Origin of the sequence: Pseudoalteromonas sp. NZS11 (assembly GCF_015864765.1) — a bacterium.
Taxonomy (GTDB): domain Bacteria; phylum Pseudomonadota; class Gammaproteobacteria; order Enterobacterales; family Alteromonadaceae; genus Pseudoalteromonas; species Pseudoalteromonas arctica.
The window spans coordinates 1-115,343 of record NZ_JADYWP010000004.1; the positions used below are offsets into that span (position 1 = coordinate 1).

General features: G+C 39.1%; 100 protein-coding genes, 2 rRNA genes and 1 pseudogene (1 of these 103 running past the window's edge). 67 read left to right on the forward strand and 36 right to left on the reverse strand.

Going from position 1 to position 115,343, the window contains the following annotated elements; genetic code table 11:
- Positions 1-260: 260 nt before the first annotated feature.
- From rrf (I6E82_RS09620) to glsB, 3 genes are all read left to right on the forward strand, one after another.
- Positions 261-375 (forward strand): 5S ribosomal RNA (rrf, locus tag I6E82_RS09620).
- Between the two features lie 63 nt (positions 376-438).
- A 5S ribosomal RNA gene (gene rrf, locus I6E82_RS09625) occupies positions 439-553 on the forward strand.
- A gap of 535 nt (positions 554-1,088) precedes the next feature.
- Positions 1,089-2,012 (forward strand): glutaminase B, encoded by a 924-nt coding sequence (glsB, locus tag I6E82_RS09630; protein ID WP_010554382.1) that lies wholly within the window; start codon positions 1,089-1,091, stop codon positions 2,010-2,012.
- A gap of 37 nt (positions 2,013-2,049) precedes the next feature.
- Here the strand turns inward: glsB and I6E82_RS09635 are convergent, their stop codons facing one another.
- Positions 2,050-3,354, reverse strand: coding sequence for an inosine/guanosine kinase (locus I6E82_RS09635; protein ID WP_010554383.1), 1,305 nt, complete (start codon positions 3,352-3,354; stop codon positions 2,050-2,052).
- 178 nt (positions 3,355-3,532) lie between these two features.
- Here I6E82_RS09635 and tadA point away from each other — a divergent pair, with 178 nt between their 5' ends.
- Entirely contained in the window at positions 3,533-4,048 is a 516-nt protein-coding gene (tadA, locus tag I6E82_RS09640) for a tRNA adenosine(34) deaminase TadA (protein ID WP_010554384.1), read from the forward strand.
- Positions 4,049-4,050: 2 nt separating this feature from the next.
- Here tadA and I6E82_RS09645 read toward each other — a convergent pair whose 3' ends face one another.
- Positions 4,051-4,218, reverse strand: coding sequence for a hypothetical protein (locus I6E82_RS09645; protein ID WP_007584688.1), 168 nt, complete (start codon positions 4,216-4,218; stop codon positions 4,051-4,053).
- Between the two features lie 163 nt (positions 4,219-4,381).
- Positions 4,382-5,890 carry a membrane-bound lytic murein transglycosylase MltF gene (gene mltF / locus I6E82_RS09650; protein WP_197117740.1) on the reverse strand — a complete coding sequence of 503 codons (1,509 nt, stop codon included), beginning with the start codon at positions 5,888-5,890 and terminating at the stop codon, positions 4,382-4,384.
- A gap of 211 nt (positions 5,891-6,101) precedes the next feature.
- Here mltF and purL point away from each other — a divergent pair, with 211 nt between their 5' ends.
- The 4 genes from purL to I6E82_RS09670 all read left to right on the forward strand — a co-directional run bounded on the left by purL (position 6,102) and on the right by I6E82_RS09670 (position 13,123).
- The gene (gene purL, locus I6E82_RS09655) at positions 6,102-9,992 is read left to right on the forward strand and encodes a phosphoribosylformylglycinamidine synthase (RefSeq protein ID WP_197117741.1); all 3,891 of its coding nucleotides are present in this window, start codon (positions 6,102-6,104) and stop codon (positions 9,990-9,992) included.
- Between the two features lie 121 nt (positions 9,993-10,113).
- A complete protein-coding gene (locus I6E82_RS09660) occupies positions 10,114-12,582 on the forward strand; it encodes a YdbH domain-containing protein (protein ID WP_197117742.1) in 2,469 nt (822 codons plus the stop codon).
- 2 nt (positions 12,583-12,584) lie between these two features.
- A complete protein-coding gene (locus I6E82_RS09665) occupies positions 12,585-12,782 on the forward strand; it encodes a YnbE family lipoprotein (RefSeq protein WP_007584699.1) in 198 nt (65 codons plus the stop codon).
- 11 nt (positions 12,783-12,793) lie between these two features.
- Positions 12,794-13,123 (forward strand): YdbL family protein, encoded by a 330-nt coding sequence (locus tag I6E82_RS09670; protein ID WP_007584701.1) that lies wholly within the window; start codon positions 12,794-12,796, stop codon positions 13,121-13,123.
- A gap of 71 nt (positions 13,124-13,194) precedes the next feature.
- Here the strand turns inward: I6E82_RS09670 and I6E82_RS09675 are convergent, their stop codons facing one another.
- Both I6E82_RS09675 and waaA read right to left on the reverse strand, forming a co-directional pair.
- Positions 13,195-13,743 carry a DUF1415 domain-containing protein gene (locus I6E82_RS09675; protein WP_024591451.1) on the reverse strand — a complete coding sequence of 183 codons (549 nt, stop codon included), beginning with the start codon at positions 13,741-13,743 and terminating at the stop codon, positions 13,195-13,197.
- Positions 13,740-15,038 (reverse strand): lipid IV(A) 3-deoxy-D-manno-octulosonic acid transferase, encoded by a 1,299-nt coding sequence (gene waaA, locus I6E82_RS09680; RefSeq protein WP_197117743.1) that lies wholly within the window; start codon positions 15,036-15,038, stop codon positions 13,740-13,742. The genes I6E82_RS09675 and waaA overlap by 4 nt, the downstream gene beginning before the upstream one ends.
- A gap of 182 nt (positions 15,039-15,220) precedes the next feature.
- Between waaA and I6E82_RS09685 the strand changes: the two genes are divergently transcribed.
- Both I6E82_RS09685 and hldE read left to right on the forward strand, forming a co-directional pair.
- Positions 15,221-15,811 (forward strand): SIS domain-containing protein, encoded by a 591-nt coding sequence (locus I6E82_RS09685; RefSeq protein ID WP_002961065.1) that lies wholly within the window; start codon positions 15,221-15,223, stop codon positions 15,809-15,811.
- Positions 15,811-17,250: a bifunctional D-glycero-beta-D-manno-heptose-7-phosphate kinase/D-glycero-beta-D-manno-heptose 1-phosphate adenylyltransferase HldE gene (hldE, locus tag I6E82_RS09690; RefSeq protein ID WP_197111057.1), complete on the forward strand. Its 1,440-nt coding sequence runs from the start codon at positions 15,811-15,813 to the stop codon at positions 17,248-17,250. The genes I6E82_RS09685 and hldE overlap by 1 nt, the downstream gene beginning before the upstream one ends.
- 98 nt (positions 17,251-17,348) lie before the next feature.
- Here hldE and I6E82_RS09695 read toward each other — a convergent pair whose 3' ends face one another.
- Positions 17,349-18,854 carry a capsule assembly Wzi family protein gene (locus I6E82_RS09695; protein ID WP_197111241.1) on the reverse strand — a complete coding sequence of 502 codons (1,506 nt, stop codon included), beginning with the start codon at positions 18,852-18,854 and terminating at the stop codon, positions 17,349-17,351.
- 211 nt (positions 18,855-19,065) lie between these two features.
- Here I6E82_RS09695 and I6E82_RS09700 point away from each other — a divergent pair, with 211 nt between their 5' ends.
- A complete protein-coding gene (locus tag I6E82_RS09700) occupies positions 19,066-20,136 on the forward strand; it encodes a glycosyltransferase family 1 protein (RefSeq protein WP_165739968.1) in 1,071 nt (356 codons plus the stop codon).
- A complete protein-coding gene (locus I6E82_RS09705; RefSeq protein WP_197117744.1) occupies positions 20,136-21,221 on the forward strand; it encodes a glycosyltransferase in 1,086 nt (361 codons plus the stop codon). The genes I6E82_RS09700 and I6E82_RS09705 overlap by 1 nt, the downstream gene beginning before the upstream one ends.
- A 16-nt stretch (positions 21,222-21,237) precedes the next feature.
- Here the strand turns inward: I6E82_RS09705 and I6E82_RS09710 are convergent, their stop codons facing one another.
- On the reverse strand, positions 21,238-21,966 hold the full coding sequence (locus I6E82_RS09710; protein WP_007584712.1) for a 3-deoxy-D-manno-octulosonic acid kinase: 729 nt from the start codon (positions 21,964-21,966) through the stop codon (positions 21,238-21,240).
- 122 nt (positions 21,967-22,088) lie between these two features.
- Between I6E82_RS09710 and I6E82_RS09715 the strand changes: the two genes are divergently transcribed.
- The 6 genes from I6E82_RS09715 to glpG all read left to right on the forward strand — a co-directional run bounded on the left by I6E82_RS09715 (position 22,089) and on the right by glpG (position 27,350).
- Complete coding sequence (locus I6E82_RS09715) at positions 22,089-23,147, forward strand: glycosyltransferase family 9 protein (RefSeq protein ID WP_024591458.1); 1,059 nt, start codon at positions 22,089-22,091, stop codon at positions 23,145-23,147.
- The gene (gene gmhB, locus I6E82_RS09720; RefSeq protein WP_197117745.1) at positions 23,147-23,710 is read left to right on the forward strand and encodes a D-glycero-beta-D-manno-heptose 1,7-bisphosphate 7-phosphatase; all 564 of its coding nucleotides are present in this window, start codon (positions 23,147-23,149) and stop codon (positions 23,708-23,710) included. The genes I6E82_RS09715 and gmhB overlap by 1 nt, the downstream gene beginning before the upstream one ends.
- A 169-nt stretch (positions 23,711-23,879) precedes the next feature.
- Positions 23,880-25,073: a glycine C-acetyltransferase gene (locus I6E82_RS09725; protein ID WP_197117746.1), complete on the forward strand. Its 1,194-nt coding sequence runs from the start codon at positions 23,880-23,882 to the stop codon at positions 25,071-25,073.
- A gap of 50 nt (positions 25,074-25,123) precedes the next feature.
- Positions 25,124-26,149 carry an L-threonine 3-dehydrogenase gene (gene tdh, locus I6E82_RS09730; protein WP_197117747.1) on the forward strand — a complete coding sequence of 342 codons (1,026 nt, stop codon included), beginning with the start codon at positions 25,124-25,126 and terminating at the stop codon, positions 26,147-26,149.
- Between the two features lie 68 nt (positions 26,150-26,217).
- Positions 26,218-26,535, forward strand: coding sequence for a thiosulfate sulfurtransferase GlpE (gene glpE, locus I6E82_RS09735; RefSeq protein WP_007584717.1), 318 nt, complete (start codon positions 26,218-26,220; stop codon positions 26,533-26,535).
- A complete protein-coding gene (glpG, locus tag I6E82_RS09740; protein WP_024591461.1) occupies positions 26,532-27,350 on the forward strand; it encodes a rhomboid family intramembrane serine protease GlpG in 819 nt (272 codons plus the stop codon). The genes glpE and glpG overlap by 4 nt, the downstream gene beginning before the upstream one ends.
- Positions 27,351-27,353: 3 nt before the next feature.
- On the opposite strand, the gene I6E82_RS09745 is transcribed toward glpG, so the two are convergent.
- On the reverse strand, positions 27,354-27,752 hold the full coding sequence (locus I6E82_RS09745) for a flagellar basal body-associated protein FliL (RefSeq protein ID WP_007584719.1): 399 nt from the start codon (positions 27,750-27,752) through the stop codon (positions 27,354-27,356).
- Between the two features lie 154 nt (positions 27,753-27,906).
- Here I6E82_RS09745 and I6E82_RS09750 point away from each other — a divergent pair, with 154 nt between their 5' ends.
- Together I6E82_RS09750 and ubiA are read left to right on the forward strand one after the other, a co-directional pair.
- Entirely contained in the window at positions 27,907-28,446 is a 540-nt protein-coding gene (locus I6E82_RS09750) for a chorismate--pyruvate lyase family protein (RefSeq protein ID WP_197117749.1), read from the forward strand.
- Complete coding sequence (ubiA, locus tag I6E82_RS09755) at positions 28,443-29,321, forward strand: 4-hydroxybenzoate octaprenyltransferase (RefSeq protein ID WP_169043771.1); 879 nt, start codon at positions 28,443-28,445, stop codon at positions 29,319-29,321. Before I6E82_RS09750 ends, ubiA begins: the two co-directional genes overlap by 4 nt.
- A 37-nt stretch (positions 29,322-29,358) precedes the next feature.
- On the opposite strand, the gene I6E82_RS09760 is transcribed toward ubiA, so the two are convergent.
- From I6E82_RS09760 to I6E82_RS09770, 3 genes are all read right to left on the reverse strand, one after another.
- A complete protein-coding gene (locus I6E82_RS09760) occupies positions 29,359-29,979 on the reverse strand; it encodes a 2OG-Fe(II) oxygenase (protein WP_007584723.1) in 621 nt (206 codons plus the stop codon).
- Between the two features lie 92 nt (positions 29,980-30,071).
- Complete coding sequence (locus tag I6E82_RS09765) at positions 30,072-30,956, reverse strand: LysR family transcriptional regulator (RefSeq protein WP_007584725.1); 885 nt, start codon at positions 30,954-30,956, stop codon at positions 30,072-30,074.
- Positions 30,957-31,333: 377 nt separating this feature from the next.
- The gene (locus tag I6E82_RS09770; protein WP_007584730.1) at positions 31,334-31,756 is read right to left on the reverse strand and encodes a DUF2721 domain-containing protein; all 423 of its coding nucleotides are present in this window, start codon (positions 31,754-31,756) and stop codon (positions 31,334-31,336) included.
- A 75-nt stretch (positions 31,757-31,831) separates the two neighbouring features.
- Here I6E82_RS09770 and I6E82_RS09775 point away from each other — a divergent pair, with 75 nt between their 5' ends.
- From I6E82_RS09775 to tsaD, 3 genes are read left to right on the forward strand one after another with little or no spacing between them, the layout of a single operon-like run.
- The gene (locus I6E82_RS09775; protein WP_010554404.1) at positions 31,832-32,185 is read left to right on the forward strand and encodes a putative signal transducing protein; all 354 of its coding nucleotides are present in this window, start codon (positions 31,832-31,834) and stop codon (positions 32,183-32,185) included.
- On the forward strand, positions 32,178-32,768 hold the full coding sequence (locus tag I6E82_RS09780) for a YjaG family protein (RefSeq protein WP_007584732.1): 591 nt from the start codon (positions 32,178-32,180) through the stop codon (positions 32,766-32,768). The genes I6E82_RS09775 and I6E82_RS09780 overlap by 8 nt, the downstream gene beginning before the upstream one ends.
- Positions 32,769-32,806: 38 nt before the next feature.
- Positions 32,807-33,820, forward strand: a complete 1,014-nt coding sequence (gene tsaD, locus I6E82_RS09785; protein WP_007584734.1) for a tRNA (adenosine(37)-N6)-threonylcarbamoyltransferase complex transferase subunit TsaD — start codon at positions 32,807-32,809, stop codon at positions 33,818-33,820.
- An 11-nt stretch (positions 33,821-33,831) separates the two neighbouring features.
- On the opposite strand, the gene plsY is transcribed toward tsaD, so the two are convergent.
- On the reverse strand, positions 33,832-34,443 hold the full coding sequence (plsY, locus tag I6E82_RS09790; RefSeq protein WP_007584736.1) for a glycerol-3-phosphate 1-O-acyltransferase PlsY: 612 nt from the start codon (positions 34,441-34,443) through the stop codon (positions 33,832-33,834).
- 230 nt (positions 34,444-34,673) lie between these two features.
- Between plsY and folB the strand changes: the two genes are divergently transcribed.
- The 8 genes from folB (at position 34,674) to trmB (ending at position 40,841) form a co-directional block, all read left to right on the forward strand.
- Positions 34,674-35,033, forward strand: coding sequence for a dihydroneopterin aldolase (gene folB / locus I6E82_RS09795; RefSeq protein WP_007584738.1), 360 nt, complete (start codon positions 34,674-34,676; stop codon positions 35,031-35,033).
- Positions 35,034-35,522, forward strand: a complete 489-nt coding sequence (gene folK / locus I6E82_RS09800; protein ID WP_007584740.1) for a 2-amino-4-hydroxy-6-hydroxymethyldihydropteridine diphosphokinase — start codon at positions 35,034-35,036, stop codon at positions 35,520-35,522.
- Positions 35,519-36,319: an undecaprenyl-diphosphate phosphatase gene (locus tag I6E82_RS09805; RefSeq protein ID WP_197111069.1), complete on the forward strand. Its 801-nt coding sequence runs from the start codon at positions 35,519-35,521 to the stop codon at positions 36,317-36,319. Before folK ends, I6E82_RS09805 begins: the two co-directional genes overlap by 4 nt.
- A 176-nt stretch (positions 36,320-36,495) precedes the next feature.
- The gene (mpl, locus tag I6E82_RS09810; protein ID WP_197117751.1) at positions 36,496-37,851 is read left to right on the forward strand and encodes a UDP-N-acetylmuramate:L-alanyl-gamma-D-glutamyl-meso-diaminopimelate ligase; all 1,356 of its coding nucleotides are present in this window, start codon (positions 36,496-36,498) and stop codon (positions 37,849-37,851) included.
- Position 37,852: 1 nt separating this feature from the next.
- The gene (locus I6E82_RS09815; protein ID WP_007584746.1) at positions 37,853-38,473 is read left to right on the forward strand and encodes a flavin prenyltransferase UbiX; all 621 of its coding nucleotides are present in this window, start codon (positions 37,853-37,855) and stop codon (positions 38,471-38,473) included.
- Complete coding sequence (locus tag I6E82_RS09820) at positions 38,473-39,402, forward strand: ABC transporter ATP-binding protein (protein WP_197117753.1); 930 nt, start codon at positions 38,473-38,475, stop codon at positions 39,400-39,402. The genes I6E82_RS09815 and I6E82_RS09820 overlap by 1 nt, the downstream gene beginning before the upstream one ends.
- A complete protein-coding gene (locus tag I6E82_RS09825) occupies positions 39,403-40,170 on the forward strand; it encodes an ABC transporter permease (protein ID WP_007584748.1) in 768 nt (255 codons plus the stop codon).
- Complete coding sequence (gene trmB, locus I6E82_RS09830) at positions 40,170-40,841, forward strand: tRNA (guanine(46)-N(7))-methyltransferase TrmB (RefSeq protein WP_197117755.1); 672 nt, start codon at positions 40,170-40,172, stop codon at positions 40,839-40,841. The genes I6E82_RS09825 and trmB overlap by 1 nt, the downstream gene beginning before the upstream one ends.
- Positions 40,842-40,847: 6 nt before the next feature.
- On the opposite strand, the gene I6E82_RS09835 is transcribed toward trmB, so the two are convergent.
- Entirely contained in the window at positions 40,848-42,731 is a 1,884-nt protein-coding gene (locus I6E82_RS09835) for a bifunctional diguanylate cyclase/phosphodiesterase (RefSeq protein ID WP_010554415.1), read from the reverse strand.
- A gap of 530 nt (positions 42,732-43,261) precedes the next feature.
- On the opposite strand from I6E82_RS09835, the gene panP reads away from it, so the two are divergent.
- Positions 43,262-44,887 (forward strand): pyridoxal-dependent aspartate 1-decarboxylase PanP, encoded by a 1,626-nt coding sequence (panP, locus tag I6E82_RS09840; RefSeq protein WP_197117757.1) that lies wholly within the window; start codon positions 43,262-43,264, stop codon positions 44,885-44,887.
- A 53-nt stretch (positions 44,888-44,940) separates the two neighbouring features.
- Here panP and serA read toward each other — a convergent pair whose 3' ends face one another.
- The 5 genes from serA to metK form a co-directional block, all read right to left on the reverse strand.
- Complete coding sequence (serA, locus tag I6E82_RS09845; RefSeq protein ID WP_024594074.1) at positions 44,941-46,170, reverse strand: phosphoglycerate dehydrogenase; 1,230 nt, start codon at positions 46,168-46,170, stop codon at positions 44,941-44,943.
- Positions 46,171-46,179: 9 nt separating this feature from the next.
- Complete coding sequence (rpiA, locus tag I6E82_RS09850; protein WP_197117759.1) at positions 46,180-46,833, reverse strand: ribose-5-phosphate isomerase RpiA; 654 nt, start codon at positions 46,831-46,833, stop codon at positions 46,180-46,182.
- A gap of 53 nt (positions 46,834-46,886) precedes the next feature.
- The gene (locus I6E82_RS09855; protein ID WP_197117761.1) at positions 46,887-47,483 is read right to left on the reverse strand and encodes a 5-formyltetrahydrofolate cyclo-ligase; all 597 of its coding nucleotides are present in this window, start codon (positions 47,481-47,483) and stop codon (positions 46,887-46,889) included.
- A gap of 18 nt (positions 47,484-47,501) precedes the next feature.
- Complete coding sequence (locus I6E82_RS09860) at positions 47,502-48,050, reverse strand: hypothetical protein (RefSeq protein WP_101217711.1); 549 nt, start codon at positions 48,048-48,050, stop codon at positions 47,502-47,504.
- Between the two features lie 175 nt (positions 48,051-48,225).
- Complete coding sequence (metK, locus tag I6E82_RS09865) at positions 48,226-49,377, reverse strand: methionine adenosyltransferase (RefSeq protein WP_101164183.1); 1,152 nt, start codon at positions 49,375-49,377, stop codon at positions 48,226-48,228.
- A gap of 304 nt (positions 49,378-49,681) precedes the next feature.
- Between metK and tkt the strand changes: the two genes are divergently transcribed.
- The 6 genes and pseudogenes from tkt to I6E82_RS09895 all read left to right on the forward strand — a co-directional run bounded on the left by tkt (position 49,682) and on the right by I6E82_RS09895 (position 55,900).
- Entirely contained in the window at positions 49,682-51,673 is a 1,992-nt protein-coding gene (gene tkt, locus I6E82_RS09870; RefSeq protein ID WP_197117763.1) for a transketolase, read from the forward strand.
- Between the two features lie 184 nt (positions 51,674-51,857).
- On the forward strand, positions 51,858-52,172 hold the full coding sequence (gene ppnP, locus I6E82_RS09875; RefSeq protein WP_002958974.1) for a pyrimidine/purine nucleoside phosphorylase: 315 nt from the start codon (positions 51,858-51,860) through the stop codon (positions 52,170-52,172).
- A gap of 177 nt (positions 52,173-52,349) precedes the next feature.
- Positions 52,350-52,706, forward strand: coding sequence for a ribosome hibernation-promoting factor, HPF/YfiA family (hpf, locus tag I6E82_RS09880; protein ID WP_007376058.1), 357 nt, complete (start codon positions 52,350-52,352; stop codon positions 52,704-52,706).
- A gap of 202 nt (positions 52,707-52,908) precedes the next feature.
- Positions 52,909-54,084 carry an NRAMP family divalent metal transporter gene (locus I6E82_RS09885; RefSeq protein ID WP_197117999.1) on the forward strand — a complete coding sequence of 392 codons (1,176 nt, stop codon included), beginning with the start codon at positions 52,909-52,911 and terminating at the stop codon, positions 54,082-54,084.
- 64 nt (positions 54,085-54,148) lie between these two features.
- Positions 54,149-54,618: pseudogene (locus tag I6E82_RS09890) on the forward strand (GNAT family N-acetyltransferase).
- A gap of 358 nt (positions 54,619-54,976) precedes the next feature.
- Positions 54,977-55,900: a hypothetical protein gene (locus I6E82_RS09895; protein WP_182737853.1), complete on the forward strand. Its 924-nt coding sequence runs from the start codon at positions 54,977-54,979 to the stop codon at positions 55,898-55,900.
- A 220-nt stretch (positions 55,901-56,120) separates the two neighbouring features.
- Here I6E82_RS09895 and I6E82_RS09900 read toward each other — a convergent pair whose 3' ends face one another.
- From I6E82_RS09900 to I6E82_RS09910, 3 genes are read right to left on the reverse strand one after another with little or no spacing between them, the layout of a single operon-like run.
- On the reverse strand, positions 56,121-57,308 hold the full coding sequence (locus tag I6E82_RS09900; RefSeq protein ID WP_197117766.1) for a vWA domain-containing protein: 1,188 nt from the start codon (positions 57,306-57,308) through the stop codon (positions 56,121-56,123).
- Between the two features lies 1 nt (position 57,309).
- A complete protein-coding gene (locus I6E82_RS09905; RefSeq protein ID WP_010554437.1) occupies positions 57,310-58,158 on the reverse strand; it encodes an AAA family ATPase in 849 nt (282 codons plus the stop codon).
- Between the two features lie 52 nt (positions 58,159-58,210).
- Positions 58,211-58,450 carry a DUF1653 domain-containing protein gene (locus tag I6E82_RS09910; protein ID WP_010554438.1) on the reverse strand — a complete coding sequence of 80 codons (240 nt, stop codon included), beginning with the start codon at positions 58,448-58,450 and terminating at the stop codon, positions 58,211-58,213.
- A gap of 60 nt (positions 58,451-58,510) precedes the next feature.
- Between I6E82_RS09910 and I6E82_RS09915 the strand changes: the two genes are divergently transcribed.
- The 11 genes from I6E82_RS09915 to rpoS all read left to right on the forward strand — a co-directional run bounded on the left by I6E82_RS09915 (position 58,511) and on the right by rpoS (position 66,096).
- Positions 58,511-58,990, forward strand: a complete 480-nt coding sequence (locus I6E82_RS09915; protein ID WP_010554439.1) for a DUF2947 domain-containing protein — start codon at positions 58,511-58,513, stop codon at positions 58,988-58,990.
- Positions 58,991-59,064: 74 nt separating this feature from the next.
- A complete protein-coding gene (locus I6E82_RS09920; protein WP_197117768.1) occupies positions 59,065-59,700 on the forward strand; it encodes a hypothetical protein in 636 nt (211 codons plus the stop codon).
- A gap of 37 nt (positions 59,701-59,737) precedes the next feature.
- Positions 59,738-60,025 (forward strand): cell division protein FtsB, encoded by a 288-nt coding sequence (gene ftsB / locus I6E82_RS09925; RefSeq protein ID WP_024596337.1) that lies wholly within the window; start codon positions 59,738-59,740, stop codon positions 60,023-60,025.
- Positions 60,015-60,716: a 2-C-methyl-D-erythritol 4-phosphate cytidylyltransferase gene (gene ispD / locus I6E82_RS09930; protein WP_076925197.1), complete on the forward strand. Its 702-nt coding sequence runs from the start codon at positions 60,015-60,017 to the stop codon at positions 60,714-60,716. The genes ftsB and ispD overlap by 11 nt, the downstream gene beginning before the upstream one ends.
- Positions 60,713-61,210, forward strand: coding sequence for a 2-C-methyl-D-erythritol 2,4-cyclodiphosphate synthase (ispF, locus tag I6E82_RS09935; protein ID WP_197117770.1), 498 nt, complete (start codon positions 60,713-60,715; stop codon positions 61,208-61,210). The genes ispD and ispF overlap by 4 nt, the downstream gene beginning before the upstream one ends.
- Positions 61,207-62,259 (forward strand): tRNA pseudouridine(13) synthase TruD, encoded by a 1,053-nt coding sequence (truD, locus tag I6E82_RS09940; protein WP_197117772.1) that lies wholly within the window; start codon positions 61,207-61,209, stop codon positions 62,257-62,259. The genes ispF and truD overlap by 4 nt, the downstream gene beginning before the upstream one ends.
- Entirely contained in the window at positions 62,240-63,004 is a 765-nt protein-coding gene (surE, locus tag I6E82_RS09945) for a 5'/3'-nucleotidase SurE (protein ID WP_007584778.1), read from the forward strand. The genes truD and surE overlap by 20 nt, the downstream gene beginning before the upstream one ends.
- Positions 62,994-63,632, forward strand: coding sequence for a protein-L-isoaspartate(D-aspartate) O-methyltransferase (locus tag I6E82_RS09950; RefSeq protein WP_007584780.1), 639 nt, complete (start codon positions 62,994-62,996; stop codon positions 63,630-63,632). The genes surE and I6E82_RS09950 overlap by 11 nt, the downstream gene beginning before the upstream one ends.
- Before the next feature lie 9 nt (positions 63,633-63,641).
- Positions 63,642-64,220, forward strand: a complete 579-nt coding sequence (locus I6E82_RS09955; RefSeq protein ID WP_007584782.1) for a YqaA family protein — start codon at positions 63,642-63,644, stop codon at positions 64,218-64,220.
- Positions 64,221-64,261: 41 nt separating this feature from the next.
- On the forward strand, positions 64,262-65,086 hold the full coding sequence (locus tag I6E82_RS09960; protein WP_165736245.1) for a peptidoglycan DD-metalloendopeptidase family protein: 825 nt from the start codon (positions 64,262-64,264) through the stop codon (positions 65,084-65,086).
- A 35-nt stretch (positions 65,087-65,121) separates the two neighbouring features.
- The gene (gene rpoS / locus I6E82_RS09965; RefSeq protein WP_007584786.1) at positions 65,122-66,096 is read left to right on the forward strand and encodes an RNA polymerase sigma factor RpoS; all 975 of its coding nucleotides are present in this window, start codon (positions 65,122-65,124) and stop codon (positions 66,094-66,096) included.
- Positions 66,097-66,187: 91 nt separating this feature from the next.
- Here the strand turns inward: rpoS and mutS are convergent, their stop codons facing one another.
- Entirely contained in the window at positions 66,188-68,773 is a 2,586-nt protein-coding gene (gene mutS, locus I6E82_RS09970) for a DNA mismatch repair protein MutS (RefSeq protein WP_024593958.1), read from the reverse strand.
- Positions 68,774-68,794: 21 nt separating this feature from the next.
- Between mutS and I6E82_RS09975 the strand changes: the two genes are divergently transcribed.
- The gene (locus I6E82_RS09975) at positions 68,795-69,283 is read left to right on the forward strand and encodes a CinA family protein (RefSeq protein ID WP_024591485.1); all 489 of its coding nucleotides are present in this window, start codon (positions 68,795-68,797) and stop codon (positions 69,281-69,283) included.
- A 68-nt stretch (positions 69,284-69,351) separates the two neighbouring features.
- Positions 69,352-70,395 (forward strand): recombinase RecA, encoded by a 1,044-nt coding sequence (recA, locus tag I6E82_RS09980; protein ID WP_024591486.1) that lies wholly within the window; start codon positions 69,352-69,354, stop codon positions 70,393-70,395.
- A 182-nt stretch (positions 70,396-70,577) separates the two neighbouring features.
- Here recA and I6E82_RS09985 read toward each other — a convergent pair whose 3' ends face one another.
- Together I6E82_RS09985 and I6E82_RS09990 are read right to left on the reverse strand one after the other, a co-directional pair.
- Positions 70,578-72,701, reverse strand: coding sequence for a TonB-dependent siderophore receptor (locus tag I6E82_RS09985; RefSeq protein WP_165722863.1), 2,124 nt, complete (start codon positions 72,699-72,701; stop codon positions 70,578-70,580).
- A 221-nt stretch (positions 72,702-72,922) separates the two neighbouring features.
- A complete protein-coding gene (locus tag I6E82_RS09990) occupies positions 72,923-74,089 on the reverse strand; it encodes a DcaP family trimeric outer membrane transporter (RefSeq protein ID WP_010554447.1) in 1,167 nt (388 codons plus the stop codon).
- Positions 74,090-74,528: 439 nt separating this feature from the next.
- On the opposite strand from I6E82_RS09990, the gene acs reads away from it, so the two are divergent.
- Together acs and I6E82_RS10000 are read left to right on the forward strand one after the other, a co-directional pair.
- The gene (gene acs / locus I6E82_RS09995) at positions 74,529-76,469 is read left to right on the forward strand and encodes an acetate--CoA ligase (RefSeq protein ID WP_197117774.1); all 1,941 of its coding nucleotides are present in this window, start codon (positions 74,529-74,531) and stop codon (positions 76,467-76,469) included.
- A gap of 104 nt (positions 76,470-76,573) precedes the next feature.
- Positions 76,574-77,224, forward strand: coding sequence for a response regulator transcription factor (locus tag I6E82_RS10000; RefSeq protein ID WP_197117776.1), 651 nt, complete (start codon positions 76,574-76,576; stop codon positions 77,222-77,224).
- Between the two features lie 181 nt (positions 77,225-77,405).
- Here I6E82_RS10000 and purU read toward each other — a convergent pair whose 3' ends face one another.
- Together purU and I6E82_RS10010 are read right to left on the reverse strand one after the other, a co-directional pair.
- Positions 77,406-78,236, reverse strand: a complete 831-nt coding sequence (purU, locus tag I6E82_RS10005; RefSeq protein WP_007584800.1) for a formyltetrahydrofolate deformylase — start codon at positions 78,234-78,236, stop codon at positions 77,406-77,408.
- Between the two features lie 213 nt (positions 78,237-78,449).
- Positions 78,450-80,336: a hypothetical protein gene (locus I6E82_RS10010; protein ID WP_165726511.1), complete on the reverse strand. Its 1,887-nt coding sequence runs from the start codon at positions 80,334-80,336 to the stop codon at positions 78,450-78,452.
- Positions 80,337-80,553: 217 nt separating this feature from the next.
- On the opposite strand from I6E82_RS10010, the gene I6E82_RS10015 reads away from it, so the two are divergent.
- Complete coding sequence (locus I6E82_RS10015; RefSeq protein WP_197117778.1) at positions 80,554-81,528, forward strand: DNA topoisomerase IB; 975 nt, start codon at positions 80,554-80,556, stop codon at positions 81,526-81,528.
- A 48-nt stretch (positions 81,529-81,576) separates the two neighbouring features.
- On the opposite strand, the gene pelG is transcribed toward I6E82_RS10015, so the two are convergent.
- The 8 genes from pelG to I6E82_RS10055 form a co-directional block, all read right to left on the reverse strand.
- The gene (gene pelG, locus I6E82_RS10020) at positions 81,577-82,941 is read right to left on the reverse strand and encodes an exopolysaccharide Pel transporter PelG (protein WP_024591494.1); all 1,365 of its coding nucleotides are present in this window, start codon (positions 82,939-82,941) and stop codon (positions 81,577-81,579) included.
- The gene (pelF, locus tag I6E82_RS10025) at positions 82,929-84,446 is read right to left on the reverse strand and encodes a GT4 family glycosyltransferase PelF (protein ID WP_197117780.1); all 1,518 of its coding nucleotides are present in this window, start codon (positions 84,444-84,446) and stop codon (positions 82,929-82,931) included. The genes pelG and pelF overlap by 13 nt, the downstream gene beginning before the upstream one ends.
- Entirely contained in the window at positions 84,439-85,422 is a 984-nt protein-coding gene (locus I6E82_RS10030) for a HEAT repeat domain-containing protein (protein WP_197117782.1), read from the reverse strand. The genes pelF and I6E82_RS10030 overlap by 8 nt, the downstream gene beginning before the upstream one ends.
- Complete coding sequence (locus I6E82_RS19935) at positions 85,419-86,717, reverse strand: PelD GGDEF domain-containing protein (protein ID WP_007584806.1); 1,299 nt, start codon at positions 86,715-86,717, stop codon at positions 85,419-85,421. The genes I6E82_RS10030 and I6E82_RS19935 overlap by 4 nt, the downstream gene beginning before the upstream one ends.
- Positions 86,714-87,229: a protein PelC gene (locus tag I6E82_RS10040; RefSeq protein WP_197117784.1), complete on the reverse strand. Its 516-nt coding sequence runs from the start codon at positions 87,227-87,229 to the stop codon at positions 86,714-86,716. Before I6E82_RS10040 ends, I6E82_RS19935 begins: the two co-directional genes overlap by 4 nt.
- A gap of 14 nt (positions 87,230-87,243) precedes the next feature.
- Complete coding sequence (locus I6E82_RS10045; protein WP_197117786.1) at positions 87,244-90,525, reverse strand: tetratricopeptide repeat protein; 3,282 nt, start codon at positions 90,523-90,525, stop codon at positions 87,244-87,246.
- Entirely contained in the window at positions 90,525-93,233 is a 2,709-nt protein-coding gene (locus I6E82_RS10050) for an endo alpha-1,4 polygalactosaminidase (RefSeq protein WP_197117788.1), read from the reverse strand. The genes I6E82_RS10045 and I6E82_RS10050 overlap by 1 nt, the downstream gene beginning before the upstream one ends.
- A gap of 304 nt (positions 93,234-93,537) precedes the next feature.
- Positions 93,538-96,243 carry an endo alpha-1,4 polygalactosaminidase gene (locus I6E82_RS10055; RefSeq protein ID WP_197117790.1) on the reverse strand — a complete coding sequence of 902 codons (2,706 nt, stop codon included), beginning with the start codon at positions 96,241-96,243 and terminating at the stop codon, positions 93,538-93,540.
- Positions 96,244-96,768: 525 nt separating this feature from the next.
- Here I6E82_RS10055 and I6E82_RS10060 point away from each other — a divergent pair.
- From I6E82_RS10060 to I6E82_RS10080, 5 genes are all read left to right on the forward strand, one after another.
- Entirely contained in the window at positions 96,769-98,436 is a 1,668-nt protein-coding gene (locus I6E82_RS10060; RefSeq protein ID WP_024593969.1) for a methyl-accepting chemotaxis protein, read from the forward strand.
- Between the two features lie 120 nt (positions 98,437-98,556).
- A complete protein-coding gene (locus tag I6E82_RS10065; RefSeq protein ID WP_231616919.1) occupies positions 98,557-99,075 on the forward strand; it encodes a MarR family winged helix-turn-helix transcriptional regulator in 519 nt (172 codons plus the stop codon).
- 133 nt (positions 99,076-99,208) lie between these two features.
- Positions 99,209-99,958 carry a hypothetical protein gene (locus tag I6E82_RS10070; RefSeq protein ID WP_007584826.1) on the forward strand — a complete coding sequence of 250 codons (750 nt, stop codon included), beginning with the start codon at positions 99,209-99,211 and terminating at the stop codon, positions 99,956-99,958.
- Between the two features lie 314 nt (positions 99,959-100,272).
- A complete protein-coding gene (locus tag I6E82_RS10075) occupies positions 100,273-101,625 on the forward strand; it encodes a magnesium transporter (protein ID WP_007584828.1) in 1,353 nt (450 codons plus the stop codon).
- Positions 101,626-101,680: 55 nt separating this feature from the next.
- A complete protein-coding gene (locus I6E82_RS10080; protein ID WP_007584829.1) occupies positions 101,681-102,742 on the forward strand; it encodes a DUF21 domain-containing protein in 1,062 nt (353 codons plus the stop codon).
- Positions 102,743-102,774: 32 nt separating this feature from the next.
- Here I6E82_RS10080 and I6E82_RS10085 read toward each other — a convergent pair whose 3' ends face one another.
- Positions 102,775-103,380: a TIGR04211 family SH3 domain-containing protein gene (locus I6E82_RS10085; RefSeq protein ID WP_007584830.1), complete on the reverse strand. Its 606-nt coding sequence runs from the start codon at positions 103,378-103,380 to the stop codon at positions 102,775-102,777.
- Positions 103,381-103,674: 294 nt separating this feature from the next.
- On the opposite strand from I6E82_RS10085, the gene I6E82_RS10090 reads away from it, so the two are divergent.
- From I6E82_RS10090 to I6E82_RS10105, 4 genes are all read left to right on the forward strand, one after another.
- The gene (locus tag I6E82_RS10090) at positions 103,675-105,198 is read left to right on the forward strand and encodes a CYTH and CHAD domain-containing protein (protein WP_165726543.1); all 1,524 of its coding nucleotides are present in this window, start codon (positions 103,675-103,677) and stop codon (positions 105,196-105,198) included.
- On the forward strand, positions 105,199-105,465 hold the full coding sequence (locus I6E82_RS10095; RefSeq protein WP_231616920.1) for a hypothetical protein: 267 nt from the start codon (positions 105,199-105,201) through the stop codon (positions 105,463-105,465).
- A gap of 156 nt (positions 105,466-105,621) precedes the next feature.
- A complete protein-coding gene (locus I6E82_RS10100) occupies positions 105,622-106,431 on the forward strand; it encodes a phosphate/phosphite/phosphonate ABC transporter substrate-binding protein (protein ID WP_165721269.1) in 810 nt (269 codons plus the stop codon).
- On the forward strand, positions 106,418-108,649 hold the full coding sequence (locus I6E82_RS10105; RefSeq protein ID WP_197117792.1) for an ATP-binding protein: 2,232 nt from the start codon (positions 106,418-106,420) through the stop codon (positions 108,647-108,649). Before I6E82_RS10100 ends, I6E82_RS10105 begins: the two co-directional genes overlap by 14 nt.
- Before the next feature lie 39 nt (positions 108,650-108,688).
- Here the strand turns inward: I6E82_RS10105 and I6E82_RS10110 are convergent, their stop codons facing one another.
- Complete coding sequence (locus I6E82_RS10110; protein ID WP_165721271.1) at positions 108,689-110,206, reverse strand: S10 family peptidase; 1,518 nt, start codon at positions 110,204-110,206, stop codon at positions 108,689-108,691.
- 365 nt (positions 110,207-110,571) lie between these two features.
- Here I6E82_RS10110 and I6E82_RS10115 point away from each other — a divergent pair, with 365 nt between their 5' ends.
- From I6E82_RS10115 to mrcB, 4 genes are all read left to right on the forward strand, one after another.
- Entirely contained in the window at positions 110,572-111,795 is a 1,224-nt protein-coding gene (locus tag I6E82_RS10115; RefSeq protein WP_007584842.1) for a diguanylate cyclase domain-containing protein, read from the forward strand.
- 220 nt (positions 111,796-112,015) lie between these two features.
- Positions 112,016-112,354, forward strand: a complete 339-nt coding sequence (locus I6E82_RS10120; protein WP_004587162.1) for a P-II family nitrogen regulator — start codon at positions 112,016-112,018, stop codon at positions 112,352-112,354.
- A 9-nt stretch (positions 112,355-112,363) separates the two neighbouring features.
- On the forward strand, positions 112,364-113,593 hold the full coding sequence (locus tag I6E82_RS10125; protein WP_010555509.1) for an ammonium transporter: 1,230 nt from the start codon (positions 112,364-112,366) through the stop codon (positions 113,591-113,593).
- A gap of 150 nt (positions 113,594-113,743) precedes the next feature.
- Positions 113,744-115,343, forward strand: the 5' portion of a protein-coding gene (mrcB, locus tag I6E82_RS10130) for a penicillin-binding protein 1B (RefSeq protein ID WP_197117794.1). Its footprint extends 743 nt past the window's final position; the window shows 1,600 of its 2,343 coding nt (coding positions 1-1,600); the start codon lies at positions 113,744-113,746; its stop codon lies beyond the right edge, outside the window.

Below are 115,343 nucleotides of genomic sequence, written 5' to 3' on the forward strand. Positions count from 1 at the left end.
AAGTGGTGTGAGCCATTAAGCTAACTTGTACTAATTACCCGTGAGGCTTAACCATACAACGCCAAACGCGTTTTATGCGACAGTTTAGACAGAAGTTAATATGACTAAAGTAGATATTACTGAAAAGACTTAAAAAATATTATCAGATATTTTCCAAATTCAAGAGGTGACTCTTAGCGCGTAGCGTTAACATTGAGGCACCTTGCGCAAAGAAAATGGTAGCACTATGTGCTTGTCATTAATTCTTTGCACCATATTTGCTTGGTGACAATAGCGTTTTGGACCCACCTGACTCCATGCCGAACTCAGTAGTGAAACGAAACAGCGCCGATGATAGTGTAGCATTTGCTATGTGAAAGTAGGACATTACCAGGCTTCAAATTCAGTCGAAGGACTTTAATCTTAATAATTAAAAACAAGAAAATTGAAAAGAATTTTCTTGGTGACAATAGCGTTTTGGACCCACCTGATTCCATGCCGAACTCAGTAGTGAAACGAAACAGCGCCGATGATAGTGTAGCATTTGCTATGTGAAAGTAGGACATTACCAGGATTTAATTAAGAGAAACCCGTTACAGTAATGTAACGGGTTTTTTTCTTTTTGAAATTAGTAAAACTCTGCATACTAAGAGACGATACGATTAATAATAGTGTAGTATTTCACTGTGACTCTCTACCGCTGTGGGCACTACGACATCCTACTGCGTAGCGCACCGACTTCACATTGTAGAGCGCTCGAATTTAAGATTCGGGCTTTTTATGTCTGCAGAAAAGTGAAAAACACGCAATTAACACACTCACATCAACACCTATCACGTAGGTCGGGCGAGCGTAGCGACTCCCGACGCTAAAATCATAAAAATCTCCGCTCGACAATGAGTTCGTAGCATTTGCACTGTGACTCTCCACCGCAGTGGGCATCATGACATTACCAGGATTTAATTAAGAGAAACCAGATACAGTAATGTGACGTTTTTTTCTATTTAAATTTAGTAAAATCTCACCGTTAAATTCGACAACAAAACTAGGTGCACCTAATAGCGCGTGTTAAAATCCAATTCTTATGAATGACGATATAGAGGTCTAGATTGCCTACAGCTGATTACCAAAAGGTGCTTGATGAAATAGCACATGAAGTACGTCCTTTATTATCACAAGGGAAAGTAGCTGATTATATACCGGCGCTTGCCGAGGTTGATCCGGAACAATTTTCTATCGCTATTTATACAACTGATGGTGAAACTGTGTGCGCAGGGGATTGTTCTCAACGCTTCACTATTCAATCAGTTTCTAAAGTTATGACACTTACTATGGCACTACAGCGTTATGGTGATGAACTTTGGCATAGAGTCGGAAAGGAACCCTCAGGCACAGCCTTTAACTCGCTTACACAGCTTGAGTTTGAAAAGGGGATACCTCGTAACCCATTCATCAATGCAGGCGCAATTGTAACGTGTGATGCATTATACAGCCGCTTATCTGCGCCAATGCATTCTATGCTCGAAACCTTCAGGTTATTAGCTGGTAATAGAGGCGTAGTAATTGATAAAAAAGTCGCTAATTCAGAGTATGAGTTCAGGCACCGAAATGCTGCGATGGCGCATTTGATGAAATCGTTTGGTAATTTTGAAAACGAAGTAGATGATGTTTTGTGGGCTTACTTTAACTTTTGTTCTATTGAGCTCAACTGTATTGAATTAGCAAAAGCTTATAATTTTTTAGCTAATAAAGGTGTTGATTATAGCTCTGGTAAACGCGTTTTAAGTAGTCGTCAGAATAAACAGCTTAATTCGCTTTTATTCACGAGTGGTTTATATGATGCTGCGGGGGATTTTGGTTACAGAGTGGGTATGCCTGGTAAGTCGGGAGTATCAGGAACTATTTTAGCTGTACTACCAAATAAGTTTACAGTGGCTGTTTATTCACCGGGGCTTAATTCGTTTGGTAATTCGGTTGCAGGAATTGCAGCGCTCGAGCTGTTATCTAAAAAACTCGATATTTCTATTTTTTAGGTAAACAAAAGGGAGCAATAATTGCTCCCTTTGTAATTTATTGTTCCCAGTAAACCTGCTCTAAACAATCTTCACGTTCAGGTAAGCCACGAGATAAACGCGGAGAGTGTTGAACTAACACTTCATAACTCGCTCGGTTAGCATATTTACTAATTTGCGATAGTGACGAGTAAGTAATAGCTTGTTGCTGATGCTTAGCTGAGTTTGCCACATTAAGTTTATGATAAACATTCGCTGACAAATCATGTAGTACAGCCGCAAGTGCACAATCGCCTGCACCATTGGTGTTTTTGATTGAATCAGGCCCGCCCATAAATGGGGCAGTATGACTGTATGCCCTGATAGGCTCATCACATTCATCCTTACGCATAGCGCGTGAAAATTCGTAACGGTTAAAATCAGGTATGGCGCCCGGTAGTAACGGGTATTCAGTTTCACGTTTTAAACTTTCATCAACGTAGCCGGCCATAAATAAGCCTTTTTCGCCAGCGGTACAAATTACCAAATCTACCCAATCAAGTGCTTTATCAGCAGCTAAAAGGGGATCTTCAAAACCCGTAATAGCTAACCCTTCTTCTTCGTTCATAGCAAGAATATCAACATGCTTTTCGACAAAGTTTGCCCACCAAGTAGGGTCTTGTTCAATTAAGAACTTAGTACCGAGTGTAAGCACAACTGGCACACCTGCATCATTAGCGTATTTAACTGCTTGCATAGTGGCTTCAGTCATTGTTTCGCTACCTTGAGTACGCATAAGGTAGGCACTAATCACTAACGCTGATGAATTCTCAATAAGGTCTTTATCGATAGATTCAGGACGTAAGTGATTCATTAGACCTGCACTTATTGCAAAAGTACGCTCACCGGTTTCATCAATTAATGTAAAACAACGGCCTACAGGCCCATCAACTGGTTGAAGGTAGTTTAAGTCTACACGGCTTGAGGTATTACATAAAAAACGGTAAGCGTAGCTACCTATTTTTATATTTTCGCTCATTACGCCTAATAAAACTGAGCGATCATCTGCAAGTACAGAGTAGTTGTGCATAGTGTTACCAATGGTTCCACCGGCAAACTCAAAATCAACCATATTGTTTAATTTTAAACGATCGTATAAGGCGTTTGTTGTATCGCTATCAATAACTTGCGACATCCCTCTACGTAGTTGAAATTCGTCAAGGAAAGCTTGATCAACTTTTGCCTCTATATCAACAACGATCTGATCGATACCCGTAATATAACTACGTTGTAATCGCTCTGTTGCGTTAAGTTGATTGGTAAGTGGATCTTTGGCTTCCACTGGAAAATAATGTTTATGCCTGCGGCGTCCAGGAAATTTCATTTGCTACCCGTGTTGTGAGCTAAATAAAAAAAGCGTGAGATTATAGCGTAAATCAGCACGAGTGAGCCATTACAAACGGGTAAATATTGTTTTATTTTTGGAATAAAGTAATGAATGGCGCACTTTAGAGTGCTAACTAGGTATAATTACAGCATAAAAGGTTATTTAAGTAGAAATAATGAACGAACCATTTGATGATTCCTACTGGATGGAACAAGCGCTTTTGTATGCAAAGCAAGCAGAGCTGCTTGATGAAATTCCGGTTGGAGCAATTGTAGTCAAAGATAACCAGCTAGTTTCAGTTGGGTATAACCGCTCAATAACGGATAATGACCCATCTGCCCATGCCGAAATGATTGCAGTGCGAGAAGCTGGAAAAGTCCTTAACAATTACCGCTTAATTGATTGCACCCTATACGTAACGTTAGAGCCTTGTTCTATGTGTGCGGGATTGTTAGTGCATAGCAGAATAAAGCGTTTAGTATTTGGAGCAGTCGATGCTAAAACAGGGTCTGCGGGTTCAATTATGAATTTATTACAAGAGCCTAAGTTAAATCATCAAGTTGAGGTGTGCGGTGGTGTTTTGGCACAGCAGTGCGGGGATACTATTTCGAATTTTTTTAAACGTAGAAGAGCGCAAATTAAAGCAGCTAAGAAAGCTGCTCGTGATGATCAAATAAATAAGCCTAACTAAAGTTAACTAGCGATTGGCTCTATTTCTGATTCAGCCATTTGCTGCATAGCAAACATTCGGCGACGCCAGATGATTTTTTTGTGTAGTTTTCGCAACATAACACGACGACGTGTGGCCGTTGAATAAATGACATTGCGTTTTAATCTTTGTGTGCGTCTACGTTTTAGCATGTTTTCTCCTAATGCAAGAGTGAGAAAGGCACGGGTATATCTTATAAAATAATGATATACAATTAACACACATTAGTGATCATTTGGTGACAAGTAAACAGATATTTAATTTACTTAAATTTTGCTTACTGACATGCTCAATAAACGGGTACTTATATTAATCTTAGCCATTGTTTTCACTCGACTGTTCGGGTTCGATTGTAGGTTGTTGTTTTTCTGTTTGAGCTTCATCTGCCTTACTTTCTACTTCACTTTTTTCGTTTAGCTTTAGCTCAGTATCAGTGCTCAACTCTGTAATTGGTTCTGGCTCAGGCTCTGCAGCAATAGCATCATTTTCATCTAGCCAAACAAGTGCATCGTAATAGCGACGAATATTATCGACATATTTAACAGCTACATCGCCTCGGGCATAACCGTAGCGAGTTTTACGGTAATAGCGCTTTTTAATTAATAGCGGTAGGCGTTTCTTTACATCAGCCCATTTATCAGGGCTTGCGCCTTGCTGTTCGGTAATTATACGTGCGTCGTTAACGTGCCCCCAACCTACATTGTATCCGGCCAAAGCAAGCCATGTGCGGTCGGGTTGCGGGATACGGTCAGGAATACGTTTAATAAGCTTGCTTAAGTATTTAGCGCCACCACGAATGTTTTGCTCTGGTTCTAACCGGTTAGTAACACCTACTTGTTTGGCTGTACTGCGAGTTAGCATCATGATGCCGCGCACACCTGTTGGTGATTTAGCGCGAGGATTCCACATAGATTCTTGATAGCTTAGTGCCGCTAATAATCGCCAGTCAAGGCTACCTGCATATTGTTCAAACCATGGCTGGTATGTTGGTAAGGTTTCTTTAATTGCTTCTATATAGGCTAGGGTATTTACATAGTTAAATTGGCGCACGTGACCGAAGTATTTTTCTTCAAGTACATAGAGCTGGTTACTTTGCTTAACGTCACCAAAAAATGGCACCAACAACGCATATAAAGAGTCGTCTTTAGATTTATTAAGTATCCATGCAATCGGGTCGTTATGGCTAACTGAAAAACCAATGCTTAAATTTGGGTGATAACGGCGAAACAGCGATAGCGTATGCGTATCAGCGAGTGTGTAATCTATCTCGCCATCAATAACTGCTTGAAGTAGTTCTTCTTCATCAAACTCTTCGCTTTCTATCCAAGTTAGATCTGGATTGTTCTTCTTCATTTTTTGTAGAGTAAGCGAGTGGCTACTTTTAGCTATAACAGTAAAGTTGCCATCTAAATCGTCAAACTCTCGAGGGCGAACGCGCCCTTGTTTATAAACTAACTTTTGGCTGATTGTTCTGTAAGTTGGTCCGTAACGGTATTGCTCTGCACGGGTTTTATTATAGGTAAGTCCTGATGCTATCAAATCTAAATCACCGCTTTCAAGGCGTTCAAACATTTCAGATAAGTTAAAGAAAGGGACTATTTCAAGCTCTACACCTAAATATTCAGCGAAGGCCTGAGATAACTCATATTCAAAGCCTTGCTCACCTTGAACGGCTTGATAATAATTACTAGCACTGGCAAGGGTACCCACACGTATTTTATTGTGTTCTTTTATTTGGGCGAGTTGAGTTGGCTGCTCTTGCATATCGCATGCACATAACAGCATAACTAAAGTAATGATTATTATTAGTTTTTCTTTGAACATTGAGTGCCCCTTAAGCTCGCCAGTCACCGTTATAGCAAAACTAAGCCATCGCGTCACTTTACCTTTTATTTTATTAACCAAAAGAGGCTATAAATAAAGCTAAAAAGTTAATTTTATGAAAAGCGTAATTTTGAGTTAAATCTGAATGCTAATTGGACTATAATGCGTGCCTAAAATATCGTTCAATCCCTAACCCCGGATGAAATTACCTATGTTGATCCTTCGTGGTGCACCAGCACTGTCAGAGTTCAGAGTTAATAAAATTTTAGCGCGTTGCCAACAATCGCAACTTCCAGTCACTAACGTATACGCCGAGTATGCTCACTTTGCCGATTTAACATCGCCGTTGAGTAGCTCCGAGCAAACCAAGCTTGAAAAACTATTAACTTACGGTCCAACTATTGCTGAGCATACCCCAGCTGGCAAACTTGTACTTGTTACACCTCGCCCAGGTACCATTTCACCTTGGGCATCTAAAGCAACCGATATTGCCCATAACTGTGGTTTAAAACAGGTTCACCGTGTTGAACGCGGTATTGCTTATTATGTTGAAGGTGACTTAAACGCAGAACAACTTGCACAAGTAATTGCGTTATTGCACGACCGTATGACCGAAGCCACGCATAGTGAGCTTGAAGATGCTGCACAACTGTTTCGCAGTGATGCACCGCGCCAAATGTCGTCTGTTGATATTTTAGGTGGCGGACGCGAAGCATTAGCAATAGCCAATGTTGAGCAAGGTTTTGCCCTTGCTGATGACGAAATAGATTACTTGGTAGAAAACTTTATAAAGTTAGGACGTAACCCTAACGACATCGAATTGTTTATGTTTGCACAAGCAAACTCAGAGCATTGTCGCCATAAAATATTTAATGCTGACTGGACAATCGATGGAAAAGAGCAGCCAAAATCGCTATTTAAAATGATTAAAAATACCTTTGAGCTAAATCCTGAAAATGTATTGTCGGCGTATAAAGATAACGCGGCAGTAATGAAAGGCTCAAAAGCGGGTCGCTTCTTCCCAAATGCGCAAGGTGAATATGCGTATCATCAAGAAGACATTGAAATACTAATGAAAGTTGAAACGCATAACCACCCAACAGCTATTGCGCCATTCTCTGGTGCGGCTACAGGCTCTGGTGGTGAAATTCGCGATGAAGGCGCAACTGGTCGTGGCTCTAAGCCAAAAGCAGGTTTAGTTGGCTTTACTGTATCAAACTTACGTATTCCAGGTTACGAGCAACCATGGGAAAGCGATTTTGGTAAACCGGGTCGTATTGTTAACGCGCTTGATATAATGACAGAAGGTCCACTAGGTGGTGCTGCATTTAATAACGAGTTTGGTCGTCCTAACTTATTAGGCTACTTTCGTACTTACGAAGAAAAAGTAACAAGCCATAATGGCGAAGAAGTACGTGGTTACCATAAACCCATTATGCTTGCCGGTGGTTTAGGTAATATTCGCTCTGATCATGTTCAAAAAGGCGATATTCCTGTTGGCGCTAAATTAATTGCGCTAGGTGGACCTGCAATGAACATTGGTTTAGGCGGTGGTGCTGCATCAAGCATGGCCTCTGGTCAATCAAACGAAGATTTAGATTTTGCTTCAGTACAGCGCGAAAACCCAGAAATGGAACGTCGTTGCCAAGAAGTTATCGATAAATGTTGGCAGCTAGGTGACGAAAACCCAATTGCATTCATCCACGATGTAGGTGCTGGCGGTTTATCAAATGCGTTTCCTGAGCTTGTTAATGATGGCGGACGTGGTGGTAAGTTCCAATTACGTAGCATTCCTAACGATGAGCCAGGCATGGCACCACACGAAATTTGGTGTAATGAATCACAAGAACGCTATGTACTTGCTGTTGGCGTAGAGGATTTTGAACGCTTTGAAGCAATTTGTAAGCGTGAACGTGCCCAGTACGCTGTTATTGGTGAAGCAACAGCTGAACCTCACTTAACAGTGTCAGACAGTCATTTTGAAAATAACCCTGTTGATTTACCGCTGGACGTATTATTAGGTAAAGCACCTAAAATGCATCGCGATGTAACGTCAAAGCACGTTGTTGGTAAAGCGCTTGATACTACATTAATAAATGCAGCAGATGCAGCGCAGCGCTTAATGCGTTTACCAGCCATTGCAGAAAAAACATTCCTAATAACAATCGGCGATCGCTCAGTTACGGGTTTAGTAGCGCGCGATCAAATGGTCGGTCCTTGGCAAGTACCTGTTGCTAACTGTGCAGTAACTGCGGCAACGTATGATACTTACCACGGTGAAGCTATGTCACTTGGTGAGCGTACTCCTGCAGCATTACTTAATTACGGTGCATCTGCTCGTTTAGCTGTAGCTGAGTCGTTAACTAATATTGCCTGTGCAAACATCGGTAGCCTTGAAAACATTAAGTTATCGGCAAACTGGATGGCAGCAGCGGGTCACCCAGGTGAAGATGCTGGTTTATACGAAGCGGTTAAAGCCGTAGGCGAAGAGCTTTGTCCTGCGCTTGGTTTAACGATTCCAGTGGGTAAAGATTCTATGTCGATGAAAACGACATGGAAAGATGAAGGTGACTCACAAGAGAAGTCAGTAACATCGCCGCTTTCACTGGTTATAACTGCGTTTGGTCGTGTTGACGACGTACGTAAAACAGTCACTCCACAACTACGCACAGATAAAGGCGACACATCGCTTATATTAGTTGATTTAGGTGCGGGTAAAAACCGCATGGGCGCATCAAGCCTTGCACAAGTTTATAAGCAATTAGGTGATGTAACACCTGATGTTGATAGCCCTGAGTTATTAAAAGGCTTTTATAACGCAATGCAAGCACTTGTGGCTGATAGTAAGTTACTTGCTTATCATGACCGCTCAGACGGTGGTTTATTTACCACTGTTGCTGAAATGGCGTTTACGGGTCATACCGGTGTAACGGTTGATTTAGCTGACTTAACAGGTTCAGACATTGAAGCACTTTATAACGAAGAGCTAGGTGCCGTAATCCAAGTAGCAAATGCTGATTTAGATGCAGTAAATGCGGTGTTTGAACAACATGGTATAGCAGCAATTAGCCACAACATTGGCACGCTTAACAGTGACGATGCGATTATATTTAACCGTGGCGAAAATACGGTACTTAATCATACGCGTACTGAGCTTCGTACTATTTGGGCTGAAACAACGTATCAAATGCAAGCACGCCGTGATAACCCTGAATGTGCTAAGCAAGAGTTTGATGCTAAATTTGATGCAAAAGATCCAGGCTTAAACGTAAAACTTAACTTTGATTTAAACGAAGATATAGCGGCGCCATACATTGCAACCGGTGCTAAACCACAAATGGCTATTTTACGTGAGCAGGGTGTTAACTCTCATTTAGAAATGGCTGCAGCGTTTAATCGCGCAGGTTTTGCAGCCGTTGATGTACACATGAGCGACATTTTAGAAGGTCGTTTAACACTAGATCAATTTAAAGGTTTAGTGGCCTGTGGTGGTTTCTCATACGGTGACGTACTTGGTGCGGGTGAAGGTTGGGCTAAGTCTATTTTGTTTAACGACATGGCACGCGATCAGTTCCAAAACTTCTTCCACCGTCAAGATACCTTTAGCTTAGGTGTATGTAACGGTTGCCAAATGTTATCAACGTTAAAAGAGTTGATCCCTGGCACTGAACATTGGCCGCGCTTTGTAACTAATAAATCAGAGCGTTTTGAAGCACGCTTTAGTTTAGTAGAAATACAAGAAAACCCGTCTGTGTTCTTTAACGGAATGGCTGGCTCGCGAATGCCTATAGCGGTTTCTCATGGTGAAGGTCATGCTGAGTTTGCAAACGATGCAGCCACTAAAGCGGCGCTTAATAGCGGCACTGTAGCGGTTAAGTTTGTAGATAACTATGGTAACCCTACAACGCAGTACCCAGCTAACCCTAATGGATCTCCAGAAGGTATTACAGGTATTACGTCAACTGATGGTCGCGCCACTGTAATGATGCCGCATCCAGAACGTGTATTCAGAAGCGTTGCCAACTCTTGGCATCCTGATGAGTGGAACGAGGATAGCCCATGGATGCGCATGTTCCGTAATGCACGTAAAAACGTAGGTTAATTATAATTACGTTTATACAAGTTAGATTCATAATCTTACTGTAAAATAAAAAAGGCTGCATTGTGCAGCCTTTTTTGATTAGTATAGTTTTAGCTAAAAGCACAAAGCATTTAAGGATAGTATGTTTAAGCGAGTTGGTTTAATTGTTGGTGTTTTATTGCTAAGTACCTTGCTGCTTAGTTATGTGTTTCGCTTGCCGTTATTACAGTGGGCTATAGCGCCTGAGCTTAAAAAAGCAGGCATTACGTTAAGTTGTCTCGATTTTTTAATTACGTCTGAACTAAATATTCATGCTGATAAAGTGTGTGTAAATTATCAAAATCAACAATTACAACTTACTGGTATTACTGCAAATACAAAGCGTGTAGATATTGAAAATGCAGTGCTAACAGTTAATTCACTCCCTAAAAGTGATAATGCTAATCAACTTGCTAAAAATCTCGATTTAGCACTTCCCTTAAACCGCCCATTAATCAATATTAAACAGCTTGTAGTAAAAAGTGATGAGCTCAATAAGCCACTTAAAATAAGCATATTAGAACCAGAACTAAATAAATTTAATGTCTCGGGTGATATAAACGCAAGCGCAATTTTGACTGCTAATAAAGTAAGTGGTCAGTTTTTAATTAATGACACTCTTTTAAAGCACGTTATAAACACTAAAAATACATTAATAGCAGATTTTAACTTTAATACTCAGCAAGCATTTAGCTTTGACGGTATAAAGTTTGAGTTAAATGGCGATATTAGCTCCCAGTTTACTCACACGTATGAGTTTTCTCATACAAATCAGCAGTGCAAAGTTAACGTATTAACTACAGGTAAGTTGGCGACTCATTTTAATTTAAATAGCCAAGTGTTAATGTTTAATACCGATTTGCTTAATAACAAAATTAATCTAACACCAAGCTGTACTGAGTTAATTCCACCGAGTGAATATGCAGGCTTTTTTAGCAAACAAGTTCCTTTAAATTGGCAACTTAAACTCCCTCAATCAATTCGCTTAGAGGGTAGTGAGCTCAGTGTACCTGTAATTAATTTGATGAGTGAAGGCGATAAGCAATTTGATTTTTTAATAACAGATACAACACTAAATATTACATCTCCATTTGAGTACTTACAGACAAATTTATCAGCTCAAATAAATACACCCGATATAAATAATATTAGCGTTAATGCTCAGTTATCTGGCGCTGTTATTAAAGGCGATTACGCCATTATGCTTAAAAGTTTGCCTGAGTTTGCACCTGCAACAGCCAATGGGCTTAGCCTCAGTGGTCACTTTGATATAAGTGAGTTTATAGACTCAAAACCAGTTGGGCTTATAAATGCTAAATTAACGCTTAATAATGTAGATGCGTTTGATATAAGTGCAGTGCAATATCAAGGTGATTTAACTGCAAAAATGGATAAAAAGTTAAACGCAGAGGTAGCGTTAACGCAGCAATTAAAAAGCGCAGAATATAAAGAATTTAAAGTCACAGATATAAGTAACACATTAACAGCAAATGCTAATTTAGGCGTAGGTGAGTTATTTGCTGATCTAACAGCAAAAACGAATATAAAGGCTGTTAATAGCCCTGACATAAAACTTAATAATATAAAAGTAGAGTCTACAGGCTTGCAAAGTCGTGCACTAAAAGCCACGCATCACGCATTTATAAACGATGTTGAGTTAGTTGTAAATCATCATATGTCGTCGCAAGCTCATCCGTTTGAAGTCATTATTCCTGAACAAAGTACGCTGCTGTTAAATGCGCTTATTAGGCAATTTGAGCCACTTGCACAACTAACAGAGGGCGAATTTAATGGCTATATTAGTGGCGATATAAACTTACAAAATGCACTGTTCAATATGGGGATTAGTCATACAAGTGCACTGTATAACGATTACCTTGCGAGTGATTTAAACAGTGTATTTAGCGGGGAATATAATTCAGGTAAGCTTAATGTAAAACCAACTACCTTTAATTTAAATGAGTTTAGAGCGGGTGCCGTAGTTAAAGCGATTAAAGGGCAATGGCAAGTGAGTAGTAATACCGCGCTTATAAATGATGTAAAAGGAAGTGTGTTTGGTGGCGAATTTTCGTTAGATACCTACACAATAGGGAAGCCAAACCAAGTTGCCAATGTTAAGTTTGAAAATATTGATGCAAGTAAACTCGTTACACTCGACGATAAGTCGGGCATTGTATTAACGGGACGCTTGGCGGGGTCTTTACCTGTCCATTTTGATAGTGGAAAAATTGAAATAATTGACGGTAGTTTATTTAGCCAAGGAACAGGTAATTTAAAAATCACCAATAATGCCGCGTTTGATTCAGTAATGCAGCAACAGCAAGAGTTGCAACCTGTATTAGGGCTATTAACTAATTTAGATATTCAAAAACTTAATAGCAGTGTGGCATTAAAAAACGATGGCTGGTTAAAGCTTGGGGTTAATTTACAAGGCTATAATAAACAAGAGCAGCAGCAAGTTAACTTTAATTATAACCACGAAGAAAACGTATTTACACTTTTACGCGCACTGCGTTTAAGTGACGAAATTACACAAAAAGTTGAGCAACAATACTCACAAAAAGGAAACTAATAATGAGACAGTCGTTATTGATAAAAGTACTGCTCGCGCTAGGTGCTATTAGTGCACTAAGTGCCTGCACGCACCGAGTTGAGGTGTCTGCTAAAGAGCCCATTACTATTAATTTAAATGTGAAGGTCGATCACGAAATTCGCGTAAAAGTAGATAAAGAACTCGACAGTTTGTTTAGTGACGACAGTGAGTTATTTTAAGGAGCTAAAACATGAATACGAAGAAAAAATTAAATATTATTACGTTAGTTAGTGCAGTATGTATGTCGTTCTCTGCGTGGGCTATTAGCCTTGATGACGCTAAAAATCAAGGTTTTGTAGGTGAAGATAGCTCTGGTTATTTAGGGCTCGTTGTACAAAACGCAGAAGCAAAAGCAGTTGTTGATGACATAAATGCAAAGCGTAAAGCGCAGTACTTAAAGCTGGCTAAAAAGAATAACTTGTCACTTTCACAAGTAGAGGCACTTGCTGCCGCTAAAACAATTGAAAAAACCCAAAGTGGTCATTACGTTGAAGTAAATGGTAACTGGGTTAAAAAATAAGCGTTAGTTATTGCCTTGTTTTGTAAGAAGTTTTGCACAAAGTTTTTACAAACCAAAATAAAACCGAGCATTTAAGCGCTCGGTTTTTTACAGCCTTCGAGTAACTGCTGCCAAAAATCAATACCCTTACGCCTTGCTAGGTTTATATTATGCTCTGGAATAGATTCAGGCTCGTTATAACTATCAAGTGCTTCGCTCATACTTGCTTCGCGAATTAAATGCAAAGTAGGAAAGGGCGCTCTATTTGTGTAATTTGCGGCATCAGTTTCATCGCTGTCGGCAAATACGTAATCAGGATGAAAGTTAGCAATTTGATACTTCCCTTCAAACCCCTGCGCGACTAAAAGTGCATTAGCTAAATCGACCAAGTCTAAAAAGTCTTCAAAATCACTAAAGCCGTTGTCAAACATGATAAGGGTTGTTTCGCGCTCTGGTTCGCGGTCAAGCTCAACACATTGCTCAAGCATATCCATTACGGCATCATCCATAGTTGCTGCAGGGCTTACTATGTAATGAATACAGTTGTTTTCTACTTCTTTTCGAGCAAATGGGCAAAAGTTATATTTAACAATAACAGATGACACCCATTCACGGGTTTGGCTTATAGCTATGTTGGTCACGGTTTTGGCTCTAAATATTGATTAATAATGGTAAGTGTTTTTTGTATAGCACCTTGGTTTTTAGTTACGCATTGCGCAGCTTTAATACCTAAGGTTTGGCACGCTTTTGTGTTTTGGCTAAACGTTATGAGCTGCTTTGCTAGTGCGTCATAGCTATCAACCACTACAGTGCCTTTAAGTTTTATTAGCTCGGGATAAACATGATCAAAATTGTATGTGTGTGGACCTGTTATTAAACCTACCGAAAACGCAGCTGATTCCAGTGGGTTATGCCCACCTCTGCGTATTAAGCTGCCACCAATAAAGCTCACATTTGCAGAGCCATATAAACACTGTAATTCACCAAGCGTATCAGCAAGGAGTACTTGTTCATTGTTGTAGTTATTTTGGCTACGACGGCTAAAACTAAGTGGGCTTTGTGTTAAAAGCTCAGCTACTTTATCAAATTGCTCTGGATGGCGCGGGGCAATTATAAGTAATGCATTAGGTTGCTTTTTTAGTAACTGTTGGTGAGCCGCAAGTACCAACTCATGCTCAATAGGATGTGTTGAACCTGCTACCCATACAAAGCGTTCATCGTTATTGTCTTCATTACTGTTATAAAGCTGTTTAAGGTTGAGTACTTTGGCTAATTGCTCGTCACTTGGTGTTATATCAAATTTTATAGAGCCTGTTACATGGCTTTTTGAAGTTTCGAGACCAAGCTCTATAAAACGCTCTGCATCTGCCTTGTTATGACTCGCAAGTACTGTAATTGAGCGCATAATAATATGCGTTAATTTAGCGACCTTTTGATAACCCTGCTGCGACTTTTCAGAGAGTCTTGCATTGATAACAAGTACCGGTATATTTTTTTTGTGACTTATCGCCATTAAATTTGGCCATAGCTCTGTTTCTAAAATACATAATGCTTGTGGCTTTATACGCTTTAAAAATCGGGCTGTCGCAAACGGAAAATCGATTGGTAAGTAGCTACACGCCACAGTATTTTTAAACTGGCTAAGTATTTGCTCTCTGCCTGTTGGAGTATTACAGGTTATAAGTATATTTAAATTTGGATGCGCTTTTTGAAGAGCTTTAATAAGCGGCGTTGCGGCTAGTACCTCACCAACAGAAGCACAATGAAAAACTAAAGGTTTGGTTTTAGTCGTAAATAAAGACTTACTGACAAACCCAAAGCGCTCTTTAAAGTGTGCACGATAACCTTGGTTTTTTTTACCTCGTAAAATATAGAGATAAAATACAATCAGTGGGCTAATAAAAATTAATGCTAGAGAGTAAAAAATGCGTGCCATACTGATCTTTCTTAAAGGGAAGTGGCGTTAGTTTACCGTGAAATAGCCGTTTTCTAAACATACTCGCAATAAAATATGGTCTGGGTTCAGTTATAACCCGATAAAATGCACACAATTAAATAAAATTATGGAATAATGGATTTAATTTTTCCCTGCTATTTCAGTTCCTAGAGGAATTTTTCATGTCAATTATCGATTCAGTGGCAACTAGCTACGTTGAAACATTAAACCGTCATCAAGCATTATTTGAAACGATGGAAGCTTATCATCAAGAATCTATGCAACTGTTAGAAGCATGCCACAGTGCATTACAAGCTGGTGGCAAGATTGTTTGGTTTGGTAACGGCGGTAGTGCAGCCGATGCGCAGCATTTAGCAGCAGAATTTGTAGTGCGTTACAAATTAGAACGTGGTCCGCTTGCCTCTATGGCATTGACTACAGATACATCAATTTTAACAGCTCACAGCAACGACTATCACTTTGATACGGTGTTTGAACGCCAAGTTCAAGCGCTATGTAAACCAGAAGATTTAGTTATAGGTTTAACCACATCAGGTACTAGTAATAATATTAACTTAGCATTAGAAGCTGCAAATAAACTAGGCGCTTTTACAGTGGCATTAACTGGGCGTGATGGCGGTAAAGTAAAAGACATTGCTAAGTTACCTATCATTATAAAAAATGACGAAACAGCACGTATTCAAGAAGCTCATATGTTTATAGGTCACTGGTTATGTGAAGCCATGGATATGGTTGTTGCGGAGCAACAGTAATGGATTTATCGTTATTAAAAAACTTATCAGCGGCACGAATATTAGTTGTTGGCGACGTAATGCTAGACCGTTATTGGTATGGCGATACAGGTCGAATTTCGCCTGAAGCGCCAGTACCTGTTGTTAAAGTAAGTAAATTTGAAGACAAAGCGGGCGGCGCAGCTAACGTTGCAAAAAATATAGCGCGGTTAGATGCAAAAGTTGGCTTACTGGGTTTAATTGGTGAAGACGAAAGCGGGCAGATTTTAGAGACTATTCTAAAAGGTGAAAAAATAAGTTCACAATTAGTCAGTGTATGTGATTTACCGACTATTTCAAAAATGCGTGTTATTAGCCGCCACCAACAACTGGTTCGTCTTGATTTAGAAGAAACATTTACCGAGCAACACAGCCAACTTTTATTAAACCGTTTAGAGCTTGTACTTGATGAATACGATTTTATTGTGTTCTCTGATTACAGCAAAGGATCTTTAAGCTTAATTAAAGAAATGGTAAGCCTTGCTAAGGGCGCAGGGAAAACGGTTTTAATCGACCCTAAATCGCCAGACTTACACTTGTACGAAGGTGCTGATTACATTACGCCTAATTTACATGAGTTTAAGTTAGCGGGTGGTCAAACCGATTCAGAAGAAGCTTTAGCCGCAAGTGCGCGTGATTTAATTAGCAGAAATGGCATTAAAGCTATGTTGCTTACGCGTTCTGAGCAAGGTATGTCGCTTATTAGTGCAGATGAAAAATTTGATTTTGCAGCGCAAGAGCTTGAAGTAAGCGATGTAACCGGGGCCGGTGATACGGTTATAGCTACATTAGCTGTTATGCTTGGCGCGGGCATGGAACCTAAAGATGCTGTCGAAATTGCTAACTTAGCGGCAGGTATAGCGGTTAGTAAATTTGGTGCAGCTACAGTTTCGCCAGAAGAGTTAAGTCGTAAGCTTGGTCAGTATTTACATACTACTGGTGAGCATTACCAAACACCATTTGATGATGTCCTTCAACATATTGAGTTTGCAAAACAAAACGGCGAAACCATTGTATTTACTAATGGCTGCTTTGATATTTTACATGCTGGGCATGTGCGTTATTTAGCACAAGCTAAAGCACGAGGCGATAGACTCGTTGTTGGATTAAATAACGATGAATCTATTACGCGCTTGAAAGGGGCAGAACGTCCTATTAACCCACTAGATGAGCGTGCAATGGTACTTAGCGCACTTTCATCAGTTGATTGGGTTATTCCGTTTGGTAGCTTAGATGAAAACGATACTCCCGCTAAATTAATCGAGCAGATAAGCCCTGATATTTTAGTTAAGGGTGGCGACTACACCGTAGAGCAAATAGCGGGTGCTGAGCATGTACTTCGCCATGGCGGAAAAGTTGAAGTGCTTGAATTTTTAGATGGATGCTCAACATCAAAAGTAATTAGTAAAATTAAACAGTAATTACTGATTTAGTTTGCTAAAAAATACAAAAAAGGGATGAAAACACTGTTTTCATCCCTTTCTTACTTTTAATACGTTACTTTATTAAAAGTAACGTATTAAAAGTTATATTCGTACTTAGCAAACGCAGAAGTATCGTTTTCAGCACCGTCGTTGTTAGACGCAAAAGCACCTAAAGTGACGCGTCCTCCCATAGAAAGCATTCTGTAACGAAGTTCTAATTGCTTAGAGTTGTACGCTGTTTTAGTTATGCTGTTACCTAAATTTGGATTGCTAGGGTACCAATCGCTATTGTCACTATTGTAATCAACACTGCGTAATTTCAACTGCCAATCATCACCATTAGAAAGCTGACCAAGTAGTGTTAGGACAACTGATTGCGCATCATTATCATACGTCGAACCAATAGTGCGTCCATGGTAGCGATAGCCAGATTTGTAATCAGTATGTTCATAATAGCAATTTTCATCGACTAACCCTGTTGTGCATGAAACACCTGTATCGACATGCTCTAAATTTATTAATATGTTTTGGTCATAAATTCTTTGTGTAGTTTGTAAGCCAAATAAATATGCTCTACTTGATGGTTTAAATTTTGAACTAGCATCTTCGCCTATAGTACTGGCGTATATAGCGTATGGATGATTGAATAACGTATCTGACCACCGAATATCAATTCCTGCTAATTGGTTACCAATTTTAGATTCGAATTGATTATCGCAGTTTTCGCTACCATCAACACATGAAGCCTTCCCTGTAACTACATCAATAAAATCACCCGCAGAGCCCGGTTGTCCGTCACCTGCCCATTGTGCAGACCAGCTAAGTGCAATTTCTAACTGTTGAATAGGGCGAAAATTAACACGAGTACTCCACAGTAAAGCATCAGGTATAACACGCGTAGACTCAAGTTTAGCCATTTGTGCAGTAAAGCTCCATTGACCAATCCAGCTCAGCCATGGTGTATCGAAAGCAGTACTTTTTTCTCTGGTAACACTTAGTGCAGGTAAAGGTTTCGCATTACCTGACATAATTAAGCTGTTATCAACACCAGGTCCCCAAAATTGTTCAACAGCACCGGCTCTAAAAATCCAGTTACCTAAACGGTAAGCTAAGTAACTATTATCAAGTGAGGTATCGTTACAATCGGTTAAAGCTTGCTCGTTGGTAACTATATCGTCAGTCGTTTTTCCATCAACTAAACATTTTTTACCGTCTTTTCTATAATTTATAGCTACTTTAGCTGCAAAGTTATCGCCTAAATAAGCGTAAGCTGCAGAAAGCTCTGTTTCTTGAGTATTTGTTGCACCAAAGCTTGTTGCTATGATTGGATCTGTGGCTGCAAAAGCTGATAATTGAAGACTATGTGAGCTACTATTTTCCGATTTATATCGATGTTTAACGCGAAGTAAAGCATCTTGTAAGCTTGGAGATAATTGCTCCAGCGGCATGCTTTCCACATCGCTTATAAAACTTTTCCACATAAGCGGATAGGTAGTTACAGGAGCTAAAATAACACCGGCATCAGCTAATTGTTGAATATCAGCTCTTAGACCATAATCATCGGGTTTTACCCATGGCTCAGCATTAACTGATGCGCTCATAGCGCAAAAAAGAGTAGAAAGTAGAAAAATTCTGTTTCGCAAAGTTCAGATCCTTGTGATTAAGATTGCGGCTAAGTTTATCAATCTAAGTCTGCTATTGCAGTAAATAATCAAATTTATAGAGTTAATTTAATATATTAAAATGTAACCTGTCTATCGTAATAAGTATCTGATTGATATACTGGAGCTCAAATAGGACATTGAGAATGCAATGAGCAACAAACGACTTTTATTTATTCCAGTATCATCACCAGAAGGCATTGGTGAATATATGCGCTCGTTGTTGTTGGCTCAAAGTTTAAAGGCAGAACTTGCAGATTCTCTCGATATTCACTTTATATTAAATAAGCATACAAGCTACGCAAAAGATTGTCCTTTTGAAGCCACACTACTCGAACACTCAGCGACTAAAGAGCTTGATTTTGTTTGCGACTTTATAGAGCAATTTAAACCTGATGTCGTTGTTTTTGATTGTGCAGGACGTGCAGGGCATATGAAGGCGGCTAAAAAGGTAGGCGCTAAAGTTATATTCATTTCTCAGCATGCAAAAAAACGTGCTAAAGGCTTAAAACTTAACAGAATTAATTTAATTGATACACATTGGGTAGTTCAACCTGATTATTGTATTGAGCCACTTACATGGGCTGAAAGTACGAAGTTAGACATGTTTCCCTTGGCACATCCTCGAAATGTAGGTCCTTTTGTTACATTTGCCTCTTGCGCGCAAAAACGTGATGTTTTAAATCGCTATAACTTAGTATCGGAAGGCTATTTTATTGTAAATGCTGGCTCAGGCGGACATGTATTAAATAACCTTAATTGCGCTGATGTTTACTTTAAAGCCGCGCTTAAAATTACTAAGCACACTGGTTTAAAAGCAGTTGTTGTGTTTGGTCCCAATTATAAGAAAGCCATTCCTGAAAGTGATGAGGTTACTTGTTTAGCAAGTTTGCAAAGTACTGATTTTTTGGCATTAATGAGCCAAGCTAAAATCGCATTACTTAGCGGTGGAGATACTTTACTGCAAGCAATTGCAGTTCAAACCCCCGTTGTGGCATGTGCTATCTCAAAAGATCAAAATACACGTTTGGATCATTGTGTTAATGCAGGTGTTGTCATAAAAGCAAATCTTGATATTGATGAAATCACTACGAAAATAGCTCAGGTTATTAGCGAGCCTTTCTATAATGAATTCGTTGCTAAATATAGCCAACTTGATAATACACATAGCTTCGATGTGATCACTAATGGCATAAAAAATATGCTTATAGGGGATCGCTAATGAATATAGTGATTGTAATTGATTCCCTAGTGGGTGGTGGTGCTGAAAAAGTAATGCTTACCCTTGCTGAGGAAATGGCCAAGTTAAAGCACCGAATCACTATTTTGTCTCTTGCTAACTCTATAGAATATAATATCCCTGAAGTACTTAACGTGGAGAGTTTATTCGCACATAGGGCATCAAAAGTAGATCGATTTTGGCAGCGTAAAAATAGCATTTTAACACTACAAACTTGGTTTGAAAAAAAACAAAGCGAGCTGGGCAATATTGATTTAGTGCTTTCTAATCTTGATAAAAGTAATAACTTGCTCGCGCGTAGTAATATCAAAAATGTTCATTTTGTTATTCACAACTCAGTTAATGCAGAACTTGCACGTCAAAAAAAGTTAGGTCCATTTTCATACTTATATCTTAAAAAAAGTAAGCAAAATTTAAATGGTAAATCACTTATTTGCGTATCAAAGGGTGTTGAAAAAGAAATAATACAAGGGGATTTAATTAACCCAAGTGCAATTGCGACTATTTACAACCCGTTCGATTTTGAAAAAATAAGACAGCAAGCAAATGAGCAAAATAACAATATCCCAAATGAGCCCTACTTAATTCATGTAGGAAGACTCGCCAAACAAAAACGCCACGATATATTATTTGCAGCATTTGCAAAGCTTGATAAAAAATACAAGTTAGTACTTTTATGTAATAAACCGGCTAAAGCGCTAAAGCTTGCACAGGAATACGGCATAGAAAAACAGTTAGTAGTGCCAGGATTTCAACAAAACCCGTACAACTGGATTAAGCATGCCAAAGCTTTAGTGTTGAGTTCTGATTTTGAAGGACTTCCAACGGTATTAATTGAGGCTTTAGCGGTGGGTACTCCGGTAGTTAGTACTAATTGTACATTTGGACCAAGCGAGATATTAACAGGCGAGCTAAGTAAATATTTAGTACCCGTTCAGCAAAGTGAGGCATTAGCCAATGCCGTTAAGCAGGTGCTAGCAGATAAGCCAAATGTAGAAAACGCAGATATTCTAAAACAAGTACAGGCAGAGCAGGTTGCTCTGCAGTATTTAGCATTGGCTAACTAAGTTAACTTATATTAGGTTAACTTATATTAGCGAGTGCTTTGAGGTAGTTGCTATGCAGAGTTTGCCAGTCAGTCGCTTGCCAATTAAATGACTCGTTTCGACCTTGTTCTTTTAAAAATGAGCGCTCAAGTCGTTCCATATTACTTTGTTGCCACTGCACATTAGGCATTTTTATTTCACCTCTATCAAAGTCGATAATGTACACATCACCAGTATCATCAAACAAAATGTTATTAATGTTTAAATCGGCGTGATAAACACCTTTTGAATGAAATAGCGCGATTGTTTTAGCTATGCGCTCCAACTCATCTTCGGTCAATGGGCGTTCAATTAATACATCGAGTACACTTTTAGCGCCTTTAACAGCCTCGGTAATAATATCACCACGATAAATTAATCCGCTGCGGGTTACTTTAGCTGCAATAGGGGTTGGTACGTTTAAACCAAGCTCTATAAGTTTACTCATTAAGCTAAACTCTTTATACACACGGGTTTGTTCAAGTCCTGGGTATAAATATTGATCGCTTAGCAATTTACCTACTAAGCCACCGCGCCAATAATGCCTAAGTACGGCTGTTAATTCGTCTTGCTTAAAAAACCACGCAGTTGCTCGACCTTTTTTAGCGCCCACAATTTTATTTTGTTGTTGCCAATAATTTGCATCAAACCAATCGAGGGTAATTTGGCTCGTGTATTTAGGGTGGCTTAATACAGTGTGATTGCCTTGCACGTGTTGTTTAAACATAGCTCTGCGTAATTGCTAAATAATGTGCCTATATTAGCGCGTTTTAAAGCTGAGGATAAGTGCTTGCAATAGCGTGATTATAATTTAAGATCGGCTTTTGTATTTAATACCTAAGGGAATGTGTGACTCAAGCTCCTAACTATTCATCTATTTGTATATTAAGACTCTCAGCCATTGGTGACGTATGTCATGGTGTGAGTGCTGTACAAGCCATTCAAAAAGCACACCCAAATGCAAAAATCACCTGGGTTATTGGTAAAATAGAAGCGATGTTACTTGCCGACTTACCGGGTGTTGAGCTGGTGGTATTTGATAAAAAACAAGGTAAAGCAGCACTTAAAAGCTTAAAGCAACGCTTTAAAGATCAACAGTTTGATGTACTACTTAATATGCAAGTTGCATTAAGGGCTGGGTTTGTAGCGCGTTGTATTCCTGCAAAAGTAAAAATAGGGTTCGATTGGGCACGTTCAAAAGAATTGCACAGCTTGTTTATTAATAAACGAATAGCCCCAGAAGCTCAGGCGCATGTGCTTGAAGGCTTTAAAGGTTTTGCAAAAGCCATTGGTGTAGCTGATTATAAACCGAGTTGGGACATGCCATATACAGAGCAAGACCAAGCGGTTGCTGATGAACTACTAACACCAGAGTACCTAACTAATAAACTGTTAGTAATATCGCCAGCAGCAAGTAAAGCACAGCGCAATTGGCTCGCTGATCGTTATGCAGCATTGGCTGATTATGCAAATGAGCAAGGCTTTAAGGTGGTATTGACGGGGGGGCCAACAGAACTTGAAATTAACCTAGCAAATAGTATTGTTGAGTATAGTAAAACACCTATTTTAAATTTAGTGGGTAAAACGAAACTCAAAGAGTTGTTGTGCGTGTTAAAGCGTGGCAGCTTAGTGCTTGCGCCCGATACGGGTCCTGCACATATGGCGGTAACGGTTGGTACGCCGGTTATTGGTTTATACGCACATTCAAACCCAGCACGCACAGGTCCTTACTTATACCAAGACTACGTGGTAGAGGTTTATCATCAAAATTTGCTTAAGCAAACTGGTAAAACAGCTGAGCAAGTGCCGTGGGGTACGCGCGTAAAAGGCGATGATTTAATGAGCCAAATTACAGTTGATGACGTAAAAGCGATGTTTGATCATGTTGTACAAAAAGAGTCTTTGTAATGAATGCACAAAAAAAAAATAAAGCACTTTTTTTAGACCGAGATGGCGTAGTAAATGTTGACCATGGTTATGTGTATCAAAGCGATAAATTTGAATTTATTGAAGGTGTTTTTAGTACTTGTAAAGCATTTTATGATGCGGGCTATAAAATCATAATCGTCACTAATCAATCTGGAATTGGTCGAGGTTATTACACCGAAACTGATTTTTTAGCACTGACCGACTGGATGAAAGACCAATTTAGTGCCCACAGCATTGAAGTTACCGATGTGTATTTTTGCCCTCATCACCCTAAAAAGGCGCACCCTGAATATTTGAAAGAGTGCAGTTGCAGAAAGCCTGCGCCAGGTATGTTATTACAAGGCATACAAGAGCATAATATCGACCCTGCTTGCAGCATTATGGTGGGTGACAAACTCAGTGATATGGAGGCTGCGAAAAAAGCAGGGATCACTACCCGCGTTTTAGTGCATTCAGGTCAAAGCTTTGATGAAAGTGCTAAGCAAGAGGCTGATTTAATTATCGATTCTATAAACAGTTTACCTGCACTTTTAAATACATAAATAAACTAAACAGATTAGCCTGTAAACTGGCAGGAATTCCTTCCAGTGTAGGGCGTTTACGACGAACTGCAAACCGTGCATTTTCCCCATTAAACTTTTACAATACCCCCCATAATAAACAGTCGCTTAAATGTGGTTGTTTACCCGTTCAAATAAATGGAGAACACAGATGAGAGCATCTGCTTTTTTTAGCCAGTTACAACAGCAAATTGAAGACGTAAAAACCGAAGGTTTGTATAAAAGCGAACGTATTATTAAATCTCAGCAGCAAGCTCAAATCGAAGTTGCGTCAGGTAAAGTAATCAACTTTTGTGCTAATAACTACTTAGGTTTAGCTAATAGCCCAGAGCTAATTGAAGCTGCGCAAAACGGTTTAAATAATCATGGTTTTGGTGTTGCGTCTGTTCGTTTTATTTGTGGTACGCAAGATATTCATAAAACACTAGAGAAAAAAATCAGTGAGTTTTTAGAAACAGAAGATACGATTTTATATTCTTCATGTTTTGATGCAAACACAGGCTTGTTTGAAACCATTTTAGGCGCAGAAGACGCTATTATTTCTGATTCATTAAACCATGCATCAATTATTGATGGTGTACGTTTGTGTAAAGCCAAGCGTTTTCGTTATGGAAATAACGATATGGCTGATCTTGAAAAGCAACTTATTGCAGCAGATGAAGCCGGCGTTAAAACGAAACTAATAGCTACTGATGGCGTGTTCTCTATGGACGGCGTTATTTGTAATTTAGAAGCTGTGTGCGACTTAGCCGATAAATATGATGCACTTGTAATGGTTGATGACTCTCATGCTGTTGGCTTTGTTGGCGAAAACGGTAAAGGTACACCTGAGTACTGTAATGTATTAGACCGTGTAGATATTATTACCGGCACATTAGGCAAAGCGCTAGGCGGCGCTTCAGGTGGTTATACTTCAGGTAAAAAAGAAATTGTTGAATGGTTACGCCAACGTTCGCGCCCATACTTGTTCTCAAACTCATTAGCACCTTCAATTGTTACTGCATCAATTAAAGTACTTGAAATGCTAGAAAATGGCGGCGAGCTTCGCGCTAAACTTTGGTCAAATGCTAAATATTTCCGTGAGCAAATGGAAGCTGTTGGTTTTACGTGTGCAGGTAAAGATCATGCAATCATCCCAGTAATGCTGGGAGATGCAAAAGTAGCCTCGTTAATGGCTGATAAGTTACTTGTTGAAGGTATTTACGTCACTGGTTTTTCATTCCCTGTAGTACCAAAAGGGCAAGCGCGTATTCGTACACAAATTTCAGCGGCGCATAGTATTGAGCAACTCGATATTGCTATTGATGCATTTACCCGCATTGGTAAAGAAATGGGCGTTATTTAATTTTATTTTAAACCGAAGCCTTGCTTCGGTTTTTTAGTTGAGTGTGAATTATGAAAGCATTATCTAAATTAAAAGCAGAACCGGGCATTTGGATGACAGATGCGCCAAAGCCAGAAGTGGGTCATAACGACTTACTGATTAAAATTCGTAAAACAGCTATTTGTGGTACCGACGTACATATTTACAAATGGGATGAATGGGCAAGCAAAACTATTCCTACTCCAATGGTTGTTGGTCACGAGTATGTTGGTGAAGTCGTTGATATGGGCCAGGAAGTTCGTGGCTTTAAAGTAGGTGACCGCGTATCGGGTGAAGGTCATATTACGTGTGGGCACTGTCGTAACTGTCGTGCTGGGCGTGTACATTTATGCCGAAATACAACAGGCGTAGGTGTAAACCGTGAAGGTGCATTTGCAGAGTATTTAGTTATTCCTGCATTTAATGCATTTAAAATTCCAGATAACATTTCTGACGAACTGGCTTCTATTTTTGACCCGTTTGGCAATGCAGTTCATACCGCATTATCGTTTGACTTAGTTGGCGAAGATATACTTATTACTGGTGCAGGCCCAATTGGTATTATGGCAGCAGCGGTTGCAAAACACGTTGGTGCTCGCCACGTCGTTATTACCGACGTAAATGAATACCGCCTAGATTTAGCCCGCAAAATGGGTGCATCACGTGCTGTAAACGTGGCAAGCGAAAAGCTTGAAGATGTAATAAAAGACTTAGGTATGACAGAGGGCTTTGATATTGGTCTTGAGATGTCAGGTGTGCCAAGCGCTTTTAATTCAATGCTTAATAACATGAACCACGGCGGTAAAATTGCCATGCTAGGTATTCCACCATCTGATATGGCAGTTGATTGGAACCAAGTTATTTTTAAAGGTTTAGTGATTAAAGGTATTTACGGTCGCGAAATGTTCGAAACGTGGTACAAAATGGCAAGCTTGATTCAATCTGGTCTTGATTTGAACCCAATTATTACACATCAGTATTCTGTGGATGACTTCCAAGCTGGCTTTGATATGATGATTTCAGGTCAGTCAGGTAAAGTAATTTTAAACTGGGATTAGTTCCTAACTAAATTACAAGAAGGGCGGCTTTAGCCGCCTTTTTTATACTATTAATTAAAGAGACTTCAATGGCATTTAAACACATTTCTATAGCGCAAACGTTAGAACTTCTAGATAAAGAAGACGTTGTAATTGCAGATATTCGCGATCCAAATTCGTATCAAGCTGGTCGTATTCCAGGCTCAGAAGCACTTTCTAACGGTAATATTGCACAATTTATGATGGAAAAAGAATTCGATCAGCCAATTATTATTGTGTGTTACCACGGTATGAGCTCTCAGGGCGCAGCTAGTTATTTAGTTGAGCAAGGTTTTGAAGACGTATACAGCATGGATGGCGGTTTTACTGCTTGGGAAGCGTCTTATAGCGAGAAAGTAGAACGATGATAGAGCTTGGCAGTTTAAATAACCCACGCGCCGCACAAGGCTTTATAGATTATTTAAAAAGCCAAGGCCTAGATGCAAAGATACACTCAGCAGATGGCAGTAATGTCATTATTAGCGTGACTGAGGAGGACTTTCATCAAGTTCAGCCTTTATGGGTTGAGTTTACACAAAACCCTAATCATGAAAAATACCAGCAAGCATCTTGGGATGTAGGCAGCACACAATCGCCGCTTAAATATCAAGGGCAATCACTTAATCTTATGGCGCGGTTTAAAGCGCTTAGCTGGCTTAACCAAACTGTTAGCATATTGAGTATTGTTATTTATGTCGCTTTTTTATTGGGTGGATTTGATGAAATTTATACAGTTCTGCAATTTAATCCATCACAACCACTAAGCTGGCTAACTCCCGCGCTTGTGCATTTTAGCGCGATCCATATTGTGTTTAATTTAATTTGGTGGATGTCGCTTGGCGACAATATCGAAAAGCAATGCGGAAAACTCAGCTTAATAGGTTTGTTTTTAGTGACTGCGCTTATTAGTAATTGGGCGCAATACCTAATGGTTGGTCCCAACTTTGGCGGTTTGAGTGGCGTAGTATATGGGTTACTTGGTTTTTGTTGGATTCATAGCTTTTTAAATCCGAACAAACCTGCGCTGGTTAGTACGGCTATTGTTGGTTTTATGTTGATTTGGTTAGTGCTTGGGTTTGCAGATGTATTGTTTGTAGGTATGGCTAATTGGGCGCACTTAGGTGGATTAGTTAGCGGTATGGCTTTTGCCTACACCGCCAAAGTATTTAACGCAAAACGTTAAATACTAATGATATAAATATTTAGTGAACAAGACTTCACGGATGATCTCTTGTCCTGTTTCTTCTTTTAAGAGGCTTTTTAGTTTTTCGGCGCACTTTGCGCGTATTTCTTCACGGCCAGTAAGGGATTTTATTTTTTCTTCAGGCTCTTTAGATAAAATCTCTACTAGGGCATCACGTAGTAATGGCGTGTGGTGCTCTACTACTGCAATATCTGAAGTGTCATTAAGCATTAAATCAATAGTTACACGTACATAGCCCATTTTTTTACTTGATGCGCCAATGTAGTTGGTGATTATATCGGGCTCAAAACCAAAATAACCAACTGTAGATTCAGCACGAGCTGTAAAGCTTATGACACTTACAAAGAACGTAAAAAGACCTGCGTATACTATTTTTTTCATATTTAAAGCGTTTCTTAAAACTTGTTACAAATAGTTTATACTTAATAGTGGGTAATAAACAGCGCCAAGCTATTATATATGGTTATAAAACATCACTTTTTCAAAAGCTTTGGCAATGGTATCATCTCGTTGTTTTTTATTTTGTTGAGCTATTGTGATTACTTATCCTCTGTCTATATCTGCTAATTGGCAGTCCACTTCATATGTAAGTGACTTATCTCCTCTAGAGCAAGAATGGCTTTTTGAACCTAATTCTTTAACTGCTAAATTAAAAAGTAAATCACAAATTTTTAGTGTAAGAGTATTAAGCGAGCAGTTATTTACTTTAAGTCTAGAGCAAAAGTTATTACTAAACTGTAGCGCTAAAACAGCTATTAATAGAGAAGTACTCTTATTGTGCGATAACAAACCTGTGGTATACGCACAGAGCTGGCTTCCTAAAAATGATTCGAGCAATCCTTTGCACAATATGGGTGAACGACCTCTTGGTGATGTGATTTTTCAAGACCCAGCACTAAAACGAACGGATATAGAAATTGCTTATTTTGATGCCAAGCACCCCGTTCAGCAATTAGTTGCAAAATTAGACCTACCCGGAAAAAACTTACTCGGTCGTCGAAGTGTGTTTTCGCTACGAGAATATAAATTTTTAGTGTGTGAAGTGTTTTTACCAGGAGCATATTTATACTCATGAAATTAGCCGTTTTAAAGCCAAAACATATTTCTTACTATATACAGCTAATGCGTATAGATAAGCCCATTGGTACCTTGTTATTACTTTGGCCAACATACTGGGCTTTATGGCTTGCTAATAGTGGGATGCCGAGCTTACTCAACTTTATTATATTTACGCTGGGCGTTGTTGTTATGCGAAGTGCAGGGTGTGTAATTAATGATTTTGCAGATAGGAAAATAGACGGCTCTGTAAAACGCACAGCTCAGCGGCCGCTAGCTTCAGGGCGGGTTAGTAGTGGTGAAGCACTTAGCCTATTTTTACTGCTCATAGTTATTGCGTTTATTTTAGTATTAATGCTTAGCGTTAATACTATTTTGCTTTCTTTTGGTGCTTTGGCTTTAGCCTTTTGCTACCCTTTTATGAAACGCTATACGCAATTACCACAAGTTGTTTTAGGTGCTGCATTTGGTTGGGCTATTCCAATGGCCTATATGGCTTCAATAAATGCATTACCTCAGCAGGCATGGTTATTATTTATAGCCAACATTTGCTGGACAGTCGCTTATGACACTATGTATGCGATGGTTGATAGAGATGACGATTTAAAAATAGGGGTAAAATCAACCGCTATTTTATTTGGTAAATACGACCGCCACATAATCTTTTTACTTAATGCTGTATTTATATCGCTGGTTGCGTTTATTGGTATAAGTAATCATTTAAGTGTCGCGTTTGGCATTGGTTTGAGTGTGGCTGCTGGTTTATTGGCATATCAACAAACGCTTATTCATAAACGTGAAAGAGATGCCTGCTTTAAAGCGTTTTTAAATAATCATTATGTGGGCTTGGCTATCTTTATAGGGTTATTACTTTCATACCCAATAGCATTTTAAAGCCTTAATAAAGGCTGTTAAAATTCTCTATTTAGAGCTATCGGGGTGGATCAATAATGCCGCTAATAGAGGCGTTTTTTCTAAACCATCCAGCAATAGAATAGCGTTCGTCAACTGCAGGGAGCACTTCATGAGCAAAACGTTCGCTTTCAAACATAACCAATGTGCCAGCAGTTGGTTTAATGGTTATTTCTACTTCTTTACTTTTAGGTTTATATATAACAAGTTCGCCACCTTGCTCTGGCGTATTTAAATAAAGCACCGTTGTAAATACACGATTAGATCGACCTTTAAATGCATCTAAGTGTTTTTTGTAAAAATCACCCTGTGTATATTTTGCATAATGGCATTCGTAATCAAATAGCCCCATAAAAAAGCTACGATTTAACGTGGTTTTTATACTTTGCATTATTGCTTGATACGTAAGCTGTGCTTGAGAGCTGCCGTCAAACCAATAGGTTTTGTCAGTGCGAATAGTTTTATCTATTTGTAAGTTATTTAATCGACCAATACCGGCAAGGCTAAAGTGGGGGTTTATACGGTGACAATCTGCAACTAAATCGTTAACTAAATCGGCAATAAGCGCGTTATGAATTACGGTGTATCCTTGGCGTTCTATATCATCTAAATAGACATCAGGACCAAAAAGTGTGTTCATTCACATCAGCTGTTTAAAAAAGGTGCGACAGTGTAGCCGAAAAGCGATTTAAAGCTACTGTTTATTGTGCCGCACTTTTTCAAAAAGAAGGGTTAGTTAAATGCAGCTCCCGCCTTTTTTATAAGCGACAACAAGTGTTCTACATGTTCGGTAATAGACGTTTGTTGGCTTGTCTGTACAACGAGTTGTTCGTGATTTAAATCTTTATTTGTTTTTAGTTGCACGAGTTCAGAGTTCTCTGCGATTGTGTTCGCATGCTCAATGCTTGCTATAGCAAAGTGATCTGATTTAACTACACCAGCCATTACTTGCTCAATGCTACCCACTTTAATACTTGATGATTTATTTAAAGAATCAATTGCTTCATTAAGCATAGTTTGCACTTGTTTAGATTGAGAGAAGCAGCCAAACATAGGGTAGCTATCAAGATTTTGCTTACTTATATCGTTTTTATGTGCAAGAGGGTGATTTTTTGAAACAAATAATACAAGCTGATCAGGTAAGTGAATGTCACTGCCAATACTATTAATAGCTTGAGAGTATACACTTATGTCTATTTCACCTTGTTGGAGTCTGCGTGTTAGCTCTTGTTGATCTTGTAACTGCATTTCAATTTTTATATGAGGATATTGAGCTAAAAACTGTCCACAAGAAATAGGTACTATGCTGCTTGCCTTATTGGTATAGCCAATAACAAGTTTTTCATTAGCATTACCGTTTACTGATTGAAAAATCCGTTTTTTCGTTAGCTCAAGTTCCGATAGAGTCGTTTTAGCATATTCAAGGAAAAGTTCGCCTTCAGGCGTTAATTTAACAGAACGAGTTGAGCGTTTTACTAACTCATATCCCATTTCATTTTCAAGTGTTTGAATGCTGCGCGTTAGCGCTGAAGTACTAATTTGGGTTTGTTCAGCTGCTTGTCTAAAGTGACGTAATACACCAAGTGCTACAAATTGCTCTAATTGTTCAAATCTCACTTTATAGTCCCTTTTTATAAGTAAGTCGCAGATACCACGGATATCAAATATATTAATTTTTATTCTAAAGTTTAGTAAAATTCTATATTGAAATACGGTTGCAAGTTCATACGTGTTTCCAGCAGGATACCCCCCTTTTAGTATTAATTAAAGAGGAAAGCGACCAAATAGTATTACTTTTTTAATTGATAACTAGTTGTTTATTGTGTTTTGTCTATATTTTTGCAATTAACTATCTAGGCAAAGTTATTTTAACTCAGTGGGTTAGTTAGGAGATTGGAATTTAATTGTTCTAATTAATAAAAAAGTACGCCCCAAGATAGGGCGCACATATAACATGATTATGACAAATAATAGGGTGTTTTATCTATAAGAGTTTATTTTACAAAATTTCTATTTATTCGGCTGCTTAATGGTTTATTTTCAATGCTTTGTAGTTCTATTTCAATCGCATCACAAGAAATATGTATTTCGAATAAAGACGTTAATAACGATAAACTTAAGCAAGCTAAGCTAATGCCAAATAAAATAATCCCTGTGGTATTAAATTCAATAAATAAAGCAAACATCGAAAATGTACACAGTAAAAAAGAGGCTACGCCGTATACCTGCATTGTTCTGATTAAGTTTATTCGTTTACGTAAGTTAGTGATTTGAGCGACTACAACAGGTCGGATAGATTCACCTTCGCGTGCATTTAACTCCCTAATTAATTGCGCTAAAACTAAAAATCGGTTTGTATAGGCTAATAATAGCAGCGATATGGCCGGAAAAAGTAAGCCCGGGGTTGTAAGTGTCATGTTTATTCCTTAAAAGTGCAGCATGCTAATAATTTAGCGTAGGATATTGTTAACACAAAATAAATGAGGTGAATATTGCAAAATATTAATAATAAAAATTCAACTGATAGCTCTTTTCAATGGGTTACAATTTATAAAGCCGAAAATACCCTTGAAGCTAATATTATTAAAGGTTTAATACAAACCAGTGGCATCGAATGCAAAATAAAAGGTGAGATGCTCCAAGGCGCATTGGGAGAAATTCCATTTGATCAAGCACAAGTTAGTGTGCAGGTTTATGCGATAAAAGAGCGCCATGCGCGCCAAATATTGGTAAACTATCAACAAGTAAAACAATCCGCTCCAGATTGGGTATGCCCTAACTGTAATGAGCATAATGGATCAACATTTGATTTTTGTTGGTCGTGTGAGACGTTAAAGAATGACTAAAGCAAATAATTTTCAGCGTATTAGAGAGCTTAACTATTTACAAAAAGCTGTTTTAGCAAGTGCTTTAATAGAGCGAATGCTGCCAAATTACGGTTTATTTAGCGAAGCAACGGGGTTTGGTGATGAAACCTTACTTCGTAATTCGCTTAATGTTTGTTGGGAAAAAATATTACTGCCTAAAAGTAAAATAGATCTCGAAAAACAAGTTGAAAAAATAGAACCGAATGTTCCTGAACTTGCTGATTTTGATATGTTTGGTACTTACCCTGCTATTGATGCTGCAACGTCTTTACTTAGCTTAATGCATGGTTTAATGGCGCAAGATGAGCAAGAGTTCATTAGTGTCAGTAAAATATCTCAAGCAACAGTGGCCCGCTTTATTGAATATCAAATGACGGTTGAAGGTGAGGTTGCAGATAACACGGCCGTTAGAGAGCATCCATTAATGCAATACGAAATTGAAGTATTAGGTGAGCTAATTGATTTTGTAGAAAATATGGGGCGTATTACCTCTGATAGCGTGAAGGCACTTAAAAAGTTTGCTCTAGAAGATGGCCAAACAAATATTGGCCTTACGTTATAAAAACAGCGAAGTGAAATTTTAAAGGCAGGAGAAGTACAGTGCGAATTTTAGGCATTGAATCGTCATGTGATGAAACAGGTATTGCAATATACGATGACGAAAAAGGCTTGTTAGCTCATCAATTATACAGCCAGGTAAAAGTACACGCTGATTATGGCGGTGTAGTACCGGAACTTGCATCGCGCGATCATGTTCGTAAAACGCTACCACTTATAGACGCAGCTTTTGCACAAGCGGGTTGCGGCCCAGAAGATTTAGACGGTATTGCTTATACTGCAGGCCCAGGTTTAGTTGGAGCATTGTTGGTAGGTACTTCTATTGGTCGTTCATTAGCATACGGTTGGGATATTCCAGCTGTTGCTGTTCATCATATGGAAGGGCATTTACTTGCTCCGATGCTTGAAGAAAATATTCCTGAGTTTCCGTTTATTGCATTGCTTGTATCGGGCGGTCATACCATGATGGTTAAAGTAGCGGGTATTGGACAATACGAAGTACTAGGTGAGTCAGTTGATGATGCCGCAGGCGAAGCCTTTGATAAAACGGCTAAGTTACTTGGTCTTGACTACCCTGGAGGTCCGCGCTTAGCCAAAATGGCCGAACAAGGCGTTGCGAAGCGCTTTATTTTTCCTCGCCCGATGACCGACAAACCAGGTCTTGATTTTAGTTTTAGTGGTTTAAAAACTGCAGCATCAATCACTATTCGTGAAAATGACGATGACGATCAAACTAAAGCTGATATAGCGCATGCATTTCAAACAGCGGTTATTGATACGTTGGTTATTAAGTGCAAGCGAGCGCTTAAACAAACAGGTATTAAGCGTTTAGTAATCGCCGGTGGCGTAAGTGCAAATACACAGCTTCGATTGCAGCTTGAACGCGTAATGAAAGGTATGAAAGGCGAAGTTTTTTATCCGCGTACTGAATTTTGTACCGACAACGGTGCAATGATTGCTTATGCAGGAATGCAACGTTTAAAAGCAGGGCAATTTGCCACGCTTGATATGAAAACAAAACCTCGTTGGCCTATAGATAGCCTTGAGCCGATTTAATGACTCATATTTTAGATATTTTTGTTTTCATCGGTGGGTGCTTTTTTAGCACCCACTTTTGGTTCTTCCCCGCTAAATAATCGAATAATATTAGTACGGTGACGAAATATAATTAACAGCGTGATAAAAGTAACGGGAAGAGTATAAAGTGGCTTTATCAGCCATGTATATAAGGGCGCTAAAGATACAGCTACAAGCGCTGCCAGCGATGAATAGCGTGTTATTGCCACTATAACTAACCAAGTGCATACAAGTAAACCAGCCAATGATAAGCCAATAGGTAATAATGAGCCAAATGCCGTTGCTACGGCTTTACCTCCTTTGAAGCTAAAAAACAGTGGGTACATATGACCTAAACAAGCAGCTACTGCGACTAATCCAAGCTCTAAAGGTTCAACTTCTAAAAAATAAGCCCCCCATACTGGAATAGTGCCTTTTAAAATATCAAACACTAAAACCAAGCAAGCCGGAAATGCTCCGCCTAATCTATAAACATTTGTAGCCCCTGGGTTGTTAGAACCACTATTACGAGGGTCAGGGAGTTTGAACAACCGCGACACTAAAATAGCCGACGAAATCGACCCAAGTAAATAAGCTAAAACAAACATTAAAGTGGCTAACACACGCTTCCTTATTTTTTAATTACTATACCAATTGATAGTACTTTTAAGCTATTATTGGCAGCAAAATTTATCGTGAAAATTATTAACAGGCTATTTAATAGCTAGTTTGGTTATTTTGCTATTGTAGAAGTTATTTTCACATATTTAAACACTGGCTAAACCATATACAGTATTAATTTTATTGATGCTTTGTATAGTTGCTTAGTCGTTTGTTGTTATTTGGAGTATCAATGGATAAGGTTTTTATATCTCAATTGCACGTCGACACTATTATTGGAGTGTACGACTTTGAAAAAGAAAGTAAACAGAGCCTTTATTTTGATATTGAAATGCTTAGTGATATTAAGCCTGCAGCCGAAAATGACGATATTAATTTAGCACTGGATTACTCAAAAGTAAGCGAACGCGTTATTAAGCACTGCACTGCAAAACCTGTTGAGTTGCTAGAGACTTTGGTTGAGCAGTTGGCTGAGATTATTTTAAGCGAGTTTAATACGCCACAAGTTACTATAAGAGTAAGTAAACCTGCAGCAGTAGCACAAGCACAAACTGTGGGTGTTGAAATTACACGTGTTAAGGCAACTGACTAAATGGCTCAAATTTATATCAGCCTAGGGTCAAATATAAATAAAGCGCATTATATACAATGTGCATTAATTGCACTTAAGCAGCACTTTGAGCACATTGTGCACTCGTCTGTTTTTGAAAGTGAAGCAGTTGGGTTTGCTGGCAATAATTTTTATAATTCAGTAGTTGGCGCTACAACTGATATGTCGCTTGCTGATGTATGCGCTTTATTAAAACAAATAGAGCGTGATAATGGGCGTACAGCGAACGATAAAAAATTTAGTCCACGAACGCTCGATTTAGATTTACTGTTTTATGATGATGTAACTTGCGATTCCCCAGCGCAATTACCACGTGATGAAATAACTAAAAATGCATTTGTATTACAACCTCTGAGTGAGGTTGCCCCAGATTTTTATCATCCTGTAGCTAAGCAAACGATTGCGCAGTTATGGAATGAATATAATAACCCTCAACAAAAGCTATGGAAGGTGGAGTTTTCTAACCTATGAGTATTATCGAAATAATTATTTTAGCCCTCATACAGGGATTTACTGAGTTTTTACCAATATCGAGTTCTGCGCATTTAATTCTCCCATCGCAAATTTTAGGCTGGGAAGATCAAGGGCTTGCGTTTGACGTAGCAGTACATGTTGGTACTTTAATAGCCGTTGTTATTTATTTTCGTAAAGAAGTAGTAGATATACTAAGCGCATGGTTTAAATCTTTTGGTAAGCAAGGCACTACCGATGACAGTAAATTAGGCTGGTGGATTATACTAGGTACAGTGCCTGCCGCTATTTTAGGTTTACTTTTAAAAGACTTTATTGAGTTATATTTGCGAAGCGCTTGGGTAATTGCTACTACCACCATTGTATTTGGTTTATTGCTTTGGTACGCGGATGCAAAAGGGAAACAAATTAAAACTATTTATCAGCTCAATTGGAAAACGGCACTTATCATTGGTTTCGCACAAGCTGTTGCAATGATCCCGGGTACTTCTCGATCAGGTATCACGATGACTGCTGGTTTAATGTTGGGTATGAATAAGCAAAGCGCAGCGCGTTTTTCGTTTTTACTAGCGATTCCGATTATTTCTATGATGGGGCTTTATTATATTGCAGAGCTTGCACTGGGTGACCATGTAGTTGATTGGAATACATTATTACTGGGTGTGGTGCTATCGTTCTTATCGGCTTATGCATGTATATTTATGTTTTTAAAAGTAATAGAGCGAATGGGTATGTTGCCATTTGTAATATATCGTTTATTACTCGGTGTAGGCTTGATTGTATTTTTAATGATGTAGAAAATAATCGCCTAACAAAAAAGCCTTCTGACTAAGAAGGCTTTTTTGTTATCAAGTGGATATTTTGGCACGAGTGAAATGCTTACTCGCAATGGTAACTAAGCACGAATTTTGGCATTATAGCGCCATTAAACTTTGCATAGCTGTAAAGTGAGCATACGATTTAAGGAAAGTATATGCATATACATATTTTGGGCATTTGTGGCACGTTTATGGGTGGTATTGCAGCCATTGCTAAATCATTAGGTCATAAAGTAACGGGTTCTGATCAAAACGTTTACCCACCAATGAGTACGCAACTTGAAGAGCTTGGCATTGAACTGACTCAAGGCTACGACGTATCTCAATTAGAGCCAAAACCAGATATGGTAGTTATCGGTAATGCAATGAGCCGTGGTAACCCGTGTGTTGAATATGTGCTTGATAAAGGCCTGCCTTATACATCTGGCCCTGAATGGCTTAAACATAACCTATTACAAAACTCGTGGGTACTTGCTGTAGCCGGTACGCATGGTAAAACAACCACAGCAAGTATGCTTGCGTGGGTATTAGAGTACGCAGGTTTAAAACCAGGGTTTTTAATTGGCGGTATAGTCCAAAATTTTGGTGTATCGGCCAAAGTAGGTGAAACGCCATTTTTTGTTATTGAAGCCGATGAATACGACACAGCTTTTTTTGATAAGCGCAGTAAGTTTGTCCATTACCTTCCGCGTACACTTATATTAAATAATCTTGAATTCGATCACGCTGATATTTTCGAAGATTTAAACGCAATAAAAAAACAATTTCATCACTTAATGCGTACATTACCTCAAAGCGGCAAGGTAATTTGGCCTAAGCAAGACGTAGCGCTTAATGACGTAATAGCACAAGGGCTTTGGAGCGAAAGCGAAACACTCGGTGATGACTGGGGCTATGAATTAATAAAAGCCGATGGTAGTGAGTTTAATGTACTTTTAAATAACGAAAAGCAGGGTACTGTTTGCTGGCAAGCAATAGGCGAGCATAACGTTAAAAATGCAATTATGACTATCGCAGCAGCGCGCCATGTGGGTATAGCTGTTGATCATAGTATTGATGCCTTAGGAGAATTTATTAGCCCTAAAAGGCGTATGGAGCTAAAGGCTGATATTAATAATATTAAGGTGTATGACGATTTTGCGCATCACCCAACAGCAATTAAAACTACGCTTGCAGGACTGCGCGCAAAAGTAGGTAATGAAAAAATTATCGCTATTTTAGAGCCGCGCTCAAACACTATGAAAATGGGCGTGCACCAATATACATTATTAGATTCACTGCGTGATGCTGACGACGTACTACTTTTTGAACCAGAGAATCTAAATTGGTCGCTAAAAGAGCAAGCAGATAAAGCAGGCATGCAGTGCTTTAGCAGCACGCAAACAATTATTGATACGGTGCTTGAAAATATTGAGCCTAATCAGCATATTTTAATTATGAGCAATGGCGGTTTTAATGGCCTTCATCAACACCTTGTTGATGGTTTAGCTGATAAATACAGCGGAGAATAGTGTGCAATTTAAAGATAGAATTACGCTCGCTTTTAGCGGTGCATCAGGTGCGCCTTATGGTTTAAGGTTACTTGAAGTGTTGCTTGAGCAGCAATTTCAAGTTTACGTACTTATCTCAAGTGCAGCGCGAGTGGTGCTTGATACAGAATCAAATATTAAGCTCTCTGGTAATGAAGACAAAGCCACTGAGCAGTTAAGTACGCTGTTTAATGCTAAATCTGGGCAGTTAAAAGTATACGGTAAAGATAACTGGTTTAGCCCTGTGGCTTCGGGCTCTGCGGCGCCTAAAAAAATGGTGGTATGCCCGTGTAGTGCAGGATCGGTTTCTGCAATTGCAGTAGGGGCGTCAGATAACTTATTAGAGCGCGCCGCTGATGTGGTAATTAAAGAACGCGGACAGTTAATTTTAGTGCCGCGCGAAACACCGTTTAACGAAATTCATTTAGAAAACATGCTTAAGTTATCTCGTTTAGGTGTGACCATAATGCCAGCAGCGCCTGGCTTTTATCATAAGCCACAAAGTATTGAAGACTTAGTTGATTTTATGGTGGCGAGAATTTTAGATCATTTAAATATTGAACATAACCTAACAAAACGTTGGGGTTATGGTGAGGGTAAGTAATGAATAAGCAAAATATTGCTTTAAATATAGAAGGCCTTACCAAGGTTTATAAAAATGGTGTTGAGGCTATTAAAGGCGTTGATTTACAAGTTAAAGAGGGCGACTTTTTTGCTTTACTTGGTCCAAACGGAGCAGGTAAATCAACCACCATTGGTGTTATTTCGTCACTTGTTAATAAAACAAAAGGCAAAGTAGAAGTATTCGGTTGTAATATTGATACTGACTTAGAAGCTGCAAAAGCGCATTTAGGCTTAGTGCCGCAAGAGTTTAATTTTAGCCAATTTGAAACGCTTAGCCAAATACTTGTTAACCAAGCCGGTTATTATGGTGTGCCACGTGGCGAAGCCCATAAACGTGCTGATAAATACTTAGCGCAACTTGGCTTACTTGAGAAAAAAGACAAACAAGCACGTACGCTTTCAGGCGGTATGAAACGCCGATTAATGATTGCGCGTGCCCTTATGCACGAACCTAAGTTGCTTATACTTGATGAGCCAACTGCGGGTGTAGACATAGAACTTCGCCGTTCAATGTGGGATTTTTTACGCCAAATAAATGAGCAAGGCGTTACTATTATTTTAACTACGCATTACCTTGAAGAAGCAGAGTTACTGTGTAAAAACATCGCCATAATCAATAATGGCCGAATTGTTGAAAACACGACCATTAAAGCACTGCTTGCAAAGCTTGATAAAGAAACCTTTATTTTAGATTTAAAAATGCCAGCAAACCCTGTAACGCTTGAAGGTTATAAATTTACCATGACGGACGATCACACTGTTGAAGTAGAAGTCGCTAAATCTCAAGGATTAAATGCGGTTTTTAGTGCATTAACAACTCAAGGTAATACTGTATTGAGTATGCGAAATAAAGCAAACAGATTAGAAGAGTTATTTGTTGGATTACTAGAGCAAGGGCGGGGCGAATAAATGTTTAAATATGGCGTAGCCTTAAAGAGTTTGTGGATCAAAGAGTGCATTCGTTTTTTACGTATTTGGGTGCAAACTTTAGTACCGCCAGCAATTACGATGAGCTTATATTTTGTTATTTTTGGTAACTTAATTGGTTCACGCATTGGCGACATGGGCGGCTTTAGTTATATGGAGTTTATTGTACCTGGCCTTATAATGATGTCGGTCATTACTAACTCTTATTCCAACGTAGCCTCTAGTTTTTACTCAACAAAGTTTCAAAAAAGCATTGAAGAGCTTTTAGTTGCACCTGTACCTAACTACATCATTGTTCTAGGTTATATGGGTGGCGGTATGACGCGCGGTATTATGGTGGGCTTTATAGTTACCTGTGTATCGTTATTATTTGTTGATATTCAAATTCATAATATTTTTGTAATTATGGCGACGGTTATTTTAACCTCAGCTGTGTTTGCTTTAGGTGGCTTAATTAATGCGATTTACGCAAACAGCTTTGACGATATAAGCATTATCCCCACCTTCATACTAACGCCACTAACTTACTTAGGCGGTGTATTTTATTCAATTACGTTGCTGCCTGAATTTTGGCAGAATGTATCACAAATCAACCCTATAATTTATATGGTTAACGCATTTCGTTATGGCTTTTTAGGTGTGTCGGATGTTGATTTGAGCGTGGCTCTTGGGGTTATTTTAGTATTTATAACAGCGTTATTTACATTAGCGCTTACATTGATCAAAAAAGGTGTGGGGCTAAGACACTAATGAGTGATGCAAATTCACGTAGTATTGTATCTAATCAAGCGGGTATTCACGAAAAGCTTGATGAAATAGTAAATAAGCACTTAGATGCTGAATTTAAAAAGCCAATTGCAGCGCATACCCAAGCCGCATTTGACGAGATTAATGCTAAAGTACAAGCCTTTAGTGGCCCGCTTATTTTAGACTCGTGTTGTGGCGTAGGTGAAAGCTCAGCTAACTTAGCTAAGCGCCACCCAGATGCACTTATAATTGGTATTGATAAATCGTCGCACCGATTAGATAAGCACGATGTTGAATATAAGCAAACCGACAGTGGTCAGTACATCTTAGTGCAAGCAGACTTAAACGACTTTTGGCGTTTAGCGGTTGCTGCTAATTGGCAACCTATACACCATTATTTGTTGTATCCAAACCCGTGGCCTAAATCTAAGCATATTCGTAGACGCTGGCATGGCGCGGCTATTTTTCCATTTATCGTTAAGTTAGGTGGAAAATTAGAAGTGCGCAGCAATTGGGATATTTACGTTAAGGAGTTTGCTCGGGCGCTTGAATTAACAGGCAACCCTTGCGATGTAACGCTTTATGAGTCAGACGATGCAATTACGCCTTTTGAGCGTAAATACTGGGCCAGTGGCCAGCAAAGCCACCGACTCGTTATTAACTTACCTCGCTAAAGTAAGTTAAAGTGCTAATTCTTCTTCTATAACCGTACTAACATGTGACACTGGGTGGGCAAAGTAGTTGCCTTGCATTAGTGTCACATTCGCCTTTTTAAGTGCGGTTACTATGGTTGCATTTTCTACCGACTCTGCCATTAATTGCAAACCAAGTTGATTAGCAAAACTGGCTATATGTTCAATAAATAAATAGATATCTTTGTCATTCACTATTTGCTTTATTAGTGCGCCATCTAGCTTAATACCATCTACTTCCAGCTTAAGTACGTTTGATATATTTGAATAACCACTACCAAAGTCATCAATAATAACCTTAACGCCTTTCGTTTTAACCATTCCAATAAATGCTTTTACCTCAGAAAAGTTGGCAATAGCTTGGGTTTCTAAAAGCTCTAGTGTGATATTACCAGGATGCGGGTAGCGCTTAAGTTCGTCCGCAATAAACTCACTTAAATTAGGGTCGAGCATATCTTGTGCTGTTATATTTAAACTCCAGCAAATATCGGTTTTTCTAAAGCGACTAACACATTGTGAAAATATAGTACGGGTAAGTATTCCGTCCATTCTTGAGCGAGTAACAACATTTAAAAATGCATCAGGTTTTAACACTTCCCCTTGCGCCGTTACCATTCGAGCTAAACATTCGTATTGAACGACCTTGTTGGTATTTGTATCAATAATGGGTTGAAAGTAAGGCACTATACGGTTGTTATCAAACGCTTCACGCACCTCTTTAGCCATTTCAACATTGTATTGATATTGCGTTTTTACATCGTGTAGCGCTTTTGAGTAGTTAACTACGCTATGCCTGCCTTGTTTAGCTTGCAGCGCCGCTATATGAGCGTTTTCAAGTAGTAGCGATTTATTGCCACTGGCAATACCTGCACATAGAGTTATATAAATAAAAGGGTCAGTTAACACTGGGGTATTAAAGTTATATGTTTTTACGAGATCGGTAAATTCGTCATTACTCATTTCTTTAGGAGCGAGTAATACTATTTTGTTGGTTGCTAGTCTGTATATATGGCAATGCGCAGAGCTTCTGAGTTTAAAGTGAATAAGTAAGTTTTTCATTACTTTGTCACCCACTTCAGTGCCGTAGAAACTGTTTATATCTTCTATTTCATTAACCCAAATAACGGCTAACTGCATGTGATGAGCATTACTTTTTTTAATAAAGTACTCAAGAGCAATATGATTTGAAAAACCAGTACTTGAGTCAGTTGCTAAAGAGCGCTTTAGTAAATAAATATATATGGCGGCAACTAGTATCGCGATAAAAAAGAAGAAGCTCGCCATGGCAGCTGCTTTTGATACGCTTTCTTTAAGTTTCTCGTTTAAATTGTAAATAGTTATATCGGCACCCGTTAAATAGGTATTGCCGTTAATAGGGTCAACGTAAGGAATAAAAATAGTTTTAAAGTGGCCCCACTGATCGCTCGATATTTCAAATACAGGCTCGGTTGAGTAAAAAGCACTTATATTTGCATCGGTAGCTTCAGGGTAGAGATCTAAAAATTGAGTTACTTTGCCATTATTCTGATCGTCTTGCGTGTAGCTTGATGAGCTAAAAAGAACCTTTCCGTCTTTTAAAATCATTGAATACACATAAGCAATATCAAGTGCTTGAGCAAACTCAGAGAGCTGTTTACTCTTATTTTGATAGTAAGAAAAACTTATGTTGTCGCCTTGATTAACCGCACTTAAGTAATTTTCACCTAGAATATGTTTAACGCTGGTGGCGGCATTAAGTAAGCGATTATCAACCGACTGCATTATTTCAGCACGCGTGGTTTGGTAAGTGTAGTAAACATAGGTAAGCAAGCTTATTAAAAATAAGCTAAAGCCTGCCACTATCCAACTAACTTTGACTCTTCCTTCTGGCATATGTGTCCCTTTTTTGTTATCAAATTTATTATACCCAAAATAAGTAAATGCCCAATAAATAATTAGGTTTGGTAGAGTTTTAATTAGGGTCTGTTTATCTTTGCGGATTATAATTTGTTCAAACTAGGGGCGATTTAATCGCGGCGCGAGATTTGTAACCTAGTGGTCTAAGTAAAAACCGAGCAACAAAGAGTAAATAGACCCTAGGCAGAACCCTTTGGGCAGCGCCTGTTTGGCATTAATGCTACGTTATCGCCTATTTATGGGGAATAACCACACTACATAGGCGCTGCCTTGCCTAAATACCAAACAGGCTGCTGCAAATTTAACCTTGAAAGATAAATAGACCCTAAATTATCATTTTTTTGTCATCGCTTTGATTGCTTTTATAGGTTTAAACGAGACATTTTAGTTATATTGCAGTAAAGTTAGCGCAATTTTTAAAGAAACACGATTGCTCTAAATGTCCTAATAATTAGGCGTTTTTGATGGGTAAGCGCGTGTTTTAGCTACACACACTAGGTATTGAGATGGATCAAAAGCGTTGTGCCGTCGCCTCTAAAGAAAGCCTTAAGCGTATATTTACTGTACCTGAAGCGCCAGACTCAACTTTAAGCAAAATCGAGCTTGAAATTTCGAGTAATTTAGCAGGTTTTCTAAACGAAAATATAGCGGCAATTGAAAAACCATTACATGAAATCGAAAAAGATTTTCAGTCGGCAGTGATCCCAGAGGATCCAACGTTTGTATCTGCTTATGCCCAAGACATAATGGAGCAACTTGTTGCGCATTCTGTGCATACAGCTGCGCCTAGCTTTATTGGTCACATGACCTCTGCCTTGCCGCATTTCTTATTACCGCTGTCAAAATTGATGGTAGGGCTAAATCAAAATCTAGTAAAAATAGAAACGTCTAAAGCGTTTACGCCTCTTGAACGTCAAGTGCTTGGAATGATGCACCATTTAGCTTATGGGCAAGACGATTCATTTTATTCTAAATGGATGCACAGTGCTAAAACCTCATTAGGTGCATTTTGCTCTGGTGGAACGGTCGCTAATATTACTGCGCTTTGGATTGCTCGAAACCGCTTATTAAAACCCGATGGCGATTTTAGAGGTATCGGCGCACAAGGCCTAATTGCCGGTATGCTGCATTACGGCTATAAAGGTTTAGCAGTATTAATATCAGAACGCGGACATTACTCGTTAGGTAAATCGGTTGATTTACTCGGTATTGGCCGCGATAACTTAATTGGCATTAAAACCTGCGAAAATAATAAAGTTGATGTAGGAGCTATGCGCGAAAAAGCACGTGAGCTTGAATCGCAAGGCATTAAAGTAATGGCGATTATTGGGGTAGCGGGTACAACCGAAACCGGTAATATTGACCCACTTGATGAAATGGCCGACTTAGCACAAGACATTAACTGCCATTTTCATGTAGATGCTGCATGGGGAGGAGCAACCCTTTTATCGAACACGCATCGCCCTTTACTAAAAGGGGTTGAGCGAGCAGATTCAATTACCATCGATGCACATAAACAAATGTATGTACCAATGGGAGCGGGCTTAGTTTTATTTAAAGATCCCGCTGCAACCGATGCAATAGAGCATCACGCTGAGTACATATTACGTAAAGGTTCAAAAGACTTAGGTAGCCACACGCTTGAAGGCAGCCGACCTGGTATGGCAATGTTAGTACATGCTTGCTTACGTGTTATTGGTCGTAAAGGTTATGAAATGCTGATTGATCGAAGCATCAAAAAAGCACATTACTTTGCTGATTTAATTAAAGCTGATGAAGACTTTGAGCTTATTTCAGAACCTGAATTGTGCTTATTAACGTATCGTTATGTACCTAAGCAAATTAAACAAGCAATAGCCGATGCAGATGCTGCAACTCGGTTAGATATTTTTGCCTCTCTGAATCGTTTTACTGCCAGTATGCAAAAACGTCAGCGAGAGTCTGGTCGCTCATTTGTATCACGTACTCGTTTAACGCCTTCTAAATACGACAATCAACCTACAGTTGTATTTAGAGTGGTACTTGCAAACCCGCTTACCTCAGGTGCTATTTTAAAAGAGATATTAGCTGAGCAAAAAGAGTTGGCTGCAACAGATCCGGTATTCAAAAAATACTTAAGAAAGTATATGTAATCTAAATACAAAAAAGGGTCCATAAGGACCCTTCTTAATATCAAAAGTACTTATTAATGCAAAATACGTGCTCTAATTGTACCCTCAACAGCGCTTAGTTCTTTAAGTGCTACTTCAGATTGATCTGTATCTACATCAATAACTACATAACCAATAGATGCGTCTGTTTGTAGGTATTGCGCAGCAATGTTAATACCGTGCTGTGCAAACGCTTGGTTAATTTGCGTTAGTACACCAGGGCGGTTGTGGTGCACGTGTAATAAACGGCTACGATTAGCAAGCTCAGGCAGCGATACTTCAGGGAAGTTAACGGCAGTAATAGTTGAGCCATTATCTGAATATTTAGCCAATTTACCCGCTACTTCAATACCAATGTTTTCTTGTGCTTCTTGTGTAGAACCACCAATGTGCGGCGTTAAAATAACATTGTCGAATTGGCGCAGTGGCGATACAAATTCTTCATCGTTAGATTTTGGCTCAGTAGGGAACACATCGATTGCTGCACCACTTAGTTTTTTCTCTGTTAGTGCTTCTGCAAGTGCATCAATATCAACAACAGTTCCGCGTGAAGCATTGATCAAAATAGATCCCTGCTTCATAACAGCAAGTTCTGCACTACCAATAAGATTTTTAGTTTGCGGTGTTTCTGGTACGTGTAAACTAATAATATCAGAGCGTTGTAATAGCTGAGTTAGGTTGTGAACTTGCTTTGCATTACCGAGTGATAATTTATCTTCGATATCGTAATATTCAACGTTCATACCGATATTTTCAGCCATAATACCTAGCTGAGTACCAATGTGACCGTAGCCAATAATACCTAATGTTTTACCACGTGCTTCAAACGAACCATTTGCTGTTTTTAACCAGCCACCACGATGAGCCGCTGCATTACGCTCTGGAATACCGCGTAATAAAAGTAGGATTTCACCAAGTACAAGTTCAGCAACTGAACGAGTATTAGAAAATGGTGCGTTAAATACAGCAATACCGCGTTCGCGTGCTGCATCTAAATCAACTTGGTTTGTACCAATACAAAAACACCCAACAGCAACTAGCTTGTCAGCTGAGTCTAATACGGCTTGGTTAATATGAGTACGAGAACGAAGTCCTACAAAGTGAACATCTTTAATGCGCTCTTTTAATTCGTCCTCAGGTAAGGATGTTTTAACGTAGTCGATATTGCTGTAACCGTTACGTTTTAGCGTTTCAACAGCGCTTTGGTGAACACCTTCAAGCAAGAGAATTTTAATTTTGTCTTTTGCTAACGATACCTTACTCATAACCTCATCCTATTTAATTTGTGGCCCATTTTTAGTACCGATAATCACTTTATCAGCACCACGCATTGCAAATAGGCCGTTGGTAACTACGCCAACAATTGAATTTATTTGTGCTTCAAGTTGTTTAGCATTGGTAATTTTTAAGTTAAATACATCTAATATAACGTTACCGTTATCGGTAACTACGCCTTGGCGATAAACGGGGTCACCACCAAGCTCTAATAATTCTCGTGCAACGTAGCTGCGAGCCATTGGAATAACTTCTACCGGAAGCGGGAAGTCGCCTAATGTTTTTACTAATTTGGTGTCATCTACAATGCACACAAATTGTTTAGCTACAGCGGCTACTATTTTTTCGCGAGTGAGGGCTGCACCGCCACCTTTAATCATTTCGTTTTGGGCGTTTATTTCGTCAGCGCCATCAACGTATACATCTAAAGCAGCAACGTTATTAAGCTCAAATACTTCAATACCTAACGCTTGTAAGCGCGCGGTTGAGGCTTCTGAGCTTGATACAGCGCCTACAATAGTGTCCTTTACTGAGCCAAGGGCATCAATAAAGTGATTAACAGTAGAGCCTGTACCCACACCTACAATAGTGTTTTCTTTTACAAACTCGAGTGCTGCCCAAGCAGCTGCTTTTTTTAATTCATCTTGTGTCATTGCTTTGTGCTCATGTATGTCAGAAATATGCGGTTAGTAATCAAATTTAATTGTTACCAACAGTATGTTTTATCTGGGGTGATAATGGTTTTAAGTGGTACATCCCACGACTCGATTGGTAGAGCATCAACTTTTTGGCATTCATGTGCAAGGCCAATTAGTTGCGGTTTTTGCCAATTTTGTTCATGTAAACGCGCCAATGTCCGGTCGTAAAACCCACCTCCCATTCCTAGGCGATTACCTTGTTTATCAAATGCAACTAATGGCATAAGGAGGTAATCAAGCACTGGTAATGGGCATATTTGAGAGCAGTTCAGCTTAGGCTCCAAGATACCATAGCGATTTGCTCTCATGGGTGAGTTTTTCTCATAGCGCTGAAATAGTAAATTAGCGCCATTGAATGGGTGTATTATAGGTAGGTAAACGGTATGGTTTAAACTCCATAATTCTTTAATTAACAATGAAGTGTCTAGCTCCCCATCGTTACTTAAGTAAATGGCAATATGCTTTGAATTCGTTGTTTTTTCGCTTTTTAAATGTTGAATAAAATTCATTTTTAGCGATTGCGCAGCAATTATTTGCTGATTATTTGACAAGTTTTTACGGGTGTTACGAATTTCTGCTCTTATTTTTGCGCGTTTATTACTCATTAAATTAATTAGCCATTCTTAAAAAGAGAATAAATCGGGAAAAATTAAAAAAACAGCCAGTACGACTAGCAAAATTGTGGCAGTTGCAATCAATGAATATAAAAGTAAGTTGCTGCGTTTTTTAGGAGGCGCTAAATCATCATCTAGCATTAGATCGTCACCTTGCCATTCGTCAATACTTTCGTCTGGTGCTTTTAATTGAGCTTCAGGAAGGCGTTGCTCTAACTCGTCTAGCTTTTCTTCAAGGCGTATCAAGCTACTAGTGATGTAATCGAGTGCATCAAAAATACGTTCATCACGTTGGTTGTTATTTGCAGCTGCGGGGGAGCTATTTTGAATTGCATTTGAAACAGCTTGAAGCTTACTTTTAATACCTAAGCTTGCTAGTAACTTAGCCTGTTTTAACGCTTTGTCTTTATCGCTTGGTGCAAACAGCGGCTTACCTTTAAAAAAAAGAGCTACTTTTTCATCTGACGTTTTTAATTTTGCAGCTAAATTTGTACATGCTGTTTTTATGTCAACGTTATCGGCAAGTCCTGCAAATATAACGCGAAAGTTATCGGCCATTTAACTGTCCCTAAAGCTTTTATAATGAAATGAGTATATACCTAAAGTACAAAAGAATTCGAGGTCGATTTAATAGTTATTTTGTAGACGCGCTACAAACAATATAGCGAATAAGTTTTAGATGCAAAAACGGCCCTTAAAAGGGCCGTTTTTAATTTACTACAACAATTTTGGCTTAAAGGCCAGCAGCTGCGCGAAGTGCGTCTGCTTTATCTGTACGTTCCCAAGGGAATTCGTCACGACCAAAGTGGCCGTAAGCCGCTGTAGGAAGGTAGATAGGGCGCTCTAAATCAAGCATTTGAATTAAGCCGTAAGGGCGCAGGTCAAAATGTTCACGAATAAGCTCGATTAAACGGCTTTCTTCTAGCTTGCTTGTACCAAACGTTTCAACGCTAATAGAAGTAGGCTCTGCAACACCAATTGCGTAAGAAACTTGTAGCTCACACTTGTCAGCAAGACCAGCAGCAACAATGTTTTTAGCAACGTAACGTGCAGCGTATGCTGCTGAACGGTCAACTTTTGATGGATCTTTACCAGAGAATGCACCACCACCGTGACGAGCCATACCACCGTATGTATCTACAATGATTTTACGACCAGTTAAACCACAATCACCCATTGGACCGCCAATTACAAAGCGACCTGTTGGGTTAATGAAAAACTTAGTCGCACTTGTAATAAGTTCTGCAGGAAGTACCGGCTTGATGATTGTTTCCATCACCGCTTCTACTAAATCTTTTTGCGAAATGTCTTCGCTGTGCTGAGTAGAAAGTACTACAGCATCAATACCTACTGGCTTGCCGTTTTCGTATGCAAAAGTAACTTGAGATTTTGCATCTGGACGTAACCAGTTAAGCTCGCCGCTTTTACGAACCTCAGCTTGGCGCTGTACTAAACGGTGTGAGTAAGTAATTGGAGCAGGCATTAGTACTTCTGTTTCGTTACATGCGTAACCAAACATTAAGCCTTGGTCGCCAGCGCCTTGCTCTTCTGGGCTAGTACGGTCAACACCTTGGTTAATGTCAGGAGACTGTTTACCAATAGTGTTTAAAATTGCACATGAATCGGCATCAAAGCCCATGTCTGAATTTGTGTAGCCAATGTCACGAATTGTTTTACGTGTAATTTCTTCGATATCAACCCATGCGCTAGTAGTGATTTCACCACCAACCATAACCATACCGGTTTTTACGTAAGTTTCGCATGCAACACGGGCATGAGAGTCTTGCTCTAGGATAGCATCAAGTACCGCATCAGAGATTTGATCGGCGATTTTATCCGGATGACCTTCAGAAACTGATTCAGAAGTAAATAAATGTTTTGCCATTGTAATTCTGCTCACAAATATTGCGCTTCACAAACGTCGGTATTAGCGCTAAAAAATTAAGGGGCGTATTTTATCGAAAACAAAACACCTTGCATAGTGTTTTTACGCCTAGACGTCTAAATAAAATTACTAATAACTTTTTGGTCTTAAAAAATATTCATAATGCCTCACTTTTATAGGGTTTTTAATTGCACACAGCCCCCACAATAAGTAAGAATGGTCGGTATAAACGAACCCAAGTTACTTGGGTGCATAAACAAACACATAAATACCCGCGCAAATACACATAAAGGTAGGAGAATTCATGCCATCTCGCAAAGAACTTGCAAATGCTATTCGCGTCTTGTCAATGGACGCAGTACAAAAGGCCAAATCTGGCCACCCTGGAGCCCCTATGGGCATGGCTGATATCGCAGAAGTATTATGGCGCGATTATCTAAAACATAACCCAACGAATCCAGAGTGGGCTGACCGTGACAGATTTATTCTTTCAAACGGCCACGGTTCAATGCTTATCTATTCTCTATTGCACCTAAGTGGTTACGACTTACCACTGGACGAAATTAAAAACTTCCGTCAAATGCATTCTAAAACACCAGGTCATCCAGAATACGGCTATGCACCAGGAATCGAAACTACTACGGGTCCATTAGGTCAAGGGATCACAAATGCCGTAGGTATGGCAATTGCTGAAAAAGCGCTAGCTGCACAGTTTAACCGTGAAGGTCACGATATTGTTGATCACTTTACCTATGCATTTATGGGCGATGGCTGCCTTATGGAAGGTATTTCTCATGAAGCAGGTTCACTTGCAGGCACTCTAGGCTTAGGTAAGCTTGTTGCATTTTGGGATGACAACGGCATTTCAATCGATGGCGAAGTAGAAGGTTGGTTTACAGATGACACGCCAGCTCGCTTTAAAGCATACGGTTGGCATGTAATTAGTGGTGTTGATGGCCACGATAGCGATGCTGTAAGTGCTGCAATCGCAGAAGCAAAAAGCGTTACCGATAAACCTTCACTAATTTGTTGTAAAACAATTATTGGTTACGGCTCACCTAATAAGTCAGGCAGCCACGATTGTCACGGTGCACCACTGGGTGATGACGAAATTAAAGCGTCTCGCGAATACTTAGGTTGGACTGGCGATGCGTTCGAAATTCCTGATGATATTTACGCACAATGGGATAGCAAAGAAAAAGGTCAGCAGCTTGAATCAAGCTGGGACGAAAAATTTGCAGCATACGCAAAAGCATACCCAGAGCTAGCGTCAGAATACAAGCGTCGTATTAACAACGAACTTCCTGGCGATTGGGCTGAAAAATCTCAAGCGTATATTGAGCAATTACAAGCAAACCCAGCAAACCCAGCGTCTCGTAAAGCATCGCAAAATGCATTAAATGCGTTTGGTCCGTTATTACCAGAATTCATGGGTGGCTCAGCCGATTTAGCTGGCTCAAACTTAACAATTTGGGATGGCTCTAAAGGTTTAACGCACGACGACGCAAGCGGTAACTACATTTACTACGGTGTACGTGAGTTTGGTATGTCGGCAATTATGAATGGTATTGCCCTTCATAAAGGTTTTATTCCTTACGGTGCTACGTTCTTAATGTTTGTTGAATATGCAAAAAATGCTGTACGTATGGCTGCATTAATGAAGCAACCAAGCATTTTTGTATACACGCACGATTCAATTGGTTTAGGTGAAGATGGTCCAACTCACCAACCAGTAGAGCAAATTGCAAGCATGCGTTTAACGCCTAACTTATACAACTGGCGCCCATGTGACCAAGTTGAGTCGGCAATTGCATGGCAACAAGCTATTGAGCGTAAAGACGGTCCTACATCGTTAATCTTTACTCGCCAAGGTCTTGAGCAACAAGCCCGTGACGCAAAGCAATTAGCAGATGTTAAGAAGGGTGGTTACATCCTTAGCTGTGACGGCAACCCAGAGATTATCTTTATTGCAACAGGTTCTGAAGTGCAACTAGCACAAGATTCAGCAAGCGAACTACGCAGCCAAGGTAAAAAGGTACGTGTTGTATCTATGCCATGTACTGATGCCTTTGAAGATCAAAGCGCAGCATACAAAGAAAGCGTATTACCGGCATCTGTTTCACGCCGCGTAGCAGTAGAAGCAGGTATTGCTGACTACTGGTACAAGTACGTAGGCCTAAACGGCGCAGTAGTAGGTATGACTACCTTTGGTGAGTCAGCGCCTGCAGGTGAGTTGTTTGAGCACTTTGGTTTTACAGTGGCAAACATTGTAAGCAAAGCAAACGAGCTTTTTTAATCGCTTTGATTAAATAAAGTAAGTAATTGAAGAACCCGCACATGTTGCGGGTTTTTTTATGCCCTTACATGAAGCAACTTCACCTTGAACAATGCTGCTTTCCTTGCAAGAAAGTAAGCTATCAGGCAAGGTAGTGCGATAAAATTTATAAATAAAAATCTTAAATTAATAGCAGGAGCTAAAAATGCCAAAGTTCGATAACGTAAGTGTAGTAAAAAAAGCCAATGTATATTTTGACGGAAAAGTGTCGAGCCGTACCGTTATTTTAGGTGATGGAGAAGCGAAAACGTTAGGCTTTATGCAACCAGGTGAGTTTGTTTTTGATACAAACCAAAAAGAGTGCATGGAGCTTTTAGCTGGCCAATGGGATATTTTATTACCAGGAGCAAGCGAATGGAAAACATTTAACGCAGGTGAATCGTTTAATGTTGATGCAAATGTAAGCTTTAAAGTAAAAGTATCTGATTTTGCTGACTACTGTTGTTCGTACACAGATTAACCAGTACAGCTAGACGTCTGAAAGCCCATGCACTATGGGCTTTGCATAAACTTTGCGCAACGCATGATTTAAATCACCAAAAACCGCAAATAAACCTCAAATATCTCTCTTTTTTCCTTGTGTTAATCTAAATAGCCCCCAATACTATTTATGAGGTAACAAATAAAAGGATACCCTATGAAAATTAATCTTTCTGGTCACCATGTTGAAGTTACTGACTCTATTAGAGAGCACATCAACGAAAAATTTTCAAAAATCGAGAGCCATTTTCCATCGCTTATTGCACTCGATATTATTTTGTCTAAAGAGCATCATAAAATCCAAGCTGAAATTAGCACTAATTACGAAGGCACGCGCATATCGGTAAAAGGGGAAAACGAAGTTATGTACCCAGCCATTGCAAGCGCAGCTAAAAAACTCGATGCGGCACTAAAACATCGAAAAGGGCAGATAAAAGCAAACTTACACGAAAAGCCTGTTAGCACTACACCTGAAATCGCACACGAGATCATCCAAGAGATGGATCTTAAATAAAATTTAGTCACAAAGTATTGTAAAAAAGAGCCGTATGGCTCTTTTTTATTGCCTGTAATTTAGGTAAGTTATGCGCTCTTGCAGTTTATTAATTATAAAAATTAATAAAAAGAACACACAACACACATATTTTGAGAAATTAATGCACACAACAAAAGCAGTATGGAAGTCTCGACTAGGTGCGCTTGGCCCTGGGATCCTAATGGCAACAGCCGCTATTGGCGGTTCTCACTTAGTTGCCTCTACGCAAGCTGGGGCAATATTTGGCTGGCAATTATTTTGGCTTATCCTCGTTGTTAATGTTTTAAAGTACCCGTTTTTTCGCTTTGGGATGGAATACACACTCGCTACTAAAAATAGCCTAGTGGAGGGCTATAAAAGCAAAGGCCCGTTTTACTTTTACAGCTTTATTGGTTTAAACATTGTAGCTGCTGTAGTTAATACCGCCGGTGTATTACTGCTTACCGCAAGCTTACTGCATTACGCGCTGCCTATTGTTATTGAAGTAACCTTGCTTTGTTGGATGCTGTTGGGAGTATGTTTAGTTATATTGCTACTTGGGCACTTTAAAGCGCTAGATAACGTTGCCAAAGGCATTATGGGGCTGCTTACGCTCGCTACTTTGATTGCCCTTGCCATTGCATTTAGTAACGGCCCAATGGCACCTGCTGATTACATAGGGCCTTCACCGTATGAACTTGCCATGCTTAGCTTTATGGTGGCTTTAATGGGCTGGATGCCAGCCCCTATCGAAATATCTGCATTAAGTTCTTTATGGCTAAAAGAAAAACAAGCGCAGCAAACAGTTTCTAAAAGCCAAGGCTTGTTCGATTTTAACGTAGGTTACTGGCTTACAGCTGGCTTAGCCTTGGTATTTTTTAGCTTAGGTGTATTAGTGCAGTACGGGCAAACCAGTAGTATAGAACTCGGCGGTGTCGCGTTTGCCAAGCAGCTTATTGATATGTACGCATTAACAATAGGCGAGTGGGCAAGGCCGCTTGTATCAGCAATCGCCTTTTTATGTATGTTTGGCACTACACTCACCGTGCTAGATGGCTACGCCCGCACGCTTAACGAGTCTCATAAACTACTTGGATTTAAGCAATCAAAACACAGTCTAAATATTTGGTTAATACTGCAAGCACTTGCCGGTATGGCCGTTATTTTATTTTTTAAATCAGCCCTTGGCCCCATGCTTACGTTTGCCATGACGCTTTCATTTGTCACAACGCCTGTATTTGCATGGCTCAACTTTAGCCTTGTGCGATCAGAGCCTGCTATAAAGCACAGTGTGTTATTACGTAGCTTAACGTGGTTAGGACTAGTGTATTTAGTAGGTTTTGCAGTAGCGTTTGTAGTGTGGAAACTAGCAGCCTAAATATAGCTACTTGCTTTAGGGTTTTAATTAAAGCCCTAAATCTTAAAACTTAAACGAGGTATAAATGGATATTAGAATAGGTGAGCTTTCAAACCCACTCGTTATAAAGCTACTACAGGCGCATCATAACGATATGTTAAAACACTCACCCGTTGAGAGCGTACATGCACTTGATGTGAGTAAACTCACTCAGCCCGATATAACTTTTTATAGCTTATGGATTGATAATAATTTAGCGGGTGTTGGCGCTTTAAAAGCACTAAATGTGACCGAAGGCGAAATTAAATCAATGCGCACATCAAGCAACTATTTACGCCAAGGCATAGCCGCTAAGTTACTCACGCATATTATTGAGCAAGCGACCTTGCGAGGTACAAAAAACTAAGTTTAGAGACCGGCACAGGAGAGGCGTTTTTGCCTGTACGATGCTCCTACCAATTTGGTTTTAAAGACTGCGAGCTATGTTCTGTAGTATCCTTGAAGGCTTTCCCCCATACTCATAAAGTTTTAGAAAATCAATTATCTTTTGATTAGATTTTAACTCGTTTAATTAATCTAGATTTGTAAGTCAAATGCCTCTTTTATTTTCCTCTGAATATGGTGACCAAAAGTATTATGGCTATCTCTCGAAATGTATAACTTTAATTCATTGTCGCGCACAATATCATTGGAGTTCCCCCATTAGATATTGGTGAGGTTATCTGTATTAATAATTGAACTGTAGGTTATTTTCTATATAATATTGATTGTTAAGTGGTTTTTAATTCTAAAGAAGCAGGTTTTTGCGCCGTGGATGGGTTTTATATTTTTCTACAACACTGTGTAGAAAAATATAATTGCACGATTTTTAGATCCCTTAACGATTTAAATATTTTATAAAGGAATAATTATAATGAAAAAAAACTATTTACTGGCACTTATTACATCAACTCTTTTTTTTGGCGGTTGTAAAAGTACCGGTTTAGAGTCTATTTTACTAGCATCTGAAGAGCCTTCTGCTACCGATATATACTCTGGTACAGTCGGATATTGCTCTCAATCTTATGACGCTATAACTAAATATGTTGGAAACAGTGCGACCCAATCTCCAGAGGAAAGAAAAGCTATTAAAGAGTCAGTATGGAATGATTGGCAAGAAAAACGAAAAAAAATGAAATCCAATGTAGATGGTAAGCAATTTAAAATATCACAACCTGCAGCTTTTTCGAGGTATGACGAAGAAACTGGCCTAATGGTTTTGTACAAAGGCGGCTCCGTAACAGGGGAAAATATTGTAGAACGAAGTGCGGTACCCGACAATGTAGTTTTTAATACGTATGATCATTGGTTCTCACCAGAGCTTCCGAGTGGGTGGATGAGAGCAAGCAAATATAGAGACCATAGAGCTATTACAAAAAGGGAAAAGGTTGCTCTGGAGGCTTTTGGGAGTCAACTAAAAAGAAATCAATCTATTTATGTAATAAATGATTATGATAATATGGATTATTCTAGCCGAACAGCTCAATACGGAGGGCGGTTTTTTTCTAGAGAAACTTATACTAACAAACTAATGGGCGTCGGTTTTAATACAAAAAAATGGTTTGACAATATAGAGTCCCCAGTTCTATCTAAAGATGGGGGTTTTTATTTTGATACAAGGAAAGTTGATTTTTATAAGACGTTTGGAATTTATCCAGATATAGGTACAGCCTATATAGATATAAATTACACTTTTGAATTTGTCGGCTGTAATAGTGGCCAATTAAAAGCTGAAGTTAAAGAGGTCGTCGTATCAAGTGTAAAAGGTAGGAATGAGATCTATCGAATAACCTTATAATAAATAGCTTTTAATATTAAGTAGTGTGGCTTTTTAAGGCCATGCTGCATTAATCTCTGTAAGGTGCTGAATATGCAACAAGTAAGCTGAAATCGATCAGAGCTTAACAAGTCTACCTCCAAGGTAAGAACAATGTTTGAATTAATAACTTAGAAAATTCAAAGCATTATTTTGACGTTTTGGAGGTTATTTTAACCTCATATGACTCTAATACTTAGTATTAACTCAGCTCTTTTATCGCTCTACTTATCCCATCTAAACTCAGCGCATACATGCGGTTGTTCATTAGCTCTTTTATAAAGCCAATTGATTGATAGTACGGCCAGTGTTCAACGGGTTGTGGGTTGAGCCAGGCGACTTTATCAAAGTGGTTGGTGATTCTTGATAACCATGCACTTCCGGGCTCTTCGTTGTAATGTTCTACCGAGCCGCCGGAGTAGGCTATTTCGTATGGGCCCATAGTAGCATCGCCCACAAAAATTACTTTATAGTCGCTGGTAAATTTATTAATCAGCATCATGGTGTCGATTACGTTTGAATGGCGGCGGGCGTTATCTTGCCACACGTGTTCGTACAAACAGTTATGAAAGTAGTAAAACTCTAAATGTTTAAACTCGCTGTGGGCGGCGCTAAATAATTCTTCGCAGGTGTGAATATAGTCATCCATTGAGCCGCCAATATCAAACAGCATGAGTACTTTTACGGCGTTGTGGCGCTCGGGTGCCATTTTTACATCCAGCATGCCACCTTGTTTTGCAGTAGCGCGAATGGTTTCGTTTAAATCCAGTGTATCGCTTGCGCCAGTGCGGGCAAACTTACGCAGTTTTTTAAGGGCGAGTTTAATAGTACGCGAGCCAATTTCTCTGTCGGTGTCGAGGTTTTTGTATTCTCGTTTATCCCACACTTTTACCGCTTGGCGGTTACGGTTGCCGTCTTGCCCAATACGTACGCCTTCAGGGTTGTAGCCGTATGCACCAAAAGGTGATGTGCCGCCAGTGCCCACCCATTTATTGCCGCCTGCGTGGCGTTTTTGTTGCTCTTCTAAACGCTCTTTTAGGGTCTTCATAAGCTCGTCGAGCCCGCCCATAGCTTTAAGTTGGGCTTTTTCTTCATCGCTTAGGTTTTTTTCAAACTCTTTACGTAGCCAATCTTCAGGTAAGTTGTGCTGTTGCTTTAAACTTTCGAGTAAATCAAGGTCGGCAATACCGCTAAAGTAGTCACTAAAGGCTTTGTCGAAACGGTCAAAGTGCGTTTCGTCTTTTACCATTATGGTGCGTGCTAAATAGTAAAAGGCGTCTACGTCGGCAAATATAACGCCTTTTTTTAAGGCGTTAATTAAGTCGAGTAACTCGCGCAGGCTCACCGGTAAACGGTATTTACGTAGCGTGAAAAAAAACTGTACTAACATGTTAGCGACGGCTCATAAATGCGAGTTTTTCGATTAAGCTTATGTCTTGCTCATTTTTAAGCAGTGCGCCAAACATGGGCATTAAACCACCTTTTTTAGCTTTGTCGTGCAGTGTTTTAGCGTCTATGTCTTCAGCCATTAAAAGCTTTAGCCAGTCGAGTAATTCGCTGGTGGATGGCTTCTTTTTAAGGCCGTTAGCTTCGCGCAGGTTAAAAAACACCTCAAGTGCTTGGCGTACTAAATCCTGTTTAACGTTAGGGTAGTGCACGTCAATAATTTGCTGCATTTCGTCGCTGCTAGGAAAATCAATATAATGAAAAAAGCAGCGGCGTAAAAATGCGTCCGGTAATTCTTTTTCGTTATTTGATGTGATGATCACAATAGGGCGCTCTTTTGCGACAATGCGCTCGTTAGTTTCGTAAACATGAAACTCCATTTTATCAAGCTCAAGTAGTAAGTCGTTTGGGAACTCTATGTCGGCTTTATCTATTTCATCAATGAGTAGTACTGGGCGCTTACCGTTGAGCTCTGCATACGTAAATGCCTGCCAAAGCTTACCTTTAACGATGTAGTTGCCAATATTGTGTACACGCTCGTCACCTAATTGGCTGTCGCGCAGGCGCGAAACCGCGTCGTACTCATATAAGCCTTGCTGCGCTTTAGTAGTCGATTTTATATGCCACTGAATAAGCGTGGTATCTAAGCTTTTAGCCAACTCCTCAGCCAGCATAGTTTTACCTGTGCCAGGTTCGCCTTTAATTAAAAGTGGTTTTTCAAGCATAATGGCAGCATTTACAGCTTGTTTAAGCGCGCTACTCGCTATGTAATTGTCAGTTGAATTAAATTGCACGGTGTACCCTTATCTGGTCTGAGGAGTAAGTTGTTTTGCTATAATGCCATAGTTAAACGGCAGGTCCAAGGTAGGCAAAACGCGGTATGACCTCACCTTCTTTTTCAACAGTTTCTAAAAACATACTAAGTGGGCGCGCCCACATACCAAATTCACCATATAGCGCTTGATAAATCACAAGCTGCTCCTCGGTTTCGCTATGGGTGGCAACATGAACAACTTTGTATTGCGGCCCTTTGTAGTGTTGGTATATGCCTGGTTTGAGTGAAAGTGGTTTTATTGCTGTAGTCATGTTTTGATCTCTTGTATAATTTGGCTTTGCACTTTTAATGTTAACTAATTTGCCAATACTATGAACTATATTTCGCTAGATGATTACAAAAAAGCATGGGTTTTTCGTCATAAAGACTTACCTGTATCAGATGAAGACGCAGTAAAAATAAAGCCTATGGGAGATGAGCGCGCAGCCGTACTTTGGACAACCATGGTAAGCCGTGAGTTTGATCACCCAGATTTTTTTGAAGACACCGATTGGTGTGGCCAAGAAAAAAGCTTTAGCCAAGAAGTAGATTGGCAAGATGCGTGGGAAAATGGTGATGCGCAACCACCAGAAGCAATCTTAACGTTTTTAGATTGGGAAGCTAACACCACTGTTTATTTTTGTATGGCACGCGATAATATTATCGAAACAACATTTGATGTATTTAAACGCAATTGGCAAAACTTTATGTTTTTAGCTGATGGCAGTTTGCTGATTGGTAAAAAGCGTAATACGGTTGTGCAATTTTTAGAATCAGGTAAAGCAAAATTAGGTGAAAAGCCAAGCGCTTAATTAGTGCGCTGCGCTTAAAAAATATTCAATACTGTGTTATAAAACATTTATCTGAATATTTTTGAGTACAGCTTTTGGTCGCTAAAAATCAGTCACTTGGTGCTCAGCAGCAAGTTGAAATTTGGCAAACTGATGCACAAAAAGTGCTGTATGCACAATTGTGTAATGCGTTTTATCAGCGTGAGGTTCAGCGATTAGTTGCAGAGCCTAGTGCCGATAAACTGCGCCGCCAGTTAAAAAGCCTACCTTATTATATTGAGCGAGCTGCAACGTTAGTTGCCAATGGGGACACGCCTTTTACGCTAGACGCACAAAATGGTACGTGGCTTGAAAAGCAAAAACCAACCCCACCGGAAGTGAATGTTCAAGCTAATGAACTTTTTTATCAAACGTATGCCAAAGTGGGGCTTATAGTGCCCGTTATATTAAATGGCTACGATCAGGTGCGTCTAAGAATAGACAGTATCGATCAGTTAGGCGAAAATAAGCTGCATTGTAACGAGCTTGGTTGGTTTGATTTTTTAGGAAATGGGCTAGAGCAGCAAAATGCTCAGTTAATAAAGCCAAGTAAAGTGAGTTTAACGGGGGCATGTTGTGGGCACCAGTGGCAATTTTCGAAGCGTTGCATGCCACGGGTTTTATCTCTACGCGAAATGCTTTTAGCGGGTAGTATTAATTGGCGCAATTTAAAGCGCCCCTTAGCGTATTAAAGCTAAGGTATTTGGAATTTAAAATAAGGAGTGTTAAATGCGTATTTTTCAAGTTGGCTTACTGTGCTTAGCACTGTTTGTACAATACAGATTATGGTTTGGTCATAATGGTTTACAAGACTACACACGGCTAAAAGGTGCTGTAGCGTCGCATCAAGTAACTAACGAAAAGCTCATTAAACGTAATAAAGTACTTAAAGCAGATATTGAAGACTTAAAGCTTGGCCAAGAAGGCATTGAAGAGCGTGCACGCAACGAATTGGGAATGATTAAACCGGACGAAACATTTATTCGTGTTTTACCGGGCAAACAATATGACAAATAAACAGACTATTGCAGCAATTGTACCTGCAGCGGGTGTTGGCAGTAGAATGCAGCACAATGCGCCTAAGCAATATATACAATTAGCCGGTAAAACCATTTTAGAACACACCTTAGCTAAACTTTCCCAATTATCTCAATTACGTACTATTGTTGTTGCTCTTAGCGACAGCGACCCCTATTTTGATGAACTCCCACTGCTTGACAAGCGCATTGTGCGAGCCAGTGGCGGTAAAGAGCGAGCCGATTCTGTGCTCAATAGTTTACTTTTTTTAGCGCCTAACCCGCCTACATGGGTATTGGTGCACGATGCTGCCCGTCCGCTAGTTAATATCAGTGATATAGAACGTTTGATTGATGAATGCGTAAGCGCTGATGAAGGCGGTATTTTAGCTAGCAAAGTAAAAGACACCATAAAACGTGGCCACGAGTACAGCGAACAAACTGTGCCACGAGACGACTTATGGCAAGCACTTACCCCACAGTTTTTTAAATATAATGAGCTTAAAAGTGCGCTTCAAAACGCATTAGCAAGTGGGGTAACTATTACCGATGAAGCAAGCGCAATTGAGTGGGCAGGTAAACCGGTAAAGCTTGTAGCAGGTCGCAGCGATAATATTAAAATAACCACGCCAGAGGATTTAGATTTGGCTGGGTTTTTATTACACAAACAACAAAACGAGAGTGCATTATGATACGAATTGGCCATGGTTTTGACGTACATAAATTTGGCGGCGAAGGCCCGTTAACTATTTGTGGTGAAAAAATTGATTACCCACAGGGCTTTTTAGCGCACTCAGATGGTGATGTTGCTATTCATGCATTATGCGATGCTATTTTAGGCTCGCTTGCAATGGGTGATATTGGTAAGCACTTTCCAGATACGGCAAGCGAGTATGAAAATATCGACAGCCGTATTTTACTTCGCCATGTGGTGAGCTTAGCTAAAGAGCAAGGTTATGTAATTGGCAATGGCGATGTGACTATTGTTGCACAGGCGCCAAAAATGCTGCCACATATTCAAGCTATGCGCGCTAATTTAGCCAGCGATTTAAATTGTGACCTTTCGCAAATTAACGTTAAAGCCACTACTACCGAAAAACTAGGCTTTGAAGGGCGCAGGAAAGGTATTTCGAGCCATGCAGTGGTTATTATGAATAAAGATCTTGCGAGTACAACAAACGCATGAGCGATTTAAATTATTTATACGGTGCTCCGCTTTCTAAAGCTGATTTTAAAACCACTGCTGAAGACTTTATGGTTGATGAAGATCTTGGTATAGAATTTACTGGTAGTGGCGAACACGTGTGTTTGCAGGTGGTTAAAAAAGGCGAAAATACGCAATATGTTGCCAAGCTAATTGCGCAGCGTGCGGGTGTATCCCCTCGAGACGTAAGTTACGCTGGCATGAAAGATCGCCACGGTGTGTGCTCGCAGTGGTTTAGTGTAAAAGTACCGATTAAAAAGCCTATCGATTTTAGTGATTTAAATAGTGAGAGCATTTTTATTGTGTCGCAACAGCGCCACGATCGTAAATTACGTACGGGCTGCCACAAGGGTAATAAATTTACTATTACGCTTCGTAACGTGACTGAGCCGCTTGATATTTTATGCCGTATTAATGCTGTACGCGCAGGTGTGCCTAATTATTTTGGCGAACAGCGCTTTGGGCATGGCGGTCATAACTTAGTAATGGCTGAAAAAATGTTTGCAGGGGAGCGCATTCGCGATAAAAAACTGCGCGGCATTATTATTTCAGCAGCGCGTTCTCATGTGTTTAATCAAATAGTAAATTTACGTGTTAAAGAGCATGGTTTAGCTAAAACAATGCACCGTGAAGTATTTATGCTCAGCGGCAGTAATGCATTTTTTGAAGATGCAATTAACGACGAAAACATAGAGCGATTAGCCACTGGCGATATTATGATGTCGGCACCTATGGTGGGGAAAAGCGAAAAAGGTTTGACCGAACAAGAAAAAATATGGCTTGAACCTTTCAAAACATGGTGCGATGGCTTAGGTGAGCTAGGCCTTAAAAATGAGCGTAGGATGCTGCGTTTAATTCCGCAAAACTTAACGGTTGAGACCATAGATGAAACCAGTTTAAAACTGAGTTTTGGTTTGCCAAAAGGGTGTTTTGCAACTGCATTATTACGTGAGCTGGTGGATTATAAAGATGCTAGCCCTCGAGAGCGTAAAGAAAAGGATAATGACATAAATGAAGATACTGTTAAGTAACGATGATGGCGTAAATGCTAAAGGCATTGCGGTTTTATATCAGGCGCTTATACAAATTGCAGATGTAACCCTTGTGGCACCTGATCGCAACTGTAGTGGCGCGAGTAATTCTTTAACACTAATGAACCCGCTACGAGCGACTACACTCGAAAATGGTTTTATGTCGGTTAATGGCACACCTACTGATTGTGTACATTTAGGTGTAAATCAGTTAGCTGATGAAAAACCAGACCTTGTTGTTGCTGGTATTAACCATGGTGCCAATTTAGGTGATGATACGCTTTACTCTGGCACTGTTGCCGCTGCAACTGAAGGTCGCCATTTAGGCTTACCTGCAATTGCAGTATCGCTTTGCTCACATAAGGGCGAGCATTTTGAAACAGCCGCTGCTGTTACCGTAAATATTATTAAAGGTTTGGCTTCGCATCCGCTTCCAAAAGATCAAATAATAAATATAAATGTGCCAGATATTCCATTAAGTGAATTAAAAGGGGTGCAAGTAACACGTCTAGGCGCTCGTCATAAAGCCGAAACCATGACCAAACAAACCGATCCTTGGGGTCGAGATATTTATTGGTATGGATCGCTGGGCATAGAAAGCGATGCAGGTGAGGGTACCGACTTTTACGCAATCAATAACGGTTATGCCTCTGTTACGCCATTAAGTGTTGATATGACAGCCAAAGACAGCCTAAAAGCAGTAGGAGACTGGTTAGCCGATTTGGAGATTAATCGTGCTCGCTAATTATACCCGCAGTGCAAAAGCGCTATCTGACTTATTAAAGCGCGAAGGCGTTGAAGATACACAAGTACTGAGTGCTATTGCTGATATTCCGCGACACATATTCGTAGACGATGTGCTAAAACACAAAGCTTATGAAAATACGGCGCTACCTATTGGGCAAGGGCAAACTATTTCCCAGCCTTATATAGTAGCGCGCATGACAGAGCTACTTCGCTTAGCTGGTGTGCGCAATAAAGTGCTGGAAATTGGTACTGGCTCTGGATATCAAACTGCAATATTAGCCAAAACGTTTACAAAGGTTTATTCGGTAGAGCGTATTAAAACACTTCAGTGGCAGGCAAAGCGTCGATTGCAGCAACTCGATTTATATAATGTAACCATGAAGCATGGTGATGGTTGGCAAGGCTGGCAATCACAAGCACCTTTTGATGGTATTATAGTGACTGCTGCGGCCTCTAAAGTTCCGCAAGACTTACTTGCTCAGTTAGCCGATGGAGGCGTGTTATTAGCGCCCATTGGTGAGAGCGATCAAAAATTAGTAATGGTTATCCGCGAAGGCGATAATTATAAAGAGCATGTTATTGCTCCCGTTAGATTTGTGCCGTTAGTACCTGGCGATATTGAATAGGAATTCATTTTGAAGTTGTTTACCAAGTTATACGATATGGCCCTAGTGTGGGCAAAGCACCGCCATGCAGAACGTTATTTAGCTGCAATGAGCTTTGCAGAGTCAGTTTTTTTTCCAATACCGCCCGATGTAATGCTTGCACCTATGTCGCTTGCGCAACCCAAAAAAGCATGGCGTTTTGCAAGCTTTGCCACAATAGCATCGGTTGTTGGTGGAGTAGTTGGTTACTTGCTTGGGTTTTGGCTATTTGAACCCGTAGTTGAGCCATTGATTGCACAAATGCACTGGCAAGAAAAGTTTGATATCGCATTAAATTGGTTTAAAGATTACGGTGTTTGGGTTGTGTTTTTAGCTGGTTTTTCGCCTATACCATATAAAGTATTTACCATTGGCGCAGGTGTTTTACAAATGGCATTTTTGCCATTTTTACTCGCATCGGCGATTGGACGTGGTGCGCGATTCTTTTTAGTTTCAGCCTTAATGAAGTGGGGCGGGGCTAAAATGGAAGCAAAATTACGTCAATATATTGAAATACTTGGTTGGGGATTAGTGGTATTAATTGCGCTAGCGTACTTTTTATTGCGTTAAGCGTTAAAAATATCAATTGTCTAATTTGGGAGAAAAATACAATGAATAAACAGTTTTTACTGTATGTGACTATATTTGTTGGTGTTTTTCTCTCAGGTTGCTCTTCTCGCCATATTCCAGCGCCTGTTAGCAGCCTAAATAATAATGTTAATGATTTAGGTCATACCATTAACATAAATGGCGATATTTATAAGGTGCAAAAAGGTGATACGCTCTATTCGATAGCCTTTAGCGCCGGTAAAGATTTTAGATTACTTGCAAAAAACAATTCAATTCCATCACCTTACACAATTTTCCCTGGGCAAAACATCTCCTTAACCCCCAAGCCCGAAAAAACAAAAAGGGATGAAAAATATACGAATTTGAGTAAAAAGTCTATAAAAAACACACAAAAAAATAACATAATATTAAAGAAAGAGCTTGATCCTCCAAAACAACGAGAGTATGTTCAGAAACAAGCCAGTAACAAAGTTAGTAATACTAAACGTTTGTCGAGCAGTAAAGTTAAGTGGTTTTGGCCTGCAAAGGGCAAAATTACCAAACGCTTTTCTAATAAGGAAAACGGTTATAAAGGTTTACAGATTACTAATCGCAAAGGGGCTTCAGTCTTAGCTGCGGCACAAGGAACAGTGGTATACGCGGGTAACGCTCTACGAGGTTATGGTAGTTTAATCATATTGAAACATAATGATGATTACCTAAGTGCTTATGCACATAACTCGAAATTACTTGTTAAAGAAAAGCAGAAGGTTAAGGCAGGACAAAAAATAGCAGAAATTGGTAATTCAGAATCTCCGGTCACCGCGCTTCGTTTTGAAATTCGCTACCGAGGGCAAGCTGTCAATCCTGCTAAATACCTACCCTAATTTTCAGGTATTGATAATTGCTCGGGAGAAGGCTTATGGCTAGCGCAGCAAAACTTGACAAACACACTACGACTGACGAAAAATTCGATGACATCGCTGCTGATGAAAGCACAACTTTACTAGATAAAGTAGAAGACGATGAAATCTTTGCAAAAGAAGAAGTAACTAAAAATCTTGATGCAACCCAACTTTATTTAGGCGAAATTGGTTTTTCTCCTTTGCTTAGCGCAGAAGAAGAAGTGTTTTTTTCTCGCAAATCACTTCGAGGTTGTGAAGCCTCACGCAAACGTATGATTGAAAGTAACTTACGTTTAGTTGTTAAAATAGCACGCCGTTACAATAACCGTGGCCTTGCTCTACTCGATTTAATTGAAGAAGGTAACTTAGGCTTAATTCGCGCCGTTGAAAAATTTGACCCTGAACGTGGCTTTAGATTTTCTACTTACGCTACATGGTGGATACGTCAAACAATTGAACGTGCCATTATGAATCAAACTCGCACCATCCGCCTACCAATACATGTTGTTAAAGAGCTTAATGTTTACTTACGTACAGCGCGTGAATTAACTCAAAAACTTGACCATGAACCAACAGCTGATGAAATTGCAGCTTGCCTAGACAGACCCGTTGAAGACGTAACTAAAATGCTACGTTTAAACGAAAGAATTGCATCGGTTGATATGCCGATTGGTGGTGAAAACGACAGTGTACTGCTTGATATCATTCCAGATGAAAAAAGTGCAGGCCCTGAAGGCGAAGTACAAAATAATGATATTAATAAACATATTGTAGATTGGTTAGGAGAATTAAACCCTAAACAACGTGAAGTGTTAGCTCGTCGATTTGGATTGCTTGGCTATGAGCCATCTACACTTGAAGATGTAGGTCGTGAAATAGGCTTAACACGTGAGCGTGTAAGACAAATTCAGGTAGAGGCATTACGTCGTTTAAAAGACATTTTGCAACAAGAAGGTTTAAGTACAGATAGCTTGTTTAATCAGTTTTCGTAACTAGTTAAATAGTATAAGAGACTATGTGTGTTAAAAAGCCGAAGAATTTATTCTTCGGCTTTTTTTATGCTTGTAAATTAGATGATATAAATTACAACAATGCTTTTAGTTTATATAACAAATCGTGCGCTTGGCGTGGCGATAAATTATCAGGGTCAATTGCGCTTAACTGCTCTTCAACTTCTGAAGGTGTATTTTGTGCAACTTCATTATTAAAAGTAAATGCTTGTTGCTCTGTATTTGGTGCAGTAACGCTTTGATGATTTTCGAGTAACTTAAGTTTTTGTTTCGCTTGTGCAATAACAGCTTTTGGCACACCCGCAAGAGCAGCTACCTGTAAGCCAAAGCTCTTGCTTGCTGCGCCATCAAGTACTGTATGCATAAAGGCGATTGTATCGTTATGCTCTATTGCATCGAGGTGCACGTTTACAAGGCCTGTTGTTTGTTCAGCAAGTTCTGTTAACTCAAAGTAGTGCGTAGCAAATAATGTTTTAGCTGATATTTTTGACGCTAAATGATCGGCTGTTGCATACGCAAGCGAGAGCCCATCGTAGGTACTTGTACCGCGACCAATTTCATCCATTAACACTAAAGACTGCGCTGTGGCATTATTTAAAATAGTCGCTGTTTCGGTCATTTCTACCATGAAGGTTGAGCGACCTGATGCTAAATCATCGCTAGCACCAATACGTGTAAATATGCGGTCAATATTACCTATTTTAGCGCTGTCTGCAGGTACATAACTGCCAATGTGAGCCATTAGTACAATAAGTGCTGTTTGGCGCATATAGGTTGATTTACCGCCCATGTTTGGACCCGTAATAATCAACATTTTACGTTGGCTGTTTAATTCAACAGGGTTAGCAATAAACGGTTCTTTCATTACTTGTTCAACAACAGGGTGACGACCTTGCTTAATGCTTATATTGTCGTTATCGCACAGTTCTGGTTTTGCATAATTGAGTGCAAATGCACGTTCGGCCAAGTTATTTAACACGTCTAAATCGGCCAGTGCTGCTGCCATCATTTGCAGCTGTTCAATATGTGGAGCGATAAATCTGAACAGCTCTTCGTATAGTTGCTTTTCAAGCGCTAAGGCTTTTGATTGGCTACCAAGTACTTTATCTTCGTGCTCTTTAAGCTCAGGAATAATATAGCGTTCGTTATTTTTGAGCGTTTGGCGACGAATGTAGTCGGCTGGCACTAAGTGGGCATTGGCGCGGCTTACTTCAATAAAAAAGCCATGTACGCGGTTATAACCAATTTTAAGCGTACTAATACCCGTGCGTTCGCGTTCACGTAACTCTAGTTGATCAAGTACATCGGTTGCACCTTTACTTAAGTTACGCCACTCATCTAGTTCGCTGTTGTAACCAGGGGCAATAACGCCACCGTCACGAATAAGTACCGGTGGGTTTTCTATCACTGCACGTTCTAATAACTCTTGTAAATCAGGGAGCTCAGGCGAGTGCTTGATAATACCCGTAATACGAGGATCGTTAGCATCACCTAACAAAGTATGCAGTGGCGCAAGTGCTTGTAATGCGCTGCGAAGGCGAGTTAAATCGCGCGGGCGAGCTGTGCATAAAGCTAGGCGTGCAATAACACGCTCTACATCACCAATCTCTTTTAATGATTCGTGTAATTCGCCGCACAGTTGTACATCTAAAATAGCGCTAATTGCATTTAAGCGAGAATTTAGCTCGTCTTTATTACGTACAGGTGTATGAATACGGCGCTTAAGTAAACGAGAGCCCATAGGTGTTGCTGTTTTATCAAGTACCTGGGCAAGTGTATTTTCAAACCCACCTGATAAATTAACGGTAAGTTCTAAGTTTTTACGAGTAGCGGCATCTAAAATAACAGCGTGTTCGTTGTGCTCAAGTGTAATTGCACGAATATGTGGCAGTGCAATACGTTGTGTATCTTTTACGTATTGCATTAAACAACCGGCAGCAACAAGCGCGCTGTGGGCTTTATCAACGCCAAAACCAACTAAATCTTTAGTACCAAACTGATCGCATAATAAGTGCTGAGCCGTATCTAAGTCGAACTCCCACTCTGGGCGGCGGCGGGCACCTTTTATATGCTCAATTAAATGAAAGTTTTCAAAGCTTTCGCTATACAGAAGTTCTGCCGGAGCTAAACGCTGAATAGTTGAGCTAAAGGCTTCGTCGGTGTTAACCTCTACAACGTTAAAGCGACCAGAGTTAATATCAAGGTACGCGATACCGTACAGACCTTTTTTACTTTGCCAAACGCTAGTAAGAAGATTGTCTTGTCGTTCTTGTAAAAGCGCTTCATCAGAAATTGTACCAGGTGTAACTATACGAACAACTTTACGATCGACAGGGCCTTTACTAGTTGCAGGGTCACCCACTTGTTCACAAATAGCGACTGATTCACCCATTTGGACTAGGCGTGCTAGGTAGTTTTCTACTGCATGATAAGGTACGCCCGCCATAGGGATAGGATCGCCACCGGCTTTACCGCGATGAGTTTGCGAAATATCGAGTAATTGAGCGGCGCGTTTAGCGTCATCAAAAAAGAGTTCGTAAAAATCGCCCATACGATAAAACAATAAAATATCGCGATGCTCTGATTTTATTTTTAGATACTGCTGCATCATAGGGGTTTGTTGTTTTATAGTGTGTGGTGCATAAAGATCAAACGACATGTATTTACCCAAAGGCTGAATATGGAATTACATCAAGAGATTAAAACACTTGCTGCGCAATTAGGCGCTATTTTAACGGATAAATGCTTATGGATCACTAGTGCTGAGTCATGTACTGGTGGCGGAGTGAGTTATGCCCTTACAGATACGCCCGGAAGCTCTGCTTATATTGACCGCGCATTTGTGACTTACAGCAACCAAGCAAAGCAAGATTTGCTAAATGTAAGTGCAAGCACATTAGCAAAGTACGGTGCTGTGAGCGAACAAACAGTGCGTGAAATGGCATTAGGTGCTATTAAAGCAACAAATGCAAATATATCTATAGCTGTATCGGGTATTGCAGGACCTGGCGGGGCAACAGAAGGTAAACCTGTGGGACTTGTGTGGTTTGGCATACAAATTAATGACAAAGTACTGACCTTTAAACAAGTATTCTCTGGCGATAGGGCTCAAGTTAGACTGCAAGCTATTGTATTTGCATTGAAAAGTGTAATAGATGAGATAAAATAAAAAAATTAGCTTGATACTGTGATTTCATACAGTATACTTGATTCCATTAGCTGGATTTGGAGAATAAAATGAACGATAACAAACAAAAAGCGTTGGACGCTGCACTATCACAAATTGAACGTCAATTTGGTAAAGGCTCAATTATGAAATTGGGTGATAACAAAGCGTTAAACATTGAATCTGTATCTACAGGCTCATTAGGTATTGATATTGCTTTAGGCATAGGTGGTTTACCTATGGGACGTATTGTTGAAGTATACGGACCTGAGTCATCTGGTAAAACAACGCTTACTTTACAAGTTATCGCTGAAGCGCAAAAAGAAGGCAAAACATGTGCCTTTATTGATGCTGAGCATGCTCTAGATCCAGTTTATGCACAAAAGCTTGGTGTTAACATTGATGAGCTTTTTGTATCGCAACCAGATACCGGTGAGCAAGCATTAGAAATTTGTGACATGTTAGTGCGCTCAAGCGCGGTAGACGTTGTTGTAATTGACTCGGTTGCTGCACTTACACCAAAAGCTGAAATTGAAGGCGACATGGGCGACTCGCACATGGGCTTACAAGCACGTTTAATGTCGCAAGCATTACGTAAGCTTACTGGTAACATTAAACGCTCTAACACGTTATGTATTTTCATTAACCAAATCCGTATGAAAATTGGTGTTATGTTTGGTAACCCAGAAACAACAACGGGTGGTAATGCACTTAAGTTCTACGCATCGGTACGTATTGATATTCGTCGTATTGGTTCTGTTAAAGAAGGCGATGAAGTTGTTGGTAACGAAACTCGCGTTAAAATTGTTAAAAACAAAGTAGCGCCGCCGTTTAAACAAGCTGAATTTATCATCATGTATGGTGAAGGTATTTCTAAGCAAGGCGAGCTAATTGACCTAGGCGTTAAGCATAAAATTGTTGAAAAAGCTGGTGCTTGGTATAGCTACTGTGGCAACAAGGTTGGCCAAGGTAAATCTAACTCAATTAAGTTTTTGAAAGAAAACCCAGAAATTGCAGATGAGATTGAAGGCAAGTTACGCGAAATGCTTTTATTAAAAGCAACTATTGAACCAGATGATGGTGAAGATAAGTTGGGCGATGACGCTGATCTTTAACAGCCTCAAATGAGTTTTTAAGCTTGATTTGACCCGAGCTTTAAAAAGCGTTAATCAGTAATGATTAGCGTTTTTTTGTTGTTAAAAACTTAAAGCGGATAAAAATAAAAACGACACATTAAAAATGTGTCGTTTTTTAATTTAACCGCAAAAATCTACAGCCTTTAATTAATCAAATATATTTATAACTGCCAATTTACAGATAGAGCGTAGTTACGCGGTGCACCGTAGTAACCTTGTTCCCAGTATAGGCTGTGCAAATATTTTTCACCTGTGGTGTTATTAACGTTGAAAGTGACTCCTACGTTATCTGTAATTTTGTAAGTGGCCATTAAATCAAGTAACCCGTATGCATCTTGGTTGGTAGTAACACTTGCAATACCATTAGCATCTTTAACTTGAACTCGGCTAGTTGAATCCTGCCAGCGATAGTTTGCACCAAATGATAAGCCATCAACTAAAGGCACTTGGTAGGTTGCGGCCACTTTAAGTTGGTTTTCTGGTGTGTAATCTTTTACTAAATCATCACCATCAATATTTAAATTACTAAAGCTAATACTTGCACTTAAATCATCTGTAAATTTACCACTTAACTCTACTTCAAAACCATTACTACTAATGCCATCAGCTGCATAATAACGCGTATCACTTGGTAATGAGTTAGCTATAGCAACAGCAAGGCCATCTTGTTTTGCATCAAAATAAGCAAACGTTACAAATAACTGGTCGTCTAGAAGCTGTGCTTTGACACCTATTTCGCTACTTTTGCCAGTAACAGCAGGTAGTTGATTGGCATTTATGTCTAGTTCTTTTTGCGGTACAAATGTTTCTGTATAGCTTGCATAAGCCGATAGAGATTCGTTAAAGTCGTACACTGTACCAATGTACGGTATTAGCTCAGAGTCACTTCGAGTTTGAGCAACGCCATAGGCTGTGCCTTTTGTTTCCCAATCGGTATAACGCACGCCAGCGAGCACACTTAAAGGCTCACTTAATTTAATGCGAGTAGATATGTAAGCTGATTTTTGCTCGTTAGTAATATCACTACCATTTACGCCATCAGCAAGTGTTGCCTTTGGTACTACACCATCCCACGTTTTAAGTGATGGCATATCTGGAAAACCATTGCCTGTAGTGTAATCGTAAAGAGACTGCTCGTTGTAATCCATTTTAGCTTGGCTAACACCAAATGATAGGTCGTGCTCTTGATTAAATAAATCAAACTTACCACTGGCGTATAAATCAAATAAGTCATGCTTATCTTCGTAATCATAACGGCTAGCATAACCTGTTAAACCAAGTTCAGTATCTTTATCAGGGGTACCGTATACGTAGAACAGCTCTGAGTTTTGCTTGTTTTCGATGTGAGCATAGCGTGCTCTAGCCACCCATGTTGCTGATAAGTTTTGTTCAAGCGTTACATATACTTGCTCTGCACTGTTATCCCAGTAAGACCAATCAGCAGCAGTACTGGTTGATTCGTCATAGTTAGTTGGTGAGCCGTCGGTGTAATAAAGAGGTAGTGCCCCCCAAAGTGGGCTATCAGCATCTTTTTGTTGGTTAACGTAGTTAACGCTTAATAATGTGCTGTCTGTTAATTTGCCTTCGTAGGCTAAATAAATAATTGTTTTATCTGTTTCGTAGCGATCTAGGTATGAATCAGCTTTTTGCTTTGTAAATACAGCACGTACGGCGTGTTCTTCATTTATTGGCGTAGATACATCTAAATCTAAACGTTTTTTATTCCATGAGCCATACGAGGCTGATGCATTTGCTTGTGTTGTGTAAGTTGGTTTCTTTAAAACCATATTTACAGTTGCAGAAGGATTACCGGCACCGGTCATTAAGCCATTAGCGCCACGAACTATTTCTACACGGTCATAAATTGAAGTATCAAGGCTGCCTTGAATAGATCCAGAGCTTTGTGGAATACCTAAGCCATCAACTTGAAAGTTAGTAATTTCAAAGCCACGAGCTTTAAAGTAAGTACGATCTGTTTCTATTTGCTCTACTGTTACGCCGGGGGTGCTTTCAAGTACTGAGTTTATATCGTCTAGTGAAAAGTCGTCCATTAATGCGCGTGATACTACCGAGATTGACTGTGGTGTTTCTTTAATTGTTAAACCTAGTTTGGTAGCTGATTGCGCTTCTTCTGTTATGTAGTTTTTGTGATGTTGACCATATACCGCAATTTTTTCGAGAGGTTCATCTTTTACAGTTGCTTCATCAGCAAGTGCATAACCAGATAGAATTAAAGAAGTAGCAAAGCTTAATTTAGATAAACGCAAAACTTGAGGGGACGACATAAGTTTTTCCAGTTAGTTCAAAAAGAAGTGCGTAACTTAATCTAAATGATATCGATTTGCAATTGAGTTATGTGTTTTTACCTATTATTATTCTATTTTGTTGGATTTTAGCGTCACATAAAGAGATTATGGGTACGAATTGATGAATTATATAGAACTTAATACCCCTTATAAAAAAAGCGGCCTAGGCCGCTTATTTAAAGTAGTTAGCTTTTTAGTTATTAAAAAGAGTATTTAACAGAGAACTGTAAACGATCTAAATCGCCATCTACGCCACTTTCAGTTTCACGCTCAGCATGTTTTAGCTCAGCTCCAAATGTTAGGCGTTTAACAGGGGAATATAAAATGTTAGCGCTATAGCTTTGGCTTGATTCAGTCGGATCACCAGAAATAGCTAATAAATCAGTGTTGTTATCAGCAGAGAAGAAAGAGTATAAGAACGTTGAACGCCATTGGCTTGTCCACTTGTGCTGGTAAGCAACAAAACCAGAAGTCGAATCAATGGCATCTAGTTCATCGCCATTAAGTACTGCGCCGTGAGCAACGTTTAAGCCTACGTAACGGCCTAAGCCTTTACCTTGAGTAAGCATAAATTTAAGGTTGTCTTCACCAAGGTTTATTTTACCCGACGCACTAATACCAAAAGATGTTTCATCTGCATCAACACTGCCTACTTTATAAGTTAGTTGGCGAGCAAGCGCTGCAACAACAATGTTACCCCAATCAGCTTTGTGTGTGTAACGAGCTGTAAAGTCAGGCAATGATGCATCATCAGTTACTACCATACCGCTAGTAGTAGAAATTGTACTTTCTGGGTTTTCTAATGAGAAAGACCATGCGCCAGTGGTATATTTAATTTGCGATTGTCGAACAAATATAGTGCCTTCAGCTGGGCCTACAAAATCAAGCGTTTCAGCAAGGGCACCCACGTTTTGAAAGTTAGACCATGTTTGACCAAATAACCAACCGTCGTATGTCACAAACGCATGGCGAATACGTGGAGCATAAGAGTTTGATACACGTTCATTGCCGCCAGCAGCTGAGGCTAAAAAATCAATCTCAATTTTAGTGTTAACGGTCTTACCGTTATCCATAACAGTGGCTGTGCCAAAGTTAAAGCGTGACTCGCGAGCATGCATATCAAACACAGCATCTGAGCTGTTATCGTCGCCAACTGTTAGCGTACTTGGTACGTAAAAGTCACGACCTACGTTTGAACCTGCAGGCGCACCCGCTGAATAATCACTCCACATAGAGTCGAGTTTAATGTATCCACCGTAAGTAAATTCGGTATCACCAATTTTTGCAGCAGTTGCCGCGTATGCAGTACTTGATAGTGCACATAGTACAGCGCTTGCTGCCAATGTTTTTAATGGGGTAAATTTCATTGTGGTGTCCTTTATAGGCTACTTGTTATTTATTACTTTTTTTTCATAGATATTTGTATTACTTGCTACGAGTATTACTTACGAATAAAAAGGGTTGTTAATTTGGCTTTCAATTCACTTTCTATTTTCATTCGTTAAATAAAGCATTTTAGTAAGTACAACAAAATATCTTTATTAGAGTACGAGACACTGTTGAATATGTGCAATATTTACTCAATTACCTATTGGTCTATAAGACTAAGGTTTGAGAGCAGATTAGTTTGTATTTACTTACATTTAACGCGTTGTATTATTTATGTAAAAAAATTGAAAGCAGAAGGATTATAAACTACAAATGAGGAAATTGAAGGGGTGTACAACTAAGGTCTAATACTTAATGTAGCACTGCTGAGTAATCCTTGATAAAAGCTTAAGGCAAGTAATTTAAATGGAGACTAAGATGTCACAAAGTATCTATCCAGTTCCTGCGCATATTAAAGATGCGACTCTTGTAGATAAAAATAAATATAATACGCTTTACAAGCAATCTATTGATGACCCAGAAAGTTTTTGGCGTGAGCATGGCAAACGTCTTGATTGGTCTACCCCTTATACAAAAGTTAAAAACACATCATTCGACAAAGGCCATATAAATATTAAATGGTATGAGGATGGCTACCTTAATGCTTCGTACAATTGTATCGATCGTCACTTAAAAACCAAAGCAGATAAAACGGCGCTTATTTGGGAAGGTGACAGCCCATCTCAAAGTGAGAATATTACTTATCAACAATTGCATGATGAAGTAGCCAAGTTTGCCAATGGTTTAAAAAAGCTAGGTGTTCAAAAAGGTGACCGTGTAGCGATTTATATGCCTATGACGCCTCAAGCTGTTTATGCAATGCAAGCTTGTGCACGTATTGGTGCTATTCATTCGGTTGTATTTGGTGGCTTTTCACCTTCTGCGATTGCAGATCGTATTCGAGATTCGGGTGCCAAGGTCGTTATTACTTCAGATGAAGGGCGCAGAGCGGGTAATTGTGTTCCATTAAAAGCAAATGTAGATGAAGCGGTAGCGCAAGAAACTGTAACCTCAATTGAGCATGTTATTGTGCACCAATTAACCGGCGGTGAAGTTGATTGGAATGAGCACGATATATGGTGGCATGACCTAGTTGCTGATTTACCAGCAAAGTGTGAACCAGAGCCAATGAACGCTGAAGATCCATTGTTTATTCTATATACGTCAGGTTCAACAGGTCAGCCGAAGGGGGTTGTGCATACTACTGGTGGCTACTTAGTTTACTCATCAATGACACATGAATACGTATTTGATTTAAAAGAAGACGATGTGTATTGGTGTAGTGCCGATGTAGGTTGGATCACAGGCCACAGTTACATTGCATACGGGCCATTAGTAAACGGTTGTACACAAGTATTATTTGAAGGTGTACCAACTTATCCAACTGCAGGACGTATGGGCGAAATTGTTGATAAACACGGTGTAACTATTTTATATACTGCGCCTACAGCAATTCGTGCGCTAATGGCGAAAGGTGATGAGCCAACTGCTTCGTCAAATCGCGATAGTTTACGTATTTTAGGCTCGGTGGGTGAGCCAATAAATCCAGAAGCATGGACGTGGTATTACGAGAGTATTGGTAAATCTAATTGTCCGATTGTTGATACGTGGTGGCAAACAGAAACCGGTGGCATAATGATTACGCCTTTACCGGGTGCAACTGATACAAAGCCTGGCTCTGCAACCCATCCATTTTTTGGTATTGCGCCAGCATTATTTGATGCTGAGGGGGATAACCTTGAAGGTGCTGTGGACGGTAATTTAGTTATTTTAGATAGCTGGCCATCGCAAGCGCGAACTGTTTATGGCGACCATGAGCGTTTTGAACAAACTTATTTTAGCGCTTACCCAGGTGTTTACTTTACAGGTGATGGTTGTCGTCGTGATGAAGATGGTTATTACTGGATCACAGGACGTGTGGACGATGTACTTAACGTATCAGGTCATCGCTTAGGTACTGCTGAAATTGAAAGTGCGTTAGTTGCACACGAAGCAGTAGCAGAAGCTGCAGTAGTGGGTTACCCGCATGATATTAAAGGCCAAGGTATTTATGTTTATATTACGCCTAACGAAGGTGTAACAGTAAGCGATGAGTTAACCAAAGAGGTACGTAACTGGGTTCGTAAAGAGCTTAGCCCAATAGCATCGCCAGATATGATTCAATGGTCTCCAGGTTTACCTAAAACACGCTCAGGTAAGATTATGCGTCGTATTTTACGTAAAATCGCTGCAAATGAGCACCAACAACTCGGTGATACGTCAACGCTTGCAGATCCATCTGTAGTCGATGAACTAATCGAGAACAGATTAAATCGTTAAATGTGCGTTAAAAACTTGATTACAAGTTGATTCTAAACGTAGTATATCGGCTGTCAGTAAGGGTTTTATACCTAACTGGCAGCCGAATTTATTAGGAGTGAACCATGAGTCAGTTTTTAATAGCGGACGACCATCCGTTATTTCGTGAAGCACTAAAGGGCGCATTGAGCGCAAAATTTGAAGGTTTAGAGGTTTTTGAATCATCCGATTTTGACAGCACACTGCAAGTGTTAAGCGAGCAAGAGGATCTTGATATATTACTGCTAGACCTTCACATGCCAGGTAATGGTGATTTATATGGTCTTATTCGTATTAGAGAAGAATACCCAAGCTTACCTATTGCCGTTGTTTCGGGTAGTGAAGACGCTAATATAGTTTCTAAAGTAATGGGTTACGGCGCTATGGGTTTTATTCCTAAATCGTCATCGTCTGATGATATTGCCAGTGCAATTAACCAAATACTTGAAGGCGATACATGGCTACCAAAAGAGTTAAAAAACAAAGTAGCTGAAATTGAAGGTGAAGACCGAGAAATAGCAGCGCAAGTTGCCTCATTAACACCTCAACAATACCGAGTGCTGCAATATCTGCACGAAGGTTTACTTAATAAGCAAATTGCTTATGAACTGCACATATCAGAAGCAACAGTAAAAGCACACATTACAGCCATATTTAGAAAACTCGGCGTGTACAATCGTACCCAAGCCGTTTTAATTGCCGCTAAATTAAAACTCGAACCAATAGAGCAGGTATAATTTACATTTAAAAAGTCACTTGCTTATTTATGAGCAAAAAAATGCCAGCAACAATGCTGGCATATTTTTATGTGTAGAATAATTAATCAGAATTCAGGTTAATAACAAAATGCATACTTTGTTATCAACACTGTTTTATTACCTCAAAATAAACTACTTAATTAAGCGAATTGGTACAATGCTAAGAAAACACTACAGTTTTATTACCATTAATAAATAGCTTATGCTCTGATGCAAGTTGGAGTGCTTTACAAAACACTGTTTTCTCTACATCTTTACCCATTTTAGCCATCATTTCGGCGGTATTAGCATGTGTAACGCTTGTTACATCCTGCAAAATAATAGGGCCTTCATCAAGCTCATTATTCACAAAGTGAGCGGTAGCACCAATGATTTTTACGCCGCGCTCAAATGCTTGATGATAAGGTTTAGCACCAATAAATGCGGGTAAAAATGAATGATGAATATTAATTATTTTGCCTTCAAAGCGACCCACAAATTCAGGGCTTAAAATACGCATGTATTTGGCAAGACCAATAATATCAGGGTTGTAGCTGGCAATTAAATCACCTACTTTTTGATCGTGCTCGCTACGAGTTAGTCCTTCGTGCGATACAACATGAAACGGCACATCAAACCCTTTTGCTAAAGGCTCTAAATCAGCGTAGTTAGCAATAACTGCTAATACTTCAATATTAAGAGTTTGTTCAAATTGCTTTAGCAACATACCACCTAAACAATGGGCTTCTTTAGTTGCAAGTAAAACTACTTTAGTTTTTGCACCGCAATGTAGGGCAAGTTTAGCGCCTTGTGGCAACAGTGCGCGTAGTTGATCTAAAAAGTCGCTTTGTGGCTCGCCTGTAAGCTCTGTGCGCATAAAAAATCGCTGTGCGTCTTTATCTACAAACTCGTTGTTACGCGTAATATTTAAATTATTTTTATGACAAAGCCCTGTGATTTTAGCTATTAAGCCTACGTCGTCAGCACATTGGGTGGTTAGTATATAGCTCATTGTCCTCATTCTTACCCTGTGATTAATACTTCATTATTTGTGTTTTGGCACATAAAGCAAGGGCTTTGTGGACTAATCCAATATTAATCATGTTGTTGAGTATAAAAGAGGTAGTAAAGTTAAAAGGTATTGAATAGAGGTTAATAAAGGATAAAAAAATGCCACCTAATTTACAAGGTGGCATTAATACTAATAATCCAGAGTTTAAGTTAATTAACCCTTTGGCTCGGGAGATAAGTTTTCTTCTTGTCTTAAATACCCTGCAGCTTCTTCGTCATCTTTAGCTATCGCTTGCTGAGTAGGTATAGCACGCGTTTGCTGGTTTAATTGATGTATTTGTGACGCATTACCTAAATCACGCTCACTGGTGATTGAGGCGATAGATTCACGGTCTTTCAAGAACGCGATAACGTCTTTTTTGATTGCTTGTAATTGTCCTTCGTCTTTATGCATTTCCATAATATGGCGAGGATGTTCAAGATTTTTCATACCTGTTGCTGCAAACGTAGTAGAAATAACACGAGAAACAATAATCCAAGGCGTTATGCTACTGCGTACTAACGTATTTTCTGAGCGAGTACTATCGTGAATACCAGTACCTGTTGATATTTTAGACTCAGTAAATGTGCCTTCGCATTTAAAGTACACTAGTAGTGATTCAAACTGCATTTCAGCAAAAAATAGATGAGCTGTATTTGTAAGCAATTGCGCAAATGCTTTAATAAGTATACCTATTAGCAATAAGTGAAAGCTTGTCATTAATAGCTCACTAAATTGAATAACATGCTGGTTATTAAATGCTTGTTTAAAGCTACTAATATTTGCAGCGTCAACGTAATGATAAATATTAATAAACGAATACGCTAAAAACACAGTAAACGCTAAAGCTATAATATAAAGCAAGTTACCACTTACTAAAGCAAGTAACCTTGCTAGCGTAAAGTTTTTACCTAAGTCTATTGAGTGCAGTTTAGGTTGAATCTCTTGGATCATTTCACCTTTAAAACCGCCTTTACCTTCAATTTGTTCTTGAAGCTTAGGATCTAATTCGCGATAAACTCTGTTAGGTACTTCTTTATAACGACGGTTAGCCATTACTAGATTGTCTAGGTTTATAAAAATTTCGTCTGGATGAACAGACTCTTGCCAGTTTTCACGTAGTTCTGATACTTCAGCAGAAGGGGTAACTGCATTTAAACGCGCTTTAATCATAATAAAAGCAATTGCGCAGCTTAGAGTGGCTAATACAATAATCGCAATTAAGTACATGCCAGCATGAAGACTAGGTAGTTGCTCAATCCAGCTATCTATTTCTTGTTTGCTAATGTGTTGTTCTTTCATCAGCCATGACATAGAAAGGCCAATAGCGATTGGTAGAATAAAAGATAAAGAAATAATTTTAGCGAGTGCACCGGTACCAAGTGCTTCAATATTTTTTTCAGCGTTTCTAGAAATAGGTTTACCCGTAGAGCGCCACGAAAAAAGCACGTAGAACATTAATATGGCACTATAAACAGGAAATGCTAATTCGCCTGCTTCACCGGTAAAACCCGATAAAGATACAAATGCCACAAGGCCATAAGCAATAAGTGCCACAAGGGTACTTACCCATGAGCCAAATAAGCGCTGAGCAACATTACGAATAGGATAAGGTAGGAATAATAACTTAGGGATTAAGCTGTGAAGTAAACGTGATAAAAAACCATTAGGCTCTTTAAACGTACTGTTTTTACGACCAACCAGCATTTCTTCGAGTGATTGCGCGGTGTAGGCTACTTCTTTTTGTTCTTCTTGGGCGGTTGATGCTTGTGATTTGCTGTAGTTATAAGCAAGTGAAGTAGGGTGGTTTCTGCCTACAAAATACTTAAGAGTTGCATAAATACCACTTGAAAGTGAGCGAATGCCGAATGCTAAAATAAGCATGCCAAACACCATTAAAATCCATCCAGCGGTTGTATCTTCTTTTACTGAGCCCGCAGCAATAACAAGTAAACTAATACCCGCTATAGACTCAATGAGTCCTCTTACAGCTGTTACTTTACCTTCAAGTTTGAAGGGGTTTTTTAGTCCAAGATCAATCGATCCATAATCAAAAGCCATTGAATGCTCCTTTTAAACAGCATGCCCAATTAAGGGAGAATATAAGCGTAGTTATAATAACCATTATATATATCGTATTTTTGTTTTTGCTCAATTTTTGATTATATATCAATAAAGTCGTTCAGTTTAAGGTTATTTTAAAGTGGTACATTCTGTGCTTTGAAATATAAGCTTAAGCGAGTTAACAATATCTCTTTTAAATGCTTGAGGAGGAATGATGGAATTGATTTACGTTGATGATAGTTTGCCCGGAATTACCCGAAAGCAAAAAAACAAACATTGGCAGTATTTTGACCCAATAGGAAAAATAATTAAAGAGAAGGCCGTTATTGAGCGCTTAAATTCACTCGCGTTCCCACCTGCTTATAAAAGTGTATGGTTTTGCCCTGAAGAAAATGGGCATATTTTAGCAACAGGTTACGACAGTAAAGGACGAAAACAGTACCGGTATCATCCATTATTTACACAACAACAAGATGCTAAAAAGTATCAAGCTTGTAGTGTGTTTGGACATAAGCTGCCGTTACTTAGGGCTCAATTAATGGAAGCATTGCAAGGTGATGAGCTCGATTATGAACGTACTTTAGCAGCCATTGTTAGATTAATGGATTTAGGTGCTCTACGGGTGGGGAATGAACGTAATGTAAAACAAAATAAAAGTTTTGGTGCGACAACCCTAAGATCAAGGCATGCAAAATTAACAGGTAAAAATATTAGATTAAAATACCGTGCAAAGTCAGGTAAAGAAAGGGAAGTAAATATAACGGATAAAGCATTGAGTAGTGTTATTAAGGAACTTCAGGACTTACCCGGGCAACACTTGTTTCAATATATAGAAGAGGGGGAGCGCTCTAACGTTACCTCTACTGAAATCAATCAGTATATTCAAAATATAATGGGTGAAGAATTTAGCGCAAAACACTTTAGAACATGGCGAGCAAGTGTGATTGCTTTTAAAGAAGTGTACGAAGCAAAAGGCGCTATTACATTAAAAACAATGCTTGATGAAGTGTCTTCAAAGCTTGGGAATACGCCAACAATAGCGCGTAATTCTTATATTCACCCTGATGTTATTGAGCTTTGTAAGAAAAATAAATCAGAACAAACTCATTGGCGCGACAATTTTAAATTACCCCGTAAAACAAAGTATCTTAGTCGCTTTGAGCGCGGTTTATTAGAGTTTTTAACGTAACGATAAAGGCTGTAGCTTACAGCCTTTATGTTAAGTTTTTGTAACCTGCTATTGCAGCATAAACGTTTCGTATTCTAAATCTTCAAATTGTTTTGAAAGCCAAAATAAGCCAACAACAGAGGTAATAATAGTTGAGAGTGCAAAACCGTAACCATAAAACTGCGGCCCAAAAGCAATTGATAACAAAGTTAAAACAACGTTTATTACCAAAAATAACCCCGCTAAAAATAGCACTGTTGAGCGTTTATCTAAATAAAACAAAATATTTAAAATAGATAAAAATATAACTTGTACCCCTACACCGACTACATCAATAAATAAAAGCGTTTTATAGTTTGGATCAATGCCGATAAAGGTAAGTATTTGCTCACCCCATAATAACAAGCAGGCAACGGTAATACCCTGAATTTTAAATATATCGTATAAACCGGCACGCGCTGTTTGGATCATACTGTCTTTTAATATGTAGATCTCTTCAAGAGATGAGCCACCACGAATAGCGGTGTAAAAACGGTCGTACTCTTCTACAAAGTCGGTTTCCATTTTTACTAAAAATACTGCCATACCGGGAATAATAGACAAATAAGCCAAAAATATAGGTAAGTCATAAATTGGGCTTGCTCTTAATGTGCCAATAATTTGAATTGATGTGCTTGGAGAATACCAAAAAATGATTTTATCAGCCCATACACCAATGTTATAAAACAGACCACAAAAGAATAGGCTGTAATACACTTTTTTATTGCTTAAAAAGTCAAAGCTTATAAGTTTTTCACCAGGGTAGCGGCGAATAATCATAAACAAAAAGCTAAAAAAGAGCAGAGCTTCGCCAGCAAAAAACGCAAAAAATAAGCCGTCTAACTGCCAGTCTCTTAATAAATATGCAAGCAATACCATAAAGGCGTAACCACTTAGCATGGTAATTAAAATTAACCGGTATTCTTTCATACCGGATAGAAAAATAGCGCCAAGCCACTGATTACATAAGCTTACAAAGGCACCTAAAATTATAATCTTAGTAACAACGGGTATAGGGAGCATAGGCCATACAGCTAAGCCCACCAATAACGCAGCTATTGTTGTTACAAGTTGCGCACCAAGTAAATTAGGGAGTACTTTTGCCTCTTCTTTTTGAAAAAACAAATCGGCAATAAACCGAGTTAGTAATAACTGCAAGCCACCCGTTAAAATAAGTGAGGCAGCCATCATGTAGGTAACAAGCGTTAAAAATTGAATAATAAGTACTTTAGGTAATACAATTCCTAAACTTAAAATACCAATTAGCATTAACGCTACAATAGAGAGCAGCCAGGGGCCTGAGCCTATTAAACCTGCGTAGCCGTATGCTTCGAAAACTGAGAGCAGGGTATTTTTTTTGAGAATTTTTCGTATCTCAAAACCTATTCCGGCCATGCTATTGTATCCTTATAAAGTTTATCGTAGCGGGCAAACATGTGGCTCTCGTCATAAAATTTTTGTACGCGGTCTAAACCACTTTTTTGATACTCAAGCCAAGCTTGCTCATTTGTTAGCATGTTTGATATTTGTTGTGCTGTTTCGCTAGGTGAAGCAATTGAGACAACTTCACCGGCTTTACCTAATGCTTTATCTTCATCGGTTCCGCCTTCGATTATTTCGCGGCACGAGCCAACATCACTAGCAAGTACAGGCACACCGGCCGCCATTGCTTCTAAAAGTACTAAAGGCTGCGCTTCGGAAATTGAGGTTAAAGCAACAACTCCGAGCTTAGGCAAAATTTTGGTAATATCTTGCATACCTAAAAACTTAACACTGTTTTGTAAATCAAGGCTGCCTACAAGTAGTTCACACTCTTTGTAATATTGCGGATCTTCTTCATAAGGGCCGATGATCCAGCCTTCGACCTCTGGTAATATCGATTGCGCTTCTTTAATCGCACGTATAAAGGTTTTAATATCTTTTATAGGCACCACACGTCCAATTAACCCAACAACCGGCGGTATCTGTTTTGGACGCTGATCAAGCGCTTCAATAAAGCGCACTGTTTTAATACCATTAGGAACAACAAATGCTTTTTCAGGCGCTGCACCATCTTTTATTTGGCGCTGTCTGTTACCGTCGTATAGCGAAATGATCTTATCTGCTTCTTGGTATGTTGTTCGGCCTATTTGCTCAAAAAAGCTGATCCACATTCGGCGAATAAAGCCCATCTCGGTATTTAAGTTTTTACCTAGGCTTTGTTCAGACTCTTTGATCCAACTGGCTTGAATAAGATCTATTTTTCTCTCTTTGGTGTAAATACCATGTTCGGTCAACAAAAAGGGAGTATCGCTTATTACACTGGCACCAGATCCTAAAATACCAGCATACCCGGTAGATATTGAGTGAATAAGTTTAACTTTTGGAAGTCCACGTGCAATTTCGGCTATTTTAAATAGCGGTTTATATAAATTGCGATATGACCAAAAAAAGTCAATAAAAGAGGATTCATCACAAAAAGTTGAATAGTAATTAGTGAGCACTTGCCACGATGATTCACTATATAAAAAGTCGGCTTCGTTAATACCGTCTTTTTTAGCCAAAGTTTCAAATGCAAATTTTAACAATTCAGTCGGGATAGGCTCGTTACAATCTCTAAAATAATTTTGTAGTTGTTGCCAGAAATCAAAGAGCTCTTTTTTATATTTAACCCCATGCTTGGCTTTTATTTCAGAAGTATCATTTTCCACTAAATAATGAACATGCAGCTTGGTAACGTTTTCAGGTAAAGTATATTGAATCTCGCCATAATGCTCTGGTGCTCCACCTATAAAAACAAGCTCAAAGTTATAATGAGGTAACCCTTCAATTATTTGATGAACCCAACTAGATACACCACCACGTACGTAAGGGTAGGTACCTTCCAAAAGCAGTAAAATGTCTGCATTTTTATTACTCATGCCAATACTCCTGCAAATGACGTAATTCACTGCCTTTAGGTTGTTCTGGGAGTTCTTTTAAATAGCGTTTACAGTCGTCAAACTTGTTCATACAAAAGGCAACTTCGGCTTTATAAGGGAGAACATGACGCCTTGCCATACCAAACTCAGTTGCTTTAAGTAAGTACTCATGGGCTATTTCGTATTTGTCTAAGGCTAAAGATATACGGCCTAAAAATATAAAGGTTGCAGGTGTTTTTACGTGCTCAATACTTTGCTCTGCAAGTGCTTCTGCTTTTTCTAAAACATATTTACGCAGTGCACCTTGGGCTAAACCCAAATAGCTAAGTTCCCAATACAGTTCGGCTAGCTGTTTTTGTAAATGGCTCAATTTAGGCTGCTTAGTCGTAATGGCTATTTCTTGCTGATACAAACTGATTTTTTCGTTGAGTTTGGTTTCTTTACCATCAAGGGTTGAGTAGGCGAGTAGTCGAATATCATCTTCTAAATCTTTAAGTGCTAGCTTTAAAATAGGAATAGCTTGTGAGTCACTCATGTGACGAGCTGCCATTACAGCACTTAAACGTTTATTTGGTTCACTCGCGTGCTTCAAAATTGCTTTAAGTCCGCCAATAGAATAGGTCGGGTTTGCTGATATTGCTCTGGCTTCAAAAGGAAGCTCAGGTATTTTATGCTCTTCTATTTCTATCTCGTCGTTTTTGAGAGGTTTACAAAGAGCAAACGTAAGCGCTACTACAACACCTATAATTCCAAGTACTGGTAATGTAAACAATAATAAAAACATGAGTAGCAAAGAGCTATAAGGAGTCGTTTTGTATTTTTTAGGTATAAAAACATAACTAACAATAGCAAAAAGGATGCTAGCAATAGCATGCAGTAGTATAGCTAAAAACCAATTAGGTGTTTCCAGTACTTCTATTAGTGCAAAGTACTGACAAATACACCCTAAAATAGCCGCTACAATAATTATAATCATGAAAGTGAAACCAATCTCTTTATATCATCTGAGCTTATTGGTAGTGCAAGTTGTTGCTCAATAACAATATCAAGCTCAGCTAAAGTGTTACCAGTGCGCTCTTTACACCAAGTGTTCATTCGGGCGATAAACCCTGCTTTTTCAAGTTCATCAGCTAATGGCATTAATAGCAGTAATACCTGATTTTGATTATCATACAAATAAATGTCTAAACCACGGCGTGCTTCACTTAAATAACTCATAAGTTGAGTCGATTTATCAGTAATATTATTGGCTTTTATTTTTAGCAGCTGCGATGGAATGTTGTATCGTTTAGCTTCTTTATTCGCGCGTTTAACTTGGCGAATAAAGTATGGAGACTCTTCATAAGTCATTACTGGGTTTGTTATTTCATGGCGCAGTAGGTCGCCAATATGCCCAGCCATAACAGCAAGTAGTGTAAGAGTGGTATTTTTAAGCGCAAAAAATTGTACTCTTTCAACTAAAATAGCGCCATAAATTGTATTATTTACGTCGATAAGTGGGATTGCCATATGGTATTTACTTATACCTAACGCAGTTTTTGCGTCTTTTACTGATACTAATTCTTTTTCTTCAATCATCGCTAATATAAGAGGATCATTTTCAGCTATTTGACCCATTTGGCCAATAGAGGCAAGTGGAGGCTCTAAAACAGTGTCGTTTTCAACTTTATATAAGCCCGCTCTTTCTAATAAACCATATTCAACGAATAGGTCGATTATTTTTTGCGCTGCGCTATCAAGTCTTCTTTCTTTTAATAGCCCGATAGAGGTTCTTACTGCTTGTAGCGATTCACGCAAACTTAACGTATGGCCAGCTAACATTTGCTCTATTCTATCGTGAGATGAATTAATTAAGTGATACTGACGAGTAAATGTTTCAAGGCGGTCGGTTACGTACTCAAGCTGAATACTTTGTTGTTGATTAGTGCGCTCCCACACATCCCTAAACTCACCTGTGATCATAATTACAATAATGTAGCCAATCATGGCGTTAATATTGAAGTCGCTTTGTGGTGATAAAATATTTGCTTGAAGTAAAAAAAGTTGGCCAACAAGCAAACATAAAATACTAATAAAGCCTTTTGAAAAGCCATAACGTAGAGAAACTAAAAGTGGGCCAAGTACAGGCCACGAAAACCCTCCCTCAGTCCAAAATGGGTCCTCTGCGTTAAATAATACAGGCAGCCCTAAAGCAAGCGCGGTAAATATAAATACCTCAGCCCATATTTGTAGCTCAGGAACGTCTCTTGGTCTAAGGAAATGTGTTTTCACTCACTAACCTCTATATAAGAAATTAAATCGGCAATCACATCTTGTGCTGTTGCTGCAATGCTATCGCGGCCCCAACCACTTTTAGCAATAGTACCGGTCCAAATCGGTGTTGTTTGTCCATTTACAGTGAGTGATAATGTAAGTGCAACAACGGGTTCGCCATCAAGGCCAGCTTTGTAGCGCCACTCTTCAATACTGCCTGTTAATACATAGTCAGCTTGTTGAGTGTTTAACCACTGCATAGCATTGTCTAAGCGGTATTGATCGTCCAGTGGTGGAAGCTCTTTGGTGTTAACGCGAGGTGCGCGTATAAGAGTTGGTAATTTATTTTGTTGCCAAATACTGGCTAAAATATCTTCAGCACGCTCACCTGCAAGCGGTGTTTGAGCATGATTAACAAGTGGCATTAATGCCACTGTTTTTAAAGGGCTAAGCTCTATATCATCAGCAACTCTGCTGGTGGTACATGCTGATAATAGTAATACCAAACACGGTATAATTAAACGAAACATACTCTCTCCTAACATTAAAAATGTACGTAATAACCTAATTGTAATTGTGTATCTGAGTTACCCACTTTATTACTACTTTGGTAACCCAGCTGTAATTTAAATAAATCATCGCCTAGTACAGACCAACCTGCGCCACTCGAAACAGATACATCTACTGTATCGTTAAGTGTTTGATAGCCAGTACTTATATCGAATAGCCATGAAGGGTTTGCGCCTAAATAAGGCGGCTCTAACGAACCCGTTGAGGCAAATGAGGTACCTAGTGCAAAGCGCCTAAATGGTTGAAGGTCAACTCTTAGAGGTCTTGTGTCTGTATTTATTAATGCATTTACACGTTCAAAGTCTTGCCATTGTGCACTAAAATAAGCGTTCCAAATTGGGCGATCTTTTAAAATGCTGTACTGGTAACGTGCATTATATTCTTGGCCATTAATGAGTGAGCTGCCATCGTCTCTTCGAGAAAAAGACATCGCTGCTGCTGATAGTTGTACGTTTTGTCTACCATCAATGTTGTAGTTAACATAAGCCGTGGCTTTATCTAGTTGAGCATAACTAAGTAGCGCTTCTGATTGGCGGTTTTCAACATTATATTCAAGCTTTAAACCTATCTGTGTACGCGAATCCCATTGATAACGAGAGTCTAAGCTAAGACCTTGGCGGCTAACTAAGCTGCCTTGGTGAGAATCTATTTTTGCATCAAAATACCAACGACCAAATGTCATTTTATCTTCTATCGCAAACAGTAATCCGTTGTTATCAAGATTTTGCTGATTACTTAAACTTAATTTCCATTGCCCATTAGCATAAGGAAAATAAACGTTTACATCGTACTGGCTACTGTTTAAACCAGCCTCTGGCGATAGGTTAATTTCAAGCGCCCTAAAGTAGGATGCACGTGCATTTCTAAGTAAGCTCAATTGTGATTCGTCAAGCTCACCAGTCAGTTCTTCATACCAACGCTGCATTGTTGCGTATGGCTGCTTTAGATAGAGTAGGGCGTTTAGTTCATCTAATTTGCTTAGTGAGCCTTCGGCTAATAGTTGTTTCGCTTTATTAAATTCGCCGTTGGTCATATAAAGTTGTAGTTTTTGCCATGGCTCTAATTTTTGTGCAGCCCTGCGCGCTAACCACCAGTTTGTTTGGGGCTCACCAATAGTGTCGGGGGCAAGTTCTTCCATTGTGTTTAATTGCATTAAATGAGGAACAGCCATCGCGCCCGCCCAGCGGAACATTAAGCCTCTGTATGCATATTTATCTTTAGGTAAGTGTTGCAGTAAATAGTGATTAAGTTCAGCAGCATTTGCATAATAACCAAGTTGCTTCATTACATCGGCTAAGTTAACCAGTGTTGTTAAATCGCTTGGATCTGCAATGGCTAATTTACGCAAATAAAAGTAAGCACTGTTATATGACTTTTCGTGAATAGATAAGCTTGCTAATAGCTGGGTCCACGCATAGGAAGGGTCGCTTTGAGAATAGCGAGCTAAAATGCGGCTGATCATCACGGTGTCGTGCATTTGCAGCGCTAACCAACCTTGTGCCAGCACAACATCAGAGTCATATTCACTTAATTTAGCGGCGCGGTTTAAAGTTGTATAAGCTGAATTTAAATCACTTTGGTTTTGATACCAATTTGAAAGAATTAACCAAGCAGGGTAGAGAGCTTTATTGTAGCGCTGCTTATCAAGTTCAGCATGAATACGTGCAACTGATTTAGCATCATTTACTTGTGTGCTTAATAATGCAATTTGAATCAATTGACGGTCAGTTTGCGACTCACTTTTCCATAAATAATCAAGAAGCTCCTGAGGCCGACCTTCAAAGCGCAGTTGTTGGTAGTGCAGCATGTCGCCTACGCTCAAAGGACTTATTTTTTGTAACTTTTCTAATGCATATAGCTCATGAGCTTTGTCCTTAACTCGCATTGCCATGTCAACATTGGCGCTCCAAAACTCATCGTCAGAACTTTCATGTTTGTTTTTTAGTACTTGCAGAGCTGTAGAAAAGTCATCTTCTAGCCAAAATGCGCGGGCAATCCAAAGTAAATCTTCTTCATTTTTAGGCCCTTTATATGTAGGCCACAAAGCTCTTAATGCTTTTAAATTACCAGTATCGTGAAGTACTTTTGCTTTCCAATATTGTGATAATGCACTTTTACCATTTATTTGCTCAAAGCGTTCAATATTATTTAATTCTTGCTTTGTGTTACCAATAAATTCGTTAGCTTGCATCCAATTAGCAAAGCCATTACCTTTTAGATTTCTATTTTGGGCTTTATATTCGTATATATCATTAGCGTCTTGGTATAAATATAAAGCGGTGGCATCGTTAATACTATCGGTAAGCATCGCAGGAGTTACAGCTTTGTTAGACATTAGCCATTTAAACTCTCGAAGTGCTTCTTTAGGCTTGTTTTGCCAGCGCTTTATCTTCCAATTTAATAAATGTAGCTCTTTGTCAGCTGGGCTTTGTAGTAATAACTTTGCGAGTAATTGCTCTGCCCCTTTTGCATTTGCATTTGCTAAACGCAGGTGCATCGCTTGTGTTAAGTACTCTGTGTTATTTGGCTCAACTTTTAATAAACTTTCAATGGCTTGAGCCGCATCTTCTGTATTGCCTGCTAAGTTAGCCAAATAAAGTGTGCGTTTAATATTGGCTTTGTCACCATAGGTTTTCCACCATGCATAAGCTTGTATCGGGTTATTTGCACCAAGTGCAGTTTCAATCGCTTTAGCTGCAATATCAGCATTTATATTTGTTTTATAAATAGCGAATGCTTTGTCTGGTTCGCCTGCGCTTAACCAGTAATCGGCTGCAAGGAGAGGCTGTTTATTTTTTTGATAGTACTGAGCAACTTTTGCATTTAACCCAACTGCTTTTGCAATAGTTAATATTTGTTCGTTCCAGTTTTTATGAGCACCAATTTTTAAAGATAACTCTTCAAAGCGGTCGTCAACTTTAGCACCGCTTGCTAGCCATAATGAGTAGAGCAGCTTTATTTCAAGTGTTGCTTTGCGCTCACCTCTAGGTAGCTTTTCAAGCTCGTTAGTAGCTTGTGAATACTCACTAAGCCCTATATGTAGCTCAACTAATTTTGCGCGTAGCTTTTCGTTGTCGGGCTCTGTATTGAGCGCTGCATTAAGGTAAGACTTCTCAAAGGTATAGTCTTGTGAAAGTGCATCATCTTCAAAAAATAAGGTATGTGGAAATAATGCATAAAGTGCAAAACAACTTACGGCTAATATCGCTAATATTGTTTTTACTGAAATTAACTGAGGGCGCTTTGTAGTATTCATTATAGTGCGGCTCCGTCGCAGTTAAGGTAACCATAAAAATCACCTGCAGGTATTTTGAAATGTGTTAATTTACCTCGGTTAATACCTTTAAAGTGCTCACCCAAACCAGATACAAACTCACAAGAGCGTGCATTCATTAAATCAAGCGAAGCAGGTACCCACGCTTTAAAGCTAACAGGCCCGTTAACTTGCCAGCTATTAACAACCACATTTGCAGATGCTAAATAAGGTTTTTTACTATTTTGGCTATGATCAAAGCTAAGGCGAGCTATGTTATTTATAATATGTATGTAGTCACCTTTTTCAGTTACACCAGATACACCTTCACTTTGAGCTATGTTTGGCACATCAAAATCGGTAGGTATTCGCAAAGTATGAATGTACTTTGAGCTAAATAACCATTCATTATTACTGTTTTTTGCAAGTGCAGAAAAGTAAAAATCCTTTGCTACTTTTGCATAATGGCTTAAATGCACAGGTGTATTTGGTCTTGCTAAAACATAATCTATGTTGTGTTTAAGAGCGTCTAGTCCCGCAAGAACTTCACCTGAATAAAAGTGATAATAAATAGTGTAAGGTTTTAACCTATATGGCTTTTCTGTAATTTCGAAAGTTTCAGTTAAGCGTCTAAAGCCATAATAAGGGCCATGCCATAAGTTAGTGTAAACATTTTCATTTAATATGGGGGCATAAATTTGATACAGCAAATCTCTTTCAGGGCGGCCAATAGGTGATATATGTGTAAGGCTAGGGTTATCGGAATTTACATCAGTGTTGCCGCCATTTACGTTTAGCACACCAGCATCACGAGCCAGTTCAAGCGCTTTAGGACCAGGAGTTGCATCGCCTGACCATAACATCATCACTGTTTTTTTATTTTTAGGTGTGAGTTTTTCATCAATATATTTTATCGAATCTGTAATTTCTTTTTTAAGGCTGATGGTGTTGTAGCCAGGTACATCTAGATGAAAACCGTAATCAGTGTCGTCTTCATCTATTTTTTTTCGCCCAGATAGAGCAGTCCAAAAATAGGGGTGGCTATAAGTATGCGAAGCAACTTCTACGTAAGGTAGGTTAAAAATACTACGTGCAATGCCTTCAAGTTTGGCACTTTGTTTAGAGTGAATACCGCCTTCTTCAATGTCAGCTTGGATCACTGAGGACGTTAACGGTAGTTTGTAGTGTTTAATTATTTCATCTCGAATTACTTCTGCTGAATAAGGCCTACCCGCATAGTGGGCAACACTTGTAAATCCATCTCCATCTATATGCAGCGTAAGCATTCGCCTGCCGCTTTCGGTGGTTGTATCTGGCACTAATATAGGTGGTAGTTCCATAGCCTGAGTTAGTAATGTACGTGGATCAATAACCCATTTGCTGCCTTCCATCGGAAATGTATCAATTAGCCAAGGAGCAACCACGACTGCACCATATTTAGTTTTAGCCGCTTGTACAATTATCGTGTTATCAGCTGATTTTATTGTAATTAAAGGAGTCGCATTAGTTGCTAATTTTAGTAAATATGGTTTAACGATAGGGGGAGGTGTTGTGGATTCTCCTTTGAGCCAAGGTGCAAAGCTATCTTGTTTATATGGACCTTCAGGTAGTGTGTTTAACGACTCAATACCCATGTTAAATAGTAATTTAGTTGACTGTGGTAACTCGCCTAAAATAAGTTCTGGCACAACACCTAAATTAGCTTCAAGCCAATTGGTAAGTGTTGGGGTGTAAAATGCATCGCTTGAGGTCCACGAAATAATACCGGCATGTAAGCTAGGGTCAACCAAAGGTAAGTCGCGTTTTGCCATATCTATGTAATCAGGTATGTACCCCAAATACTCAATCATGGTCGCAAGCTTTAAGTGTACGGTAGTGTATATGAGTGGTTTTACGTTACTGTTATAAGGGATTAAAATGCGCCTAGGGATCGGCGTAATTGATGATGTGCCCCACGTTTGCAAGTGACCGTCGGTCACCCACGGATTGAAACCTGCGTCTATAATATTTTGTGCCATAGTAAGGCGATTACCGGGCTTTGCATAATCAATAACTTGGACGTTGAGGCCTAAACTTTGTGCTGTTTTTAATTGTGCGCTTAGCCAATCTTGGTCGTTTTTGTTGGTCACTTTATAGCTATTGTCGGTTGGATTGAAGTGGCTATACAAACCCTCAGCAACTAAGTCACTTGCTAAATTAGCGAGTTTAGGCAATAACTCAAATCCCCGATTGAGGATAAGGAGCTTATCAAAAGTCTCAGATAGTGAGCTTATTATGGTGACTAACCCAGCTTGTTGATCGGGTTTACTGTGTGTAGCATCTAATAGCTGATAGCTATCTAGGGTATCTAAAAATAAGCCGCTAAAGCCGCGTGCTTTTAATGCCACAGCGCTACTTTTAATATGTTGTTGCCAATGTGCTGATGCCAAATCGGCAATATGGCTATTCCAGTTAGGGTTAACTGCGAGTGAAGACTTACTTTCAATAAACGACTCACCAACACTTAAATAAGCATAGACAGCAATATTACGCTGTTTAAACCAATTAAGTTCGTGCTCAGTGACTAATTCGGGCTGAACTACAACGCGAGAATAAAAGGTCATTTCGGCTAATGGCATCGGCGCTGAGTAGTAAAATGCAATACTATTATTTACAGGCTTTGCAAATACTTGACTAGAAATTAAAAGCACTAGGTATAAAAAATATTTCATTAGTAATTCATTTCAATTAATTTATAACTGTGGCTCAAAGTAATGCGTTCCAATTTATCTAGCTATTTGGTATTAATAATATAGGGTTATTATATGTTAATGGAAGATTAATCTCTACATGTTAATTCAACCATATACTTAAGGGGTATAATAACATGCTGGTTTGATTTACTCACCACAATAAAACCCATAGGTATGCCACTCGAGTTATTAAGAGCAACCTACAAACCTATACTTAGAAAACGATAAAAGAATGTATCAATATTTTACTTATAATAAGAGCTTAGTTTTTTATTACTCACCATCAAGCAGCTCTTTTACATTTTAAGTAACCATAGAATTGACCTTTTGGCAGACTAAACTGTGTGATATCAGCATTTGATTTACCTTTAAAGCGCTTGCCATCATTAGAAACAAACTCACAAGAACGGCCATTAACTAAATCAATTTTAGCAGGCACCCATGCTTTAAAACTGACAGCTCCATTCACTTGCCAATTATCCATGGAGACATTAGCTGAAGCTAAATACGGTTCATTGTTTTCTTGGCTGTGCTCAAAGCTAAGCTTTGCTAAATCATCAGTTATATGAATGTAATCACCCTTTTGAGTGACGCCAGATATTCCTGAACTTTGAGCTACATTAGGAACATCAAAATCATTGGGAATACGTAATGTTCGAATGCTTTGAGAGCTAAATAACCATTCGTTATTGCTGTTTTTAGCAAGAGCTGAAAAATAAAAGTCTTTAGCTATTTTTGCATACTGGCTTAAATGTACTGGCGTATTCGGTCTTGCAAGTACGTAGTCTATATTATATTTCAGGGCATCAAGTCCAGCAGGTAGTTCACCAGAATAAAAATGAAAGTAAATACTATAGGGTTTTAATCTGTATGGTTTTTCTGTAATTTCAAATGTTTCGATTAGGCGCTTAAAACCATAATAAGGCCCATGCCACAAGTTGGTGTATACGTTCTCGTTAATAATGGGTGCATAAATTTGGTATAACAAGTCACCTTCAGGTCGTCCAATTGGCGATACATTTGTAAGTGTTGGGTTATCAGCTTTTACTGAAGTATTACCACCATTCACGTTGAGCACGCCAGCTTTTCTTGCTATGGCTAAAGCCTTTGGTCCTGGAACTGCATCGCCTGACCATAGAATTAATACTGTTTTTTTATTCTTTGGCGTCAGTCGTTCATTAATATATTGAATTGACCCTGAAATTTCTTTTTCTAAATCGACAGAGAGATACCCAGGAATATTTAAATTAAGTCCGTATTTTGTATCATCTTCATCTATGTTTTGTATTCCTGATAGCACTTTCCAAAAGTAAGGGTGGCTATATGTGTGCGATGCAACCTCTACATAAGGTAGTTCAAATATATCTCTTGCAACTTGCTCAAGTTCTTTACTTTGTTTTGAATGTAAGCCGTTAGGCTCTATGTCTGCTTGTATTATGGAGGAGGTTAATGGCAATTTGTACCTTTTTATTACCTCATCGCGAATTACCTCTGAGTTGTATGGCTTACCTTTGAAGTGCGCAACGCTACTAAATCCATCGCCATCTATATGCAAAGTTAACATACGCCTTCCGCTTAGAGTCGTTGTATCAGGAGCTAATATTGTGGGTAAATTTAGTACTTTCTTTAACAATTTCTTAGGGTCGATCACCCATTTACTGCCTTCCAGTGGTAAATTATCAATTAGCCAAGGGGCTACTATTATGCCACCCAGTTTAGTCTTACTTCCTTGCGCTAGTGTTCTGCCGTTTGCTGAAGTAATGCTAATTAACGCTGTGGCGTCTGAGGTTAATTTAAGGAAGTTTGGTCGGATTATTACAGGTGCTTTTGTAGTTTCACCTTTTAGCCAATCAGCAAAGTATTCAACTTTATAAGGTCCAGCTTGCGCAACATTTATATTTTCTACGCCTAAACTAGCTAGTAATTTATTTGATTGAGGTAATTCCCCTAATATTAGTTCCGGTACTATTTCTAAACCTTCTTCTAGCCATTTAATAATCTCAGTACTATAAAATATATTACTAGTAGTCCAAGAAATAATGCCGGCATGTAAACTCGGATCTATTCTAGGTAACCTTTCTTTAGCAATGTCTACATAATCAGGAATATACCCTAAGTATTCTATGATTGTAGCAAGCTTTGAATGAACAGATTTTTTAACTAATGGTGAAATATCGCTATTATAAGGAATTAATATTCGCCTAGGCACCGGTTTTATTGATGATGTACCCCATGTTTGCAAGTGGCCATCTGTCACCCATGGATTAAAACCTGCGTCTATAATCTTTTGTGCCATAGCGAGGCGGTTATCGGGCTTTGCATAATCAATAATTTGGACGTTGAGGCCTAAGTCTTGTGCTGTTTTTAATTGTGCGCTTAGCCAATCTTGGTCGTTTTTGTTGGTCAGTTTATAGCTATTGTCGGTCGGATTAAAGTGGCTATACAAACCCTCAGCAACTAAGTCTTTGGCTAAATTAGCGAGTTTAGGCAATAACTCAAAGCCCCGGTTGAGGATAAGGTGCTTATCAAAAGTCTCAGATAGTGAGCTTATTATGGTGACTAACCCAGCTTGTTGATCGGGTTTACTGTGTGTAGCATCTAATAGCTGATAGCTATCAAGGGTATCTAAAAATAAGCCGCTAAAGCCACGTGCTTTTAATGCCGCAGCGCTATTTGCAATATATTGTTGCCAATGTGCTGATGTTAAATCCGCAATGTGGCTATTCCAGTTGGGGTTTATGCTAAGTGATGACTCACTTTGATTAAACGACTCACCAACACTTAAATAAGCATAAACAGCAATATTACGCTGTTTAAACCAATTAAGTTCGTGCTCAGTCACAAGATCAGGCTGGACTACAACGCGAGAATAAAAGGTCATTTCGGCTAGAGGCATCGGGTACGAATAGTAAAATGCAATACTATTATTTACAGGCTTTGCAAATACTTGACTAGAGATTAAAAGCACGAGGTATAAAATATATTTCATTAGTAATTCATTTTTATTAATTCATAACAGTGGCTCAAAACAATATGTTTTAATCTATCTGGTTATTTGGTCTTAGGAGGATAGGATTATTATATGTTAATGAAAAATTAATCTCTACATATTGATTTTACCTTGTGGTCAATATTTATACTCACTTGCTAAATACTCTAACTTGCTACAAATAAAACAAATTAACCTAAAATACAGGCAGTAAACCTACATGAATACTATTCAATAGATAGTGTTTTAAATAACGGACAAATGTTGGGTAAATTATTTTTTGATTAAGACTAAGGTCTCTGTGCTATTGGTGTCTAAAAGGTCGAGTTGGGACTATAATGTGGCTAAGCTGACCTCTTACAAACTTGGTCCTACCTGTTTTTATTTATGCTTTTCTTATATAAGTTAAAAGCGATATAAATGAGTGAAGTTATTTTTGGGCAAATAAGTAAAACTGCAAACTATATTGTTTTTGCTAGGTTTTAGTTGTTGCTGCATCTACGTCTTTATTTACCCGGAGAAAAAATGAGTAATTTAAGCTTAAAAAACAAACTGTTGTTATTAGCTATATTGCCCTTAATGCTACTTTTGATTAGCTTGATGCTGAGCTCTTATTATTTAGAGAATAAAAATCAGCAACAAAATTTTGAAGCATTTCAAACTAAACTAATAAGTGACAAACAAACGTTGCTAAGCACCGAGGTGGAAATTGCCAGTAAAATTGTTCGCTATCAAATAGCAAATGGCTCTGAGCAAGATGCTAAAAATGCTTTAAGAGACTTAACGTTTGGTCAAGGTGGTTACTTTTTTATATACGACACAAATGGCGTTAGTGTTTTTCATGCATTATTAGGTGATGCTATTGAAGGGCAAAACAAAATAGGGATGACTGACCCTAACGGTAAAAAAATAATAGTGGGCTTATTAGATCAAGCTAGAAAAGGCGGTGGCGCTTTTAACTATCATTTTCAAAAACCAAATACCACAGGCTTAGTTGAAAAAATGGGCTATGCAGCAATGATCCCAGGTACAAACTGGATGATTGGTACTGGCGCATATATGGATGATATAGACGCAGAACTACTTAAATATCAAACAGCAATGCAAGAGCACATGAATGATAAGGTAGTGACCTTATTGCTAATTGCTTTATTTTGGGTTGTGTTAACTATTGTATGTGCGTTAGTTGCCGCAAATACAATGGTAAAACCAATACAGCGCATGGCGCAAAGCCTTGACGACATTGCTAAAGGTGAGGGCGATTTAACCAAACGTTTAGATATTGATACTAACGATGAAATAGGCCAACTTGGCGAAGCATTTAATATGTTTGTAAGTAAGCTACATGGCATTATTGCCAATGTGGTTGATGTAACACACGATGTAAAAACAGCCTCTAGTGATATAAATACACAAACACGATTAATTGAAGACAAACTACTTAATCACAATCATGAAACAGACCTTGTTGCGACGGCTATTACCGAAATGTCGGCTACTTCTCATGAGGTGGCTCAAAATACGAATCAAGTGGCAGAGTCAACCCAAGCGGCAACGCAAGAAGTTGCTAAAGCTCAAGAGTGTGTTGATATTTCACTCAGTGAGGTGTCTAACCTAATGGGCGAGATAAACCTAGCCGCAGAACAAGTTGATTCACTCAGTGATCAATCTAAAAAGATTAATAGTGTACTAAGCGTAATTGGTGGAATTGCCGAGCAAACAAATTTACTTGCACTTAATGCTGCAATAGAAGCTGCACGAGCAGGTGAGCAAGGGCGAGGGTTTGCTGTTGTTGCTGATGAGGTAAGAAGCTTAGCAAGTCGTACTCAAGTTAGCACATTAGAGATTAGTGAAATGTTGAGTGAGTTACATAATTTAGTATCGGATGCTGTAGCCGCAATGCAAGCGAGTCAGAATAGTTGTAATCGCTCAGTAGAATCGTCTCGTGCTATTTCAGAAAGTTTAGGTGCGGTAACAACCTCAGTTAGATCAATTAACGACATGAGTACGCAAATTGCGACAGCGGCGCTGGAGCAAAGTAGCGTTACAGAAGAAATAAACCGTAATGTATTTGCCATTCAAGAAATCGTTAATGAACTAACTATTTCAAGCAAAACTACCTCTTCGGTAGGTCAGCATTTAGCTGCGCGTGGTGAAAACTTAGGCCAGCTTGTTGGCCAGTTTAAAATTTAACAAAGTTTAAAGCTTTACAGTAAAAGCCGCTAATAGCGGCTTTATTTTTGTGGCTTAGTTTTAGCTGCTTAGTTTTTATAAAAATTATTGAATTTTTTGTATGTGTTAAGGTCTATCAGCATGCAAATATACCTATACAGTGGAATAACCATGCAAAACATGCCATCAATTAAACGTTGTACTCGAGAAGAGTTAGCGCCAGAGCAAGACTTGGGGCGTTTAGTGTCTTTTTTACGCTCGAGATTAGCCATTCATGTTGATGCCAAGTTACTTCCTATGGACTTAACTTCTGCGCAATATATTGTGGTTGTACTACTTGCGAGAGAGTCGGTTAATACGCTTGCAGGACTTTGCGAGTATATGGTTTATGATCGTGGCGCTATGAGCCGCTTACTAAACCGACTTGAAGAAAAAGGACTCATTATTAAAACGCAATGTGAGCTTGATAAGCGCTCAACTATTTTGTGTTTAAGTGAAAAAGGTAAAGCTCTTTGTCCTGAAATTATGCCTGTAGTAAACGAAGTCTATGCTCAAGCATTAAATGGTTTTTCAGAGTCAGAAAAAAACCAAATAATAGACCTACTATTTAAAGCTATAAATAATCTAGATACATTACCCGAAATTCCCCCCCACAAATAGATTATCAATAAAATAGCGATACTGTTTCAACAGAAAGTTAGCGTGCTAATTAGTTGATCTGATTGTGCGTAGAATCTAACTTTGATAATATAGTTGCCTAGGCAATTAAAGTTATCATCTTGTTAGGTTTGTTATGATTGAAAATAATTTGTTAGTACAATTACAGCAGCAATATCCAGAACATACTTTTATGCAACATCACTTAAGTGTTGTCCATAAGGGACGTTTTGCTAACGCGATTGTGTATCGATATAAAGATAATGAATTTGATTTAATTGTTAAAGATTTTAGCCAAAGCCCGTTATTTATCCGCAAAACATTTGCGCGACTATCTGTAAACCAAGAATATAAAGGATTGAGCCGTTTAGCTGAGCTTGATGCAGTCGCTAACCGCTTTTGTAGACTATCGCCGATAGCCGTAGCTTATAACTATATTGAAGGCACACCACTGCGCGCTTTAATTCATGAAGATAAAACGCTACCAGTAAGCTTTTTTAGCGAGCTTGAGCGTCAAGTAGCAAAAATGCATCGTAAAGGCATCGTGCATTTAGACTTGCGTAATATGGGTAACATTTTATGTGGCGCAGACGGTAAACCTTATTTTATTGATTTTCAGTCCACTATTAGCTTTTCACGTTTTCCGCGCTGGTTGCAACGCTTTATGCGAGGGTCTGACATGTCAGGTGTATATAAAGCATGGAATAAATTGGGTGAGCAACCTCTACCACAAAAAAAGCAGGACTATTTAGAGCGCTTTAATCACGTGCGTAAACGCTGGATTTTTAAAGGTTACCCAATACAGCGTGGCTATGCGTGGGGCGCTGCACTTATTACTCAATTTGTAGATTCAGACTTAGTACGAAATATTACTGATAGACTTTAATTTAAAGCACAAACCGTAATTTAAAAACACCTAATTCATTGTGTGATTTTGCCCATATTAGCCTAGCTAATATGGGATTTTTTTTATTATAAGTAATCCCTTTGGTTTGCTTACTTGTTGTTTAATCCCTCAAAAACAATTCCTTTTACTGTTTTTTTAATTTTTTAAAATAAATATTAGTACTGCATTTGGTTTGCCCATACAATGCGCAAAAATAGCTTGCGCATGCTTAATAAGTTCACGTTTTTTCTGCAATTTTTTATTGTTCAAGTAGACTATAAATAATGTGCGCTTTTAAATTTTAAGGTTTTAAGATGATTGAGTATCCGGTAGACCAACTTCCACAGCTCATAAATGATTTATTGCAATGCGATACAACAGAACGCAAAAATAAATTATTAGCAGATGCGCAGTTAACGCTTTCAACAGAGCACCTGTCATTACTTTTTGAGGCGATACCAAAAGAACAACGACTTGAAATTTGGCAGTTGCTTGACGAAGACACGCAACACGAAATTTTTGTTAATTTAAGTGAAGATAGTTGCTTGTGGTTGCTGCAAACACTAGAAGACACTGAGGCTTTTAAACTTCTTGATGAAGTTAATGTAGAAGAGCTACTGGAACTTGAAGAAGTTATACCAGAGCGATTTGTTGAGTATGCAAAAAAGCAACTCGATGAAGCGCAAACCAAACAATATGATTTAGCGCAGCAATACCCGCCAGAACAACTTGGTCACTGGTTAGGTTTTGACTTTTTAAAAGTATCAGAGAAGCTAACTGCCGGTGGCGCTAAAAAATTGCTACATAAAGGTTTACCGCAATACAGTGAGGTTATTTATTTGGTAAGCCGTAAGGGCAGCTTAATAGGTGAGGTTGCGGTAAATGATTTAATAAAAGCCAGCGACACCGATAACTTAATGACATTGGCAAATCATGACTTTTCATCGCTCCATGCTGATGATGATTTATATGAAGCGGCAGAAGTGGTGATCCACAGTGAAAAAATGGCACTGCCAGTGGTTAATGCTGATAACAAATTACTTGGGCGATTAACCATTGCCTCAGCGTATGAATTACGCCAAGAAATTGCTGATGAAGCTGCCGCTAAAGCCGGTGGTTTACGTGAAGACGAAGACCTGTTCGCAAGTGTGCGAAAAAGTGCTAAAAACCGTGGTATATGGTTAGGTATTAACTTAGCTACTGCCTTTTTAGCGTCTTGGTTCATCGGTTTATTTGGCGCAACTATAGAACAGGTTGTAGCACTAGCTGTATTAATGCCAGTGGTTGCTTCTATGGGCGGGATCGCAGGTAGTCAAACATTAACCGTTATTGTACGTGGTTTAGCGCTCGGACAGGTTACAGATTCAAACCGTAATGCGTTGCTTAAAAAAGAGCTGCGTGTTGGCGCTGTAAATGGCTTGGTATGGGCGTTTGTAATAGGCCTACTTACCTTTTTATGGTTTAACGACTTAATGCTTAGTATTACGATTACGGTAGCCATATTATTGAATTTAGTGGCCGCGTCACTAGCAGGTGTTGTTATTCCGTCTATTTTAGACAAAATGAAAATTGATCCTGCGTTATCTGGTTCGGTAATTTTAACTACCGTTACCGATATTGTTGGGTTTGTTACCTTTTTAGGTTTAGGCAGTTTATTGCTTTTATAAGCCTTATACCAATTCGCTTAATTAAGTGAATTGGTATTACTAACAGGAAAATACAATGACCTTTGAAGTCATGATTTGGTGTGCAATTGCTTTGTGTATTTCACAATCGGCAATATTTTCGGGCTTAAACTTAGCGTTTTTTTCACTAAGTAGGCTTCAGCTCGAAATGGAAAGTGCAAAAGGGAACGAGGCGGCCATAAAAGTGATGGCCCTTCGAAACGACTCTAACTTTTTATTATCGACTATTTTGTGGGGCAACGTAGGTATTAACGTACTACTTACACTACTTTCTGATTCGGTATTAATGGGCGCAAGTTCGTTTTTATTCTCAACTATTGCAATTACTATTATTGGTGAAATAACACCGCAGGCTTATTTTTCGCGTAATGCGCTAAAAATGGCGAGCCTACTTTCGCCGTTAATTAAGTTTTATCAGATTCTGTTTTATGTAGTTGCTAAGCCAACGGCTTTAATTCTCGATGCATGGTTAGGTAAAGAGGGGATTACGTACTTTGCTGAAAGTGAGCTCAGAGGTATTATTCGCAAACACATAGAAGCAGAAGAGGCTGATGTTCAGCACGTTGAGGGAATAGGCGCGCTTAACTTTTTTAGCTTAGATGAAATAAGCGTAACCAAAGAGGGTGAGGTAATTGATCCAGACTCTATTATTGCTTTGCCTACTAAGCTTGATTTGCCTATTTTCCCAGACCTGACATTAACGACTGATAATGAGTTTTTACGAAAACTACATAAGTCAGGTTATAACTGGGTGATCATTACCAATGAAGACGGTTGGCCTTTATTAGTGGTAGATGCTGACGGCTTTTTACGTTCAGCCTTGTTTGAACCAGAGACGTTCGACCCTTATCATTATTGTCACAGACCTATTATTGTTGCTGATGAGGCGATGCGCCTGAGTGAAGTTATTTTAAAAATACGGGCTAGTCATTCTTTAGATAAATCGTTTGATGGGGCCATTGATCACGATGTGGTGTTAGTGTGGAGTGATGTGAAGCGCATTATTACCGGCGCTGATATATTTGGTCGGTTACTCAAAGGTATGAGTGCACCAAAACTCGAACTGCATGAAAATACAGAGAATAAAAAGCCGCTATAAAGCGGCTTTTTTGTATTCAATAGAAAGGAGGGTTATGCCCAACCTTCATAGCGTTTACGACGCGACAACACTATCGTTAATATAATACCTAAAAACAGGCCTAAAAACGCAATAGCACCACCGTAAGTAAGTAGCTGACGTTTCTCTTTTGAGCTAGCAGCTTCCTTTTGGGTGCGCTCTTGTTCTAGTGTCGTTTTAAGCTTAGTAATTTGGGCCGATAACTGCAGGTTTTGATCAGTTAAAGTTTGGTTTTGCTCTTGTAGCTGCGGAAGTTCTATTTGAGCTTGGCGCAGGTTTTCTTGCATAGTGCTCATTTCGCTACTTAGTGTTTTGTACTGTTGGTGTAAGCCTGCCGTTTTGGTAACAAACTTAGTTTCTATCCAACCTTCGCGGTCTTTATCATCTTTAATTTTTATAAAGCCGTTTTCTTCAGCAGATAACAAGGTTAACTTTGTTCCAGCATCTACAGAGCCGAGTAGTCGATAATTCTTACTCGCACCAGAGCGCATAAAAGTATATAAATTATCGATAATATAAGCGGTGTTTGCATTAGTTGAATTTGCAGGTTTTGCTTCTTCTGCATAACTCATAAATGTGGTGGCTGTTAAAAGTAGCCCTAATAAACAATGTTTTAGCATTTATCTACCTTGTTGATCTAACTGCGTCCGTTATGAACGTGATTTTCATTTCACATAAGTAGTTAGATAGTATGGATTAAATAGCTCAATAGCAAGACTGATATTGTAACCCAGTAGCAGTTACCTAGCCCACTAGGTTACAAACCTCGCCCCGCGATTAAATTGCCTCTAGATAGAACGAATTTTAATCCACAAAGGTCAACAGGCACTAAAATAAGGCTAAAAAATTTGCATTGTTAGTGTGCTTTGTTTATTTTGAGCACTTATTTATTTTAAAGGTAATCCGCAAACCGAATGGATACTGAGATAGAACTGAAATTTTTGGTATCAGATGCCGTTATTCCACTGATCCCCTCGTTAATTACTCAATTTGCAAAAACGGTGAAGAATAAACCGTCACGCAGCTTACAAAATGCATACTACGACACGCCAAGCCGAGAGCTTAGAGCGCTTGACATAGGCTTTAGAACTCGCTGTTCTGACAGCGAATGCGAGCAAACTATAAAGCTTGCAGGTGAAGTTGTAGGTGGTTTACACCAACGTCCAGAGTACAATTTACCAATTGAATCAAGTCGCCCTAATTTAATGGCGTTTGATGCTGATATTTGGCCTCATGGCATGCAAATAAGCGCAATCTCAAAAAACTTGTATCCAATATTTAGTACTAACTTTATTCGTCGTACTTGGTTAATTGAAACCGAAAGTGGCGCTAAAATTGAAGTTGTACTCGATAAAGGTGAAATTGCGGCTTCGGGTAAAATTGAAATTATTAGCGAGCTTGAAATTGAGCTTGTTGAGGGCAGTCGTAGTGAGTTGTTTGCGTTTGCAGATGTACTGGTTAGCCAGAACTGTATCCGTTTAGGATTATACTCTAAGGCCGCGCGTGGTTATCGCCTTGCAGATGAAAAACCTTTAATACCAAGCAAATCTATTGGTTTTGTTCAATTACCAAAGTCGACTACCCAAGAGCGTGCTTTAGTTGAAGCCATGAACTTTGGCATTCGCTTTGTGCAAAAGCATGAGCAATGCTATTTCGATAAGCCAAGTTTAAAAACGCTTAAACGCGTAACTGACGGCATTAGCCTAATACGCCATACTTTTTGGCTGTACGACGATATAGTATCCAAAGAAAGTACAGAACATTTACGTACAGAGCTTAAATGGTTATTAAGCGAATTAGCGTGGGTAGAAAACGCGATTCAATTAAAAACGTACACGTCTAAACGCCATGCTTTTTATAAAAAAATTAATGCTGCTCCAGCACTTACTCAAGTCATTGGTGATTTAAAAGAGTTACAGCCAAGCATTGACGATATAAATGCACTGTTTCATAGCGCGCGTTATAATCGTTTATTACTGTCGTTAACTACGTGGTTAATTGATAAACAGTGGCGTAAAGATTGGGGGCAAATAGAGCTTCAAGCGGCTGAGCAAAACGTGTCGTCCATTGCGAGTAGGCTTTTTAATAAAGACTGGAAAAATCTGCACGAATTACTCCCTAAAGAACAAACACTCGATGTCGCTTCGTATTTAAACCTGCGCACTCAACTTGAAAATAGTTTACTGAGCGGTAACTGCTTAGGATCGTTATTTGATAAAGAAGAACGCCTAGAGTTTAGATTGCCTTGGCTTGATATTTCTCATGGTATTTATGAGTTAAGTACGCTTGAGTATTTAAAGCAGTTATGTGCTGGGCAAGAAGACGAACAGCTTGCTAAAATCCAGTCATGGCTTGAACAAAAGTCTGAATATCTGGTTAGTGCGATGGAGCAAAGTCGCCTTGCTTCATTTGACATAGAACCTTACTGGCAAAAATAAATGATGCGCTTTTGTAATGAAATTCAGTTACAAAAGTGCTTATTCGTTATTCTTTTATCAGTTAGTTTTAACACTTACGCTGAGCCAACATGGCATTTGTATAAAAACAAAAATGGCGTAAGTGTGTATTATCAAAGCCACAGTGATAATATTTTTGAAGTAAAAGCGCAGATGAGCGAAATACCAACCAGCTTTGCCTTATGGATCAATCCCTACTTGGCTAAGCAACAAAGCCTGCCTAAAAAGTACTTACAACATCTTTATTAATTTACATCATATGCTCACACATAAAAATACACTCCAAAACTGCCTGTAATCAAAGCCGGTCAGTGCTAAATATCGAATATATAATAATTTTATGGTGTGTTGAGTAGTCTTTAACTACGCTTAAGCAATAATGACACGCTATTATTTGGAGAATTGATGAAGTATTTAGTGGCTATATTATGTTTGATGCACAGCTCACTCTTATTGGCTCAAGAATATACCTTTGGTGTAGTGCCGCAATATGAGCCGCAAAAGCTAAATGCTATTTGGCAACCTTTGTTAAAGCAAGTAAGTAAGCAAACAGGGGTATCAATAAAGCTAATTACAGTTGAGTCTATTCCGGTATTTGAAAAAGCCTTTGCTAATGGCGAGTACGACTTTGCATACATGAATCCATGGCACAGTGTTGTAGCATATGAGAAGCAGGGGTATTTGCCACTAATAAAAGATGCAGGGCGAAAGCTGCAAGGTATTTTGCTCGTAAATAAAGACAGTGGTATTGATAATTTAAGCCAACTAGAGGGCGTCGAAATAGCATTCCCTGCACCTAATGCATTAGGTGCGTCATTATTAATGAGAGCCGACTTAGCGTTGTTGTATGGGCTAACAATAAAGCCTGTATATGTTCAAACCCACCCTTCGGTATATTTAAATGTAGCACTGCATTCAACAATGGCGGGCGGTGGTGTAATGGGCACATTTAAACAACAACCAGAAAGCTTGCAAAATAAGCTTAAAATTCTTTATAAAACGCGTGAAATTAGTCGCCATCCAATTGTAGCCCACCCAAGGGTTGACCCTACAATACAGTTAAAAGTGCAACAAGCTATTTTAGATATTAGCCAAAGCGCAGAGCATAAACATTTACTTGCAGGTATCCCAATTATTAAACCTAGTATTGCAACTTTAGCAGAGTATCAGCAGTTGACTCAGTGGGGCTTGCGCTCATTTTATGTTGAAAATTAGAGGGTTTCGTAGTCTAAGGGCACAAAGCTTTATTGTTGTATTGCTTTGTGGCTTGCTTATGGCCTGTCTTTTTATGTTTTACGCCTTACCTGAGCAAGCGCGTTGGGTAAACGATGGGCTTTCAAAGGCTGCTCAGCGTTCTTTAGCGCAGTTATCGACCTCTATAACGACTCCGTTGTTAACTAGGCAGTATGCAGAGCTGTATGAAGAAATAGACAGCCAACTCCAAACTCGCCCTAATTGGAAAAGTATTAAAATTGTTGATGTGGATTCAAATAACCAATTATACCCGCTTGAAAACTGGGTTGGAGCAAATGAAAACGGTGACATGCTGTTATCTCAGCAGGTGGTGTTTTTAGATAAACCGCTGGCTAATATTAGCTTGGTTGTTAATTTTACGAATGAAATAAACGAATCTTCAAAGCTTCATTACACCCTAATATATATACAATTTATTATTTTAGTTATCGTTTTTATAGGTTTAGCTTGGCTGGTGGATTACAGGGTTACGTCGCCTTTAAGGACTTTAAAACAGGGGTTTTCACGTTTAGCCAAAGGTGATTTTGATTGTCATATAGATAAACAACAACAAAATGAAGTAGGCAGCGTAATAAGTGCATTTAATAACATGGTTGATGAGGTTGCTAATAACCATCAAAAATTAAATGTATTACGAATTCAGGCTGAGTCAGCAAGTAAAGCAAAGTCAGATTTTATGGCCAGTATGAGCCACGAATTAAGAACCCCGTTAAATGCAATTTTAGGCTTAGCCCAACTGTATGGATATGATGAAAGTGCTAATAAAATACAAAAAGAAAACGCGAAAAGCATTTATCAAGCTGGAGAACATTTACTATTACTCATAGACGATGTACTTGATTTGACCGCTATTGAGTCGGGTAATATGCAGTTTAGTTTTTCTTATGTGCCTATTAAAAGCATATTAGAGGAGTCAGTAGAGCTCGTCACTGAGCTTGTTAAAGGGCACTCAATAACACTGCAAACCCAGGGTTTAGAGTCCTTAGAAGGGCTGAGAGTTTATATTGACCAGCGGCGCTTTAAACAAGTGATGCTTAACTTGCTTTCAAATGCGATTAAATACAACAAACCAAATGGCAGCATTAATATAAATTGCCGAGTGTTAAGTAATAAACAATGCGAAATAGATGTAACAGACACCGGATGTGGATTTGCTCCAGATGATATTTCTCGCTTATTTAAACCTTTTGACCGTTTAGGAGCTGAAACCAGTAAAGTAAATGGCACGGGTATTGGTTTAGTGATAACTAAGCAACTGGTAGAGCGCATGCAGGGTTCTTTAAGCGCGCAAAGTGAGCAGCACAAAGGTTCTTGTTTTACACTAAACTTTAACAGCTTTGATCAAACTGATTTGCCAGCACAAGTGCAATCTCCTCAAATAACACTTCAAAGTTTAGATACAGTAACTCTTCCTACGCTTGAGGTTTTAGTAGCAGAGGATCAGGTTACAAACCAGCAAGTATTAAGGCAGCAATTAACCATGCTTGGGGTGTGTTCTACTTTTGTAAGTAATGGCGAACAAGCTTGGGAAACTCTGCAAAATAAACACTTTGATATTTTACTAACCGATATTCAAATGCCTTTACTCGATGGGTTAGGGTTAGCCAAAAAAATACGCGAAAACACTCATTTTGATAAACTTATTATAATTGCAATTACGGCCAACATTACCAAAAACAATATAGATAATTGTTATGATTGTGGAATGAACGGCTTTTTAACCAAGCCCATTGAGCTTGTTAAATTAAAATCGCTGTTGATGGAACACTCTCAAACAATGGTTAGTACATGTTCAGATAAATCTGATAGTGAAAATATAGCTTCAGATAGTTTTGATCAACTAGATATCACGTTATTAAAAGCAATGCTTGGTGATGATCCTACTGTGCACTGCATGGTGTTTAATGCGTTTTTACAAACGGCAGGGGAGCAAATTAAATTAGCTAATGCGTATGCTAAGAGTAAAAATTATGTTGATTTGGCTTTTCAGGCCCATGCCTTAAAGTCGTCGTCAAAATCGGTAGGGGCTATTAAACTGGCTGATATATGCCAGCAGATCGAAACGTATGCAGAAAATGAATCTATTGATAACAATGAAATGCAAAGTCTCGAGACCTGCTTCAACGATGTAGTAACGCAACTTAAAAGCTATTGTTTACGATATGAAAAACGCACATAAAAAATGGCTCATAAAGAGCCATTTTATGTTTAAAATATTTTAGTATTTAGCCGCTTCCCCTTTCTTAGGTAAAGCGTCCTGTATAAAGTCACGTAAATCGTTATTAGAGCTTTCTAAGTCAGCGTGGCGAAGGTACATCATATGCCCACTTCTGTAGCCTTTAAAGCTCAAACGGTCTTTCATTTTACCGCTTGGGTCTAATTGCCATAACGTATATTTAGCGTCAAAGTAATTGGTTGCACCATCAAAGTATCCTGATTGAATCATCACGTTTAAGTAAGGGTTTTGCGCCATTGCTAAACGTAGATTTTCGCCCGTATTATTACCGGTTCTATCCCATGGGTGAACATTACCAAATAAATTATATTTTACATCTGTTTTATAGTTTAGCTCTTCACGTAAGTAGTGATTAATTGCAGGAGTGAAAGAGTGTAACCAAGAGGTAAGTTCAGCCCAGTAGTCTGGGGATTCACCTGCGCCTCGTTTATCTATTCCTAAATAACGAGAATCTAAGCGACCCACCGTTTGACCACGTTCACGTAGTAGCTCTTTCCAGAAAAATTGAGTTGGAATATCCAAGTTATTTTGTTCAACAAACTTTTCTGATAAGCCTGCGTAGTGTGCCATTTTTGTAATAATTCGACGTTTTTCTTCAGCATTAATAAGGCCACCCTTAACAAGCGCTGGGATTAACTCGTTTACAGTAAACTCTTCAACTTCAGGTAATAACTCATCTAGATCTTTAGCTTGTAAATCGGCTTTAAGTGCTTTGTGATACCAAGCAGTCGCTGCAAAGTAAGGTAGGCGGTTAGCGGCTTTAATCGGGCCGTCGCGCTTAATACCAATATCAGTAGGTGATACGAGAACAACACCGTTTATGTACATCCATTGACTATTTTGAAGCTCATGAGCAAGACCCGATACACGTGTTGTACCGTAGCTTTCACCAATTAAAAATTTAGGCGATCGCCAGCGCTCAGCTCTATTTACAAAAGTATTTAACCACTCAGCAAGGTATTTAATATCGGCATTAACACCAAAAAATAGCTCTTTTTGTTTTGCTTTAGAAGGAAGTTCGCCTTTTTCGTTTTCAAGTACGCGAGAGTAGCCTGTATTTACAGGGTTTACGTAAACAATATCGGCAATATCAAGTACAGAATATGGGTTGTCTTTTACGCCATAAGGTTGAATTGGATAGCCTTCGTCATCAATTTTTAATACGCGAGGACCAGTATAAGCAAGGTGCATCCATACAGAAGCCGAACCTGGCCCGCCATTAAATGAAATAAGTAATGGGCGAGTTGTCCTGTCGTCAACTTTGTCGCGTGTGTAGTAGGTGTATTGCAATGTCGCAACCGCATCGCCTTTATCATCCCATACAGGTTGTGTGCCTGTGGCAACGGTGTAATTAAAGCGTTGACCGTTGATTTTAGCTTTATGTTGAGTAACAACTTTGCTGTCTACATCAATACGACGTTGGTTATCGGCAAGCGTGCTTGTACTGATTATTAATGCAATAACGGTTATCGGTAAACTGATAATACGACTAAGCTTCATTAGGTGTCCTTATTATTGTTGATACACCATTAAAGACATTAATGAGTTAAATAACAAAAGTATTGAGACTAGTGGCCGATAATACTAGTTAAGTAAGTGATTAATACACTTGTAGATTCGTATTAATCACTTCTATAGTTATTTTAGGTTGGGTTTCTTTATTTAGTTAATCACAGAATTCAGGTATATTGCGGGCCTACTTGTATTGGTTTTATATACAAGCTATCACCAAAAAAATCTAATGGATTACGCTTTCAAGCACATAAGTGCACTCTACACCGGATGTTTATGACTAATGCTATTGCAGTAATAGCATTGTATTTGTCGTTTTGTTACAAAATTAATTAAAGGTAAAGAGAAGCTTTATGCAAAGAGTATTAGTGGTTGAAGACAGTAAAGTAGTGCAGCAGGTGCTTCGCCACTTAACTGCACAATACCTTGATGTAGCAATTGATTTTGCTTGGTCTTTAGCAGAATGCGCTACGTTCGTAGAAAAATACGACTATACGCTTGCGTTAGTTGATTTAACTTTGCCAGATGCTCCGCACGGTGAAGTTGCAAAATATACTTTATCTAAAAAAATTCCTACGGTTGTTTTAACCTCAAAAATAGATGAGTACAAGCGCCAACAAATGCTTGAATTGGGCGTAGTTGATTATGTTATTAAAGATAATCGCGATTCTTACCATTATGCCGTTAAGCTCGTTGCGCAATTACTCAGAAATCAAGGCTGTAAAGCACTAATAGCAGATGACTCATTACTAAGTCGCTCGTTAATGAAGCAAATGCTAGAAAAGCAATTGTTTGATGTAACAGATGCCCACGATGGACAACAAGCACTCGAAATATTAAAAGCTAATCCTGATATAAAGCTACTTATGACCGACTACGCTATGCCCTCTATGGATGGCTTTGAACTTGTCAAAGCGGTACGTAATTTTAGAGGCCGAGACGACTTAGCAATTATTGGCTTGTCGGGCGCGGGGAAGCATGGCCTATCAGCACGATTTATTAAATATGGCGCCAATGACTTTTTAACAAAGCCATTTATGAATGAAGAGTTTCATTGTCGAGTACTTCAAACAATGGAGCAACTGTCGTTAATTTCAGATATTAAAGAAAGCGCACATAGGGATCACTTAACAGGGCTTCATAACCGACGCTACTTTTATCAATATGCAGAAAAGCTCCTTAAAAGTAAAAACCAGAAAAATACTTTGGCATTGCTTGATATCGATTTTTTCAAAAACATTAACGATACATTAGGCCATGAAGGCGGCGATCAGGCTTTAAAACAGGTTGGTTCATTAATACGATCTACGTTTTCAAAGTTTACGGTTGCACGGGTTGGCGGGGAAGAGTTTGCCATAATATTACCTGAAATAGAGCTAGAACGCGGTCGTGAATACTTTGAAGCATTTAGGAAAAAGATGGCTAGTTACGATTTTTCTATTAGCGATAAATCAATTAAAATTACCACGAGTATAGGCTTGGCTGACTTTCAAGACACTAGCTTAACACAGGCAATGCGTGTTGCTGACAAAGCATTATACGAAGCTAAAAACCAAGGCAGAAACTGCGTGGTATAACCCTTCTTAAACAAAGCTAGATACGTGATAAATATATAGAGATATAGCACGCACCAATGTAGCTGACTTGTTAAATTAACGCACCTAATTGGTGCGTTTTTTTTGATCTTGAGTTTGTGTTTTTTACTAAGTGGCTGTTTTTAATTGATATAAAATAGTGGCACAAAGGTTGGATTGTTTAACCCAATAGGATAACAATAAAGAGTCCGAGGGGGCCGCTATGAAAATGATTAGTGCAATCATAAAACCATTTAAATTAGACGACGTGCGTGAAGCACTCGCTGATTTAGGAATTGAGGGGATGACAGTAGTTGATGTTAAAGGTTTTGGACGTCAACGAGGTCATACTGAGTTATATCGTGGTGCAGAATACCAAGTAGATTTTATTCCTAAGATCAAACTTGAAATTGCAACTCGTACTGAAAATTGTCAACGCGTTGTTGAAGCAATCACTAAAATTGCATCAACAGGTAAAATTGGTGACGGTAAAATTTTCGTGTACGACTTGGATCAAATTGTTCGTATCCGTACTGGCGAACTTGACGAAGAAGCAATTTAAGGGGGTCTCATGGAAAATACAATAATAGAACTAAAGTTTTCACTCGATACCTTCTATTTTTTAATATCAGGTATATTAGTAATGTGGATGGCAGCAGGTTTTGCCATGCTAGAGGCGGGCTTAGTTCGCTCTAAAAACACAGCTGAAATTTTAACTAAAAATGTCGCGTTATATTCAATTGCATGTACGATGTTTTTATTAGTTGGCTACAACATTATGTATGTAGACAATGCCGAAGGTGGTTTTATTCCTTCAATAGGCGCTTTAATTGGTACACAAGCTGCCGATGCTGACCATTCTTTAGAATCTGACTTTTTCTTCCAAGTAGTATTTGTTGCAACCGCTATGTCGATAGTATCGGGTGCTGTTGCTGAGCGTATGAAACTGTGGGCTTTCCTAGGTTTTGCTGTAGTACTAACTGGTTTTATTTACCCTATTGAAGGTTACTGGACATGGGGTGGTGGTTTCTTATCTGAAATGGGCTTTGTTGATTTTGCAGGTTCTGCAATTGTGCATGGCGCAGGTGCAGCCGCTGCACTAGCTGGTGTATTAATCTTAGGTGCTCGTAAAGGTAAATATGGTAAGAACGGTGAAATATACCCAATTCCAGGTTCAAACTTACCACTTGCTACACTAGGTACATTTATTTTATGGATGGGTTGGTTTGGCTTTAACGGTGGTTCTCAATTACTACTTTCGGATAAAGAAAACGCAACTGCAGTAGGCCAAATATTACTTAACACCAATGCAGCAGCTGCAATGGGTGCTATTGCAGCACTGTTTGTATGTAAAGTACTTTGGGGTAAATCAGATTTAACAATGGTCTTAAATGGTGCATTAGCTGGCTTAGTTGTTATAACAGCAGACCCTCTATCTCCATCACCATTAATGGCATGTCTACTTGGTCTACTTGGTGGTGCACTTGTTATATTTAGTATCATAGCACTTGATAAAGTTAAGATTGACGATCCAGTGGGTGCTATCTCTGTTCATGGTACGTGTGGCGCATTAGGTATTATGTTAGTACCGCTAACCAATGGTGACGCAAGCTTTGTTAATCAGTTAACGGGTCTAGTATGTATTCTTGCCTTTGTATTTGTAGCATCATTTATTGTTTGGACTGTGCTTAACAAAACAATGGGTATACGAGTAACCGAAGAAGAAGAACTAAACGGTATGGATCAACACGATTGTGGTATTGAAGCCTACCCAGAGTTTGTTTCTGTTCGAAATAGCTAATAGTTTATTTAAATAATAGTGTGTTTACACAAAGCCCTACTTCGGTAGGGCTTTTTTTGTTTCAGGGGGGGTTAACTTTTCGGATGTTAGGATATATCCAATATGCTAAGCTCACACTCGTGAATAACCCTTGGAATAAATTACACTTAAATGGCCGACAATAAAAAAACACCTACCAGTAAACCTGCAGTTAAACGTGCAAGTAAATCGTCAAGCAAGACAAAAAAAAGCACCTCAAAGGGCAGTAAAAAAACAGTGGAAACCACTGTTAAACGCTCTTTTATGAGAAAAACATGGTCAGTGTTTTGGAAACTAAGCTTGGCTGTTTTTATTGCAACGGCAATGTATTTCATTTATTTAGATTCAAAAACAACGCGTATATTTGAAGGTAATAAATGGCAACTTCCAGCGCAAGTGTATGCTCGTTCTATGGAGTTTTATCCGGGGCAATTTTTATCAAGCCAGGAAGTAGTGTTTGAGCTAGAGCGTTTAAATTATTCATCGGTTAATAGATTAAGCCGCACAGGACAGTTTGTTAAAACAGCAGATAGCATCAAGATTTATCGTCGTGATTTTGAATTTTATGATGGCCTTGAAGAATCACATATTATTGAACTTCGCTTTGCAGGGCAAAAAGTTGCGACCATTAAAGATAAGTTTGGCAGACGTTTAAACTCTGCCCGTCTAGAGCCTGTGCAAATAGCCCGTATTGGTAATGACTCTAAACAAGATAGAGAATTTGTACCACTAGATAAGTTTCCAGCAATGCTAAAAGATACGCTATTGGTGGTTGAAGACCGTGATTTTTACGAACATCATGGTGTATCAGTATTTTCTATTTTACGCGCGCTTTATTCTAATATTAAAGCGGGGCGCACCGTTCAAGGTGGTAGTACGCTTACTCAGCAGTTAGCTAAAAATATTTACCTAACACGTGAGCGCTCTTTAGTACGAAAAATAAATGAGGCCTTTATTGCCCTTATTTTAGATTATCGTTATTCAAAAGATCAGATATTAGAAGCTTACTTAAATGAAGTATACCTAGGGCAGTCATACAACCAAGGTGTGCACGGTATGGGGCTTGCTGCTGACTTTTACTTTTCAAAGCCGGTAGATGAGCTTGAGTACGATCAAATTGCTTTGCTGGTGGCAATGGTTAAAGGTCCATCTTATTACAACCCACGTCGCTATAAAGAGCGCACAATGGAGCGCCGAGACTTAGTGCTTCGCCTTATGGTTGAAAACAAGCTACTTAGCACAAAAGAGTACCGTGCATCGCTTAATCGCCCAATTGATATTGCGCCAATGAAAGCGAGTTTACAAAAATCATATCCAGGCTATTTAGAGTTAGTAAACAGAGAACTAAATGAATTATTGCCAGATCAGCAAACACTTGATGCAGGCGTAAGAGTATTTACTTATTTTGACTTGCAAAAGCAAACAGCAATGGAAGAGTCTATTGAAAAGAGCTTACCGTACTTGGAGAATCGTCCTAGAACCGAAAAACTAGAAGCAGCCATGATCTCTGTTAATGTAGAAAAGGGCGGTGTATCTGCACTTGTTGCAGGGCGCGATGTTCGTTATTCAGGGTTTAACCGTGTTTTAGATACAAAACGTAATATTGGCTCGCTGGTAAAACCTGCTGTGTATTTAACCGCATTGCAATTACCACATTATAATTTAGCTACTTTGCTTGATGACTCGCCAGTACAGGTTACAAATGAGCAGGGAAAAGTGTGGCAACCAGAAA

Bases quoted from the DNA above. Each gene is read 5' to 3' on its own strand.
- I6E82_RS09635 (WP_010554383.1), bottom strand. From the start codon at position 3,354: ATGAAATTTCCTGGACGCCGCAGGCATAAACATTATTTTCCAGTGGAA.
- tadA (WP_010554384.1), top strand. From the start codon at position 3,533: ATGAACGAACCATTTGATGATTCCTACTGGATGGAACAAGCGCTTTTG.
- I6E82_RS09645 (WP_007584688.1), bottom strand. From the start codon at position 4,218: ATGCTAAAACGTAGACGCACACAAAGATTAAAACGCAATGTCATTTAT.
- mltF (WP_197117740.1), bottom strand. From the start codon at position 5,890: ATGTTCAAAGAAAAACTAATAATAATCATTACTTTAGTTATGCTGTTA.
- purL (WP_197117741.1), top strand. From the start codon at position 6,102: ATGTTGATCCTTCGTGGTGCACCAGCACTGTCAGAGTTCAGAGTTAAT.
- I6E82_RS09660 (WP_197117742.1), top strand. From the start codon at position 10,114: ATGTTTAAGCGAGTTGGTTTAATTGTTGGTGTTTTATTGCTAAGTACC.
- I6E82_RS09665 (WP_007584699.1), top strand. From the start codon at position 12,585: ATGAGACAGTCGTTATTGATAAAAGTACTGCTCGCGCTAGGTGCTATT.
- I6E82_RS09670 (WP_007584701.1), top strand. From the start codon at position 12,794: ATGAATACGAAGAAAAAATTAAATATTATTACGTTAGTTAGTGCAGTA.
- waaA (WP_197117743.1), bottom strand. From the start codon at position 15,038: ATGGCACGCATTTTTTACTCTCTAGCATTAATTTTTATTAGCCCACTG.
- I6E82_RS09685 (WP_002961065.1), top strand. From the start codon at position 15,221: ATGTCAATTATCGATTCAGTGGCAACTAGCTACGTTGAAACATTAAAC.
- hldE (WP_197111057.1), top strand. From the start codon at position 15,811: ATGGATTTATCGTTATTAAAAAACTTATCAGCGGCACGAATATTAGTT.
- I6E82_RS09695 (WP_197111241.1), bottom strand. From the start codon at position 18,854: ATGAGCGCATCAGTTAATGCTGAGCCATGGGTAAAACCCGATGATTAT.
- I6E82_RS09700 (WP_165739968.1), top strand. From the start codon at position 19,066: ATGAGCAACAAACGACTTTTATTTATTCCAGTATCATCACCAGAAGGC.
- I6E82_RS09705 (WP_197117744.1), top strand. From the start codon at position 20,136: ATGAATATAGTGATTGTAATTGATTCCCTAGTGGGTGGTGGTGCTGAA.
- I6E82_RS09710 (WP_007584712.1), bottom strand. From the start codon at position 21,966: ATGTTTAAACAACACGTGCAAGGCAATCACACTGTATTAAGCCACCCT.
- gmhB (WP_197117745.1), top strand. From the start codon at position 23,147: ATGAATGCACAAAAAAAAAATAAAGCACTTTTTTTAGACCGAGATGGC.
- I6E82_RS09725 (WP_197117746.1), top strand. From the start codon at position 23,880: ATGAGAGCATCTGCTTTTTTTAGCCAGTTACAACAGCAAATTGAAGAC.
- tdh (WP_197117747.1), top strand. From the start codon at position 25,124: ATGAAAGCATTATCTAAATTAAAAGCAGAACCGGGCATTTGGATGACA.
- glpE (WP_007584717.1), top strand. From the start codon at position 26,218: ATGGCATTTAAACACATTTCTATAGCGCAAACGTTAGAACTTCTAGAT.
- glpG (WP_024591461.1), top strand. From the start codon at position 26,532: ATGATAGAGCTTGGCAGTTTAAATAACCCACGCGCCGCACAAGGCTTT.
- I6E82_RS09745 (WP_007584719.1), bottom strand. From the start codon at position 27,752: ATGAAAAAAATAGTATACGCAGGTCTTTTTACGTTCTTTGTAAGTGTC.
- ubiA (WP_169043771.1), top strand. From the start codon at position 28,443: ATGAAATTAGCCGTTTTAAAGCCAAAACATATTTCTTACTATATACAG.
- I6E82_RS09760 (WP_007584723.1), bottom strand. From the start codon at position 29,979: ATGAACACACTTTTTGGTCCTGATGTCTATTTAGATGATATAGAACGC.
- I6E82_RS09770 (WP_007584730.1), bottom strand. From the start codon at position 31,756: ATGACACTTACAACCCCGGGCTTACTTTTTCCGGCCATATCGCTGCTA.
- I6E82_RS09780 (WP_007584732.1), top strand. From the start codon at position 32,178: ATGACTAAAGCAAATAATTTTCAGCGTATTAGAGAGCTTAACTATTTA.
- folB (WP_007584738.1), top strand. From the start codon at position 34,674: ATGGATAAGGTTTTTATATCTCAATTGCACGTCGACACTATTATTGGA.
- folK (WP_007584740.1), top strand. From the start codon at position 35,034: ATGGCTCAAATTTATATCAGCCTAGGGTCAAATATAAATAAAGCGCAT.
- I6E82_RS09805 (WP_197111069.1), top strand. From the start codon at position 35,519: ATGAGTATTATCGAAATAATTATTTTAGCCCTCATACAGGGATTTACT.
- mpl (WP_197117751.1), top strand. From the start codon at position 36,496: ATGCATATACATATTTTGGGCATTTGTGGCACGTTTATGGGTGGTATT.
- I6E82_RS09820 (WP_197117753.1), top strand. From the start codon at position 38,473: ATGAATAAGCAAAATATTGCTTTAAATATAGAAGGCCTTACCAAGGTT.
- I6E82_RS09825 (WP_007584748.1), top strand. From the start codon at position 39,403: ATGTTTAAATATGGCGTAGCCTTAAAGAGTTTGTGGATCAAAGAGTGC.
- trmB (WP_197117755.1), top strand. From the start codon at position 40,170: ATGAGTGATGCAAATTCACGTAGTATTGTATCTAATCAAGCGGGTATT.
- I6E82_RS09835 (WP_010554415.1), bottom strand. From the start codon at position 42,731: ATGCCAGAAGGAAGAGTCAAAGTTAGTTGGATAGTGGCAGGCTTTAGC.
- panP (WP_197117757.1), top strand. From the start codon at position 43,262: ATGGATCAAAAGCGTTGTGCCGTCGCCTCTAAAGAAAGCCTTAAGCGT.
- serA (WP_024594074.1), bottom strand. From the start codon at position 46,170: ATGAGTAAGGTATCGTTAGCAAAAGACAAAATTAAAATTCTCTTGCTT.
- rpiA (WP_197117759.1), bottom strand. From the start codon at position 46,833: ATGACACAAGATGAATTAAAAAAAGCAGCTGCTTGGGCAGCACTCGAG.
- I6E82_RS09855 (WP_197117761.1), bottom strand. From the start codon at position 47,483: ATGAGTAATAAACGCGCAAAAATAAGAGCAGAAATTCGTAACACCCGT.
- I6E82_RS09860 (WP_101217711.1), bottom strand. From the start codon at position 48,050: ATGGCCGATAACTTTCGCGTTATATTTGCAGGACTTGCCGATAACGTT.
- metK (WP_101164183.1), bottom strand. From the start codon at position 49,377: ATGGCAAAACATTTATTTACTTCTGAATCAGTTTCTGAAGGTCATCCG.
- tkt (WP_197117763.1), top strand. From the start codon at position 49,682: ATGCCATCTCGCAAAGAACTTGCAAATGCTATTCGCGTCTTGTCAATG.
- ppnP (WP_002958974.1), top strand. From the start codon at position 51,858: ATGCCAAAGTTCGATAACGTAAGTGTAGTAAAAAAAGCCAATGTATAT.
- hpf (WP_007376058.1), top strand. From the start codon at position 52,350: ATGAAAATTAATCTTTCTGGTCACCATGTTGAAGTTACTGACTCTATT.
- I6E82_RS09885 (WP_197117999.1), top strand. From the start codon at position 52,909: ATGGCAACAGCCGCTATTGGCGGTTCTCACTTAGTTGCCTCTACGCAA.
- I6E82_RS09895 (WP_182737853.1), top strand. From the start codon at position 54,977: ATGAAAAAAAACTATTTACTGGCACTTATTACATCAACTCTTTTTTTT.
- I6E82_RS09900 (WP_197117766.1), bottom strand. From the start codon at position 57,308: ATGTTAGTACAGTTTTTTTTCACGCTACGTAAATACCGTTTACCGGTG.
- I6E82_RS09910 (WP_010554438.1), bottom strand. From the start codon at position 58,450: ATGACTACAGCAATAAAACCACTTTCACTCAAACCAGGCATATACCAA.
- I6E82_RS09915 (WP_010554439.1), top strand. From the start codon at position 58,511: ATGAACTATATTTCGCTAGATGATTACAAAAAAGCATGGGTTTTTCGT.
- ftsB (WP_024596337.1), top strand. From the start codon at position 59,738: ATGCGTATTTTTCAAGTTGGCTTACTGTGCTTAGCACTGTTTGTACAA.
- ispD (WP_076925197.1), top strand. From the start codon at position 60,015: ATGACAAATAAACAGACTATTGCAGCAATTGTACCTGCAGCGGGTGTT.
- ispF (WP_197117770.1), top strand. From the start codon at position 60,713: ATGATACGAATTGGCCATGGTTTTGACGTACATAAATTTGGCGGCGAA.
- truD (WP_197117772.1), top strand. From the start codon at position 61,207: ATGAGCGATTTAAATTATTTATACGGTGCTCCGCTTTCTAAAGCTGAT.
- surE (WP_007584778.1), top strand. From the start codon at position 62,240: ATGAAGATACTGTTAAGTAACGATGATGGCGTAAATGCTAAAGGCATT.
- I6E82_RS09960 (WP_165736245.1), top strand. From the start codon at position 64,262: ATGAATAAACAGTTTTTACTGTATGTGACTATATTTGTTGGTGTTTTT.
- rpoS (WP_007584786.1), top strand. From the start codon at position 65,122: ATGGCTAGCGCAGCAAAACTTGACAAACACACTACGACTGACGAAAAA.
- mutS (WP_024593958.1), bottom strand. From the start codon at position 68,773: ATGTCGTTTGATCTTTATGCACCACACACTATAAAACAACAAACCCCT.
- I6E82_RS09975 (WP_024591485.1), top strand. From the start codon at position 68,795: ATGGAATTACATCAAGAGATTAAAACACTTGCTGCGCAATTAGGCGCT.
- recA (WP_024591486.1), top strand. From the start codon at position 69,352: ATGAACGATAACAAACAAAAAGCGTTGGACGCTGCACTATCACAAATT.
- I6E82_RS09985 (WP_165722863.1), bottom strand. From the start codon at position 72,701: ATGTCGTCCCCTCAAGTTTTGCGTTTATCTAAATTAAGCTTTGCTACT.
- I6E82_RS09990 (WP_010554447.1), bottom strand. From the start codon at position 74,089: ATGAAATTTACCCCATTAAAAACATTGGCAGCAAGCGCTGTACTATGT.
- acs (WP_197117774.1), top strand. From the start codon at position 74,529: ATGTCACAAAGTATCTATCCAGTTCCTGCGCATATTAAAGATGCGACT.
- I6E82_RS10000 (WP_197117776.1), top strand. From the start codon at position 76,574: ATGAGTCAGTTTTTAATAGCGGACGACCATCCGTTATTTCGTGAAGCA.
- purU (WP_007584800.1), bottom strand. From the start codon at position 78,236: ATGAGCTATATACTAACCACCCAATGTGCTGACGACGTAGGCTTAATA.
- I6E82_RS10010 (WP_165726511.1), bottom strand. From the start codon at position 80,336: ATGGCTTTTGATTATGGATCGATTGATCTTGGACTAAAAAACCCCTTC.
- I6E82_RS10015 (WP_197117778.1), top strand. From the start codon at position 80,554: ATGGAATTGATTTACGTTGATGATAGTTTGCCCGGAATTACCCGAAAG.
- pelG (WP_024591494.1), bottom strand. From the start codon at position 82,941: ATGGCCGGAATAGGTTTTGAGATACGAAAAATTCTCAAAAAAAATACC.
- pelF (WP_197117780.1), bottom strand. From the start codon at position 84,446: ATGAGTAATAAAAATGCAGACATTTTACTGCTTTTGGAAGGTACCTAC.
- I6E82_RS10030 (WP_197117782.1), bottom strand. From the start codon at position 85,422: ATGATTATAATTATTGTAGCGGCTATTTTAGGGTGTATTTGTCAGTAC.
- I6E82_RS10040 (WP_197117784.1), bottom strand. From the start codon at position 87,229: ATGTTTCGTTTAATTATACCGTGTTTGGTATTACTATTATCAGCATGT.
- I6E82_RS10045 (WP_197117786.1), bottom strand. From the start codon at position 90,525: ATGAATACTACAAAGCGCCCTCAGTTAATTTCAGTAAAAACAATATTA.
- I6E82_RS10050 (WP_197117788.1), bottom strand. From the start codon at position 93,233: ATGAAATATTTTTTATACCTAGTGCTTTTAATTTCTAGTCAAGTATTT.
- I6E82_RS10055 (WP_197117790.1), bottom strand. From the start codon at position 96,243: ATGAAATATATTTTATACCTCGTGCTTTTAATCTCTAGTCAAGTATTT.
- I6E82_RS10060 (WP_024593969.1), top strand. From the start codon at position 96,769: ATGAGTAATTTAAGCTTAAAAAACAAACTGTTGTTATTAGCTATATTG.
- I6E82_RS10065 (WP_231616919.1), top strand. From the start codon at position 98,557: ATGCAAATATACCTATACAGTGGAATAACCATGCAAAACATGCCATCA.
- I6E82_RS10070 (WP_007584826.1), top strand. From the start codon at position 99,209: ATGATTGAAAATAATTTGTTAGTACAATTACAGCAGCAATATCCAGAA.
- I6E82_RS10075 (WP_007584828.1), top strand. From the start codon at position 100,273: ATGATTGAGTATCCGGTAGACCAACTTCCACAGCTCATAAATGATTTA.
- I6E82_RS10080 (WP_007584829.1), top strand. From the start codon at position 101,681: ATGACCTTTGAAGTCATGATTTGGTGTGCAATTGCTTTGTGTATTTCA.
- I6E82_RS10085 (WP_007584830.1), bottom strand. From the start codon at position 103,380: ATGCTAAAACATTGTTTATTAGGGCTACTTTTAACAGCCACCACATTT.
- I6E82_RS10090 (WP_165726543.1), top strand. From the start codon at position 103,675: ATGGATACTGAGATAGAACTGAAATTTTTGGTATCAGATGCCGTTATT.
- I6E82_RS10095 (WP_231616920.1), top strand. From the start codon at position 105,199: ATGATGCGCTTTTGTAATGAAATTCAGTTACAAAAGTGCTTATTCGTT.
- I6E82_RS10100 (WP_165721269.1), top strand. From the start codon at position 105,622: ATGAAGTATTTAGTGGCTATATTATGTTTGATGCACAGCTCACTCTTA.
- I6E82_RS10105 (WP_197117792.1), top strand. From the start codon at position 106,418: ATGTTGAAAATTAGAGGGTTTCGTAGTCTAAGGGCACAAAGCTTTATT.
- I6E82_RS10110 (WP_165721271.1), bottom strand. From the start codon at position 110,206: ATGAAGCTTAGTCGTATTATCAGTTTACCGATAACCGTTATTGCATTA.
- I6E82_RS10115 (WP_007584842.1), top strand. From the start codon at position 110,572: ATGCAAAGAGTATTAGTGGTTGAAGACAGTAAAGTAGTGCAGCAGGTG.
- I6E82_RS10120 (WP_004587162.1), top strand. From the start codon at position 112,016: ATGAAAATGATTAGTGCAATCATAAAACCATTTAAATTAGACGACGTG.
- I6E82_RS10125 (WP_010555509.1), top strand. From the start codon at position 112,364: ATGGAAAATACAATAATAGAACTAAAGTTTTCACTCGATACCTTCTAT.